This window comes from Kribbella sp. NPDC049227 (assembly GCF_043197265.1).
Lineage (GTDB): Bacteria > Actinomycetota > Actinomycetes > Propionibacteriales > Kribbellaceae > Kribbella.
The window spans coordinates 334,645-420,763 of sequence record NZ_JBICST010000005.1 but is presented as its reverse complement, the minus strand read 5'-3'; the positions used below and the strand labels follow the sequence as shown (position 1 = coordinate 420,763).

At 68.7% G+C, this 86,119-nt stretch carries 87 protein-coding genes and 1 tRNA gene (1 of these 88 cut by a window edge); 33 read left to right on the top strand and 55 right to left on the bottom strand.

Annotated elements, in window-relative coordinates; all coding sequences use genetic code 11:
- From ACGFH6_RS24255 to ACGFH6_RS24240, 4 genes are all read right to left on the bottom strand, one after another.
- On the bottom strand, nucleotides 1-3,879 hold a 3,879-nt coding region (locus ACGFH6_RS24255; RefSeq protein WP_393387782.1), incomplete at its 3' end, for an ADP-ribosyltransferase.
- 7 nt (nucleotides 3,880-3,886) lie between these two features.
- Entirely contained in the window at nucleotides 3,887-4,264 is a 378-nt protein-coding gene (locus ACGFH6_RS24250) for a DUF6507 family protein (RefSeq protein WP_393387779.1), read from the bottom strand.
- 76 nt (nucleotides 4,265-4,340) lie between these two features.
- Nucleotides 4,341-5,189: an ABC transporter permease gene (locus ACGFH6_RS24245; protein ID WP_393387776.1), complete on the bottom strand. Its 849-nt coding sequence runs from the start codon at nucleotides 5,187-5,189 to the stop codon at nucleotides 4,341-4,343.
- On the bottom strand, nucleotides 5,186-6,058 hold the full coding sequence (locus ACGFH6_RS24240) for an ABC transporter ATP-binding protein (protein ID WP_393387773.1): 873 nt from the start codon (nucleotides 6,056-6,058) through the stop codon (nucleotides 5,186-5,188). The genes ACGFH6_RS24245 and ACGFH6_RS24240 overlap by 4 nt, the downstream gene beginning before the upstream one ends.
- A gap of 186 nt (nucleotides 6,059-6,244) precedes the next feature.
- On the opposite strand from ACGFH6_RS24240, the gene ACGFH6_RS24235 reads away from it, so the two are divergent.
- On the top strand, nucleotides 6,245-7,186 hold the full coding sequence (locus tag ACGFH6_RS24235) for a MarR family transcriptional regulator (protein WP_393387770.1): 942 nt from the start codon (nucleotides 6,245-6,247) through the stop codon (nucleotides 7,184-7,186).
- Here the strand turns inward: ACGFH6_RS24235 and ACGFH6_RS24230 are convergent.
- From ACGFH6_RS24230 to ACGFH6_RS24215, 4 genes are all read right to left on the bottom strand, one after another.
- Nucleotides 7,131-8,264, bottom strand: coding sequence for an NAD(P)/FAD-dependent oxidoreductase (locus tag ACGFH6_RS24230; protein WP_393387767.1), 1,134 nt, complete (start codon nucleotides 8,262-8,264; stop codon nucleotides 7,131-7,133). The genes ACGFH6_RS24235 and ACGFH6_RS24230 overlap by 56 nt on opposite strands.
- Before the next feature lie 64 nt (nucleotides 8,265-8,328).
- Complete coding sequence (locus ACGFH6_RS24225; protein WP_393387764.1) at nucleotides 8,329-9,105, bottom strand: hypothetical protein; 777 nt, start codon at nucleotides 9,103-9,105, stop codon at nucleotides 8,329-8,331.
- A gap of 229 nt (nucleotides 9,106-9,334) precedes the next feature.
- The gene (locus tag ACGFH6_RS24220; RefSeq protein ID WP_393387762.1) at nucleotides 9,335-10,126 is read right to left on the bottom strand and encodes a SigB/SigF/SigG family RNA polymerase sigma factor; all 792 of its coding nucleotides are present in this window, start codon (nucleotides 10,124-10,126) and stop codon (nucleotides 9,335-9,337) included.
- Between the two features lie 155 nt (nucleotides 10,127-10,281).
- Nucleotides 10,282-11,109, bottom strand: coding sequence for an SAM-dependent methyltransferase (locus ACGFH6_RS24215; RefSeq protein ID WP_393387759.1), 828 nt, complete (start codon nucleotides 11,107-11,109; stop codon nucleotides 10,282-10,284).
- Between the two features lie 499 nt (nucleotides 11,110-11,608).
- Here ACGFH6_RS24215 and ACGFH6_RS24210 point away from each other — a divergent pair, with 499 nt between their 5' ends.
- Nucleotides 11,609-11,842, top strand: a complete 234-nt coding sequence (locus tag ACGFH6_RS24210; RefSeq protein ID WP_360456902.1) for a DUF397 domain-containing protein — start codon at nucleotides 11,609-11,611, stop codon at nucleotides 11,840-11,842.
- Between the two features lie 224 nt (nucleotides 11,843-12,066).
- On the opposite strand, the gene ACGFH6_RS24205 is transcribed toward ACGFH6_RS24210, so the two are convergent.
- A complete protein-coding gene (locus ACGFH6_RS24205) occupies nucleotides 12,067-12,288 on the bottom strand; it encodes a hypothetical protein (protein WP_238163377.1) in 222 nt (73 codons plus the stop codon).
- Complete coding sequence (locus tag ACGFH6_RS24200) at nucleotides 12,285-12,479, bottom strand: hypothetical protein (RefSeq protein WP_131517425.1); 195 nt, start codon at nucleotides 12,477-12,479, stop codon at nucleotides 12,285-12,287. Before ACGFH6_RS24200 ends, ACGFH6_RS24205 begins: the two co-directional genes overlap by 4 nt.
- A 447-nt stretch (nucleotides 12,480-12,926) precedes the next feature.
- Between ACGFH6_RS24200 and ACGFH6_RS24195 the strand changes: the two genes are divergently transcribed.
- Entirely contained in the window at nucleotides 12,927-13,799 is an 873-nt protein-coding gene (locus tag ACGFH6_RS24195) for a helix-turn-helix transcriptional regulator (RefSeq protein WP_202873278.1), read from the top strand.
- Nucleotides 13,800-13,820: 21 nt separating this feature from the next.
- Here the strand turns inward: ACGFH6_RS24195 and ACGFH6_RS24190 are convergent, their stop codons facing one another.
- From ACGFH6_RS24190 to ACGFH6_RS24175, 4 genes are all read right to left on the bottom strand, one after another.
- The gene (locus ACGFH6_RS24190; protein WP_393387754.1) at nucleotides 13,821-14,447 is read right to left on the bottom strand and encodes a DUF2461 domain-containing protein; all 627 of its coding nucleotides are present in this window, start codon (nucleotides 14,445-14,447) and stop codon (nucleotides 13,821-13,823) included.
- A gap of 19 nt (nucleotides 14,448-14,466) precedes the next feature.
- Nucleotides 14,467-15,624, bottom strand: a complete 1,158-nt coding sequence (locus tag ACGFH6_RS24185) for an epoxide hydrolase family protein (RefSeq protein WP_393387751.1) — start codon at nucleotides 15,622-15,624, stop codon at nucleotides 14,467-14,469.
- Between the two features lie 41 nt (nucleotides 15,625-15,665).
- Nucleotides 15,666-15,971, bottom strand: coding sequence for a hypothetical protein (locus tag ACGFH6_RS24180; protein ID WP_393387748.1), 306 nt, complete (start codon nucleotides 15,969-15,971; stop codon nucleotides 15,666-15,668).
- A gap of 214 nt (nucleotides 15,972-16,185) precedes the next feature.
- The gene (locus ACGFH6_RS24175; protein WP_393387746.1) at nucleotides 16,186-16,473 is read right to left on the bottom strand and encodes a DUF1905 domain-containing protein; all 288 of its coding nucleotides are present in this window, start codon (nucleotides 16,471-16,473) and stop codon (nucleotides 16,186-16,188) included.
- 78 nt (nucleotides 16,474-16,551) lie between these two features.
- Between ACGFH6_RS24175 and ACGFH6_RS24170 the strand changes: the two genes are divergently transcribed.
- Nucleotides 16,552-17,064, top strand: a complete 513-nt coding sequence (locus tag ACGFH6_RS24170; protein ID WP_393387743.1) for a GNAT family N-acetyltransferase — start codon at nucleotides 16,552-16,554, stop codon at nucleotides 17,062-17,064.
- Here ACGFH6_RS24170 and ACGFH6_RS24165 read toward each other — a convergent pair.
- From ACGFH6_RS24165 to ACGFH6_RS24095, 15 genes are all read right to left on the bottom strand, one after another.
- Nucleotides 17,018-18,001 (bottom strand): cation diffusion facilitator family transporter, encoded by a 984-nt coding sequence (locus tag ACGFH6_RS24165; RefSeq protein ID WP_393387740.1) that lies wholly within the window; start codon nucleotides 17,999-18,001, stop codon nucleotides 17,018-17,020. The genes ACGFH6_RS24170 and ACGFH6_RS24165 overlap by 47 nt on opposite strands.
- The gene (locus ACGFH6_RS24160; RefSeq protein ID WP_393387737.1) at nucleotides 17,998-18,411 is read right to left on the bottom strand and encodes an ArsR/SmtB family transcription factor; all 414 of its coding nucleotides are present in this window, start codon (nucleotides 18,409-18,411) and stop codon (nucleotides 17,998-18,000) included. The genes ACGFH6_RS24165 and ACGFH6_RS24160 overlap by 4 nt, the downstream gene beginning before the upstream one ends.
- A 36-nt stretch (nucleotides 18,412-18,447) precedes the next feature.
- On the bottom strand, nucleotides 18,448-19,398 hold the full coding sequence (locus ACGFH6_RS24155; protein WP_393387736.1) for an acetylxylan esterase: 951 nt from the start codon (nucleotides 19,396-19,398) through the stop codon (nucleotides 18,448-18,450).
- 13 nt (nucleotides 19,399-19,411) lie between these two features.
- Nucleotides 19,412-20,299 (bottom strand): NAD-dependent epimerase/dehydratase family protein, encoded by an 888-nt coding sequence (locus ACGFH6_RS24150; RefSeq protein ID WP_393387733.1) that lies wholly within the window; start codon nucleotides 20,297-20,299, stop codon nucleotides 19,412-19,414.
- Between the two features lie 23 nt (nucleotides 20,300-20,322).
- Nucleotides 20,323-21,213 carry a carbohydrate ABC transporter permease gene (locus ACGFH6_RS24145; RefSeq protein ID WP_393387730.1) on the bottom strand — a complete coding sequence of 297 codons (891 nt, stop codon included), beginning with the start codon at nucleotides 21,211-21,213 and terminating at the stop codon, nucleotides 20,323-20,325.
- Nucleotides 21,210-22,100, bottom strand: a complete 891-nt coding sequence (locus tag ACGFH6_RS24140; RefSeq protein WP_360456867.1) for a sugar ABC transporter permease — start codon at nucleotides 22,098-22,100, stop codon at nucleotides 21,210-21,212. The genes ACGFH6_RS24145 and ACGFH6_RS24140 overlap by 4 nt, the downstream gene beginning before the upstream one ends.
- Nucleotides 22,097-23,482: an extracellular solute-binding protein gene (locus tag ACGFH6_RS24135; protein WP_393387726.1), complete on the bottom strand. Its 1,386-nt coding sequence runs from the start codon at nucleotides 23,480-23,482 to the stop codon at nucleotides 22,097-22,099. The genes ACGFH6_RS24140 and ACGFH6_RS24135 overlap by 4 nt, the downstream gene beginning before the upstream one ends.
- A gap of 14 nt (nucleotides 23,483-23,496) precedes the next feature.
- Complete coding sequence (locus tag ACGFH6_RS24130) at nucleotides 23,497-26,649, bottom strand: sugar-binding protein (RefSeq protein WP_393387723.1); 3,153 nt, start codon at nucleotides 26,647-26,649, stop codon at nucleotides 23,497-23,499.
- Between the two features lie 144 nt (nucleotides 26,650-26,793).
- A complete protein-coding gene (locus tag ACGFH6_RS24125) occupies nucleotides 26,794-27,570 on the bottom strand; it encodes an IclR family transcriptional regulator (RefSeq protein ID WP_393387720.1) in 777 nt (258 codons plus the stop codon).
- A gap of 48 nt (nucleotides 27,571-27,618) precedes the next feature.
- Complete coding sequence (locus ACGFH6_RS24120) at nucleotides 27,619-28,257, bottom strand: response regulator transcription factor (RefSeq protein ID WP_360456855.1); 639 nt, start codon at nucleotides 28,255-28,257, stop codon at nucleotides 27,619-27,621.
- Nucleotides 28,254-29,408 carry a sensor histidine kinase gene (locus ACGFH6_RS24115; RefSeq protein ID WP_393387716.1) on the bottom strand — a complete coding sequence of 385 codons (1,155 nt, stop codon included), beginning with the start codon at nucleotides 29,406-29,408 and terminating at the stop codon, nucleotides 28,254-28,256. Before ACGFH6_RS24115 ends, ACGFH6_RS24120 begins: the two co-directional genes overlap by 4 nt.
- A gap of 7 nt (nucleotides 29,409-29,415) precedes the next feature.
- Nucleotides 29,416-29,904, bottom strand: a complete 489-nt coding sequence (locus ACGFH6_RS24110; protein ID WP_393387713.1) for a hypothetical protein — start codon at nucleotides 29,902-29,904, stop codon at nucleotides 29,416-29,418.
- 303 nt (nucleotides 29,905-30,207) lie between these two features.
- Entirely contained in the window at nucleotides 30,208-31,806 is a 1,599-nt protein-coding gene (locus ACGFH6_RS24105; RefSeq protein WP_393387710.1) for an ABC-F family ATP-binding cassette domain-containing protein, read from the bottom strand.
- A 132-nt stretch (nucleotides 31,807-31,938) separates the two neighbouring features.
- Complete coding sequence (locus ACGFH6_RS24100; protein ID WP_393387708.1) at nucleotides 31,939-33,384, bottom strand: ATP-binding protein; 1,446 nt, start codon at nucleotides 33,382-33,384, stop codon at nucleotides 31,939-31,941.
- 2 nt (nucleotides 33,385-33,386) lie between these two features.
- Nucleotides 33,387-34,070 carry a response regulator gene (locus ACGFH6_RS24095; RefSeq protein ID WP_393387706.1) on the bottom strand — a complete coding sequence of 228 codons (684 nt, stop codon included), beginning with the start codon at nucleotides 34,068-34,070 and terminating at the stop codon, nucleotides 33,387-33,389.
- Nucleotides 34,071-34,238: 168 nt separating this feature from the next.
- Here ACGFH6_RS24095 and ACGFH6_RS24090 point away from each other — a divergent pair, with 168 nt between their 5' ends.
- The 6 genes from ACGFH6_RS24090 (at nucleotide 34,239) to ACGFH6_RS24065 (ending at nucleotide 41,015) form a co-directional block, all read left to right on the top strand.
- The gene (locus tag ACGFH6_RS24090; RefSeq protein ID WP_393387704.1) at nucleotides 34,239-36,032 is read left to right on the top strand and encodes an ABC transporter substrate-binding protein; all 1,794 of its coding nucleotides are present in this window, start codon (nucleotides 34,239-34,241) and stop codon (nucleotides 36,030-36,032) included.
- Between the two features lie 5 nt (nucleotides 36,033-36,037).
- On the top strand, nucleotides 36,038-37,018 hold the full coding sequence (locus ACGFH6_RS24085; protein ID WP_393387701.1) for an ABC transporter ATP-binding protein: 981 nt from the start codon (nucleotides 36,038-36,040) through the stop codon (nucleotides 37,016-37,018).
- Complete coding sequence (locus ACGFH6_RS24080; protein ID WP_393387698.1) at nucleotides 37,015-38,025, top strand: ABC transporter ATP-binding protein; 1,011 nt, start codon at nucleotides 37,015-37,017, stop codon at nucleotides 38,023-38,025. The genes ACGFH6_RS24085 and ACGFH6_RS24080 overlap by 4 nt, the downstream gene beginning before the upstream one ends.
- Complete coding sequence (locus ACGFH6_RS24075; RefSeq protein ID WP_393387696.1) at nucleotides 38,022-38,948, top strand: ABC transporter permease; 927 nt, start codon at nucleotides 38,022-38,024, stop codon at nucleotides 38,946-38,948. The genes ACGFH6_RS24080 and ACGFH6_RS24075 overlap by 4 nt, the downstream gene beginning before the upstream one ends.
- A 2-nt stretch (nucleotides 38,949-38,950) precedes the next feature.
- A complete protein-coding gene (locus ACGFH6_RS24070) occupies nucleotides 38,951-39,910 on the top strand; it encodes an ABC transporter permease (protein ID WP_393387693.1) in 960 nt (319 codons plus the stop codon).
- Between the two features lie 112 nt (nucleotides 39,911-40,022).
- Nucleotides 40,023-41,015 carry a 2-dehydropantoate 2-reductase gene (locus tag ACGFH6_RS24065; RefSeq protein ID WP_393387691.1) on the top strand — a complete coding sequence of 331 codons (993 nt, stop codon included), beginning with the start codon at nucleotides 40,023-40,025 and terminating at the stop codon, nucleotides 41,013-41,015.
- Here ACGFH6_RS24065 and ACGFH6_RS24060 read toward each other — a convergent pair.
- A complete protein-coding gene (locus ACGFH6_RS24060) occupies nucleotides 40,992-41,894 on the bottom strand; it encodes a GNAT family N-acetyltransferase (RefSeq protein ID WP_393387688.1) in 903 nt (300 codons plus the stop codon). The two genes, ACGFH6_RS24065 and ACGFH6_RS24060, sit on opposite strands and share 24 nt — an antisense overlap.
- A 103-nt stretch (nucleotides 41,895-41,997) precedes the next feature.
- Here ACGFH6_RS24060 and ACGFH6_RS24055 point away from each other — a divergent pair, with 103 nt between their 5' ends.
- Entirely contained in the window at nucleotides 41,998-42,879 is an 882-nt protein-coding gene (locus tag ACGFH6_RS24055; RefSeq protein WP_393387685.1) for an NAD(P)/FAD-dependent oxidoreductase, read from the top strand.
- Here ACGFH6_RS24055 and idi read toward each other — a convergent pair.
- Nucleotides 42,874-43,431, bottom strand: coding sequence for an isopentenyl-diphosphate Delta-isomerase (idi, locus tag ACGFH6_RS24050; RefSeq protein ID WP_393387683.1), 558 nt, complete (start codon nucleotides 43,429-43,431; stop codon nucleotides 42,874-42,876). The genes ACGFH6_RS24055 and idi overlap by 6 nt on opposite strands.
- A gap of 236 nt (nucleotides 43,432-43,667) precedes the next feature.
- Here idi and tyrS point away from each other — a divergent pair, with 236 nt between their 5' ends.
- Nucleotides 43,668-44,870, top strand: a complete 1,203-nt coding sequence (gene tyrS, locus ACGFH6_RS24045; RefSeq protein ID WP_393387681.1) for a tyrosine--tRNA ligase — start codon at nucleotides 43,668-43,670, stop codon at nucleotides 44,868-44,870.
- A gap of 4 nt (nucleotides 44,871-44,874) precedes the next feature.
- Nucleotides 44,875-46,062: an aminoglycoside phosphotransferase family protein gene (locus ACGFH6_RS24040; RefSeq protein ID WP_393387678.1), complete on the top strand. Its 1,188-nt coding sequence runs from the start codon at nucleotides 44,875-44,877 to the stop codon at nucleotides 46,060-46,062.
- On the opposite strand, the gene ACGFH6_RS24035 is transcribed toward ACGFH6_RS24040, so the two are convergent.
- The gene (locus tag ACGFH6_RS24035) at nucleotides 46,040-46,684 is read right to left on the bottom strand and encodes a class I SAM-dependent methyltransferase (RefSeq protein ID WP_393387675.1); all 645 of its coding nucleotides are present in this window, start codon (nucleotides 46,682-46,684) and stop codon (nucleotides 46,040-46,042) included. The genes ACGFH6_RS24040 and ACGFH6_RS24035 overlap by 23 nt on opposite strands.
- Nucleotides 46,685-46,775: 91 nt before the next feature.
- Between ACGFH6_RS24035 and ACGFH6_RS24030 the strand changes: the two genes are divergently transcribed.
- Nucleotides 46,776-47,603: an NAD(P)H-binding protein gene (locus ACGFH6_RS24030; protein ID WP_393387672.1), complete on the top strand. Its 828-nt coding sequence runs from the start codon at nucleotides 46,776-46,778 to the stop codon at nucleotides 47,601-47,603.
- A gap of 41 nt (nucleotides 47,604-47,644) precedes the next feature.
- Nucleotides 47,645-47,998, top strand: coding sequence for a hypothetical protein (locus ACGFH6_RS24025; RefSeq protein WP_393387670.1), 354 nt, complete (start codon nucleotides 47,645-47,647; stop codon nucleotides 47,996-47,998).
- On the opposite strand, the gene ACGFH6_RS24020 is transcribed toward ACGFH6_RS24025, so the two are convergent.
- Genes ACGFH6_RS24020 through ACGFH6_RS24010 form a run of 3 tightly spaced genes read right to left on the bottom strand, consistent with a single transcriptional unit; the run spans nucleotide 47,995 to nucleotide 53,344 of the window.
- Nucleotides 47,995-48,528 (bottom strand): isochorismatase family protein, encoded by a 534-nt coding sequence (locus ACGFH6_RS24020; protein ID WP_393387667.1) that lies wholly within the window; start codon nucleotides 48,526-48,528, stop codon nucleotides 47,995-47,997. The genes ACGFH6_RS24025 and ACGFH6_RS24020 overlap by 4 nt on opposite strands.
- The gene (locus ACGFH6_RS24015; protein ID WP_393387664.1) at nucleotides 48,525-50,171 is read right to left on the bottom strand and encodes a glycoside hydrolase; all 1,647 of its coding nucleotides are present in this window, start codon (nucleotides 50,169-50,171) and stop codon (nucleotides 48,525-48,527) included. The genes ACGFH6_RS24020 and ACGFH6_RS24015 overlap by 4 nt, the downstream gene beginning before the upstream one ends.
- Nucleotides 50,168-53,344 carry a DUF2961 domain-containing protein gene (locus tag ACGFH6_RS24010; RefSeq protein ID WP_393387661.1) on the bottom strand — a complete coding sequence of 1,059 codons (3,177 nt, stop codon included), beginning with the start codon at nucleotides 53,342-53,344 and terminating at the stop codon, nucleotides 50,168-50,170. Before ACGFH6_RS24010 ends, ACGFH6_RS24015 begins: the two co-directional genes overlap by 4 nt.
- A gap of 178 nt (nucleotides 53,345-53,522) precedes the next feature.
- Here ACGFH6_RS24010 and gndA point away from each other — a divergent pair, with 178 nt between their 5' ends.
- The 6 genes from gndA to ACGFH6_RS23980 all read left to right on the top strand — a co-directional run bounded on the left by gndA (nucleotide 53,523) and on the right by ACGFH6_RS23980 (nucleotide 58,389).
- Nucleotides 53,523-54,962 (top strand): NADP-dependent phosphogluconate dehydrogenase, encoded by a 1,440-nt coding sequence (gndA, locus tag ACGFH6_RS24005; RefSeq protein WP_393387658.1) that lies wholly within the window; start codon nucleotides 53,523-53,525, stop codon nucleotides 54,960-54,962.
- Between the two features lie 320 nt (nucleotides 54,963-55,282).
- Nucleotides 55,283-55,717 carry a DUF6319 family protein gene (locus ACGFH6_RS24000; protein WP_393387655.1) on the top strand — a complete coding sequence of 145 codons (435 nt, stop codon included), beginning with the start codon at nucleotides 55,283-55,285 and terminating at the stop codon, nucleotides 55,715-55,717.
- Nucleotides 55,718-55,760: 43 nt separating this feature from the next.
- Nucleotides 55,761-55,991, top strand: coding sequence for a hypothetical protein (locus ACGFH6_RS23995; protein WP_393387652.1), 231 nt, complete (start codon nucleotides 55,761-55,763; stop codon nucleotides 55,989-55,991).
- A gap of 251 nt (nucleotides 55,992-56,242) precedes the next feature.
- Nucleotides 56,243-56,779: a DUF6817 domain-containing protein gene (locus ACGFH6_RS23990; protein ID WP_393387650.1), complete on the top strand. Its 537-nt coding sequence runs from the start codon at nucleotides 56,243-56,245 to the stop codon at nucleotides 56,777-56,779.
- Nucleotides 56,780-56,854: 75 nt separating this feature from the next.
- The gene (locus ACGFH6_RS23985; RefSeq protein WP_393387647.1) at nucleotides 56,855-57,265 is read left to right on the top strand and encodes a hypothetical protein; all 411 of its coding nucleotides are present in this window, start codon (nucleotides 56,855-56,857) and stop codon (nucleotides 57,263-57,265) included.
- A 482-nt stretch (nucleotides 57,266-57,747) separates the two neighbouring features.
- Nucleotides 57,748-58,389 carry an endonuclease domain-containing protein gene (locus ACGFH6_RS23980; RefSeq protein ID WP_393387645.1) on the top strand — a complete coding sequence of 214 codons (642 nt, stop codon included), beginning with the start codon at nucleotides 57,748-57,750 and terminating at the stop codon, nucleotides 58,387-58,389.
- Here ACGFH6_RS23980 and ACGFH6_RS23975 read toward each other — a convergent pair.
- From ACGFH6_RS23975 to ACGFH6_RS23935, 9 genes are all read right to left on the bottom strand, one after another.
- Nucleotides 58,345-59,067: a PIG-L deacetylase family protein gene (locus ACGFH6_RS23975; protein ID WP_393387642.1), complete on the bottom strand. Its 723-nt coding sequence runs from the start codon at nucleotides 59,065-59,067 to the stop codon at nucleotides 58,345-58,347. The genes ACGFH6_RS23980 and ACGFH6_RS23975 overlap by 45 nt on opposite strands.
- A 55-nt stretch (nucleotides 59,068-59,122) precedes the next feature.
- The gene (locus tag ACGFH6_RS23970; RefSeq protein WP_393387640.1) at nucleotides 59,123-60,421 is read right to left on the bottom strand and encodes a D-arabinono-1,4-lactone oxidase; all 1,299 of its coding nucleotides are present in this window, start codon (nucleotides 60,419-60,421) and stop codon (nucleotides 59,123-59,125) included.
- On the bottom strand, nucleotides 60,418-61,572 hold the full coding sequence (locus ACGFH6_RS23965; protein WP_393387638.1) for an amino acid deaminase/aldolase: 1,155 nt from the start codon (nucleotides 61,570-61,572) through the stop codon (nucleotides 60,418-60,420). Before ACGFH6_RS23965 ends, ACGFH6_RS23970 begins: the two co-directional genes overlap by 4 nt.
- 247 nt (nucleotides 61,573-61,819) lie before the next feature.
- The gene (locus ACGFH6_RS23960) at nucleotides 61,820-62,473 is read right to left on the bottom strand and encodes a hypothetical protein (protein ID WP_393387635.1); all 654 of its coding nucleotides are present in this window, start codon (nucleotides 62,471-62,473) and stop codon (nucleotides 61,820-61,822) included.
- A gap of 179 nt (nucleotides 62,474-62,652) precedes the next feature.
- A complete protein-coding gene (locus ACGFH6_RS23955; RefSeq protein ID WP_393387632.1) occupies nucleotides 62,653-63,999 on the bottom strand; it encodes a M15 family metallopeptidase in 1,347 nt (448 codons plus the stop codon).
- A 69-nt stretch (nucleotides 64,000-64,068) separates the two neighbouring features.
- A complete protein-coding gene (gene dapC, locus ACGFH6_RS23950; protein ID WP_393388754.1) occupies nucleotides 64,069-65,169 on the bottom strand; it encodes a succinyldiaminopimelate transaminase in 1,101 nt (366 codons plus the stop codon).
- Nucleotides 65,169-66,068, bottom strand: coding sequence for an alpha/beta fold hydrolase (locus ACGFH6_RS23945; protein WP_393387629.1), 900 nt, complete (start codon nucleotides 66,066-66,068; stop codon nucleotides 65,169-65,171). Before ACGFH6_RS23945 ends, dapC begins: the two co-directional genes overlap by 1 nt.
- A 6-nt stretch (nucleotides 66,069-66,074) precedes the next feature.
- Nucleotides 66,075-66,683 carry a TetR/AcrR family transcriptional regulator gene (locus ACGFH6_RS23940; RefSeq protein WP_393387626.1) on the bottom strand — a complete coding sequence of 203 codons (609 nt, stop codon included), beginning with the start codon at nucleotides 66,681-66,683 and terminating at the stop codon, nucleotides 66,075-66,077.
- Nucleotides 66,684-66,726: 43 nt separating this feature from the next.
- A complete protein-coding gene (locus ACGFH6_RS23935; protein WP_393387623.1) occupies nucleotides 66,727-67,197 on the bottom strand; it encodes a MarR family winged helix-turn-helix transcriptional regulator in 471 nt (156 codons plus the stop codon).
- Between the two features lie 86 nt (nucleotides 67,198-67,283).
- Between ACGFH6_RS23935 and ACGFH6_RS23930 the strand changes: the two genes are divergently transcribed.
- Genes ACGFH6_RS23930 through ACGFH6_RS23920 form a run of 3 tightly spaced genes read left to right on the top strand, consistent with a single transcriptional unit; the run spans nucleotide 67,284 to nucleotide 69,885 of the window.
- Nucleotides 67,284-67,661, top strand: a complete 378-nt coding sequence (locus ACGFH6_RS23930) for a DoxX family protein (RefSeq protein ID WP_393387620.1) — start codon at nucleotides 67,284-67,286, stop codon at nucleotides 67,659-67,661.
- Nucleotides 67,662-67,709: 48 nt separating this feature from the next.
- A complete protein-coding gene (locus tag ACGFH6_RS23925; RefSeq protein ID WP_393387617.1) occupies nucleotides 67,710-68,789 on the top strand; it encodes an FAD-dependent oxidoreductase in 1,080 nt (359 codons plus the stop codon).
- Nucleotides 68,776-69,885, top strand: a complete 1,110-nt coding sequence (locus tag ACGFH6_RS23920; protein ID WP_393387614.1) for an amidohydrolase family protein — start codon at nucleotides 68,776-68,778, stop codon at nucleotides 69,883-69,885. Before ACGFH6_RS23925 ends, ACGFH6_RS23920 begins: the two co-directional genes overlap by 14 nt.
- On the opposite strand, the gene ACGFH6_RS23915 is transcribed toward ACGFH6_RS23920, so the two are convergent.
- The 3 genes from ACGFH6_RS23915 to ACGFH6_RS23905 all read right to left on the bottom strand — a co-directional run bounded on the left by ACGFH6_RS23915 (nucleotide 69,882) and on the right by ACGFH6_RS23905 (nucleotide 71,607).
- Nucleotides 69,882-70,175, bottom strand: coding sequence for a co-chaperone GroES (locus ACGFH6_RS23915; RefSeq protein ID WP_131362142.1), 294 nt, complete (start codon nucleotides 70,173-70,175; stop codon nucleotides 69,882-69,884). The genes ACGFH6_RS23920 and ACGFH6_RS23915 overlap by 4 nt on opposite strands.
- A 41-nt stretch (nucleotides 70,176-70,216) precedes the next feature.
- Nucleotides 70,217-70,486 carry a DUF3618 domain-containing protein gene (locus ACGFH6_RS23910; protein ID WP_131361818.1) on the bottom strand — a complete coding sequence of 90 codons (270 nt, stop codon included), beginning with the start codon at nucleotides 70,484-70,486 and terminating at the stop codon, nucleotides 70,217-70,219.
- Nucleotides 70,487-70,563: 77 nt separating this feature from the next.
- Nucleotides 70,564-71,607 (bottom strand): glucose 1-dehydrogenase, encoded by a 1,044-nt coding sequence (locus ACGFH6_RS23905; protein ID WP_393387611.1) that lies wholly within the window; start codon nucleotides 71,605-71,607, stop codon nucleotides 70,564-70,566.
- A gap of 101 nt (nucleotides 71,608-71,708) precedes the next feature.
- Between ACGFH6_RS23905 and bcp the strand changes: the two genes are divergently transcribed.
- The 3 genes from bcp (at nucleotide 71,709) to ACGFH6_RS23890 (ending at nucleotide 74,274) form a co-directional block, all read left to right on the top strand.
- On the top strand, nucleotides 71,709-72,176 hold the full coding sequence (bcp, locus tag ACGFH6_RS23900) for a thioredoxin-dependent thiol peroxidase (RefSeq protein WP_131361816.1): 468 nt from the start codon (nucleotides 71,709-71,711) through the stop codon (nucleotides 72,174-72,176).
- Nucleotides 72,177-72,511: 335 nt separating this feature from the next.
- Nucleotides 72,512-74,140 (top strand): substrate-binding domain-containing protein, encoded by a 1,629-nt coding sequence (locus ACGFH6_RS23895; protein WP_393387607.1) that lies wholly within the window; start codon nucleotides 72,512-72,514, stop codon nucleotides 74,138-74,140.
- Between the two features lie 53 nt (nucleotides 74,141-74,193).
- Nucleotides 74,194-74,274 (top strand) — tRNA-Leu (locus ACGFH6_RS23890).
- Nucleotides 74,275-74,276: 2 nt separating this feature from the next.
- Here the strand turns inward: ACGFH6_RS23890 and ACGFH6_RS23885 are convergent.
- On the bottom strand, nucleotides 74,277-75,125 hold the full coding sequence (locus ACGFH6_RS23885) for an SAM hydroxide adenosyltransferase (protein ID WP_393387604.1): 849 nt from the start codon (nucleotides 75,123-75,125) through the stop codon (nucleotides 74,277-74,279).
- 161 nt (nucleotides 75,126-75,286) lie between these two features.
- Nucleotides 75,287-76,459 carry a Gfo/Idh/MocA family protein gene (locus tag ACGFH6_RS23880; protein WP_393387601.1) on the bottom strand — a complete coding sequence of 391 codons (1,173 nt, stop codon included), beginning with the start codon at nucleotides 76,457-76,459 and terminating at the stop codon, nucleotides 75,287-75,289.
- Nucleotides 76,460-76,606: 147 nt separating this feature from the next.
- Here ACGFH6_RS23880 and ACGFH6_RS23875 point away from each other — a divergent pair, with 147 nt between their 5' ends.
- The 5 genes from ACGFH6_RS23875 to ACGFH6_RS23855 all read left to right on the top strand — a co-directional run bounded on the left by ACGFH6_RS23875 (nucleotide 76,607) and on the right by ACGFH6_RS23855 (nucleotide 80,383).
- On the top strand, nucleotides 76,607-77,470 hold the full coding sequence (locus ACGFH6_RS23875) for an SGNH/GDSL hydrolase family protein (protein WP_393387598.1): 864 nt from the start codon (nucleotides 76,607-76,609) through the stop codon (nucleotides 77,468-77,470).
- Between the two features lie 10 nt (nucleotides 77,471-77,480).
- The gene (rph, locus tag ACGFH6_RS23870) at nucleotides 77,481-78,197 is read left to right on the top strand and encodes a ribonuclease PH (protein WP_131361811.1); all 717 of its coding nucleotides are present in this window, start codon (nucleotides 77,481-77,483) and stop codon (nucleotides 78,195-78,197) included.
- Nucleotides 78,194-78,799 (top strand): RdgB/HAM1 family non-canonical purine NTP pyrophosphatase, encoded by a 606-nt coding sequence (gene rdgB, locus ACGFH6_RS23865; protein ID WP_393387595.1) that lies wholly within the window; start codon nucleotides 78,194-78,196, stop codon nucleotides 78,797-78,799. Before rph ends, rdgB begins: the two co-directional genes overlap by 4 nt.
- Before the next feature lie 4 nt (nucleotides 78,800-78,803).
- Nucleotides 78,804-79,391, top strand: coding sequence for a hypothetical protein (locus ACGFH6_RS23860; RefSeq protein ID WP_393387592.1), 588 nt, complete (start codon nucleotides 78,804-78,806; stop codon nucleotides 79,389-79,391).
- A gap of 170 nt (nucleotides 79,392-79,561) precedes the next feature.
- Nucleotides 79,562-80,383, top strand: a complete 822-nt coding sequence (locus ACGFH6_RS23855) for a DNA glycosylase AlkZ-like family protein (RefSeq protein WP_393387589.1) — start codon at nucleotides 79,562-79,564, stop codon at nucleotides 80,381-80,383.
- Nucleotides 80,384-80,387: 4 nt separating this feature from the next.
- On the opposite strand, the gene ACGFH6_RS23850 is transcribed toward ACGFH6_RS23855, so the two are convergent.
- The 5 genes from ACGFH6_RS23850 to murI form a co-directional block, all read right to left on the bottom strand.
- On the bottom strand, nucleotides 80,388-80,987 hold the full coding sequence (locus ACGFH6_RS23850) for a TetR family transcriptional regulator (RefSeq protein WP_393387586.1): 600 nt from the start codon (nucleotides 80,985-80,987) through the stop codon (nucleotides 80,388-80,390).
- Nucleotides 80,984-82,513 (bottom strand): DHA2 family efflux MFS transporter permease subunit, encoded by a 1,530-nt coding sequence (locus ACGFH6_RS23845; RefSeq protein ID WP_393387583.1) that lies wholly within the window; start codon nucleotides 82,511-82,513, stop codon nucleotides 80,984-80,986. The genes ACGFH6_RS23850 and ACGFH6_RS23845 overlap by 4 nt, the downstream gene beginning before the upstream one ends.
- Nucleotides 82,514-82,567: 54 nt before the next feature.
- Nucleotides 82,568-83,407: an alpha/beta fold hydrolase gene (locus ACGFH6_RS23840; RefSeq protein ID WP_393387580.1), complete on the bottom strand. Its 840-nt coding sequence runs from the start codon at nucleotides 83,405-83,407 to the stop codon at nucleotides 82,568-82,570.
- Nucleotides 83,388-84,134 (bottom strand): MBL fold metallo-hydrolase, encoded by a 747-nt coding sequence (locus ACGFH6_RS23835; RefSeq protein WP_393387578.1) that lies wholly within the window; start codon nucleotides 84,132-84,134, stop codon nucleotides 83,388-83,390. The genes ACGFH6_RS23840 and ACGFH6_RS23835 overlap by 20 nt, the downstream gene beginning before the upstream one ends.
- Nucleotides 84,135-84,265: 131 nt before the next feature.
- The gene (gene murI / locus ACGFH6_RS23830) at nucleotides 84,266-85,069 is read right to left on the bottom strand and encodes a glutamate racemase (RefSeq protein ID WP_393387575.1); all 804 of its coding nucleotides are present in this window, start codon (nucleotides 85,067-85,069) and stop codon (nucleotides 84,266-84,268) included.
- A 167-nt stretch (nucleotides 85,070-85,236) separates the two neighbouring features.
- On the opposite strand from murI, the gene ACGFH6_RS23825 reads away from it, so the two are divergent.
- Complete coding sequence (locus tag ACGFH6_RS23825; RefSeq protein WP_393387572.1) at nucleotides 85,237-85,584, top strand: hypothetical protein; 348 nt, start codon at nucleotides 85,237-85,239, stop codon at nucleotides 85,582-85,584.
- Between the two features lie 95 nt (nucleotides 85,585-85,679).
- Here the strand turns inward: ACGFH6_RS23825 and ACGFH6_RS23820 are convergent, their stop codons facing one another.
- A protein-coding gene (locus ACGFH6_RS23820; protein WP_393388751.1) for a PLP-dependent cysteine synthase family protein crosses the window boundary here: on the bottom strand, nucleotides 85,680-86,119 show its end. It continues 511 nt past the right edge of the window; the window shows 440 of its 951 coding nt (coding positions 512-951); its start codon lies beyond the right edge, outside the window; it ends in the stop codon at nucleotides 85,680-85,682.

Here is an 86,119-nt window from a genome sequence, read left to right as displayed (position 1 = left end):
CACCCCCGGACCATCGAAGTGAGGACCGTCCGAAACGACCCCACCCAAGTCCTCCGGCGTACGACGCACCCCCGGACCATCGAAGTGAGGACCGTCCGAAACGACCCCACCCAAGTCCTCCGGCGTACGACGCACCCCCGGACCATCGAAGTGAGGACCGTCTGGGACGACCTCACCGAGGTCGTGCGGCGTACGACGGACGTCTGGGGTGTCGGCGTGACGGACGTCGGGGACGATCTCGGCGAAGAGGTGGATCTTGCCGTTGTGCGGGAAGACGCGGGTGAACTTGATGGTCAGGCCGCGGCCCAGGACGAGCTCGCGCTCGCCCTCGCCGTGGGCCGAGTGGTGGCCGGTGTACAAGGCCGGCGTGCCCTTCGGGACCTTCAGGTGGATGATCCCGGGCCGGCTGGACGGGATCGCCTCACCCAGCGACGTCGAGAGGAACGACGGGTCGCGGAACGTCTTGTTCACCAGTTGGTCGATCGGCCCGTCGAAGTGGTCGATGTCGGTGACGCGGCGAACCACCACGTCCTCCGGGACCCGACGCCCGTTCAGTACGTCGTCGAACTCGTCGATCAGCGGATCGAGCTCGAGACGGTGCTCGGTACCGCGCAGGTGGTCGCCGACCTGCTTGTACGACCCGTGTACGTTGTCGCCACCACGGGTGAATCGCTCGACCACGTCCGCCTTCCGCGGGTCGAGATCGCGAGCGTACTCACCCCAGTGCCGCCGCCCCCACTCCGTGGCCTCCGCCTCGGACGCGAACGTCCGCGCACCACGTGAGATCTCGGCAGTCGCCTGCGCCATCCGCCCACCCGAATCCAGCCGATCCCACTCAGGATCCACCGGCCGCCGATCATCTGGATGCCGCACCGGCCCGGCGTCGTCATCCGGCACATGCACCGGCCCATCCGGCCCATCCTCCCCCCGCAACCGCCGCGAAATCAGATCGTCCCCGTCGTCACCATCCCCATGCTTGCCCTCAGCAACTTTCTCGGGACGGTCCGACCCGTCGTGCGCATCCGGCTCTCCGTGCCGGTCCGGCCGGCCATGCGGGTTCGGCCCGGCGTCCCGGTCCGGTTCGCCGGTACGGTCGGGGCCGGTGGTGTCGTCGGGGTGGTGAGTGCCGGGCCGCTGACTGCCGGGGCGACGGGTGCTCGGGTGATCGAGGCCGTCACCTTCAACGCGATGACCTTCAACGCGATCTCCACCGACCCGATCACCACTCAAGCGCTCGGGATCAAGCTCATCCGCAATAGACCGCTCACCACCCGCGCGAGCAGAACGCTCACCCGGTCCTTGGCGATCACCGCGAGACGTACGTTCCCCCGGAGTCGGGCGCTCACCCGCAACGGGGCGGTCGCCCGGGGTCGGGCGCTCACCCGGAGTCAGGCGGTCGGCTGGGGTTGGCGTCGGCCGGTCGCCGGGCGTTGGGGTCGGGCGGTCGCCCAGAGTTGGACGGGTGGAGGTGGGGTCGGTGCGGCGGCCCGGGTCGCCTGGGGTGCCGGGGGTTGGTGTCGGGCGGTCGCCCGGAGTTGGCGTCGGGCGGTCACTCGGGGTCGGGCGATCGCCTGGGCGGGTGGCGGTGGGGTCGGGGCGGCGGCCCGGGTCGCCTGGGGTGCCAGGGGTGTGGGGTGGGATGAGCGGCTGGACTGGGGCGACGACGGGGTCGGCGTCGCGGTGGGTCGGAGTCGGAGTTGGTTCGTTGGGGTGGGTCGGAGTGGGTTCGTTGGAGTCCGGGCCCGTCCGGGTGGGGTGGGGCTCCGGGCCCGTGCGCGTCGGGTGGGGCTCCGGGCCTTCTCGGTGCTCGTTGGGGTCGGGGAGTTCGGTGTTGTCCGGCTTCTCCGGGCGGGTTGGCTGGTGCTGAGTGGAGTCGTCGTCGTCCCGCTTGGTACGGCGGTTCGTTGGCTCGGGGCGACCGGGTTCACCGGTACTGGCGTCACCCGGACGCGTTGTGTGACCTGGCTGGCCAGTGTTTCCCGGTGTTCCCGGAAGACCCGAGCTGCCAGGAGTGCCAGTGCTGCCGGGTGTTCCGGTGCTGCCGGGAGTACCCGGGGTACCCGATGTGCCAACGGTGCCGGGCGTTCCCGACGTGCCGACAGTGCCCGGAGTGCCAGGCGTACCGGGTGTTCCCGACGTGCCGACAGTGCCCGACGTGCCGACAGTGCCCGACGTGCCGGCAGTGCTAGGCGTGCCGGGCGTTCCGGGGGTCCCCGAAGTACCGATCGTGCCAGGCGTGCCGGGGGTTCCTGGGGTGGCGAGGTTGTTGGGGATGATCGGGGTGTTGGGGATGATCGGGGTGTTGGGGATGATCGGGGTGTTGGGGATGATCGGCGGGATGGTGGTTCCGGGGTCGATCGGGTCGCCGGGACCGGTGTAGGCGGGGTCCACCGTGTTGCCCGGACCCGTGGTGGTGCCGGGCGTCGTGCTGCCTGGCTGCGTCGTACTGCCTGGCGTCGTACTGCCGGGCGTCATGCCGGGCGTGGAGCCGGGGGTGGTGACCGTTTGAGCGGGCGCGTCGATGGTGTTGGTGGGGACGTCGATCGGGTCGCCGGGGGTGTGTACGGGGTCGCCGGGGACGTGGGCCCGATCTGCCGGACCGTGCCCCGCACCGACGGGGACGGACTCGCGCGGGAGGTCGACGCCGGACGGGACGTCGACCTTCGGACCGCGGGTGAGGGGTACGCCGCGTTCCAGGCGGACTGATTCGCCGAGGAGAGGGATGTGGGAGTAGCCCTTCAGGACGGCGCCGACGCCCGGAACCTTCAGGCCACCCTCGATCGCCGTGCTGCGGAGCTTGTTGTTCAGGTCGAGGAACTTGTCGGCGGCGTGGGCGGCGACCCGGACGGGCGGGACCTTGTCGGCCAGTTTGCCCATGCGGCCGAGTTTCGAGGCGACGCCGGCCAGCTTGGTCGGGCCGAGCGGGACCAGTCCGACGGCACCCATGATGGCCGCGGCCTGGTTGCCGTTCGACCAGTCGTCGCCGATGGTGTCGATCGTGTCGTCCCAGCGCTGGTCGAGTTCCTCGCTCATGCCCTCGGGCAGCAACTCCCCGACACCGGGGACCAGGTTGACCAGCATCACGATGTCGGTGGCGATGCCCTCCCAAGCGTCGAACATCTGGTACATGTCGGCCGGCGGGTGCCCGAACAGCTTCTCGAAGTTGTCCTTCCCCCAGTCCCAGCCGGATACCTGGAGGGCCCACTGAAGACCGAGGATCGTGGTCAGGCCGTCGACGACACCGAGCGCGAGATTGCCGACGTCCGCGATCCACGGTGCGTCGTACACCTCCGGCGTACCCCACGGCGGCGGCGCCGGATCCGAGTCGACCCCGAACACGCGGCCCTGGCCGGGAACTTTGCGATCCAGTGTTTCCGGCCACCAGCCGAGGCCGCCGATCAGTGCCTCGATCTCGTTCGCGGCGACGACCTGGATGTCCATCATCTGCTGCAGCAGCTTGGCTGTGCCCTCGTGGTAGGAGTTCTCCTCCTGGACCCAGTTCTCCCAGCCCTGCCAGTCGTCGCCGTTCGCCTCCGCCTGCTGGCACTTCACGATGAACCCGCGCGCCCGTTCGAGCAGGTCCTGCAACCGGTCGTACGGCTCCTGTATGTCGTAGCCGAACTGCTCGATGATCCCGCCCATCGCCTCGACATCGCTGCCGAAGTCGTAGGCGAGGATGTACGCCGGCCGCAGCGACGTGATCAGCGTCTCCGCCTCGGGGGCCTGATAGCAGGTGGACAGCCCTTCGAACGAGCTGTTCACGTCGTAGCCAGTCGACCTGATCTGGCCGCCGACCTTCTTCAGTTCGGCGCCGGTGAAGGCCAGGACGTCGGGACTCGTGCCGGGGAAGAAGTCCGGTACTCCGTCGGGATTGAACATGGCCGCCTCACTCCACGTTGTGGCGCTGGCGGGAGGCCTTCTCCGCGTTCGCCCGGGACTCGGCGGCGCGGCGCTTGCCCGGTGCGTCGGTCGCGTTCCGCTGCGCGTTGAGGGCCATCTCTTCCTGGCCGTTCACGTAGGCGATGGTGGCGTCCTTGGCCCCGGTGAGGGAGGCGTTGGTCTGATCGATGATGTCCTGCCAGGCGTCCTGGTAGAACGCCAGTACGTCGGCAACCGCCTGACCGACCAGTGTCGCCTGAGCCTGCCGGACCGACCGTTCGGCGTAGTCGGCGTAGCCCTTCGCCACCGCCTCGTACCCGGATGCCTTTTCGCCGGTGGTCTGCAGCACGCTCGCGACCGCGTCGACGTTGATGTCCCAGTCCATGCATGACCCCTCGTGTCAGCCCGCTGTTGGATCGACGCTAGGAGCGGGCCGGGGCCACCGACCTTTCAAATCGCTTTCAAGCCACCCGGCGCAGCGCCCGTTCCCGCCGCTCGGCGACCTTGGAACCGGACTCCCGCCGAGCCATCCGACGCAGTACGACGGGCGCGACCAGCAACCCGGCGACCGCCCACATCCCGAGTACGCCGACCGTCTCCAGGTGACGCCAGGAGTCGCCGATCTCGACCACGACTGTGCTGTCCGGGAGCAACGCGGACCGCATGCCGAGTCCCATCCAGTAGATCGGGAAGACCTGCCCGATCCACTCCAGCCAGCCGGGCAAGGCAGTGATCGGATAGAAGATGCCGGAGATCGCGATCAGACCGAGCACCGGCAACTGGAGTAAGCCCTGCGATCGCGCAGTGGTGAACACGGACCCGAGGACCGCGCCGATCGGCAGCGTCGCGACCATCCCGAGCACCAGCACCCAGAGCAGCGTGAACCAATCGCGGAAGGATCCGAGCGCGAGCCCGTCGACAATCAGCAACCCAGGGAGGAGCAGGATCGCCAGGTCGGCGAGCAGCCCACCCGCGACCGAGACGACCTTGCCGACGAGGTAGCCGAGCATCCCGTTCGGGGTCGCCTTGGCGCGCAGCAGCGTGCCGTCCTCACGATCCGCGGTGAGCTGCTGGCTCATGCTGACCATCCCCATCGCCGCGTTCATCCCGAGGATGCTCGGCAGCGCGAATGTGCCGAGCAGCAATCCGGTCGAGCCGAAGTCCCGCTGCCGCAGGAAGAACAGCGTCACCAGCATCAGAACCGGCCAGAGGAAGTGACTGAACAACTCGGGCCCGTTGGTGAACGACTGCCGCAACTCGATCCGTCCACGCCGCCACCCGGCCCGGACCGCGGCCGTCCGAGGGCTCACAACGCCACCTCCTGCCCGCGGACGAGCGCGAGATACGTGTCCTCGAGCGACGCCCGTCGTACGTCGAGATCGCGGACGGAGGCGCCGTACTGCGTGAAGAGGTCGCGGACGAAGCCGGTCGAGTCAGGCGTGGTCTTGCGGAAGTGTTGTCCGTCGATGCTCCAACGCACCTCGTCTTCGCCCGCGATCAGCGCGGTCAGCTCGCCGGTGGTGCCAGCCGCGACGATCGTTCCGCCGGTCAGGACGAGGATCCGGTGCGCCAGTTTGCTCGCCTCGTCGAGGTCGTGCGTGGTGAGCAGAATCGTGGTCTCGTGCTCGGCCGCGAGGCGACGGACCAGGTCATGGAACTCGTACCGCGCCTCCGGGTCGAAGCCCGCGGTCGGCTCGTCCAGAAACAGCACCTCCGGCCGTCCGACGATCCCGATCGCGACGTCGAGCCGGCGCCGCTGACCGCCGGACAAGGTCTTGATCTTCTGCTCCGCCTGCGTACCGAGGCCGACTGCGGCAAGCAGTTCATCGATGTCCCACGGACGGCCGATCGTGGTGGTGGCGTACGGCGCGTAGTACTCGCCGAGGTGATGCAACAGCTCACGGACGCGCCAGTTCCCGTGGTCGCGCCACGACTGCAGCACGATGCCGAGCCGCGACCGCCAACGCTCGTCGCCGGCGGCCGGGTCGACACCGAGCACCTCGACGGTCCCGGCCGAGCGCAGCCGGAAGCCCTCCAGGATCTCGATCGTGGTGCTCTTGCCCGCACCGTTCGGGCCGAGCAGGGCGACGACCTCGCCGTGCTCGGCCCGGAACGAGACGTCGTGCAGGACCTCGGTGTCGCCGTAGCGCATCCGCAGCCCGTCGATCGTCAGAACCATCGTCCACCTCCTTCAGGAATTCCTGAAAGCTACGTCGACCCCAGACCGGCGTACAACGCGATCCCGAGCCGACTGGCTGAAACCTCAAGAAAATATGGCAATCTGTGCAATGAGGCTGCCGCAGAACGCAATCCCGATCAGAGCCGCGTTGCAATGAGCTGACGCCGAACGCACCACGGAGGACCGATGCCTGGAGGCAGACTGACGCACGACGACCGGCGCGAGATCGCGGCCGGCCTGGCGACAGGACTCGGGTACGCCGAGATCGCGCGGCAACTGGACCGGCCGACGTCGACCGTCAGTCGCGAGGTCGCCCGCAACGGCGGCGCCCGCGGCTACCGGGCCGACCACGCCCACTACTCCACCGCGTCCCGAGCCCGCCGCAGCCAGGACAAGACAACCAATCACGCCGAGCTCGAGCCGGATGGCGACCAGCAGGTGCGAGACTTCGTCGAACGGTTCGCCGCGATGATGGTCGAAGGCGGCCTACCGAGGATGGCATCGCGCGTCCTCGCCCGGCTCTACACGGCCGACTCACACAGCCTGACCGCCGCCGACCTCGTCCGCGAACTACGCGTCAGCCCGGCGTCGGTCTCCACCGCGGTCGGCTACCTCGAACAGGTCGGCATGGTGCACCGCGAACCCGACCCCGAGCGCCGCCTGCAGCATTACGTCATCGCCGACGACGTCTGGCTGCAGGCGTGGAAGGTGAGTGCCCGCACCAACCTGAACTGGGCCGAGACCGCCACCGAAGGCGCCGCGCTGCTCGGCCCCGATACCCCGGCCGGCGAACGCCTGACGCACATGGCCGACTTCTTCCACCGGCTCGGCGAGGACATGTCCGGTGGCCCGACGTTCGACCTCATCGACGACGCGCTGACCGCACTCGCCGCCCTGCTGCATGCCGGTCGCCCACTCACCACCGAGCAACTCGCCGCGGCACTCGACTGGCCGCCGCAGCGTCTCACCGAGGCGCTGGGCAACGCGACCAAGTACGCCGAATACACCGACCCGGTCGTCCTGGACCAGCCCACGCCCGGCACCTACCAGGCGATCCCCACACCCGGCCGCCTCACCGCGAGCCAGCGTGCCGCGGTCGCACCAACGCCCGCAGCAGCGGACGCGTGATCAACCCGTCGGCCAGTCCCAGCTCAACGAGATCGTCGAAGATCCCCTGATCGGCCGCCGCCGCGCGGATGCCCGCGTCGAGCACGCGTCCCGACCGACTGAGCTGCGCCGTCAGCGCGGTGTGCCTGAGGTGACGCCCAAGGAGCCGACCGGCTGCCCGGCGGTACGTCGTACCCGCGTCGGTAGTACCGGACCTCAGAGCCTCGGCGACCGCACGACCCGCGAGCAGCCCGGTCGCGACCGCGTAGTAGATGCCCTCGCCCGTCATCGGATTGATCAGCCCGGCCGCGTCACCGGCGAGCATCACCGGACCCGGCTGCGGGCGCCACGACCAGCCTGCCAACGGCAGGTGATGACCCCACCACGACGTTCCCTCATCGGTTGCCCCTGGCAACAGCTTCTCCAGCTGGGCGGTCAGGTCCGCGCGGGTCGGCCGCGGTCGTGCGGGCGTGAGCTGCTCGCCGTACCCGACGTTCGACCAGCCGTCACCACGATCGAAAGACCAGGCGTACGACGGCTGCCGCCCCGGACCGTAGGCGATCACCTGACTGGCTGCCCGCCCGGCCGGTGTCGGCGCATACCCGCGGATCGCCAGCGCCACCGGCCCCGGCGCCACCCCGAGCTCCCGCCGTACGACGGAGTGGGCGCCGTCCGCGCCGACGACGAAGCGGCCATGCAACTCGCCGTCGACGGTGGTCGACGCGCCGTTGCGCTGCAACCCACGCACACGCCGGCGCACAAGCTGCGCACCGGCCGCCTGCGCCGCCTCCGCCAGACGCTGGTCGAACACGGTCCGCGGCACCACCCAGTTCGGCCGGGCCATGATCCGGTCGACCCCGACGTCTCCCTTGGTCAGGACAAACCGTCCGACCGGGGTCCAGTCGTCGAGGAACCCGGTCACCCCGACCTCGGCCAACAGATCGAGTACGTGCGGCGCGATACCGTCCCCGCACGCCTTGTCCCGTGGGAAGTCATGCCGGTCGAGCATCAACACCGACAGACTGGGATCAGCCGCGAGAGCCCCCAGCGCGGCCGACGCTCCCGCCGGTCCGGCTCCAACGATCACCAGATCCCACACAGACACCTCCCGTGAAGCCCTCCCAGTGTGTCAGCCCGCCCGATCTCCCCACCCGCCGCGTCGGTCAGGCGCCCGGGCGTCTACCCGGTTTGTTCGTACGGCGGGACACCGTCCGCCGTGGACGCGGGGTGAGCCGGTCGGCGTGACCGCTGGAGATCGGTGCGGAGGAGACCGGGCGGGCCTCGTCGAGATCGACCACCCGCGGCGGTGGTGGGACGAAGACCGCAATGGTCTCCTCGTCGTCCGGCGCCGGCGGTGGAGGAGGTGGCGGTGCCTGCACAGGCTTGGCGCGGGCGGCCGACTCCTTGCTGACCCGGGGCGCTGCCACCGCAACCGCGGCGATCGGGATCCGGACCGGGCGACGACGCCGCCGTTTGGTCCGCAGCTCGATGCCCAGTGCATCGATCAGCTTGTGGGTGGCAACGATCGACAAGGCCACCGCGAACACCGTGCAGCCGGCGAACAGCACCGACTGCCCACCGGCTCCCCAGTTCGACGGATCGGTCCGGCGCATCGCCGCGAGCATCGCCACCACGATCGAGTTGGTGATGCCGAGGGCAACAGCAAGGCTGACGGTCCGCAGCAGGACACGTCGTTCCAGCCCGACGTCGTCGGCCGCGGCCACCAGCCCGGCGATCAACCCGGCCAGCACCGGCACTGTATAGACCAGCGCGAGTGTCAGTCCGGGGCTCGCGACCAGATAGAAGACGTCGAAGACCAATGCCGTCCCGGTGAGTGCGGCCGCGAAGCAGATCACCATCGGCGGGTACGCACGCACGATGGCGACCGCATCCGCGGGCACCGTTCGAATCATCCGGAACGCCAAGACCAACGACTCCATCCCCTTGCTCTCCCCCATTGTGCAGTCACTCCGCACCCTGGGTAACAACCAACGGCAGGCGAGTCGAAACCAGGCCGGTGAAACGGACGACTGACAGGTGGCGAGTTGAGTCTGTCGCGGCCCCAACCGCAAGGGTCGGCGGAGCTCCATCCGGCACGCCGGACCGGCGGCACCTGGTGGCTGTACTGCCACCAGGGCACGCCGATCTGAGGTTGCCGCTGGCAAGGAGCTAGGCAGCGGCAGGGAGCGGGGTGAGTTTGCCGCGCAGGTCGTCGAGGATCTTGCGCAGGACCCGGGACACCTGCATCTGGCTGACGCCGATGTCGCGGCCGATCTCGGACTGGGTCCAGCCCTCGACGAACCGCAACTGCAGGATCCGCCGTTCGCGCTCGCCGAGATCCGAGAGAACCGGCTGCAGCATCTCGACCGCTTCCAGTTGGTCGATGCTGCCGTCCTCTTCGTCCGCGACGATGTCGGCCAGGGTCAGATCCGCGTCCGCCTCGGCAGGCCGATCCAGCGACAGCACATTGAAACAGCCCTTCGCGGCCAGTGCCTGCTCGACCTCGTCGACCTCGACCGCGAGGTGTTCGGCGATCTCGGCCGGCGTCGGCTCCCGGTTGAGTTTCTGCTCGAGCAACGGAAGCTTGGCAGCGATCGTGCCCTGCATCTCTTGCAGCCGGCGCGGGATCCGTACGGTCCAGGCGCAGTCGCGGAAGTACCGCTTCACCTCGCCGCGGATGGTCGGGACCGCGAACCCGATGAACGGTGTGTCCGCGTCGAGCCGGTAGTGGTGGGCGGCTTTCACCAACCCCAGATACGCCACCTGCTCCAGGTCGTCGGTCTCGGCTCCGCGGCCGCGAAACCGGCGCGCGATCCCCTTGGCTATTTCGAGGTTGAGTTCGACGACCTCTTCGAGCAGCCGCTGCCGCTCGAGTTCGTCGGTGCTGGCGTCCCGGCGTTCCATCAGGTTCCGGGTGGCCGCCTCGCGGGAGGCCCGGTCAACAGCAGTGGTGCTCGTCATGGGTATGACCTCGCGACTGTCGTCACGGCGTGGCACTTCGCTGAACCACGGTCATGCCTGCGAGAACCCGGTACCCCAACGACCGCGATCGCATGCATACATGCGAAAAGGCGCGCATCCCGCGGGATGCGCGCCTTTCGTCTCGCAGTGACCGGTCAGACCTTCTTGGCCAGGCCTGCCATCAGGATCCGCTGGTACGGCTCGAGGTCCTCCGCGGCCGGCACGTCTCCGTCGGGGTCCTCCGGGAACCACCGGGCCAGGAAGTCGAGGCCCGGCGGCACGAGCGGCATCCCGAGGAAGTGCTGCTCGATCCGCTCCGGGGTCCGGATCCACCCGTTGCCGAGGCTCTCCAGGCCGGCCCGCTCCATCCCCTTCTGCAGCGGCTCACCGGTGTCGACGAAGTCGGTGATGAACAGGTAGCTGCCGGGGGCGAGCGTGTCCATGATGGTGCGCACCCACTCGTCGGGCTTCTCGTCATCGTGGAAGTGCATGTGGATGCCGACGATCATCAGCGCCATCGGACGGCTGAAGTCCAGATGCGTCTTGATTTCCTCGTTGCTCAGGATGCTCTGCGGATCACGCAGGTCCGCGGTGACCACGATCGTGCTGTTGTTGGTCGCCAGCAACGCGCGGCCGTGCGCCAGCACGATGGGGTCGTTGTCGACGTACGCGACCCGCGCGTTCGGATTGACCTCCTGCGCCGCCTCGTGGGTGTTCTTCTGCGTCGGTAGGCCGCTGCCGATGTCGAGGAACTGGTCGATGCCCGCCTCGCGGACGAGGTAGTGAACGCCCTTGACCAGGGCCTCGCGGTTCTCGATCGCGCAACGACCGGCGTCCGGAACGTACTTCAGGTACAGAGCCGCGCCTTCACGGTCGGCAGCGAAGTTGTCCTTGCCACCGAGCAGAGCGTCGTAGACGCGAGCGATGGTCGGTTGGGAAGTGTCGAAGCCCGGATTCGAGTCCGGACCGTCGGGAGTCGCCATCGGCGCAGCCTTCGTGTCGGGGGAATTGTGCTTGCCATCGTAGGACAGGTGCGGACCTGCCGGAACGCCGGATCGGCGCTGCGCGCGTCTTGATCCGGAAATCGCCCCGACTTCTTGATTCGTCAATAAGAGAAGGCTTTTCGGATCATCCCTACGTCCGGACAAACCCGACCACCGGGCGCCACGTCCACCCCGGAGCCGGGCCACACCGAGGCGCACGCATCAGCCGGCGCACCACTAGTACTGCGCCTACTACTGAGCCACTGCCACTCAGTACTACTGCACTACTACTGCGCCACCACCACTCACTTCAGCTGTGCCACCGCCGCGTCGCCGAATTCGGTCACCGACCGCGACCGAAACAGGGTCCCAACGGGTGTTTGACGGCGACACGGTCACAGGACGTAAGGGTGCGGACACACGAGCCCGGACGGTGTACGATGCAAATGCAAGGCCAAATGCACGTGCATATGCCAAGGACGTACGGAAGGTGCAGCTGATGACTGCTGTCTACAACGGCATGCCCGGCGACGCGAACAGCGAGCTGATCTGGCGGAAGAGTCAGCGGAGTGGCCCGAACGGCAACTGCGTAGAGGTGGCGAAGCTCCAGGGTGGTGGGGTGGCGATGCGGAACTCGCGTCACACCGACGGCCCGGCGCTCGTGTTCACGAAGGCCGAGATCGAGGCATTCCTCGGCGGCGTTCACGACGGAGAGTTCGACGACCTCGTCTAACCGTCACACGGAAGCAGAGGCCCCTTCGCCAGGCGAGTGACGAAGGGGCCTCTTCCTGTCTGCGGAGAGTCCGCGTACGACGCTGTGCGGCGACCTGAGCCGGCCTCGGCGTCGACGAAATCCAAGAAGCCCCGACCCGCACGAGCGGCGTACGACGGCTGAGAACGACGAAGGCCGGCCCCTCGGTGAGGAGCCGGCCTTCGGTGCTGTTCGGGGCGGTGTGCCTACTGGACGGTGAGTGGCCAGAGTTGCTCGCTGCGCGGCAGCTCGGAGGCCGCGCCGCCGGCCGCATTGTCAACGGTGATTCGCAATCCCGTGAACTTCGGCGTCATCACGCGCTGGTACCGCGAGGCGCGGTCCGGCTCCGCGGTGTACTCGGCGATCAGGTGGTCGCCCAGCCAGATCCGCACCATCTTCCGTCCTCCTGCTGCTCGCTCGGTGTTCATGGGGCCAGGCTCACGATCGGGTCGCCGTCGAGATGGCGCACGCCGCGCAGCCAGCCCTCGAAGGCCCAGCGCTGTTGCTCAGGGCAACGCGCGACCAGTTCCTGGATCTCCCGCTCCGTCAGCTCGTCGGGCGCGCGGCCACCGGCGATGTCGGCGGTGTACTCGGCTGCCTCACTGTCGTCGTCGTTCATCGACTCGGGTTCCCCAACCAGTCATGCCAACGGGGGGCCGTTGGCGGCCTGTAGGACCGGCCTGCTGCATCACGCGATGTCACGATTCGCGAGATCCAGCTCACCTTCTGTGCATGAATCAATCATGGCGTCGGCACGCTGCGAATGCAAGCGCCCGATGCACGTGCATCCGCACGTTTTCCGATTTGATACCCAAATCGGCCCTTCGCCCGCCTGTCGGCACCCTCGATGAGCCCGTTTCGAACGGCGTTCGTCGGGGATTTCGCGCCAACTTTGTCCTGACAAAACGGCGGTTGCTGATCAGGCGAGCGCTACTCTGCGTGATGGGACCCACCGGATCGGCGGGACTTATGTAAGAACTCCGGCAGATTGCCTTGCGACCGTGCGATGATGTGCACCTGCGGGCGAGTTGTCGCTGGTGAGAGCTGCTGGGGCGTGGAGGTGGGTGTGACAAAGTCGGGCGCGCACAGCGGACCGACCGCGCTGCGAATCATCCTCGGAGCGCACCTGCGGCGGATGCGGGACGCGGCAGGGATCAGCCGGTCCGACGCGGGGTGGGAGATCCGCTCGTCGGAGTCGAAGGTCAGCCGGATGGAGCTGGGTCGCGTCGGCTTCAAGGAACGCGACGTCAGCGACCTGCTCAGTCTCTACGGGTTGGACGACAGCGAGGAGCGCGAGCGACTGCTGGCCCTGGCCCGCGATGCGAACAACCCGGGCTGGTGGCACCGGTTCGGCGATGTGCTGCCCAGCTGGTTCCACTCCTACCTCGATCTCGAAGCCGTCGCCCAGCTGATCCGTAGTTACGAGCTCCAGTTCGTGCCAGGTCTGCTGCAGACGCCGGAGTACGTGCGTGCCGTCGTGCAGCTCGGCCGCGGCCTGATCCCGGCCGAGGAGATCGAGCGCCGCGTCTCGCTGCGGGTGAACCGTCAGCAGGTCCTCACCCGGCCCGACCCGGTGCGTTTGTGGGCCGTCATCGACGAGTCCGTGCTGCGCCGGCCGATCGGCGGGAAGAAGGCGATGCAGGCGCAGCTGGAGTACCTGCTCGAGGCGAGCCACATGCCGAACGTCACGCTGCAGGTGGTGGAGTTCGGTTCAGGTGGCCACCCCGCGACCGGTGGCGCGTACAGCATCCTCCGGTTCCCGGAGCAGGACCTGCCGGACATCGTCTACATCGAGCACCTGACCAGTGCGCTGTACCTGGACAAGCCCGAGGATCTCGACACCTACACGGGCACCATGGAAGCCCTGTGCGTCGCGGCTCCGCCGCCGAACCAGACCCGCGACATCCTGGCCAAGGCGCTCAAGGAGTACGACGCCTGACGCTCCGGCGACCCGGTGCACTCAGGAGTTGTCCGACAGCCAGGTGAGCAGCGGTCTGGTCGCCTTCCAGTCCGCGCGGATCAGCGCGGCCAGCTCCGGGGTGTGGATGACCGGCTCGAACCCGTAGGACTTGCTGACCGTCAGGGACTTGTGCCGGAGCAGGTCGATCCGGGGGTGCTCCGGGTCGTAGCCGCGTGGGCTCGTCTTCAGCTTGTCGCCGCCGACCGTCCAACCGGTCGCGGACAGTTTGGCCAGCAGCTTCTCGAGCTGCTTGCCGCGCCGGTCGTCGTCGATCGCGGCCCGGACCCGGGCCAGTCGTTCCGAGCTGGCCTCGTAGAAGCCGGCCGCGACCCGCACACCCGGAGCCGCCACCTGGACGTACCAGCCGGTCGACGGAGCCACGTCGATGAACGCACCCTGGTGCGTCTTGTACGGCGACTTGTCCCGCGCGAACCGGACGTCGCGGTACGGCCGGAACAGCTTCGCCGGACCGAACTCCGGCTCGAGCTCCGCGAGCAAGGCGGTCATCGGTGCTTTCACCGACTCCTCGTAGACGTGCTTGTGCGCCGTCCAGTAGGTCTTGCTGTTGTCCATCTCGAGGTCGTCGTAGAAGTCCAGCGCCGCCGCCGGGAAACCGGTGAAACTCATGCGGTAAACATAGTTCGGCTCACTTCAGCGACCGGAAGAAGGCCCGGATGTCGGCGACCAGGACGTCCGGCTGTTCGAGGGCGGCGAAGTGGCCGCCGTGCGGGTGACTGGTCCAGCGGACCACGTTGTCTGTGCGGGCGACCTTGTGCCGGAGCGGGATGAAGTTGTCGTACGCCAGATCCAGCAGGGCGGTCGGGGTGGTGGACGGCTCGGCCGGCTGACCCCAGTACGGCGCGTGGGCCCGTTCGTAGTAGATCCGGCCGGACGATCCCGCCGTACGGGTGAGCCAGTAGAGCATCACGTTGGTCAGCAGGAGATCGCGGTCGATCGTGCTGGCGGGGTCGGACCACGCCTCGAACTTCTCCGCGATCCAGGCCAACTGCCCCACCGGTGAGTCGGTCAGCGCGTAGGCGACCGTCTGCGGTCGCGTCATCTGCAGGTCGGCGTACCCCTGCAGTTCCTTCGTCCAGTGCTGGAACCGTCGCCACGAGGCCCAGGTCCGTTCGCGCTCGGCGGCGTCGAGCGGCTCGAGTTCCGCCGGCGTCGGCTCGGAGATCGCGCCGCCACCAGGGATGAGATTGAGGTGTACGCCGATCACCTCGTCGGCGTGGATCCGCCCGAGCTCCCGCGAGATCCCGCCGCCCCAGTCGCCACCCTGTACGCCGTACCGGTCGTAGCCGAGCCGGGACATCAGGGCCGACCACGCGTTCGCGACCCGGAGCAGTTCCCAGCCGGTCTCCCGGGTCGGACCCGACAGCCCGAAGCCCGGGATGCTCGGGATGACCAGATGGAACGCGTCCGCAGGGTCACCGCCGTACGCGCGCGGGTCGGACAACGGCCCGGCGATCTCGGTGAACTCGACGATCGAACCGGGCCAGCCGTGGGTGATGATCAGCGGTGGCGCGTCCGGCTCCGGAGAGCGGAGGTGGGCGAAGTGCACGTTCGCGCCGTCGATCGTGGTGGTGAACTGCGGCCACTCGTTCAGCCGCGCCTCGGCCCGGCGCCAGTCGTACTCATGCCGCCAGTACTCGACCAGCTCCTGCAGATGAGCCAGCGGTACGCCGTACTCCCAGCCGGTGCCAGGCAACTGGTCCGGCCATCGGACCAGGTCCAGCCGCGCGCGCAGATCCGCCAGTTCGGTCTCCGGCACGTCCAACCGGAATGCTTCGACAGTCACAGCCGCAGTCTGTCGCGACCACCTGCTGCCTGCACCTGAATTCAGGCGTTCACCTTGGCGCGGACGACCCTGGCGAGGACGACCCGGACCGTGACCGCCGCGATCAGGCACAGCACGCCGGCGCTGAGCACGATCGTGACCAGGGTGCCCGCGCTGTTCAGGGCACCGTCGCACGCCATCGGAGTGACCCCACCGGCCGGCTGGAAGGCCGAACCGCAGTCCGTGCCACCGGCCGAGACCGACCGGAAGCCGAGCGCCAGCCCGCCGAGGACCAGCACGGTCCCGGCGATGGCGAGAATCTTGTTCAGTGTCGTCACGACGACCCCGGCACAGTTGGTTTCGGGCACGCCGACGGCGTACCCCGTGAGCCCCGTTGCACTTCGTTCACTCCTGACCTCGACTGACCACCCGGACCGAACTTACGGTCCGGCGCCGGATGATCCACACCCGTGCGGCCCGTCAGGACTGATTCTTCACACAGTCCTTACTCAGGACATGACCGCCCGTGACCACGCTCTCATCCGGACTGTGGCCCCGGTCACGCGCCCGGGCCTAACCGGTTCAGCCGAGGCGTTCCTGCAGGTGAACGGTGATCTCGTCGCCCGGTTCCTTGCCCAGCCGGTCCCGCAGGTCGCCCTTCACCGGCAGCTTGTGGGTGCCGTCGCCGAGCGCCATGAACGAGCTCTCGAACGGGTGGCCGTCCATCGTGCCGCGGACCTTGACCAGCCCACGGGTGCCGAAGTACTCCGCCGAGCCGGGCATCTGCAGGTAGGTCCAGCCGCCCTTGGCCGGGCTCTTCTGCAGCGGTGCGGTGAAGGTCTTGTCCAGCTTCTGGTTCGTGCCGCTCATGGTGAGCTCCTCTCTACACCCTGAGGTAGAGGCCGGTGGACCAGTTTCGACATGGTCTCCCGAACTATTCTGAGTTTCGTGCAGATCACCATCCGCCGCGCGGGGCGGGACGAAGTACCGGCGGTGCTGGCGCTGCTCGACGGGGCGACCGAGTGGCTGGTCGCCCGGGGACGGACGGACCAGTGGGGCACAGAGGCGCATTCGACCAATCCGCGCCGGGTCGCGCAGATCACCGGGTTCGCCGACGACGGACTGTGGGTGGCCGAGGCCGACGGCCGGGTGGTCGGGGCGCTCGCGGTCGGGCCGGCGATGTCGTACGTACCAACGGTGGACGAGCCGGAGCTGTACGTCCGGCTGTTGGTGACCGATCGGGCCTCCGCGGGCCATGGCATCGGTGCCGAACTGCTCGACCACGCGCGGATGCTGGCGCGGGAGGCCGGTGTCGGGTTGATCCGGGTGGACTGCTTCGCGGGCGGGGACGGCGCACTGGTCCGGTACTACGAGAAGCAGGGATTCGTCCGGGACGTGGAGTTCTCCGTACCGGTCAATGACTGGGAATGGCCGGGTCAGGTCCTCTCCCAGCGGCTGTGACCGAGCGGTGCACGGTGCCGTGGGCGTCGCTGCAGTGGGCGTCGCGGTCGTTGCCGGAGGCATGGTCCACCTGCAGGGTCGAGTGCGTCAGCTGATGACGCTCGGCCAGTAGCGCCTCGACCTTGACCCGGATCTGGTGGCAGTCGAGCCCCTGGGCGACCAGGATGTGCGCGGACGCGGCCGGCTCACCGGACGTGATCTCCCAGACGTGCAGGTCGTGCACCTCGACCACACCTTCGACCGCGCACAGCTCCGCGCCGAGGGCCTGCGGGTCGATCCGGGCCGGCGCGGCCTCGAGGAAGATCCGGCCCGAGTCGCGGACCAGCGAGATGCCCGCCTTCAGCATCAGCGCGGCGACCACCAGCGCGGCGATCGCGTCGGCGCGGGCGAAGCCGGTGAGCAGGACGACAAGACCCGCGATGGCCGTCGCGATGAAGGCGAAGAGGTCGTTGAGGATGTGCTGGAACGCACCCTCGACGTTCAGGCTGGAGCGGTTCGCCTTGCTGATCAGCCAGGTGGCCAGCAGGTTGACCACGATGCCTACGACGCCGGTGATCAGCACCAGCGCGCCCTTCACCTCGGGCGGGTCGATCATCCGGCGAATCGCTTCGTAGACGAAGTACGCCGCCAGCAGGAGCAGCGTGATCCCGTTCGCCTGGGCGGACAGGATCTCGACCCGCTTGAATCCGTACGTGAACCCACCGGCCGGAGGACGGGCGGCCAGCCGGATCGCGATCAGAGCGAGAACGATCGCGATCGCATCGGTGAGCATGTGCGCCGCGTCGGTGATCAGGGCCAGCGATCCGGCCGCGAGCCCGACCACGACCTCGGCCACCATGAAGCCGACGATCAGCGCGAGCGCGCCGCTGAGCAGCTTCCGGTCCGCTTCCGCACTCACCCCGTGGCCGTGCCCGTGATCGTGCGACTCGGCGGTCATGAACCGGACCTCTCCGGGTGGATCGCGTCGGTGTGCTCGGTGTGCGCGACGGCGAGGTCGACCAGCATCCGCACGTGTGCGTCGTCCAGGCGGTAGTACGCCATCCGGCCGTCCCGCCGTACGGCGACCACGCGGTGGGCGCGCAGCAGCCGGAGCGCGTGCGAGGTCGCGGACTCGCTCAGCCCGGTCACCGCGGCGAGGTCGCAGACGCACAGTTCGCCGTCGAGCAGCGCGACCAGCAGTTTCAGCCGGCGCGGATCGCCGAGCAGGCCGAAGACGTCGGCGGTGTCGACGATGTCGTCCTCCCCCGGCATCCTGGCATTGACGCTCGCCACCCGCTCCGGGTCGACGACCCGGACATTGCAGGCGTCGATCGCCGCGCTGCCCTGCACATCTGCAGAACTCTTCATACGTCGACAATAGGGCGACCCCAACCGCCCCGCAAGCTACAGCGTCTCCTCCAGCCAGCGCAGCTGGCGCATCCGCTGCACCTGAGCGCCGCCTTCATGACCGTTGAACGGCCAGACGTCGATCTCGGCCGGACCGCGGTAGTGGTTGTACGCCGCGAACACCGTCGACGGCGGGCAGACCGCGTCCATCAACGCGACCGAGTACCGGGCCGGAGCCGTCGCCCGGGCCGCGAGGTTCACCCCGTCGAAGTAGTCGAGTACGCCGAACACGTCCTCGGGCGGCACCCGACGACGGGCGAGATAGTCGGCGATCTCGCCGTACCCGGTCTTGTCCACCATCTCGGCCGCCCGCCGGAAGTGCGTCAGGAACGGTACGTCGATCAACGCCGCGGCGATGTCCGTCCGCAGCCCGGCCACCGCCTGCGCGATCCCGCCCCCTTGACTTCCGCCCGCGAGGACCACCCGGGCCGGGTCAGCGATCGGGTGACTCCGCGCCGCGTCGACCGCCCGGACCGCGTCGGTGAACACGCGCCGGTAGTAGTAGGAGTCCCGGTCGACGAGTCCGCGGGTGAGGAACCCGGGCACCTGCGGGTTCGCCCCTGGATCGGGATCGGCGGTGTCGGTCCCCTGACCGCGCGTGTCCATCACGAGTACGGCGTACCCGGCGGCCGGGTACACGAGCCAGTCGATCGGCCAGTTCCGCCCACCCTGGTACCCGAGGTACTGCACCACGGTCGGCAGCGGTCCGGCCACATCACGCGGCGCCAGGAACCACCCCGCGATCCGATGCCCACCGAACCCGGTGAACCGGATGTCCCACACATCCACGGTCGACAGCCCGGCGTCGTACCGGACGAACGCAGGCTCGAGCGGATCGGTCTCGGCCTTGGCCAAGGTGTCCCGCCAGAACAGGTCGAAGTCGGCCGGCTCGCTGCGCTCCGGGCGATACTCGCGCAACTCCGGCAGCGGCTTGTCGAACAAAGGCATAGCTGTCCTTTCGCTACCCGGCGGCCCGGGTGAAGTCGACGGGGAGGGGCCGGAGGTCGAGCTCGACCCGATGCTCCGCGGTGAACCCGAGCAGGTCGCGAGCCCGGGACAGATCCATCGGTACCGCGCGTCCCGGCAGTGCCCGCCGGACCGGGACCGTCGGGTGATACCTCGCCAGCAGTTCGTCGGTCGGGTACGGCGCCAACGTCTGCGGGGCAGCGACCAGAACGGGGTGGAACCCGGACACCGGCGCGGTGAGGGCCAATCGCAAGGCCCGGGCGGCGTCGCGGAGATCGAGGTACGCCCACAGCTCGGCCGATCCGTAGAGCGGGTCGGCCGTGGTCGCCGCGAGCCGATCGCGCCGACGCCTGTCGTCGGCGACGAACGGCAGGCGCAGCGCGACCACCGTCAGACCGTGCCGCCGCGTCATCATCAGCGCGGTCGCCTCGTCGACCTGCTTGGACAGCCCGTAGGGATCCTCGATCTGCACCGGCAGGTTCTCGTCCACCGGCAGGTACGCCGGGTGCCGGATCCCGGCCGCGAACGGCAACCCGGTGATCGAGTAGCTGCTGCTCAGCGCGACCCGCCGAATCCCTCGCCGGCCGGCGGCTTCCAGCACGACGAACGTCGCACGGGTGTTGCCGCCGAAGACCTCGAACGGCGTACCGTGGCCCGGCGACGCCAGCCCGGCCAGGTGGATCACCGCATCCACATCGGCCATCGCCTCGTCGACCGCGGCCGGGTCGCGGGCGTCCCCGATCACCATCCGGTCGGCCGGCAGTCCGTCCGGCTCGATCCGGTCCAGTGCGGTCACCAAGATGCCTTGGGCAACCAGATCGCCGACGACGGCATGACCGATCATGCCGCTCGCCCCCGTCACGAGCACCCGGGTCACCGTCACGCGTTCTCCTTCGAGGTTGATGGTCAGCCCTTGATCCCGCCGGCCAGACCGGCCCCGCGGAGGAAGTAGCGCTGGAAGAGCAGGAAGATGATGATCGGCAGCACCACCGAGATCAGCAGTCCGGCCATGAACAGGTTGATCTGCACGTTGTCGCGGATCGACGGCAGCATCACCGACAACGGCTGCTTGGTCCGGTCCGGCAGGACCAGCTTCGGCCAGAGGTACTCGCGCCAGGCCGCGATGATCGAGAGCAGCGACACCACGCCGATGATCGGCCCGGACAGCGGCAGCACCAGCGAGGTGAACATCCGGAAGTTGCCGACGCCGTCGATCCTGGCCGCCTCGAACAGTTCGGCCGGCAGTTGCGCGAAGAACCGTCCGGTGATGATCACGTTGAACGCACTCGCACCGGCCGGCAGCCAGATCGCCCAGTAGGTGTTGATCAACGTCCCGCCGACGATCGGCACGTCGATCACCGTCAGGTAGAGCGGCACCAGCGAGATGACGCCGGGGATGAACAGCGTTGCCAGCAAGGCGCCGTCGATGATCTTGGCGTACCTCGGCCGCAGGATCGCCAGCGCATAGCCGCCGGTCGTTGCCACCAGCACCGACACCGCCCAGTTGCCGAGGGCGATCCAGACCGTGTTGACCAGCGCGGGACCGACCCGGAGCCGGGACCAGGCCGTCTCGATGTTGTGCCACTGCGGTTGCCCGGACCACAGACCGAGTGGGTTCGACGCGAGGTCGTGAGGCTGCGAGATGGCCGCCTTGGCCAGCCACAGGATCGGCCCGAGGCCGGCCAGTGCGAGCAGGACCAGGATCAGAACCTGACCGCTGCCGAGCGACCAGCGGACGAGCGGACGGCGCCGGTCGGCCGCGGAGATCAGGCCGCGGTCCTCGCCCCGGGCGGTCATGTCGTGCTCCAGCGCCGTGTCAGCCGGAAGTACAGCAGCGACAGCAGGCCGAGGAAGATCGCCAGCAGGACCGACAACGCCGTCGCCTCGCCGTAGTCGCCGTTGATGAAGGCGTAGTTGTACAGCAGCAGCAGGATCGTCGTCGTCGCGTTCGCCGGCCCGCCGCCGGTGAACAGGAACGGCTCGGTGAACACCTGGAAGGTCCCGATGATCTGCAGCAGCAACGTGATCAGCAGGATCGTCCGCAGCTGTGGCAGAGTCACGTGCACCACCCGTCGCCAGATCGAGGCCCCGTCGATCTCGGCTGCCTCGTAGAGATCCGCGCGTACGCCGGACAACGCCGCCAGGTAGATGATCATCGTCGCCCCGGCGTTGGCCCAGGTGGCCTCCAGCACGATGCTCGGCATCGCCCAGTGGGCGTCCTGCAACCACTGGAACGGACCGAGACCGATGCCCCGGGCCAGCGTGTTGAACAGGCCCTCGTCGCTCGCGTCGTAGAACACCCGCCAGAGCAGGATCGCCACCACCGGTGGCAGCACCACCGGCAGGTAGGCGAGCACCGAGAACAACGCCCTGCCGCGGCGCAACTCACGAACGAAGACCGCGAGTGCGAGCGGCGCGGGATACCCGAACACCAACGCCAGCAGGGCGAACCAGGCAGTGTTGCGGACAGCGGTGAACAGCAGCGGGTCGGCGAGCACCTTGCGGAAGTTGTCGAAGCCGACCCACTCCGCCGGAGTGATCAGGTTCGTCTGCTGGAACGCCAGGACCAGGCCCCGGGCGATCGGCCACCAGGAGAACAACCCGAAGACCAGCAACGTCGGGATCAGGAACACCAAGGTACTGATCCCGCCGTGCCGGACCCACTTCGTCGTACGTCCTCTCACGGGTTGGTCAGCAGCCCGTCGACTGTCTTCGACGCGTCGCCGAGCAGCTTGCCGATGTCGGTGTCCTTCTTGGTGAGCACGGTCTGCACGACGGAGTCGAGGCTCGCGTACACCTTCTGCCCGGCCACCGGCGGCTCGATCATCAGCTTCAGCGACGCCGCCTTGCTCGTGTACGGCGCGAAGTTCGCTTGGACCGTGTTCACGTACGGCTTGATCCAGGCGTTGTACTGCTGTTGCGACGCGTCGTCGAACAGCCACAGCATCGGCAGCCCGACGGAGTACTGCTTGTCCGCGTTCGCGGTCTTCGCGTCCGTGACGGCGTGGTCCTGGTCGGTGAACTTCTCCAGCCAGAAGAACTCCGCCCACTTCACCGCGGCCTCGACCTGCGCCTTGGACGCCTTCGGGTTGAACATCTGTACGGCGCCACCGGTCAGCGTGCCGCCGTCCGGCGAGTCCAGCGGCAGCGGCGCGACGCCGATGTCCTCACCCTTCCCGCCCATCGTGGTGACCTCGTCGCGGTAGTCGCCCGGCGCACCGATGTACATTCCGACCTTGCCACCGGCGAACTCCTGCAGCAGCTGCTTCTGGTTGAACAGGAAGTTGCTGCCCATCGAGTTGTCGGTCCAGCGCATCTCCTGCAGCGCGGTCAGCGCGTTCTTCATCGGTGCGTCGTCGAACGCGGCCGAGGCCTTGCCGCCGTCCACCTTCTCGATCGTCCCGCCGTACGTGTAGGTCATCGCGGTGAGGACCCAGCCGCCGGTGTTGCCGGTGGTCATCATCGAGTAGCCGGCCTTGCCGGTCTTGTCCGCGATCGCCTTCGCGTCCGTCCGCACCTCGGCCCAGGTGGCCGGTGGCTTGTCCGGGTCGAGCCCGGCCTGCTTGAACAGCGCGCGGTTGTAGTTGAGGCTCATCGTGTACGCCTGCACCGGCAACCCGAAGATCTTGCCGCTGGAGTCCTGGACGGTCTTCAGCACCTCGGGGTTGATCTTGCTGCCGATGGGTGACGCCTTCACCACGTCGGTGATGTCGGCGAGTTGCTTGCGTTCGATCAGACCCTGCACGTCGGTGTACGGGATCGCGACCACGGTCGGCAGCGTCCCGGCGGCCAGGTCGGCCTGGAAGGTCTGAACGTCGTACCCGTACTCCGAGCCCTCGATCTTGATGTTCGGGTTCGCCTTCTCGAACTCGGCGACCCGGTCGGTCCACGTCTTCAGCGCGGCCGCCTGGTCGGGCGTCGGCTTCTGCCCGACCGTGATCGTGACCGTGCCGTCGTCGCCGTCCGCTGCGCTCCCGGATCCCGATGACGAGCAGGCGGTGGCCGCGAGGCAGGTGGTGATCACCAGAGCGGCGACCGTTCCCGTCCTCCGTCGTGTGGTCTGCACAGTTACTCCTTCTGCTAGCTGGTGAACGTTCCCGGGAGGAACAAGGTGGTGGTCTTGCCGGTGACGATGCCGCTGGCCCACTGCAGCGCCCCGGCCCGCCCGGTGCCGTCGTTCTCGTTCAGGGCAAGGGACATCGCGATCGGCCCGGCCGGCGCGGTCGGGAACCCGAGCGCCGCCCACGGCACCTTCACCCGGTACGACGTGACGCCGTCGGCGCGCGTGATCGCGGCGGTGGCGCCCGGTGTGGTCCCGGCCGGACTGCCGTCCGAGGTGCCGAAGCTGTAGACGGCCGGTCCGGTCGGCAGGAGAGCGGCGCCGATCTCGGTGGCGGTTGCGTTCTCGCCGGGCAGCCCGTTGCTGATCGCGAACTGCAGGCCATCACCCCGCCACAGGTTCGGCGCGGTCTCGGTTTGCGCGAACACGTCGTCGGTGACGGCGGCGTTGACGGTCAGCCCGGTGGCGTCGTACTGGAAGTTCGCCGAACCGGAGAGGTCGGCGGCGCCACCCCAGGGGCGGGTGAAGGCGAGCCAACTGGCGTCGGTCGCCAGGTTGATCGAGCTGACCGGAGTCGTTGCCGAGGGCACGATCGGATCGAACGCGGTGGTGCCCTTGGCCGAGACCTTGTTGCCGTCGGACGTGGTGAGGTCGACGGTGTAGGCGTAGGCCTTCCAGGGCACGAGTCCGGTGACCGGGATGCTGATCGTTGCCTTCTGCCCCGGTTCTATCGACTGGCCGGCGCCGGCTGTTCCATGCTGACCGGCGATGGTCCAGCTCAGGTCCTGGATCGTGGCGGACGAGCTCGCTCTGGTGTTGGTCAGTTCGACGCCGAGGCCGGCTGGGGCAGCTTGGGTGAGCTGCGGGACGACGCGGATCTTGGTCGCCGGCTCGACAGTGGTCCAGGCAACCAAGCGGGCAGTGGTTCTCCCGAGCCGGGAGACTGTCGCGACGACGTGCCGCGGTCCGAGCGTGTCGCTGGCCGGGACCGCGATGGTGACCTGGGAGTTCCGGCCTGGGAGCACCAGGACCCGCTTGGTCTGGCCTGCCACCGTCACGGCGGCCTGGCCGGCGTTGTACGGCGTGCCCTTGATCGTCACCGTGACCGCGGTCGGCTCCTGCGAGTTGGACGGATCCGCGGCCGCGACCTTCGCCTGGGGTGCCGCCGTGACGGCAACCCCGGTAGCCGAACCCTTCACGAAGACCGGGTCCTGGTCGACCGTCATCGTCACCACGCCCTGCGTCGGGGTCAGCGTGGTCTTGTGGCCGTACATGTCGGTGACCTGGAGCGGGCTGGTGGTGTTGAGCTGCACCGACGACGAGCCGGTGCCGGTCGACCACAGCACGCGGGTGGTCGACGTACCCGAACCGAAGCGGTACGAGTACAGCGGGGCGGCCAGGGTGTCACGGCCGCTGTAGGCGAGGCCGGTGAGTGCGCGGATCGTGGTCGCCTTCGCGACCAGGCCCGGCTTCGGCGCCATCCCGGCGATCGGTCCGGCCGGTGCCTGCAGGAGGCCGAAGGTGCTCTCCTTGTCGTCCAGGTTGGTGCCGTCGTTCAGGGCGTCGTACCAGTAGAACTGGCTGACGCCGTTCGCGATCATGATCGTGTCGTTCCGGATCGACTTGCGGGCCTGGTCGAGCATCGAGCCACCGGAGCTGGCGGCGGTCGGGTAGCCCTCCTCGCTGATCCAGAGCGGCTTGCCGGTGCCGCCGTGCGCGTTCGCCGCGGTGCGCAGGTTCTGGATCTGGGTGTCCAGGTCGCCCTCCGGGCCGGGGAACGTGTAGATGTGCGCGTTGATCGAGTCCATGTACGCCAGGCCGCCGAGCGACAGCAACTGGTCGCGGAACGAGGTGTCACCCTTGTTCGGGCCGACGTCGACGATCACGTTCGCGTTCGGGTTGTCCGCGTGGGTCTGCTGGTACGCCGCCTTGATCAGCTGCAGGAAGCACGCGCCGGTGATGCCACAGGCGCTGTCGTTGAAGCCGGGCTGGTAGTACTCGTTGTAGGTCTCGATGTCGTTGGTGGTGCCCGCGAAGTGCTTCAGCCAGAAGCTCTGGTAGCGGCCGAACCCGGCCAGACCAGCCGTGGTGCTCGGGGTGTGCCCGCCGTCGTACAGCGCGTTGCGGTAGCCGGTCACCAGCAGCGGGATGATGCCGTTCGCCTTCGCGTCCGCGACCATCGCGTCGTACTGCGGCTCGACGGTGTAGTTGCCGGGTGAGCCGGACTCGACGTGGGTCCACTCGAGGCTGTCGCGGATGTGTGAGAAGCCGGCCAGGGCGAGGGTGCGGATGAGCGCGCCACTGAGGTTGTAGTAGTGGTTCATGTGGGTGTTCACGCCCCACTTGCCCTGTGGGGACTGGGTTCCGGCCGGCAGCGGCGGGATGACGGCGAGCGTCGTACCGACCACCGTCTGGCCGGCCGTGAGGCGGAGGTTGTAGAAGCCGGGGCCGAGGGCCGTCGTACTGATCGAGCCGGCGCCACCGGAGACCGGGGCGTTGCCGGAGGCAACGGGGAGGTACTGGTCGTCGGTGATGCTCCAGGCCACCGACGACGCGGTCGAGGTGAGCGTCACGCTGCCCGATCCCTGGGTGAACACCAGACTCTGGTTGGTGACGGTGATACCAGTCGTGTCCGCGAACGAGATGCTGACCGACGAGACGCAGACCGAGCTGATGACACCACCAGGTGCACTCGCCATCAGCCGGATGTCGGCGCCGTTCGCGCGGTTCTGGAAGTTGACGTCGGACATCCGGAACTGGGTGGTCGCCCACGCGCCGGTGCCGGGGAACGTGAACCAGGGCAGCGGCGTGAAGGCCGAGCTGACGCTGTCGTACTGCGCGCTCAGTTGCTGGCCCGGAGTGTCGAAGTAGTTGACCGTGAGCACCGCGTCGGTGGCGCCGGCGGGGATCCGGGCCGCGTCGATGTTCAGGTAGAGGTACTGGTCCTTCAGATCGTTGCTGGTCTGCCAGCACGGCACCCCGAGCCGGCTCGACGCCGCGTGCTCCGGGGTCTTGTCCGGGTCACCGGGCCAGGCGGTGATCCCGTCCGCGGCGACGGGGTTGGTGAAGACGATCCCGGGATCACTCGCCGCCTGCGCGGGTGATCCCAGCTGAACGGCGGCCAGCACTCCGGCGGCGACCACCGCGAGCACCTTCCGAACCGAACCGTGCATGGGCGGTCCCTTCGCGAGTTCACATACATGAACAAAGTCTGTAATGTTGAACGACGACGAAAAGTTAGGCGGCCAACCGGGATGTGTCAACGGTTCGTGCGGCGCGGGACTCCCCGGGCGACGTGAAGGGCGTACGTCCAGCGCTCAGGCGCTGGGCAGGCGACGCAAGGTGGCGCCGATCTCCTCGGCATGCTGGTGGAGCGCCTCGACCACGTCCCGCTGGTGGGCATCGGTGAACCGCGACAGCGGGATCGAGCAGCTGAGTCCGTACGCCGCCGGGTTGCCGAACGGGATCGCCACCGCGATGCTCCCCAGGCCCAGGGCATCCTGCTCCCGCTCGGCGGCCCAGCGCCGTACGCGGACGTCCTGGAGCTCGCGAGCGAGCGCCTGCCGGTCGGCGATCGTGTGCTGAGTCTCCGCCTTGAGTTCGGCCGGGACGCGCGCCTCGACCTCCTCAGGCGAGAGTTGTGCGAGCAGTACCTGTCCCATCGCGCTCGAGTGTGCGGGCACCCGGCGACCGACCCAGGACCCGCTGCGGAGGATGTGCATCGACTCGCGACTGGCCAGATAGACCACGTCGGCGCCGTCGAGCCGGGCCAGATGAACGGTCTCGTTGAGGTACGCACGCAGCGCGGCGAGGTGCGCCGTCGCGACCTGGTTGACGACATCGCGGTCGAGGAACGCGGTCCCGACGAGGAGCGCGCGAACGCCGATGCCGTACGCCGTACCGCGCTCGTCGGACTCGACCCAGCCGGCACCGACCAGCGTCCGGAGCAGCATGTGGATGCTGGACTTCGGGTAACCGAGCCGGCTGGCCAGCTCGGTCAGCGTCAGCCGGCCGGGGGCCTGGGCCAGCGCCTCCAGCAGCTCCACGGTCCGAGCCGCCGACTTCACGGCCGGCGGTCTGTCAGCGTCGCTCACGTGTTCGGTATATCAGACGGAGTTCGCATCCGTGAACCTCGAAGGCTCTTAAGCCAGACCCAGGCGGTAGGCGTAGGCGACGGCTTGGGCTCGGTCGCGGAGGTTGGCCTTGGCGAAGAGGTGATTGATGTGCGTCTTGACCGTGGCCTCGCTGACGACCAGGTGCCGGGCGATCTCCGTGTTCGACAGTCCGTCGGCGATCAGGCGCAGTACCTCGATCTCGCGGGGAGTGAGGCCCGAACCGGCGAGGTCGGCGGGCTTCGGGGTGGCGGCGCCTTCGATCAGGCGGCGCTGGACCTCGGCGTCGAGGATGGACTGCCCGGCCGCGGCCGCCTGCAAGGCCCGCCCGATCGACTCGGCGTCCGCGTCCTTGGTGAGGAACCCGCGCGCACCGGCCCGCAACGCGGACAGCACCGAGTCGTCGTCGCTGTAGGTCGTGAGTACGACGACCTCCGTGCCAGGGTGGTCCGCGCGGACCCGCCGGGTCGCCTCCACGCCGTCGCACTTCGGCATGCGCAGGTCGACGAGCAGCACGTCGGGATTGTGCTCGGCAACCAATCGCACGGCTTCCTCGCCGTCGGACGCGGCCGCGACCACGTCGATCCCGGGCAGCAGTTTGAGCAACGTGACCAGGCCGTCGCGGACCACAGTCTGATCGTCGGCGACCACCACGCGCACTGCACTCATACCGGAATCCTCAGTTCTACCCGCCAGCCCTCGGACGTCGGACCGGCCTCGACCGATCCACCGACGAGGTCGGCCCGTTCCTTCATCCCGAGCAGACCATAGCCGCCGGGCGTCGGCTGCGCCGGACGCTTCCCCGGCTTGTCCTCGACGGTCAGCCGGACGTCATCGGCGTACCGGAGCCGTACGTCGACCGGCGCGCCCGGCGCGTGCTTGCGGGTATTCGCCAGCGCCTCCTGCAGCGTCCGGTACAGGGTGCCCATCACCTCGGCGGACAACTCCCGCACCTCCCCCTCCACGTCGAAGTCCGCCGCTGCCCCACTCTCCAGCCGGTACGACGTGACCAGATCGCCGAACGCCCGTACGTCGGGAACCGAGTCCTCACGCAACGCAGCCACCGCACGCCTCGCCTCGGCGAGACCTTCCACCGCCAGGCCCTGTGCCCGCGTCACCTGCTCGATCGCCTCGGGCGACGCGCCGTCCCGGATCAGCATCAACCGTGCCCCTTGCAGACTCAACGACAGGCCGGCCAGCGAATGCGCCAGTACGTCGTGCACATCGCGGGCGATCCGGGCTCGTTCGGCCAGAGCGGCGGCGCGGCCGTGTTCCTCGATGACGGCCTGTTTCCGGGCCAGCGAGACTTCGAGGTCCTCGAGCTGGGACTCCCGGTTCCGGCGGTTGATCGAGGCCAGCACCAGCGCCACCAACCCGAACGCCGGCCCGACGGCCCCGGCCACCGAGCCGGTCGTGACGTACAGCGGCACCGAGGCGCCGACCACACCGATGACGACCACCGCGATCTCGCGCGGCCCGGCCCGGTGATAGCGAACTGCCGCTCTGGACACCCAGAACGGCAGCACGATCAGCGGACTCTGCGGCAGCGCGAACCACAGCAGCGATCCGGCGACCGCGAACACCAGCAGCCCGTAGGTGGCTCTGCCCAGCGGCTCGCCGTACCGCAGACCGAAGAGCGAGAAGTTGCTGACGACAACAAGTAGGGCGAGGACGAGGATCACCGGGTACGGCAGCCGGTGGGGGTCCGGCACACCGCCCGCGAAGACCAGCGTGCCGATCGTCAGTACGCCCGGGATCGCACGGATCAGGAGACCCGGCGCGGTGGCGGCCCGCACCCGGCTCCTGAGCGTCGACGTCATACCGTCATCATGCCCGTTCGGCCGCGAGCGGGATGTGCATGCTCAGCGCCCGGCGGTAGATCATCGCGTTCTGTGCGGCGATGGTGAGACCGATGGTCAGCGCGAGCGTCGCGTGGTTCAGCAGGCCGTGCGGCCAGATCGCCGGCGCGGCGAACGCGGCACCGACCCGGATCCCGAGCGTCACGATCCAGAGCGCGAGCGTGGCCCCCGTCCCCTTCTGGTACAGCCCGTCCTCGCGCCGGGTGAGGTGCAGACTCGCACCGCGGCACAGCCCGAGCCCGACCAGTACGACGCAGTCCAGCACCAGGAAGGCGATCTCGCCGGTCGACGCCGTACCGAGCGCCGCCGGCAGCGGCAGCAGGCCGATGATCAGCAGGATCGCCGGCATCAGCATCAGCGACCGCTGCGTCACCAGCGACCCGGTGATCTGCCGGCCGACAACCCGGAACAGCACCCACAGCCCTACCAGGATCCCCACCACTACTCCGGCCGACATCTCTCAGTTCCTTTCCGAGGAGGTTGTTCGTTGCTGGTGACAACACTCCTCGGATCCGGCGCCCGGAACGTCAGCCCACAGTTCGCACCCAGGTGGACCCGGACCTCAACCCGTGGGTTGACCCACCCCGCCCAGCCTTCGTCTGATGGGTCGACCCACGAGATGGTGGGTTGGCCAACGGCTCACGATTGGCCAACCCACCGTCTGATGGGTCGACTCACGAGATGGTGGGTTGGCCAACGGCTCACGATTGGCCAACCCACCAGCGGCTGGGTCAGCCCACCAGATGGGGCAGGGTCCGGCTCAGGCCAGCGAGACCAGGTCCAGGTACTCGTCGGACCAGAGGTCCTCGCTGGCGTCCGGGAGGATCAGTACCCGGTCCGGCTGGAGGGCCTCGATCGCGCCCTCGTCGTGGGTGACCATGACGATCGCGCCCGGGTAGCTGCCGACCGCGCCCAGCACCTCGTCCCGGGAGGCCGGGTCCAGGTTGTTCGTCGGCTCGTCCAGCAGCAGTACGTTGGCGCCGGAGTGGACCAGCCCGGCGAGCGCCAGGCGGGTCTTCTCCCCGCCCGACAGCACGTGAGCCGGCTTGTCCGCGTCGTCACCGCTGAACAGGAACGAACCGAGCACGTTCCGGACCTCGCCGTCGGTCAGCCCCGGCGCGACCGACGCCAGGTTCTGCCGGACCGTGCCGGCCAGGTCCAGAGTGTCGTGCTCCTGGGCGAAGTACCCGAGCCGCAGCCCGTGACCGGGCACGACGCGGCCCTCGTCCGGCTCCTCCCGGCCCGCGAGCAGCCGGAGCAGGGTGGTCTTGCCCGCGCCGTTCAGCCCGAGAACGACGACCCGGCTGCCCCGGTCGATGGCGAGGTCGACGCCGTTCAGCACCTGGAGTCCGCCGTACGCCTTCTCGAGGCCGACGGCGGTCAGCGGTGTCTTCCCCGACGGCGCCGGAGCAGGCAGCCGGATGCGGGCCACCCGCGCGGCCCGGCGTACCGGCTCGAGGTCCGAGAGCAGCTTGTCCGCCCGCCGTGCCATGTTGCGCGCGGCAACGGCTTTCGTCGCGCTCGCCTGCATCTTCTGCGCCTGGGTGTGCAGGACCGCGGCCTTGCGTTCGGCCGTGTTGCGCTCCCGGGTACGGCGACGCTCGTCGGTCTCCAGCTGTTCCAGGTACTTCGTCCAGCCGGTGTTGTGGATGTCGATCGTCACCCGCAGCGGATCCAGGTGGAAGACCCGGTTGACCGTTGCCTTGAGCAACTCGCGGTCGTGGCTGATCACGATCAGTCCGCCGGGGTAGGACAGCAGGAACGAACGCAGCCACAGCACCGAGTCCGCGTCGAGGTGGTTGGTCGGCTCGTCGAGCAGCAGCGTGTCGTGCTGCGCGAACAGGATCCGGGCCAGCTCGACGCGCCGGCGCTGACCGCCGGACAGCTCGCCGACGGGCTGCTCGAGGGCGCGGTTCGGCAGGCCGACGCCTGCCGCCAGCCGGGCAGCCTCCGCCTCGGCCGCGTACCCGCCGCCGGCCTGGAACTGCGCCTCGGCCCGCGCGTACGCCGCCATCGCGCGCTCCTGCGCGTCGCCGGTGGCAGTGCTCATCGCGGCTTCGGCCCCGCGCAGCTTGCGGACGGCGACGTCGAGGCCGCGGGCGGACAGGATCCGGTCCGTGACCGTGACGGCGGGGTCGGCGGCGCGCGGGTCCTGCGGCAGGTAGCCGAGGGAGCCGGACACGCTGACGGTCCCGGTGGCCGGGCGGTCTTCGCCGGCCAGCGTCTTCAGCAAGGTGGTCTTGCCGGCGCCGTTGCGGCCGACGAGCCCGACGCGGTCGCCGGGGCTGACGTGGAACGACAGGTCGGACAGCAGCAGATGGGCGCCGACGCGAATATCTACACCGTTGACGGTGATCATGATGGTTACTCTCCGTGATAGCCAAGGGACGCACTTCAGGTACGGAAGCGGGTCCCGCAGCTAGACACAGAGGCAAGTAGCCATGAATCCAAGCTACCTACTACCTCGAGTTCACGTCACCCGAATTACTGCTCAGGTGGGTTTGGCGGGGAGTTCTACGACGAAGCGGGCGCCGCCGGAGGGGTGGGTGGTGACCTGGATCGTGCCCTGGTGCCATTGGACGTGGCGGGCGACGATCGCGAGGCCTAGGCCTACTCCGCGGCCCCGGCCGCTGGTCTCGCCGCGTCCGAAGCGCTGGAAGATGCGTTCGCGGTCCTCGGGCGCGATCCCGGGACCGGCGTCGTCGACGGTGATGATCACGCCGAGTCCACCGGCCTCGACGCCGACACCCTTGCAGCCGCCGGCGTGATCCTCGGCGTTCTCGACCAGGTTCGCGATCACCCGCTCGAGCCGGCGCTTGTCCGCCTGCAGCGTCAGCCCCTCGGCCTCCGGAGCCACCGTGGTCACCTCACGCCCGGCGGTGCCGTCCGCCGCAGCCCGGACAAGGTCGGCGATTCGCACGATCTCCCGACTGCCCTGATCACCACCGTCGTCCCGCGAGATCTCCAGCAGATCGATCACCAGCCGCCGGAACCGGTCCAGGTCGTCACCGAGCAACTCGACCGGCTCACGCACCGCCGCGGGCAGTTCGGCCCGATGGTTCTGGATCAACTGCATCGAGTTGAGCATCGTCATCAACGGCGTACGCAACTCATGGCTCACGTCGCCCGCGAACCGCGCGTCCGCCGCCACCCGCCGTTCCAGATCCGCCGCGGTCTGGTTGAACGATCGCGCCAGCCCGCCCAGGTCGCGGTCGTTCTCCGCCTCCAGCCGCGCATCCAGCCGCCCGCGCGCCACCGCGTCGGCCACCTTGGTCAGCGCCGCCAGCGGCCGCAGCGCCAGCGTGCTCGCCAGCCGCCCGACCGCCAGGCCGATCATCGCGGTCACGATTGCCGCCGCGACGAGCGTGATCTTCAACGTCCGCAGCGTCCCGTCGAGACTCGCCAGCGGGTGCCACTCGAAGAACGCCGTACCCGGCTGCTTCATCGGTACGCCGACCGCGAGCACGTGCTGCCCGCCCACGGTGAGCCGGCGATTCGCCGCCGTACCGTTCCGGACCGTGGTGACCAGGTCGATCGGCAGATCCGACGGCTTCCCGGTCAGGGAGTACCAGGTGTCGTCGTAGTAGACCATCGACGCTGCGGCATCCGTGGACGGGAGGCTGGTCAGCAGATCCGTCACACTGACCTCCGGGTTCGGCGTCAGACTGCCGCACTCGGCCTGCTCACGCACCGGCCGGCACGGCTGTGGCGCGCCGAACAACCCGTAGTGGAACGCCGCCGCGTTGTCGGCCGTCTCGACCATCGCCGAGGACACGCGCTGCTCGGTGAGGTAGTCGGAGACGACGCCCCAGGTGACCAGTGCCAACACAGACGACAGTCCGAGCGCGAGCAGGCCGTAGGCCACCATCACGCGCCCGCGCAGGCCGGGCTTGAGACCCGTCCGGCCCCATCGCCGCCCCAGTCGCCGTCGTCGCAACGTCAGCTCACCAGTCGATAGCCCAGGCCGCGGGCGGTGACGAGATGCGTCGGACTGGCCGGATCGTGCTCGATCTTCAGCCGCAGCCGGCGGATGTGTACGTCGACGATCCGGCTGTCACCGAAGTACCCGTAGCCCCACACCTTGGACAGCAGCTGTTCGCGGCTCAGCACCTTGCCCTCTGCCCCGGCCAGCTCGGCGAGCAGCTTGAACTCGGTCCGGGTCAGCGGCAGCACCGAGTCGCCGCGGGTCACCTCGGCCCCGGGGACGTCGATCGTGAGGTCGCCGACCACGAGTACGTCGGGCTGCCGGGCGTTGGCCGGCTCCACCCGGCGCAGCAGCGCCCGGATCCGGGCCGACAACTCCTTGGCAACGAGCGGTTTCGTCACGTAGTCGTCGGCACCGGCTTCCAGCCCGGCGACCACGTCGTGGCTGTCGGTGCGCGCGGTCACCATGATGACCGGCACGTCGCTGGCGCGGCGGATCTCGCGGCAGACGGTGAATCCGTCCCGGTCCGGCAGCATCAGATCCAGCAGCACCACGTCCGGTGGTTCCCGGCGCAGCGCGGCCAGAGCGTCGTACCCATTGGCCGCCTCGGCGACCTGGTACCCCTCGTCCTCCAGGGCGAGCCGCAGCACCCGGCGGATGCGCGGCTCGTCGTCGACCAGCAACAGGCTGTGTGGCACGGACCCAGTGTCCCGCACCACCGGAGCGAGCACCGGTTACGGCTGTCATGAATCCGTCATCTTCTCGCCGGGCCGAACGTGACAACCTCTTGACGCTTCGTTGACTCCGGGCGGACGGCGCGCGGAACGGTCCTAATTTCGGCGCTATCGAGTCCCGGAGGAGGACCAATGGCCAGAAGACGGCTGGCGGCAGTATCCCTTGCCGCCGTGGCGGCGCTCACGCTCGCCGCATGCAGCAACGGTGGCGGATCACCGTCCGGATCCGGAGGTGACGCGGCCACACCGGTCAGCGGTGGCACCCTGAACATGCTCGGGGCAGGCGACGTCGACTACATGGATCCGAACATCAGCTACTACTCGGTCGGCTACCTGAACCTGCGGATGTGGAGCCGGCAGCTGTTCACGTACCCCGCGGAGCCAGGTGGCAAGAACACCGCACCGGTCGCGGACCTCGCCACCGACATCCCGACCACCGCGAACGGCGGGCTGAGCGCGGACGGCAAGACGTACACGATCAAGATCCGGCCCGGCGCGAAATGGGGCACCTCCCCGGCCCGCCAGGTGACGGCCGCCGATGTGGTCCGTGGCGTCAAGCGGACCGCGAACCCGGTGCAGCCGTTCGGCGGCATCCCGGACTTCGCCAACCTGATCGACGGCTACAAGGCGTTCGCCGCCGGCTTCGCCAAGGCGCCGAGGACGGTCGCCGGGATCCAGGAGTACATCGACAAGACGGCACTGCCCGGTGTGGTCGCCAAGGACGACACCACCGTCGTCTTCCACCTGACCCAGCCGGCGACGTACTTCGTCGACATGCTGACGCTGCCGGCCTTCTCGCCGGCCCCGGTGGAGTCGCTGAAGTACCTTCCGGCCAGCACCGAGCTCGGCAACAACTTCCCGTCCGACGGTCCGTACAAGGTCGACTCGTGGGTTCCGACCAAGTCGATCAACTACTCGCGCAACCCCGCCTGGGACGCTGCCACCGACCCGGTCCGCAAGGCCTACGTCGACAAGATCGTGGTGAACGAGACCGTCACCCAGGACTCGATCCAGCAGCAGTTGCAGACCGGTACGCCGACCGCCGACATGGAGTTCGACGTCGCACCGCCGCCGTCGCAACTGCCCGCGCTGCAGGCCAAGAAGGACCCGAACCTGACCATCGGCGACACCGCGAGCTCGAACCCGTACGTCGTCTACAACACCGCGTCGCCGAACAACAACAAGGCGCTGGAGAACCCGAAGGTGCGGCAGGCGATCAGCTACGCGATCAACCGGGACCACGTCCTGCAGGTGCTCGGCGGCAAGACGCTGAACCCGCCGCTCACGCACGTACTGCCGGACGTCATCACCGGCTCGAAGCAGATCGACCCGTACCCGTACGACCCGGAGAAGGCCAAGCAACTGCTCGCCGAGGCCGGGTATCCGCACCTGACGCTGAAGTTCCTCTACCGCAACGCGACCGAGGGCAGCAGCAAGGGCTTCCAGACGATCCAGCAGGACCTGTCCAAGGCCGGCATCACGGTCACCGGCGTACCGTCGCCGAACGCGGACTTCTACGTGAAGTACCTGCAGGTGCCGGATGTCGCCCGGCGCGGTGTCTGGGACCTGTCGCTGGCCGGCTGGGGCGCCGACTGGTACGGCAACGCGGCGCTGTCGTTCTTCAACCCGTTGTTCTCCGGTGAGCCGTCGTTCCCGCCGGTGGGCAGCAACTTCGGCCTCTACAACGACCCGGAGACCAACGACCTGATCCAGCAGGCGATCGCGGCACCGACGACGGACGCGGCCGCCGAGCTGTGGGCCAAGGCCGACGCCCGGGTGATGGACCAGGCCGCGTTCTACCCGCTCACCAACAACAAGCAGGCGAACTACCACGCCGCGCAGGTCCACAACGCCGTCTACGTCCCGTCCATGCAGAACTACGACCCGACGAACGTGTGGCTGTCCAAGGACAAGCAGGGCGGCTGAACCTCATGGCCCTGCTTGAAGTAAGGGATCTTCGGGTCTCCTTCGACACCCCGGACGGCACCGTCCGCGCCGTCCGGGGCCTGTCGTTCGACGTCGAGGCCGGACAGACGCTGGCGGTGGTCGGCGAGTCCGGGTCGGGCAAGAGCGTCGCCACCCAGACCATCACCGGTCTGACCCGCGGCGCCCAGGTGTCCGGTACGGCGTTCTTCGACGGGACGGATCTCATCAGCGCGGACCAGTCGACCCTGCGCAGGTTGCGCGGGGCGCAGATCGGGATGATCTTCCAGGACCCGCTGTCCAGCCTGCACCCGCACTACCGGATCGGCTGGCAGATCGTCGAGATGATCCGGGCGCACGACACCGTGATCAGCAAGCAGGCGGCCCGGCAACGGGCCGCCGACCTGCTGACCCTGGTCGGCATCCCGCGGGCGTCGGAGCGGATCGACGACTACCCGCACCAGTTCTCCGGCGGGATGCGGCAGCGGGTGATGATCGCGATGGCGATGGCGCTCGACCCGGCGCTGCTGATCGCGGACGAGCCGACGACCGCGCTCGACGTGACCGTGCAGGCCCAGGTGCTGAACGTGATGCGCCGCCTGCAGGAGCAGTTCGGTACCGCGATCATCCTGATCACCCACGACCTCGGCGTGGTGGCGGAGATGGCCGACGAGGTGGTCGTCATGTACGCCGGCGCGGTGATGGAACGGGCGCCGCGCCGCGACATCTTCTACCGCAACCACCACCCGTACACCCAAGGCCTGCTGGCATCGCTGCCGGCCCGCAGCGGCGACCGGTTGACCCCGATCGCCGGCAGTCCGCCGAGCCTCATCAGTCTGCCCGCGGGCTGCCCGTTCGCCGCCCGCTGCCCGCACGTGTTCGACAAGTGCCGCACCGAGGCGCCGCCGCTGGCCGACGTCGGCGGCGACCCGCGACACCAGTCGGCCTGCTGGCTGCCCCACACCGTGAGCGAGGCGATCGCGTCATGAACGTACTGCTGAAAGTCGACGACGTCCGTAAGGAGTTCCCGACCCACTCGAAGGAGGTGGTCCATGCGGTCGACGGGGTCTCTCTCGAGGTGCGCAAGGGCGAGACGCTCGGGCTGGTCGGCGAGACCGGTTGCGGCAAGTCGACGCTGGCCCGCTGCATGGCCCATCTGTACGACGTGACCTCGGGCTCGGTCTGGTTCGACGGGAAGGAGATCAGCACGCTGTCGCGGCGGGCGATGCGACCGGTGCGCCGCGAGGTGCAGGTGATCTTCCAGGACCCGTACGGCTCGCTGAACCCGCGCCGCCGGGTCGGGTCGATCATCGGTGACCCGTTCGCCATTCACGGCATCGCGTCCGGGCCGGAACGGAAGAAGAAGGTCCAGGAACTGATGGAGCTGGTCGGGCTGAACCCCGAGCACTACAACCGGTTCCCGGCCGAGTTCTCCGGTGGCCAACGGCAACGGATCGGGGTCGCCCGAGCGCTCGCGCTGCGGCCGAAGCTGGTGATCTGCGACGAGCCGGTGTCGGCGCTGGACGTGTCGATCCAGGCGCAGATCATCAACCTGCTGGCCGATCTGCAGAAGGAGTTCGACCTGACCTATGTGTTCATCTCGCACGACCTGTCCGTGGTCCGGCATGTGAGTGACCGGATCGCGGTGATGTACCTGGGCAAGATCGTCGAACTGGCGCCGACACAGGAGTTGTTCGGGCACACGCGTCACCCGTACACGCGGGCGCTGTTGTCCGCGTTGCCGGTGGCGGATCCGGACACGGCCGACAGCCGTGAGCAGATCATCCTCGGTGGCGACATCCCCGCCGCGACGAACCCGCCGGAGGGGTGCAGGTTCCACACGCGGTGCCCGAAGGCGCGAGCCGACTGCGCCGCGGGCGAGCCGCCGCTGATCCCCGTACTCGACGACCACCACGACCACCGGACCGCCTGCTTCCATCCACTGACGATCGGCGAAGACATGTCGACCGCCGTACCGGACCTGAAGGCATCATGACCGCAGCCATCGAGATGGTCGATGTCATCGACGAGCCGAAGGCGATCGAAGGGCGCAGTCCGTTCGTGCTGGCGTTGCGACGGCTGCGCAAGGACAAGGTCGCGATGATCTCGCTGGTCGTGATCGTGCTGATCGTGCTGATGGCGATCTTCGCGCCGGTCTTCGCCGCGATCACCGGTCATCCGCCGAACGAGCAGTACCGCGACATCGGGCTGACCCCGGACGGGTTGCCGCGCGGGCCGAACGGGACATTCTGGCTCGGCACCGACGACCTCGGCCGGGACGTCCTGGTCCGGATCGCGTACGGCGCGCGCGTCTCGCTGCTGGTCGGCGTGATCGCGACCGCGATCACCGTCGTGATCGGCGTGGTACTCGGGCTCGCGGCCGGGTTCCTCGGCGGCTTCGTCGACACGGTGCTCGCGCGGCTGATCGACGTCGTACTGTCGGTGCCGTTCCTGCTGGTGGCGATCGCGCTGGTCTCGGTCACCGGGCCGAGCCTGACGGTGACCGTGCTGGTGATCGGGTTCTTCAGCTGGGCGTCGGTGGCCAGGATCGTGCGTGGGCAGGTGCTGTCGCTGCGCGAACGCGAGTTCGTCGAGGCGGCCCGGTCGCTGGGGGCGGGTGACGGGCGGATCATGTTCGTCGACGTACTGCCGAACGTGCTGGCCCCGGTGATCGTCTACACCACGTTGCTGATCCCGGTGGTGATCGTGACCCAGGCGACGTTGTCGTTCCTCGGGCTCGGGCTGCCGCCGCCAACAGCGGACTGGGGCGGAATGATCAGCGCCTCGCAGAACTACTACACGACCGCATGGTGGTTCATCCTCTTCCCCGGCCTGGCGCTGCTGATCACGACGCTCGCGTTCAACCTGTTCGGTGACGGGGTCCGGGACGCCTTCGACCCCCGCGCAGATCGGACCTAGTGATGGCCGCATTCCTGATCCGCCGGCTGGGCCACGGACTCCTGGTCCTCTGGCTCATCACGGTGGCCGTGTTCGCCCTGTTCTTCGTTGCCCCGAGCAACGTAGCGCAGACGCTGGCCGGCCGGCAGGCGACGCCGGAGACCGTTGACCTGATCAAGCACCGGCTCGGGCTGGACCTGCCAGTGTGGAAGCAATACCTGCACTTCGTCGAGAACGCGCTGCACGGCAACCTCGGGTACGACTACTACCACCAGGTGCCGGTGACCACGATCATCGGGACCGCGTTGCCGATCACGGTCTCGCTGGCGCTCGGAGCCGCCGTACTGTGGCTGCTGCTGGGCATCTTCAACGGGGTCATCTCCGCGGTGCATCCACGGTCGCTGGCCGACCGCGGCCTGACGCTGTTCTCGTTGTTCTTCTACTCGTTCCCGTCGTTCCTGCTCGGGTTGCTGCTGCTGTACTTCCTGTACTTCCGGCTCACGCTCGCCGGGTTCCACTGGTTCCCGGCGGGTGGGTACTCGCCACTGAGCGCCGGGGCCGGCGCCTGGTTCCAGCACCTGTTGCTGCCGTGGGTAGCTCTGGCCTTGTTGCTGGCGGCCACCTACACCCGGTTGACCCGCGGCTCGATGCTCGACGTCCTCGGCGAGGACTACATCCGGACCGCTCGCTCGAAGGGCATCCGGGAGAGCCGGGTGATCGTCCGGCACGGTCTGCGCAGCGCGCTGACTCCGGTGGTCACGCAGTTCGGCATCGATCTGGGCCAGCTGATCGGCGGTGTCGTCGTCATCGAGACCGTGTTCAGCCTGCCCGGCCTCGGGCAGACCGCGGTGACGGCGATCAACCAGCAGGATCTGCCGGTGATCATCGGGATCGTCCTGTTCGCCTCCGCCGCCGTGGTGGTCGCGAACATCCTGGTCGACATCGCGTACGCCTTCCTGGATCCCCGGGTTCGACTCCACTAGATGTACCGAAGGACAGGAGGTAGTGGCCGGTTGGTTGGCCTTTCAGGGGTGGGCCAAGCGGAGCCGCGCCGGTCAGCACTGACTACCTCCTGTCCTTCGGTACGGTGGTGCCGTGTCGATCGTGGTGTACGGCGCCGGCGGGATCGGCTGCTACGTGGGCGGACGGCTGCTCGCGGGTGGGGCCGACGTGGTCTTCGTCGGGCGGCCGCGGATGGCGGCCGAGGTCGCGGCCCATGGGCTACGCCTGACCGACTACCTCGGTGCTGATCTCCGGGTTGCCGATGTTCGCTACGAGACCTCGCCCGCGGCGGCGGGAGCCGCGGATCTGGTCCTGCTGACGGTCAAGTCGGCGGCGACCGAGACCGCCGCCGCCGAGCTGGCCGGTGTGCTCAAGCCGGGCGCGATCGTGGTCAGCTTCCAGAACGGCCTCCGCAACGGTGACGTCCTGCGGGAGCGGCTGACGGACCAGGTCGTGGTGCCCGGGATGGTCCCGTTCAACGTGCTGAACCGTGGCCAGGGTGTCTTCCACCAGGGCACCGCGGGTGCGCTCGACGTCCAGCGTCATCCGGGCCTCCAGCAGTACGTCGAGGACTTCGCCCGAGCGGGGCTGCCGCTGAAGCAGCATGACGACATCCTGCCGGTGCAGTGGTCGAAGCTCCTGCTCAACCTCAACAACCCGATCAACGCGCTCTCGAACCTCCCGCTGCGCGACGAGCTGTCCCAGCGCGCGTACCGCCGCTGCCTCGCCGCGGCTCAGGCCGAGTCACTCGCCCTCCTCGCTGCGCACGGCATCCACCCGGCCCGGATCCTGGCGGTGCCGATGCGCCTCTTCCCGGCCGTCCTCCGCCTGCCCGACTTCCTGTTCCGTCGCTTGGCCGGCTCGGTCCTCGCGATCGACCCGCTCGCCCGGACCTCCATGTGGGAGGACCTCAAAGCCGGCCGCCCGACCGAGATCGACTACCTGAACGGCGAGGTCGTCCGCCTGGCGGAGGCCCTCGGCCGCAGAGCACCGGTCAACGCGAAGCTGATCGAGCTGATCCACAAGGCCGAGACCAACCACCACCCCTGGCCGGGCCCGGAGCTACTCCGCGAACTGCAGCGGTAGCTTCGCCTGGACATCGACGCTCACGATGCCGTAGGTGAACCCGAGGTGCTCGTTCAGCCGGCGCATGTTCTCGTTGCCGCGCTGGGTCCAGGTGTAGATCTCGGTGATCCCGTGCTCGGCCGCCCAGGCCATACTCGTTCGCTTCAAGGTCGCGGCGACGCTCTTGCCGCGCCAGTCCGGGTGGACCGCGGTGTAGGCGACCTCAGCCCGCTCCGGTTGGTCCGTGTCGAGCATCAACCCGGCGACACCGATCACGTCGTCACCGACGACGGCCATGAACATCGCCCCCGGATCGTTGATCCACTCCGTCTCCCACTCCTCGGCCGATACGTCCATCGGCGCCGGCACATCCAGGTCAGGAAGGGTCGGCACCGCCACCTGCTCGTAAGCCTTCGCCCAGAGCTCGGGCCGCTCGGCCACGGTCACGATCCGGTACGCCGTCGGCTGCTCCGGCCACGGCTCGGTGCCGATCCGGCGGAGCTGCTCGACCTGGCGGTTCGCCTCGGTGAAACCGAAGTGGTCGGCGAACGCGAGCGACTCCTCGTCGTCGACCGCGCAGCCCGCGACCTGGTAGCCCTGGGCAACGGCATGCTCGGTCAGCGCTCGAAGCAACTCGGTGCCGGCACCTCGCCGTCGTGCCTCGGCGCGGACCCGCGGCTTGACGGCCGCACGACCCGCCTCGCTGGAGCGATCCGACATCCCACTCCCGACGACCGCACCGTCCATCACGGCCAGCACCAGGAGCCGTCCGGGCTTCGCCAGCTTCTGCAGCTCGGCCACACTCGGGCACCGCTCGTACGGCTGCACCGCGAGTCGCACCGCACGCCAGTCCTCATAGTCCCGCTCCGACTCGACCGGCCGGATCACGATCTCACCCATGCCCCCACCCTGCCCTACCGGGACCAGGTGCGCACTCGATTTCATCGTCTCATTATCTGAGTTGATTCTTCTCGAATTGTGGAAGCAGCGGCAAGATGGCGCTGTGATCGACGTAGCGGTGATCGGTGGAAGTGTGGCGGGCCTGCAGGCGGCCCTGACCTTGGGACGGGCGCGGCGGCGAGTGGTCCTGTTCGACGACGGGAAGGCGCGGAACCGGACGGCCGAGCACGTCCACAACTTCCTCGGAGTCGAGGACACCGCACCGGGCGAGTTGCTCGCGCTCGGGCGTCGGCAACTGCGGGAGTACGACGTCGAGGTGCGGGACACGCGGGTCGAGGACGTGACTGCTGACGGCGACGGTTTCGTCGTCGAGGGTGAGCGGGTGCGATCCGTGGTGCTGGCGACCGGGCTCCGGGACGAGTTGCCGGATGTGCCGGGTGTCTGGGAGTCGTGGGGTCGGTCGGTTGTTGCCTGTCCGCACTGTCATGGCTGGGAGGTGCGTGACGAGCCGCTCGTGCAGCTCGGGATGCGGGGCATGCCGGATCGCTCGGTTGCCAGGGCGCTGTTGCTCAGCAGGTGGAGCAACGACGTCGTCCTGTGCACCGACGGCGACGAACTCGGCGCCGATCACCTGACCAAGCTCGACAAGGCCGGCGTGACGATTCGCACCGAGCGTGTCGAGGCGGTTCAGCCAGCGGAGGACAACGTACGGGTGCTGCTGAAGGGCGGTGACACGTTGCTTCCGCGGGCTGTGTTCGTGGTCGTCCGGCAGCATCAGCAGAGTGATCTCGCGACGAACCTCGGCTGCGACGTAGTGGATGGCGCGGTCGCCGTCGACAGCTCCGGACGGACCAGCGTCCCTGGTGTCTACGCGGTCGGTACGACGGCCGTCCCCGCCCTCTTCGCGATCGGCGCCGCCGGGCACGCGAGCACTACCGCAGTCGCGCTGCACGCGGACTTGCTCGACCGCGACCTCAGCTCATGACCGCGCAGCAGGCGGGAGGAGCGCTGGATCCCCGAGCGCCCACTCCCCTGGCGTCCCGTTGAGCGCATCCAGCTGCAGCAGGCACCACGGCGACAGGCCCGGTACGTCGCGCACCTCGGACCAGTCGACCCAGCGGTACGACGCCACCTCCGCGGCATCGGGCGTGGGATCGCCGGACCACCGGACCCGGTACACCGGGCACATCTCGTTCTCCACCACGCCGGTCGGCATCTCGGCCCGGTAGCGGAACTCGGGCAGCACCAGCTCGACGCCGTCCGCCACGATCCCCAGTTCGTCGGCAAGCCGGCGCCGTACCGCGTCCGGGACCGGCTCACCGGGAAGTGGATGCCCACAGCAACTGTTAGTCCAGACTCCCGGCCAGGTCGGCTTGGTCAGGGCACGCTGGGTCAGTAACACCCGACCGGCGTCGTCGACCACATAGCTCGAGAACGCCAGGTGCAGCGGGGTCGCGGAGTGGTGGACCGTTGCCTTGGCCTCGGTCCCGATCGCCCGTCCGGCGTCGTCCAGCAGCACCACTCGCTCCTCCGTCACCCCCCGAGGGTAGGCGGATACCCGGCTGCGAGCCCAATGCGCCGGTGCTAGTCTGACGCCGTGATCAAGCGACGCGTGGCATATCGACCGGCTCTGGGAGGGGCCGGCATTCGGTAGTCCCCACAACTCGCTCCACCCAGAGCCTCCGAGGCAGGAACCGACCGGGTTCCTGCCTCTTTCCGTTGCCGGAGGCGCTGTCGTGGCGAGGGTGCCTCCAGACCTGCTGAGAGGACCCCATGAACGACCCGACCACGGTGATCGACCGATTACGGCGTACCACCGACTCCATCGTCGGCGAGGCCGACCTGCGTGAACGACTGGCGGCCGGGCGGCCGTTGCGGATCAAGTACGGCGTCGACTGCACCGCACCGGATCTGCATCTCGGCCACGCGGTCAACCTGTGGATGATGCGGCAACTGCAGGACCTCGGTCACCAGGTCGTGTTCCTGCTCGGCGACCTGACCACTCGCGTCGGTGACCCGACCGGGCGGTCCGAGACCAGGCCGGTGTTGACGCCGGAGGAGATCGAGGCGAACGCGACGTCGTTCCTCGAGCAGGTGTCGCTGGTGCTGCGGACGGATCCAGCGGTGTTCGAAGTACGGCGGAACTCCGAGTGGTACGACGGGATGCGGGTGGCGGAGCTGCTCGGTCTGTTCGCGCAGGTCACGCATGCACAACTGATGGCGCGGGACATGTTCCGCGAGCGGGTCGCGACCGGGCGGGAGATCGCGGTTCACGAGCTGGTGTACCCGGTGCTGCAGGGCTACGACAGTTTCGCGATGCAGAGCGATCTGACCATCGTCGGCACGGACCAACTGTTCAACGAGCAGCTCGGCCGGCACTTCCAGCAGCGCTTGGGCGGGCCGCCGCAGGTGGTGATCACGACCACGATCACGCCGGGCCTCGACGGACGGGCGAAGCAGTCGAAGTCGCTGAACAACTACGTCGGGCTGACGGACCCGCCGCGGGAGAAGTTCGGCAAGCTGATGAGCATCCCGGACGACCTGGTCGAGCCTTACGCCCGCGTCTACACCGAACTCCCGCTGGACTCGGTCGCCGCACTCGGCGCCGCGGCCGCACATGGCGGTCCGCAGGCCCGCGACGCCAAGCTTCGCCTGGCCGCTGCAGTGGTGACGCGCTACCACGGTGCCGGAACGGCGAAGGCCGAACTGGAGGCGTTCCGGCGGACGTTCTCCGACCGCAATCAGCCCCAGGACATTCCGGAGATCGTCGTCGACAGCACCGTGACGACTGCGCTCGATCTCCTGCGCGCGATCCGGCCCGGCGACAGCAACTCCGAGCTCCGGCGGCTGATCCGGCAGGGCGCTGTCACCATAGACGGCACCCGCGCGGATGACCCGACGGAAGCCGTCAACCTGGGCACCGGCGTGGTGATCAAATCCGGCGCGCGCACCTGGCACCGAGTCAGACGACACTGATCACGTGGAGACGAAGACGGTCGAGGCATTGGTCAGCGTCGGGCAGCGCTACGCGGGCCGGGTGCCGGCGTTCGAGGTGGAGCCGGCGTGGTGGTCCGAAGTCGAGGGCGTGACCCGGCGGCTCGACCAGTTTCTCGGCGTCCGGACCATGGTGCTGCGGCTCGTGCACGCGGACGAGGCGGTGGTCGGTCGCGGTGGCCGGGTCGTCTATCACGTGCAGGCGCTCGGCGAACCGCGCGCCGGCGTACTGGACCAGACGCCGTACGACGGATGGGACGCGATCGTCGCACCCGATCCGCTCCGGGCGACGTGGGCCGAGGTGGACGGACCGGGCCGGCTGATCGAGTGGGCGCGCGGCATCCTCGGCCCGCTCGATCCAGTTCAGGTCAAGACATGGAACCTGTCCTGCCTGATCCGCTTCCCAGGTGCCTGGGCGAAGGCGACGAGCCGGTTCTGCAGCATCGACGCCGAGATCATTGATCACATCCACCGGTACGACGCTCAGCTGGCACCGACCGTGCTCGGTACGTCGGCCGGCAACCGCTGGTCCCTGCTGGCCCACGCGCCCGGGGTCGACTGCTGGGAGCCGGATCCGCCGACGATCGAGGACGTGGTCAGCCGGTGGGTCGCCGTACAAGCCGAGCTTGCGGCGGAGGTCGACGAGCTCGATGCGCCGGTACTCCGACCGGAGCACCTGGCGGATGAAGTGTCCCGGCTGCTGACCATCGTCGCGCTGCCCGGTGACGACGCTCTCGCCGTCGAGGAGCTGCTGACGAAGCTGCCCGGCATCCTGTCCGAACTCGACGCGTCGGGCCTGCCGATCACGCTCGTACACGGCGACTTCCATCCGGGCAACTGGCGTTCGGACGGCACCAACCGGGCGATCGTCGACTGGGCGGACAGCTTCGTCGGCCATCCGGCCACCGACATCCAACGGCTCCGCGGATGGATGCCGCAGGCACAGGGCGATCACGCGGTCGAGGTCTGGTCGGCGGCCTGGAAGCGCCGGATCCCGGACAGCGACCCGTTCCGGGCATTGCAGCCGATGACGGTGCTCGGACGTCTGGTCGGGGCGGTCACGTACCAGCGGTTCCTCGACGACATCGAGCCGGACGAACGCGTCTACCACGCGGACGACCCACGCACCGAACTCCAGGCCGCGGTCGGGGCTATGCGGGCCTGCGGGTGGTGACGAGCCAGGCAGCCGACGGGTAGTCGAGACCCGGACCGACCTGGATGAGCTCCTGCAGGGGTTCGCATTCGGGCGTGCGGAAGCCTGCGGTGGTGAGGATGTGCACGACCCGTGCAGGGTCGGCGAACGCGAACGGACCGGGTACGTCGAGCCGCGGTGTGGTGCCAGTGGTGAGCTCGGCGTACCACGGGTTCCGGCTGGGTGCTTGCCAGACCAGGAGTGCGACGCGCCCACCCGGACGCAGCGCTCGCGCGAGATTGGTGAAGGCCGCGATCGGGTCGGCGAAGTCCGTGCAGCCGGTGCGGCTGAGGATGACGTCGAAGGTCTCGGTCTCAAAGGCATGCACCTGTGCGTCGGCCGGCACGAACGTCGCGGTGACCGCACCGGTCTCCTCCGCACGACGGGTCGCCTCCGCCAGCGCCTGCTCCGAGACGTCCACGCCGACGGCCGCGCCGGAGCCCGCGAGCCAGGCGGCGGCGCGCGTCGTACCGCCGGTTCCGCAGCCGATGTCGAGGACGCGATCACCGTCCCGGATGGCGGCTGCCCGGAGCAGCCAGTCGTCGTACCGATACAGGCTGTTCTCGGTCAGCCCGGTGCTGCATGCGAGGTCGGTGCCGCTCATCGTGGTCCCCTTTCGTTGCCCTGCAGTACGGATCAGCGAGCAATCCGGTTCATGTGGCAGGCTGTCGCCTCGAGCCGAAGGGGTGGTGTGCATGACAATCCTGGTGACCGGCGCGAGCGGCAACGCGGGTGGTGCGGTGGTGCAGTCGCTGGCGAGCGAGCGGATCGCGGGCCGGGCGCTGGTCCACAAACCGACAGGTCTGCCGCAAGGGATCGTTCCTGTGTACGGCGATCTGAACAAGCCGGACTCGTTCGCCGACGCACTGGACGGGGTGTCAGGGATTTTCCTGCTCAGCGGTTACGACCGGGTCGAGGAATTGCTCGCGAACGCGGCCCGGGCGGGAGTGCGGAAGGTCGTGCTGCTGTCGAGCAGTTCGCTGGCCGGCAGCGATACGTCGAACGCGATCGCCGGGTATCACCAGGCGGCCGAGGAGGCGGTGAGGGCATCGGGGCTGGAGTGGACGTTCCTGCGGCCGAACTCGTTCATGTCCAACACGCTCCGCTGGCTCGATCAGATCGGCGCGGGTGATGTGGTGCGGGTTCAGTTCCCCGACGTACCGATCGCGACGATCCATCCGCGGGACATCGCGGATGTGGCCGTCCGTGCGTTCACTGCCGATGACCAGGCCGGCGCGATCCTGCGCCTCACCGGTCCGGTCGCACTCACTCCGCCGCAGCAGGTGGAGATCCTGGCCGAGGCGATCGGCCGGGAGTTGACGGCGTACCCGATGAGCCGGGCGGAGACGCATGACGAGCTACAGGCCTCGATGCCTGCGCCGTACGCCGAGGCGATCGAGGGCTTCTTCGGGGACGGGATCATCGACGAGACGACGGTCAACGACACGGTCCGGCAGGTGACCGGGAAGGCTCCGCGCACCTTGCAGGACTGGGTCCGCGAGAACGCAGGGCTGTTCGCGTAGGCACACTGGAGCGGGTAGCGTCGCGGTGAGGAGGTCTCGCGGTGAACCAGTTGCTGGACCGGGTGCGACAGTTCTGGCTGTCCCGCCATCCGCGCACGCGGGCGCTGGCCGTGCTCGCGCCGTTCATCGCGCAGTACCACGCCATGACCGGCCACGATCTGACCAACCGGGTCCTCGGCGACAGCGTGATCCTTGGCCTCGCGGCGATGTACGGCGCCCTGCCGCGAGCCGCCGAGCAGAGCGCCGAACGCTGGCTGGCCGAATGCGCCGTGGCCGTCGACCGCGCCTCGAACACGCACTGGCAGCTCAACCAGCACGCGAACGACCTGCTCCCCGAGGTCTCCGAGGCGATCTGGCGTCGCCTGCACTATCTCGATCCAGGCGGTAGGTCCTAAGCCGGGCTGAGTGCGGCGACGTACTCGGTCCCGGTGCAGACAGTGCCCAAGCGCGGGAACACATAGGACACCGCGAAGTCGTGGGCCGGCTGGTCGAGGCCGGTCATCGCGTCGGTGAGGTAGACGGTGTTGTAGCCGAGATCGTCCGCGGCCCGGCCGGTCGACTCGACGCCGAAGTTCGTCGCGATCCCGGCCAGCGCCACGGTCTCGATCCCGCGCGATCGCAGTTCGTCGTCCAGACTCGTCCGGCCGAAGGCTCCGATCGTCCGCTTCACGATCTCGAGGTCACCCGGCTGCGGGTCGAGTTCTGGTGCGAGCCCACTCCCTTCCGGCTGTGCGTCCAGCCCCGGCCGCTCGACCCGGACGTTGACCACCAGCCCGCCGACCGACCGCGTCGCCTTCGCCAGCGCCACGCATCGCTCGAGCACCACCGGTCCGGCCAGCGGTGCCGTGTCGAGCGCGATGATCCGCGGCATGAGATCGATCAGGACGAGGGCAGTACTGCGGGGATCCAGGCTGAGCGTGGTCACGTACCGACACTAGCGGCCAGGGAATCCGCGAAGGCCACATCCCGCTCGGTACCGGAGAAGCCGAGTCGCCAGCGGCCGCCGTCGTACTTCCCTGGTGGGAGCGCGCGTCCGCCCGGTTGCCAGAGTGGTTGCCAGGCGACCGCGCCGTTCGACGGGTCGTACCAGTGGTTGTCCTCGGACCAGGCCGAGCCCGGCCGGTACGCCGTCACGACGCTGAGGCCGGGGCCTGTCGCCATTGACCATCGCGGCAGTCCCGCGACGTCGCCGTCGCGGCCGAAGCCGCCGGGATCACCTTGGTCGGGCAGCGCGGAGTCGACGTTCAGCGCAACCTCCCAGACGGGTGCGTTCGTTGGTGCCTGCACCGTCCAGGCGAGACTCGTGTCGAACGTGGTCGCGCCGAAGTCGAATGTCCAGTCCGCGGCGACCGGCTCATCGCCGAAGGGGATGCCGCGTAGCGTCAACGACGTACGGCGCGCGTCCACGTGGGCAGCCGGGCCGCTGAGGTCGGTGGCGCCGAAGTTCCCGACCGCCAGATAGGGAGCGGTCGAGCGTCCGGTCGAGTCCAGCGCTGGGCGGTAGTTCCGGCGCCCGGTTGGATCGACGTCCAGACCAGTGAGTGCTGCTCGGGGGCTGGTCTCGATGGTCGCCCGGTAGTGGTTGGTGGTCACCACGCGGCCCTTCGTCACCTGCAGCTTGGCGAAGTCGAGCGGCGCGACGAACAGGCCGCCCTTCCCCCAGCCTGCTCCGGTGACGTACCAGTCCTGGCCGTCCTGCACGACTTCGGCCGCGTGCGCCGGGATCGTGCCGGCGAGCTGGTCGATGGTGAAGTGCAGCGGATCCTTGCTCTTGTAGACCTTTGTCGACTCGTAGCCACCGTCACAGCAGACGAACAGGTACCAGTCCGTTCCGCGCTGGACGACGAACGGCGACTCGGTCGGGCCACCGAACGTCCCGGCCGACGGGTGCTGGAACGCTGTCTGGCGGTCGCTCCAGTGCTTGAGGTCGGTACTGGTGCGGTAGGCAACGATGTGGTTCCCGCCCGCCGGCGTCGAGTTGGCGGTGTAGTACATCACCCACTGGTCGCCGACCTTGCGCACCATCGGGTCACGTCCGTCGAAGCCATCGGTGAACAGCGGGTTGGCCGCATCGCGGGTCCAGTGCACGAGGTCGGTCGACGTCGCCAGATGCATCCGGTACGCCGTGTGGTCCGGCGTACCGGCGGCGTAGAACATGTAGTAGGTGCCCTCGTCGTACATGACGTACGGCGCCCAGATGTGGCTCTCTCCCGCGGCCGGGTCGGCGATCAGAGCCGGCGCCTGCTTCGTCCACGGACCGTTCGGGGTCGGCGCTGTTGCGTGGCCGAAGCTCTTCTCGTCGAGCGGGTTGGCCGGCTCTGCGTGCGTGATCGCATACACGTGCCAGGTCCCGGTCGTGCGGTCCTGCACCAGGGTGTGGTCGTTGTAGTACCACGGCTCGGCCTCGCCGACGCTCGGGTCGTAGACCTTGGCGAATTCGCCGGCCGCTACGACCTTGTCGACCTTCACGTACGGCGTGATCCGCACGTGCTCGGGCGCTGCGGCGGACTGCAACGGCACAGTGAGGACAGACAGGCCGACCAGCGCGGCAAGAAGTTTGCGAATCATGAGTTCAGCTCCAGGTCGAGCAGGTCGACTCCGACGAGGAACCCGGTGGCGGCCGGGTTCTTGCCGGTCAACGTGATGACGAATTGGTGGTTACCGGCAGTAAGTTGCGCCGTTCCGAGGCCGACCTGCTGCGTGCTGACTCCGGAGGCGGAGTAGCCGTCGAAGCTCACAGCAGTGCCGCCGTCGACCTGTACGTCGGCGATGCCGTAGTCGCCCGCCTTGGTCAGGACCGTCGAGAGGTTGTACGAGCCGGTCGTCGGGACGCTGAAGCCCAGCACGATCTTGTCGCCCGCCTTGGTGGCGTGGATCCAGGCCTGCGATCCGCCCGACCAGCTCACGCCGCAGCAGTTGCCCTGCGGGTCGACCGGCACCGTCGACGACACCGGCGGCAACATCGCCTCGGCCTCGAGTCGCATCGTGTTGCCCGTGGATCCTTGCGCGGCGGCGGACTTGCCGCTCTGATGACCGGCGAGGTCCACAGCGGCGACCCGGTAGGACCAGGTCTCGTTCAGCCCGAGACCGCGGTGCACGAATCCTGGCAGCGGGCTGGTGCCGATCAGCCTCTCGGCAGCTCCCGCCTTCGCACCGTAGATGTTGTAGTGCGCGATTCCGCTGTCGTCACTGGTGTCCGACCAGGTCAGGCTGATCGCGTTGTCGGCCTGGCCGGTGGCGGTGAGTCCCGTCGGTTGCGCCGGACCGCGCTTGTCGTCGTACGGGAGGACCAGCGATTGGACGACGTACGACGATGCGGTCCAGCTCGGGCCGGCGGGCTTCAGCTCGATGTCGAGCTTGGTCCGGCCGAAGGTGAGTGCCGCAGGCAACTGGAAGTTGTCGTCCAGCCAGCGCTGGTGATCGTTGCCGAGCGGCTGCAGCCAGGTGCCGGCGTCCTTGCCGTTCACGAACACCTGGGCTGACTGGCCGGCGACGTTCTGGTCGCTCGTCCGGCGCAGCGTCACGCCGCGGTTGACCGGGTCGGTCTTGACGCTGAACCGGATGGGCTGGGTGGTGGCCCGGATCTGGTCGGTCAGGGTCGTGTCGTCGTGATCGCCTTCGTACACCGAGCTGACGTCGTACGTCTGCGCCCCGCTGTCGGCGTACCCGTGCTGCTGGAGGCTGGTCGCGGAGCCGGTGTCGATGCGGTCGGTCTCGCGGGCGCCGAACTTCGCCGCGGTGTAGAGGAACGCGGTCGAGCCGTAGATCGCCGGGTGGTCGTCCTGTTGCCCGTGCTCGATGCCGAAGTCGAGCTGGTTCTGGAAGGCGACGGAGTCGGTGATGTGCAGCCGCCAGGCGCCGTCGCACTCGTTGGCGCAGAAGCCGGCCCGCACCTCGTGGGCGGAGTTGCCGTGGAACGGCGTCGAGTACGTGCCGGCATTGAAGTACCAGCCTGACTCGTAGTAGTCCTCGGTTCCGGTGCCATGGATCGCCGGGGTCCGCTCGCCGTCGACGTACACCCGCTCGTCGCCCTCGAGGTAGCCGCGAGTGTTGCCGTCGGCAAGTAATCCCTCCATGGTCTGGGAGACGCCGACGAACTTGCCGCGACCGGTGACGTCGGCGAAGTTCCAGTCACTGCCCTGCGTGGTCTCGCCGCGCTGTGAGATCGCGCTGAAGTAGCCGGTCTTGCCGGTCGCCAGGTCGACCGCCTTGCGCGCGTTTCGGGCCGTCGAGACTTCGGCCTGACCGTTCAGCGGGTACGCCGAGGTGTTGACCAGGCTGACCGTGGCGCGGGCGGCGTACGGCATCGGCCACCAGGACGAGTACCAGCCGTCGGGGTCCATCCCGAAGAACAGCGAGCGGACCGGGTTCTCGCCGAGACCCGAGCCGAAGAACTCACCGATCGGGGCGTCGACCCGCTTCTCGCCGTCGATCGTCACCTGGACGCGGACGCCGGCCAGGAGCGAGTCCGACGGCTTCACCCGGGCCGCGTCCTCCTCGGTGGCGGCGTACGCCATCGCGTGCGAACCGCTCCAGTTCTGCTGCGTGATCTCGTAGCCGTGCGCCTGCTCGTCCGCGACGTGGTCCGGACCGACGTCGAGGGTGTCCGTGCGCTTCGCCGTACCGCCGACGATCGAGTCGGCCCAGTAGGTGAACTCGTTGAAGTCGAGGTCGGACGAGACGAACTGGTTGGTGATGGTGATCTCGGACTTACCGGCGGTAAGTTCGGCCGGGAGGTCGACGGTCTGATCCGCCCACTGCGCGCCCTGAGCCTTCAGTGGCGCCCACTCGCCCGCCTCGGTGCCGTCGACGAGCACCTTCGCGCGCTGGTTGCCGATCCGCAGATCCATCCGGCGGATCAGCTTCACGCCGGTGTTCGCCGGGTCGATCTGCATAGTGAACTTGCTGCCGCCGACGAACGCGCGGCCGTCGTCCGCGAAGGACTGCAGGTCCAGCCCTTCGATCTCGGGCAGCTTGAGCCGGAGCGCGCTGACCTCGCCCGGACCGTGGTCGTCGGCCAGGGTGATTCGTTTGCCGGGGGCAAGCTTCACCGGGGTCGCGGTGGTCTTGCTGTTCGGCTGGGCCGGCTTCGGGTCCTTCGTGCCGGCCGCCTTCAGCAGGGCGACGACGTCCTCGGCCTTGTCGCTCGGGTCGAACGTGCTGACGCCGTTCGCGTCGGGGAACTGGCGGTAGTCGACGTGGTAGAAGAACGGGTTGGTCTGGGTGGTGATCCGCATCGAGGAGCGGTACGGCATCGGCACCCGGATGTACACGCCACCGCTAGTCTCGACCCCGTTCGCGACCAGCGGGAACGTGAACGGCGCGCCGAGCTTGCCGTCGACCACGTCCTGCAGGGACGCGTGCAGCACCTGTTTGCCGTCGAGTTCGACGGTGATCGTGCCGGTCTTGCTGACATTGCCCTCATCACGGGTGAACCAGATCGACGCGACCTCACCGGGACCGCTGTCCTCGGCGATCACGCAGCCGTCGGCGGTCGTGCGCAGACAGGAGTATTTGCCGTCGAACCCGTCGTTGTTCGTACCGTCCCGGCCGAAGCTGGAGAACTGTTTGGTCCGGACACCGGTCTGCAGTTCGGGGAGCCGGTCCAGGTCGCGATACACCTGCCATCCGACCGGTCCGTTGTCGTTCCCGGCGTACGTCGTACCTGATGCCGTCGAGGCGTTCACGGCGGAGAGAGCGAGCAAGGCGCTGACAGCGAGCGCGGCAACACGACGGAACATGGGCGGCCTTCCGGCGGTGTCGGAAATCGATTTCTCAGATGTCTACCATCGATGCACAGCCGTTGAGAAGGGCTCGGCCACGTCGAATTGCCCCGTCCACCGATCGGGCCCGCCGACGAACAGGCTTGGCGGGCGCGCCAGACTGGGTCCGCACACACCTTGACCTGCGGGAGATTCGATGAGTTCTGCTCCAGCCCAGATCGCCGTCACCGGCCTCGCCGTGATGGGCCGCAACCTGGCCCGGAACCTCGCGCGCAACGGGTTCCGCGTCGCCGTCCACAACCGGTCGAAAGGCCGCACCGACGCCCTGATCCAGGAGTTCGGTCACGAGGGCGAGTTCGTGCCCGCGGACGACCTGCCCGCGCTGGTCGCGTCGCTGGAGCGGCCGCGCAAGATCATCATCATGGTCCAGGCCGGTCCGGCCACCGACGCGGTCATCGACGAACTCGTCCCGCTGCTGGAGGAGGGCGACATCGTCGTCGACGCCGGCAACGCGCACTTCCTCGACACGCGTCGCCGGCAGGACGCTCTGCAGGCCCAGGGGCTGCACTTCGTCGGCAGCGGCGTGTCCGGCGGCGAAGAGGGCGCACTGAATGGCCCGAGCATCATGCCGGGCGGCTCGGTCGAGTCGTACGCCGCCCTCGAGCCGATGCTCACCAAGATCGCGGCCCAGGTCGGCGACCAGCCCTGCTGCGTCCACGTCGGCCCGGACGGCGCCGGCCACTTCGTGAAGATGCTGCACAACGGCATCGAGTACGCCGACATGCAGCTGATCGCGGAGGCGTACGACCTGCTCCGGCACGTCCTCGGACTGTCACCGGCGGAACTGGCCGACGTGTTCCGGGAGTGGAACACCGGCGACCTCGAGTCGTTCCTGATCGAGATCACCGCCGACGTACTCAGCCAGACCGACCCGACCACCGGCGGTGCCTTCGTGGACGTCGTCCTGGACCAGGCCGAGCAGAAGGGCACCGGCCGGTGGACCGTGCAGTCCGCGCTCGACCTGGGCATCCCGGTGAGCGGCATGGCCGAGGCCGTGTTCGCGCGGTCCCTGTCCGGTGACGTCGTACGGCGGTCCGCGGCGGCCGGCGTACTCCCGGGGCCGGCTTCGGAGAAGGCCGATGTCGATCGGGAGGCGTTCATCGACGACGTACGGCATGCGCTGTACTCGTCGAAGCTCGTGGCCTACGCCCAGGGGTTCGACGCGATCCGGGCTGCCAGCGAGCAGTACAACTGGGACATCGACCTCGGGGCGATGGCGACGATCTGGCGCGGCGGCTGCATCATCCGGGCGCGCTTCCTGGACCGCATCAAGGAGGCGTACGACCGGAACCCCGCGCTGCCCTCGCTGTTGGTGGACGACTACTTCAAGGAAGCCGTCGCCAACGGACAGGAGTCCTGGCGCCGGGTCGTCGCGACGGCGGCCCAGGTCGGAGTACCCGCACCCGGCTTCTCAGCGGCCCTGTCCTACTACGACGGCCTCCGCGCCGAACGGTTGCCAGCAGCCCTGATCCAGGGCCTCCGCGACCTCTTCGGAGCCCACACCTACAAACGAGTAGACCGAGAAGGCACCTACCACCTCGAATGGTCCGGCAACCGCACAGAAACCCAGTCCTGACCTGTCACACGGACCGCGAAAGCACCACCCACGTGACGCGGTCCAGCGACCGCTCGGAGACGCAGTCCTGAGCTGTCGCATGGACCGCGAAAGCACGATCCGCGTGGAGCGGTCCGGCGACCCGTCGGGGACGCGGTCCTGAGCTCGGCGGTCAGCGCCTGTGCGGCGACTGGCCGCCACGCTTCTCCCCGCCCCCGAGCGAAGCGAGGGGGCGGGGAGTTTCTTCGCGGATTGGCTTGCGTCTCGAACGTATGTTCTAATAGACGCTCAGCGCCAGCCCGCTCACGGCGGGCGATGTTCACAAGGAGATCGCCGCAACGATGACTGTAGACACTCTGGCAGTAGAAGCGCCGTCGGACGTCGCCGACACTCCCGACACCCTCACCCCGACGGACGCCGCCCCGAACGCCGCCGCCCCGACGCCCGACGCGCCTGAAGCGGACAAGCCGAAGAAGGCTCCGGCGAAGAAGGCCGCGAGCAAGAAGACCAAGACGCTCGAGCTGACGCTGACCGTCACCGGCACCGCCGACGGCGAGTGGCACGCCGAGCTCAAGCAGGGCAGCACCTACCTGGCCCGCAACCTCGCCGTCGCGGCCGCCGCGGTCTCCCGCGCCGCCAAGGAACTGCACGAGGACCTCTCGACCCCGATCGACGAGGTCATCGAGGCCGCGCGCGAACAGCAGGCCGCCAAGGTCGCCGCCCTCGAAGCCGAACTGGAAGCCGCCCGCAAAGCCCTCGCCGACCTCGCTGACTGACCCCGGCGGCGACCACCCCCGGATCCCAGCCAAGAACAACCGCTTGAACGACAACCGCTTGAGCCGACAACTGCTCGACGACCGCGGCTCGAACGACAACCGGCTGCAACGACGGCTGCCTGAGGGCAACCGGCTTGCAGACCAATCGGCTGCAACGACAACGGCTCGAACGGCAACCGGCTTGTACGACAACCGGGTGCAACAACAGCGGCTCGACGCAACCGGCTCGAACGGCAGCGGCTTGAATGGCAATTGCTTTAGCGGTAACTGCTGACGTTTGGTGCTTCCCGCTCGTCCGGCAACGGACATGTAGGCACCTCCCCGCACAAGGGTGGGAAGTACCGAACGGCAGCTACCCGCAGGCACCGCGGCGGCCGCGGCAGCGGCGCCAGCTCGCGGACCTCGCAACAAAATGTGACGAACCCGGCGCGCCGCACCTCTGGGCGCGGTCGTGATCGAGGCCTTACCGTAATTCCCTGGGCCGATCCTCCTGGGCCCTGGCCGCTCCCGAAGTGAAGGGGTCAGATGAGCGCTTTTCAGGACATGGGATCGCTGCTGCTGGTCCGCGGCGCGGACGAGCTCGAGCACGCGGGCGGGAGCCTGTACGTCCACCTCCACCGCGTCGCCAAGCGCCTCACCACCCTCGGTGCCTCCGACACGCTCGTCCTGGCCGGCCTCGCCCACGCCGCCTACGGGACCGACGGTTTCCCCACGCACCTGTTCGACTGGCAGACCGAACGCCCGGTCCTGGAGGCCGTCATCGGTCCCGAAGCCGAGCAGCTCGTGTACCGCTACGGCGCGTGCGACCGCGAGACCACCTGGCGGGACCTGGCCGAGCACCGCACCGTCACCGACCGCTTCACCGGTACGTCGGAGGAGCTCTCCACCGCGGATCTCCGGGACTTCGTCGATCTGACCATCGTCAACGAACTGGACGTCCTCGACCACGCTCCAGACCTGGCACCGAAGCTCCACCAGTTCCTCCAGGAACAACTCCCGCGATGGCAGTCCCTGGCGTCCCCCGCTGTCCTCACCGAGGCCAACCGGGTCGTCCAGGTCTGACCAACCGGGCCACCTTGCCGTTGCCGGCGGTCGGAGTACCTGGAAAACGCCTGTACGCCGACGCATGATCGGTACATGGCCAGGTATGAAGTGGTTGCTCGCGCAAAGACCAATCGACTGTCCAACGCCGACTACATCGACCTTGCGCTCCAGTCGTACGCACTGGACGCCGGCATGCGCTTGTGCCGGGTCGAGGACCTGCCCGACGGCACGATCGCGATCGTCCTCCAGCACAAGCTCTCGCCGCGCAGGCACGACTCTGCCTGCGCGATGGCCAACCGCAGCCTGGCTCAGCTGGGCATCCCGGCACACCAGGTCAAGCAGATCGACCTCCACCGTCTCTCCCGCAAAGGCCGCACCCTCGTGCGCTCCTGGTCCGGCCCCGGCAACCCACCCGGCCCAGACCCCTCCGGCGACCGCGAACCCCGCCACCCCAAACCCAACCCCCCACACCTCTCCATCCACCTCGACCTCCCCAACACCTGAGGCTGACCGCCACCCGAGCGCTCGAGTCGTGGATCCAGGTCCCTGATCGGGGATTCCGCGCACACGATTCCACGACTCGGCGTGCCGAAGAACGCCACCGCGCGACCGCCTGTGGATAAGCGGCGCGGGCGGGCGGCGGGGTCGGGGAGAGTGGAGGGATGCTCGGAGAGATTTTCACGGCGGCGCAGGCGCGGAGGGCGGGAATGTCACCCGGGATCCTGCGCAGCGCCCGCTTTCGCAGGGTCGTGGGATCGGTCTATGCGCCGGCCGCGGTTCTCCTGACGCCGCGTGTGCGTGCCGCGGCGGCTCTGCTACTCGCGCCCGGCGGGGTGATCAGTCACCACACAGCGCTGGGGCTGTGGTGCGGGACGGGACCGACGTCGGGCGAACTACATCTGAGCGTCCGGCGCGACCCCCATCGGGTGGTGCCACGAGTTCGCGGCCTTCGGGTTCATGAGGTCCGCAACCTGGAGGGAGTGCCCGTGCTCGGTGTGCCAGTGACACCACCGGAGCGCACGTTCCTCGACCTCGCGCCGTACTGCGACCTGACCGAGCTCGTCACGGCCGGCGATGCACTGGTACGACGTACGGATCTCGACCCCGCACGGCTGATCGAGTCGACGACCGCGGCGGGCGGCGTTCGCGGCATCCGATTGGCGCGGCGGGCTGCGACTCTGGTTCGACCGGGCGTCGACTCACCGATGGAGTCTCGGCTCCGGCTGTTGCTCGTGCTCGACGGGCTGCCTGAGCCCGAGGTCGGGCGGGTCCTCCTCGACTCCGACGGAGGCTGGTTGGCCCAGCCCGACCTCTGTTACCCGGAGCTCAAGATCGCGATCGAGTACGACGGCCGCCACCATGCGCAGGACCTCGGGCAATGGCGGCGTGACATCCGCCGCCGGGAGAATCTCGAACGCGAAGGCTGGCTGGTGCGCGTCATCACAGCCCACGACCTCCTCCACGCCCCCGCCACCGTCGTGGCCCGCGTCTCCCAAGACCTCCGTGCACGTGGACACCGAGTCGTGGATATCGGTGGCCGTCATGGACCGATGCGCGGCCGAATCCACGACTCGGTGGCGACGTCAGGGTGTGATGACTTCGAAGCGGGTGGCGTAGCGGGTGCCTAGGCCGGTGCCGGCGGGGCGGGAGATGCCTTCGAGGAATTCGGTCGGGTCGAAGTGCGGCCAGTTCAGGCCGTCGATGTAGACCCTGTGCGCGTTCAGCGACTCGACGCCGATGTCGAACGTGTCGGTGGTGTCGACGGCGTGCTTGGCGTTGGGTGAGCCGGCGGCCCAGACCTGCCGTACGCCGGCCCAGCGCTCACCCACGTCGGGAAAGATCCAGCGGTTGGCGGCGTCGCGGACCGCGTCGATCGTGGCGCGACCGGTGTTGATGTGATCGGCCTGATTGAGGTTGCCGTCGCCGCCCCACGTGTCGTGGAAGTTGTTCGTGATCACGATCTCCGGCTGATGCCGCCGGATCACCTCGGCGATCACGCGGCGGAGCGGGACGCCGTACTCGATCGTCCCGTCCGGCTGGCCGAGGAACTCGACATGCGAGACCCCGACGATCCGCGACGACTCGAGTTGTTCGGCCTCGCGCAACGGCCCCGACTTCTCCGGCGGGACTCCGTCGATTCCTGCCTCCCCGGACGTCAGGAGGCAGTACACGACCTCCTTCCCCTGGGCCGTCCATCGCGCCACAGCAGCCGCCGACCCGAACTCCATGTCGTCCGGGTGAGCGATCACTGCCAACGCCTTGTGCCAGTCCTCGTCGACCGGCTGCAGCGACTCCACGTCAGTCATGTCCGCAGGCTACCCGCGCCGCGTCGCCTCGAACACCACTCCGCGCGCGAGCCGGTCAGCCGAAGATCTGGCGGGTGTACGGATTGGTGAAGGTGTGGGTCGGGTCCAGGCGAGCGCGGACGGCGAGGTAGTCCTCGAAGTGCGGATAGCGCGTGCGGAGATCCGCGGCGGTGAGGGTGTGGAGCTTGCCCCAGTGCGGGCGGGCGTTGTAGTCGGAGACGATCCGCTCGAAGGCGTCGAAGTAGGCGGTGTGCGCGAGGCGGTGGTATTGGTGAATGGCGACGTACGCCGTGTCGCGGCCCTGGGCGGTGGACAGCCAGATGTCGTCCGCTGCGGCGACGCGGACCTCGATCGGGAACGGGATGCGCGCACCCGAGGCATCGATCCACTCGCGAAGCCGGCGGATCACCTCGACCACGTTCTCCCGGGGTACGGCGTACTCCGACTCGCGGAAGATCACGTTGCGCTCGGAACAGAACACCTTGTACGACGCGTCGACGTACTCGCGGGCCGACAACGCGCGGGACGCGATCCGGTTGATCCGGGGAACCAGGCCGGGTTGCCTGACCGCGACGCGGTTGGTGAGTTCGAAGACCTTGTTGGACAGGAGTTCGTCGTCGATCCAGCCGCGGACCCGGCCGACCGGGGACGCACCGACGCCGGCTGCGACCCGGTTGTTCCGCTTGGTCAACGCGAGGTCGGTGTGCGGGAACCAGTAGAACTCGAAGTGATCGTTGCCATCGGCAAGCTCATCGAACCCGTCGAGAACCTCCGTGAGCGGCAGCGGCATCTCCTGGGCCCGCAGCAGGAACGCCGGAACGGTCTGCAGCGTGAGCGAGCTGATCACGCCGAGCGCGCCGACGGAGACGCGGGCCGCGGCGAAGACGTCCGGGTTCTCATCGGCCGAACAGTGCAGCACCGACCCGTCCGCGGTGACCAGGTCGAGCGCGACAACCTGGGTGGCGAGGCCGCCGAGGCGCGCGCCGGTGCCGTGGGTGCCGGTGGAGATGGCTCCGGAGATGGTCTGCTTGTCGATGTCACCGAGGTTCGCCATCGCGAGGTCGAAGGCGGCGAGGCCGGCGTTCAGCTTGCGCAGACCGGCGCCGGCGCCGACGGTCACACGCCCGGATTCCTTGTCGGCGTTGACGATCGAGGACAGCCTGTCCATCCGGATCATCACCTGCTCGGGCACGGAGCAGCCGGTGAACGAGTGGCCGGCGCCGACGGCCTTGAGCTTCTTGCCCTGCTCGGCGGCAGCCTTCACCATCGCGGCGAGCTCGTCGGTGGAGGACGGCCGGAGGATCTCCACACCGGTGGCCGACTCGGTGCCGGCCCAGTTCCGCCAGGTGCTCATCCGAAGTTCCTCCCCTCGCCCCGGTACGTGACGAGCTCACTCACCTCGTCGCCGTCGATCGCGTGAACGACCTCGAACCGCTCCAGCATTTCGCCCGCCTTCGCATAGCGCATCCAGACCCGGTCTCCAAGATGCAGCCCTTCGGCGGACCTGCCAAGGACCGGAGTCTGCACTTCTCCGGCACCTTCTGTGCCCAGCAGCTTCAGCCCGGCCGGCCAGGTCGGCGATGGCAGCCTCGACTTCTTGGCAGGCCCGGACGCGACGTACCCGCCGCCGAAGAGCGTGGCGAATCGCGGGGCAGGACGACGTACGACGTCCAGGGCGTAGGCGACCGCGTGCTCGGGCTTGAAGACGTCGTACTTGTCGAAGAGCGTCGGGCCGTAGAGGCCTGAGCCGGCGGTGACCTCGGTGACGACGGGGTCGGCGCTGCTGATCTCGACGCTGCCGGTGCCGCCGCTGTTGACCAGGCGCAGCGGAGCGATCTGCTTGATGGCGTCGACGACGGCGCCGCGGCGGTCGGCGAGCTCGGCGGCCGAGCGGCGCTTGACCCAGCGGACCGCCGGGGAGGTGTCGGGGAGGCCGGCGATCTGCGCCTCGTAGAACATGACGCCGGTCAGTTCAAAGGTGTCGTCGGCGGCGACCGTGCGGGCGAGGGTGGCGACGTCGGCGGGGGTGCGGAGGGGCGAACGGCGTACGCCGAGGTGCTGGCCGAAGATCCGCAGCGAGGCGTCGACGTCGAGGCAGACCTGGATGCGGGCGTCGCCGGTCGCGATGGACTTGATGAACGCGAGGTGCTCGGGTGAGTCGATCATCAGCGTGATCCGGGCGGCGGCCTCGGGGTCTTCGGACAGGGCGCGCAGAGCCGTGCGGTGCACGGTCGGGTAGCCGATCAGGATGTCGTCGATGCCGTTGTGTGCCAGCCAGAGCGCTTCCGGGAGGGCGTAGCTCATCACGCCGTGGAAGCCGGGTCGCTCGAGCGCGGCGGAGATCAGCGCGCGACAGCGGATCGACTTGGACGCGATCCGGATCGGCGTCCCCGCGGCACGGCGGACCAGGTCGTCCGCGTTCCGGCGGAACGCGGCGAGGTCGACCACCGCGAACGGCGCGTCGAGACCCGCGGTCAGGCGGGCATACCGGTCGAAGTCACCCATACCGCGAGTGTAAAACAACAAATACTGAAAGGTAATACAACTTCCGTTGCAGTTGGATGGCGTGAACGCCGCCTCCGGCGGCGGCAGTCGAGGGGGCCTCCGTTGCAGTTGGATGGCGTGAACGCCGCCTCCGGCGCCGGAAGTTGAGGAGGCCTCCGTTGCAGTTGGATGGCGTGAACGCCGCCTCCGGCGGCGGATGTTGAGGGCTTCCATTGCGGATGGTCGACGAAGACGGGTTGAGGCTGGGTTAGGGAGTGTCGATGGTGGATTGGAGGGTGGGGGTGGCTGTGTGGGACCAGGTGGATTGGGTTTGGGGTGGGGTTGTGGCGGTGGCGGCCAGGAGGGCGACCGTGCGGCCTTGGACTACTGAGATGTCGGTGTAGGACTCGGCTCCGGCGTACTGGCGGGTGGCTGCTGTGGCGGTGTCCTCGGTCCAAAGCTGGGTGACGGAGAGGTCGCCACCGGTGCCGCACGCGGTCATGCGGGAGTGGTAGCCGCGGTAGTAGGCGGCCGCCTCCTCAGCGCCGGTGAAGCGAAGGAGCAGCGCCGTTGCAGGCAGCCCAGCGGCGGTACGGTACGTCGCTTGGAGCGCGTACTGCGGCACTGGAAGCGACCCGGACGGCAGCTGACCAGCACAACCAACCGGGAGCGCCTCGAACGCCGCCTGATGTGGCTCACGCTGCCGGGTCCAGGTCTTGTTGCCCAGGAACCCCGCCTCAGCACCACCCGGGTCGACGTACGTCTTCCACCCAGCCCCGAGCTTGGCAGGCGCCGGGAGGTTGCGAGCACTGAGTGGACCGGCCGACGCAGGCGGCGGTGCGGTCGCTTCCTCCGGCAGTTCCGGCGGTACGGCGGCGTCCGTCGGCTTGACCGTGCTCAGCGTGTTCGTAGGCACCGGCACGGTGCCACCTAGCGTCGGTGTGGGCGTGCTGGTGGGCTGCGGCGTCCCAGCAGCCTGAGGCTGCGGCGGCTCAGCACTGCAGCCCACCAGCACCACAGCGAGCACCGCAGCACCAGCCAGCACCGCTGCACGCGCGAGCACCGCAGCACCAGCGAGCCCCGCGGCACCAGTGAGTGCTCTCACTTCGGCTCGAAGTGCTGGTAGTCAGGCTTGCTCCAGCGCGCACCCCAGAAGTACCCCTGCCCGATCAGCGCCTTCGTAGGAGTATTGGTAGCGAAGAGCATGCCCGGCCGCGACACCGACCGGTTCCGGTACGCGCTCCCGTTCGACGGGTACCAGACGTTGTTCGCCGCGAGATAGGGGTTCTCGACGGTGTTGATGTCGATCGCCCAGCCGTAGGAGTGCGGCGACAACGCATACGGGTTGCCGGTGACGCGGCGGCAGTTGAACGCCGAGGTGTTGTCGGCCGCCATCGACCTGATGTCGCTGCCGCCGAACCGGTCCACCCGCCGCATCTGCCGGATCGGGAACTTGGACGCGAACGTCGCCGTCCAGGCCGTGATCATCTTCTGTACGGCGGCATCCCGGACGATCAGCTCACCGCGGTGCACCGTGTGGTCGAAACCCCAGTAGTTCAGCTGCAGCAGCCGCAGCGACGACGGCCGGACCGGACAACCGGCCCGATAGGTGTTCGGCAACGAGGCAGCCGTCACCGTGTAGACCTTCGGGTTCATGTGCGCCTTGACCACGATCTTGACCGAGGCGGAGTACTCCATCGCCGGCTGGCTGACCCACCGGCTCAGCACCCGGACGGTCCGGGTCGCCGGCACGTTGTCCGGGACGCGGAAGAGGTACTTGCCCCACTTGTCCATCTTGGTGATGCCCAGTGCGAGCCACTTGCCACCGACGTACTGCTGCAGCGCGAGCTCCTTGCCCGGCTCGGGCGGCCAGGTCCGCCCGCTGACGGACGCACCGGTCAGCGTCGCGTACCACGGGGCCGGCGTGTTGACCACGATCTTGCGGTCCTGGATCGGCACGGTCCGGGCCGCCGAGATCGCCAGCGACGTGGTGTCCTTCGCTCCGATGATGGTGCGGAACGCCCAGGTCCCGGGGTACGCCGAGACGAAGCTGAACTTGTAGACCCCGCCAGTCGTGGTCCGGGTCGCGCCACGGAGGACCCACGTGGTCGAGACGCGCTGCCACAGGGTGATGTAGGAACCGGTGATCGGCTTGCTGATCGCGCCGGTGAACACGACGGGCCGGTCCTCCCACGAGGCGGCCGGCTGGTTCAGCGTGATCGACCACTCCGGCGTCGCCGCGGGAGTCGGAGTCGGCGTCGGCTCCTCCACCGCGGGCGTAGGAGTCGGCGTCGGTTCCTCCACCGCAGCAGTCAGCGGTGGAGACGGCGTGACCGCAGGAGTCACCTCAGGCGTCGGCTCGTCGGCCGCCTGCGCTCCGGCCGGGAGCAACCCCAGCACCAGCACGACAGCAGTCCCCGCCACCCCGACAACTCGCCACATCTTCATGTGCACGTCCCCTCCCCAGGGAATCATCTACCCATTGAAGAGGACGCCGCACAAGACGTGGAAGTTCTGTTACTCCTGCAGTCTCTTCACCGCGGCGTCGATTCGCTCGTCCGTGCCGGTCAGCGCGACCCGCACGTGCCGCTCCCCCGCAGTACCGTAGAAGGCTCCTGGAGCGACCAGAATGCCGCGGTCCGCGAGCGCTCCGACGGAGCCGTAGGCGTCGTACGACGGGTGCTCGGCCCACAGGTACAGCCCACCGTTGGACAGGGTGATGGCCCAGCCTGCATCGGTCAGCGCGTCCCGCAGCACGGACCGGCGGCGCAGGTACCGTGCCCGCTGCTCCTCAACGTGCGCGTCGTCGGCGAAGGCAGCCGCCATCGCAGCCTGGATCGGTGACGGCACCATCAGCCCGGCGTGCTTGCGTACGGCAAGCAACTCGGTCACCACCGTCTCGTCGCCGGCCACGAAGCCACCGCGGTACCCGGCCAGGTTGGACCGCTTGGACAGCGAGTGCACCGCGAGCAGGTTGTCGAAGCTGCCACCACACACGTCCGGGTGCAGCACGGACAGCGGCCGTGCGTCCCAGCCGAACTCGAGGTAGCACTCGTCGCTGACCAGCAGTACGTCGTTCGCCCGCGCCCACTCGACCGCACGGCGCAGGTCGTCAGCGGAGGTGATCTCACCGGTCGGGTTCCGCGGCGAGTTCAAGTACGCGACCCGCACCGGCCCGTCGTACCTGGTCGGATCGCTGACCGGCACGCTGGTCGCGCGAGCGAGCGCAGCGCCGGCCTCGTACGTCGGGTACGCGAGATCCGGGATGAGGACGGTGTCACCCGCGCCGATGCCGAGCAGCGTCGGCAGCAGCATGATCAGCTCCTTGGTGCCGATCACGGGCAGTACGCCGGTCTGCGGGTCCACTCCGGTGACATCGAGACGCCGTGCCATCCAGTCCACGGCGGCCTGACGCGCGGTCGCCGTACCGATGGTGGTCGGGTACGACGGTGCGTCGGCCGCGTCCGCGAGCGCCTTCTTCACCAGGTCCGGCACCGGGTCCACCGGGCTGCCGATGGACAGGTCGACGATGCCGTCGGGATGCTCGGCCGCCTTCTGCTTGTACGGGGCGAGCTTGTCCCACGGGAAGTCTGGCAGCCGGCTGGAGGTCTCGAAGATCACTCCCACATCATCTCTCGCCCAGCGCCCGCCCCGCCGCCCGGCGCCCGCTCCGCGAGAAAGCCGACCGCCTGCTTCACCAGGTCCGGGTCCCGCAGCACCCGCCGGTGCCCGAGTCCCTCGCTGGTCTCCAGCCGCGCGCCTGGCCAGTCGCCGACCAGATCGACGCTGCCCTGGTACGGCGTCTCCGCGTCGGAGCGATCGTGGATCAGCAGCAACGGCGGCAGCTGCCGTCCGGCGGCGATCTCCGCGACGATCGCGCCCATCCGGAACGAGCTCATCGGACCGAAACGCGCCTGGAACCTGCGCTCGAACCCACGCCGGATCCGCGGCCCGAAGCCAAGGACCGCCTGCATTTGATCAAGTGTCACGGCGAAGTCGGTCGCTGCCGCCACGAAGACGAGCCGCTCCACCTCGAGCCCGTCCCGCAGCGCGAGAGCAGTGGCCGTCGCGCCGGCCGAGTGCGCGATCACGCCGTACGCCGGCCCGTGCGCGGCGACCACCGCGGTGAGCGCGTCGGCGATCTCGAGGAGGGTCGACGAGGAGCTGCCTTCCGGCCCGGGAGCCGACTGGCCATGGCTCGGAGCGTCGTACGTGACGACTCGAAAGCCCTGGTCGACCAACGGCTGGATGTACGCCGCCAACTGCAGACCCCACCCACCCCAGCCGTGGACGAGATAGACCGCCGGCCCTTCGCCGTACGACAGGCCGCGCAGCGTCCCGACCTCGAACGGCGTCGGCGTGGGCAGCTCACCCCGCGGCCGCCGCGCCTTCTCCGGTACGGCGGGGATGCGGAACCACAGCCGGTTGAGCAAGGCCGTGCCGACCGGTGGTGCGAAGCGCTCGGACAGCTCGAAGACGCGATTCAGCAACCGAACGTTCGTGCTTTTCTGGGCCACGGCAAGTCACTCCACACGGTCGGATCGGGCGGCCCGGAGGAGCGCCTCGAAGGCGGTGCGCGCTCGGTCCTCGGCCTTGGGGTCGGCCAGGAGCCGGCTGGCGTGGTGGTACGACAGCAGCACACCTCTGATGTCGTACGCGTACTGCTCGGGGTCCGCATCCTCGCGGAAATGTCCCTCGGTGATGCCGGTCCGGAAGACGTTCGCGAGCAGCTCGGCATGGTCGCGCTCGGCGCTGACCACCAGATCGCGGACCGGGCCGGCCGGTGCGTCGTCCAGCTCGGCGGAGACGCTGGCGAAGAAGCAGCCGCCCGGCAGGGCGAGATCACCGTCGTCCCAGCGGAGCTTGCGGTCGAACAACGCCCGCAGCCGCGGCTCACCGCGCGGAGCCTTGAGCGCCGGCCGGATGACGCGCTCGGCGTACAGCTCCACTGCTCGTTCGACGACCGCGACCTGCAACTGCTCCTTGGACCGGAAGTGGGCGAACAGGCCGCTCTTGGACAGCTGCATCCGATCGGCCAGCAGGCCGATCGTCAGACCGCTCAAGCCGCTCGCACTGACCACACGCGCAGCCTCGTCCAGCACCGCCGCGCGGGTCTCCTCGCCTTTACCCACGCAACGATAAAAGCACGACCGTTCGCTTCCCGGCAAGGGATTTTCAGCAGGCCTTGTCCGGGTCCACCTTCGCGAGGATCTGGTCGGCGATCGCCTTGAGCTCGGCGAGCTGGGCCGGCGTGAGCGTGTCGACGACGTACTCCCGGACCGTCGCGACATGACCGGGAGCCGCCGTGACGAGGACGTCGTAGCCGGCGTCGGTGATCGTCGCCACCGTGATCCGGCCGTCGTCCTCGGCCGGGCGACGGGTCACGAAGCCCCGCTGCTCCAGGCGCTTCACCACATGCGACAGCCGGGACAGCGATCCGTTGGCGAACCCGGCCAGATCACTCATCCGCAGCGAGCGCTCCGGCGACTCCGACAGCCCAGCGAGCACGAGGTACTCGAAATGGCTCAGTGCCGAGTCCCGCTGGAGCTGGTAGTCGAGCACGCCCGGCAATTTGAACAGCAGCGTGGACAGCGACTTCCACGCCGCCAGCTCGTCGGCCTCCAGCCACCGCGTCTCACTCCCCATGACACCAGTCTACGGCCTTAGTTGACGCTTCAAGTCACCCGCGCTAGCTTTGGGTTGAAACGTCAACTCATCACTGAGAGTGGGACATGAACGTCTTTCTGTGGATCGTCGCGGGGGTCCTGGCCGCCTTCTTCCTGGCTGCCGGCGCGAACAAACTGAGCCAGTCGCGCCGCAAGCTGCTCGCGAACCCGAACATGCAGTGGGTCGAGGACTTCTCGGCCGGCACGCTGAAGCTCATCGGCACCGCCGAGGTGCTCGGGGCCCTCGGCCTGATCCTGCCCGGTGCCCTCGACATCGCACCGATCCTGGTCCCGCTGGCCGCGGTCGGGCTGGCCGTGATCATGGCCGGCGCGATCGTCACCCACGCCCGCCGCAAGGAGTGGAAGGTGCTCCCGCTCAACGCGGTCGTCCTGATCCTGGCCGTCCTGCTCGCCGTCTTCCGCTTCGGTCCCAACAGCTTCTAGGAAGATGGGACCCAACCGGACGAAGGACGCCGGTTGGAGGGGTGAGGGATGACGTACGACGTGGCGGTGGTGGGGGCCGGAGCGATGGGGTCGGCGGCGGCTCGCGCGGTGGCGGCTGACGGGCGGGAGGTCGTCGTACTGGAGCAGTTCACGCTCGGGCATGACCGCGGTGGATCGCACGGCGCGACGCGGCTGTTCCGGCCGGCTGCCGACGACGCCGACCTTGCCCGGCTGACCGAGCAGGCGCGGCCGCTCTGGCGTGAGTTGGAGGCGGAGTCCGGCGAGACGCTGTTCGAGGTCACCGGTGGAATCGACTTCGGCGTGGACGACGCGACCGTGGAGGCGTTCCGGTCGTTGCATGCGGCAACCGGCGAGGTGCTGACAGCCGAGGCGGCGACCGAACGGTGGCCGGGGTTCCGCTTCGAGACACCGGTCCTCCACCAGCCGGGCTCCGGACGCCTGTACGCCGACCGCACCGTCAAGGCACTGCAGACGGTCGCCAGCCGGCACGGGGCAGAGTTCCGCGTGCAGTCGCCGGTGCACGCTCTGCGCGTCCACGACGGCTTCGTGGAGCTCGACGTACCAGGTGGGGCCGTGCGGGCGCAGCACGTCGTGGTGACGGCCGGTCCGTGGGCTCCGAGGTTGCTGGCAGGACTCGCGCCGCTGCCACCGATCACCTGCACGCAGGAGCAGCCGCGGTTCTTCGCACCGAAGTCGGATGGCCTGGACTGGCCGAGCTTCTTGAACCACAACGGCAACAGCTACGGGTTGTTCGAGCCCGGATCCGGAGTGAAGGTCGGACTGCACGGCTCTGGTCCAGTGGTCGACCCCGACACGCGTGACTTCGCGCCGGAACCGGGGCGGGACGCCGAGCTGATCCGCCACGTCGAGCAGTGGTACCCGGGACTCGACACAACGCGGTCCACGACGATCAGCTGCCTCTACGACAACACCCCGTCGGACACCTTCGTCATCGACCGGGCCGGACCGATCACGGTCGCCGTCGGGTTCAGCGGGCAGGGCTTCAAGTTCGTACCGCTGGTCGGTGAGTTCGTACGTGGCCTGGTCACCGGCGCGGCCGCCGTACCGTCGCGCTTCCGGATGGCGAGCCACAATGTCCCTCGCTGACCACATCACCGAGCTGTCGTTGGTGGACCACCATGTCCACGGCGCGGTCAAAGGCCCGCTCGACCGGACCGCCTTCGAGCAACTGATCACCGAGTCGGACCGGCCGGTCCCGCCGTGGCTGTCGACCTTCGATTCCCAACTGGGATTGGCGATTCGTCGGTACTGCGCTCCGCTGCTCGGACTGGAGCCCCACGCGTCGCCCGACGAATACCTCGCGGCCCGGGCGCAGCAGGACCCGAACACCCTGCTCCTCAACGCCGCAGGTGTCAGCGACTACCTCGTCGACACGGGCTACCAAGCCGACGCAGTGACCGGTGTGGACGAGCTGGCGGCGTTGAGCGGCTCGCGTGCACATGAGGTGGTCCGGCTGGAGTCCGAACTCGAGTACGTCGCCGCACACGAGTCCACCGTTGCCGCCGTACCGGATGCGCTGTTACAGCGGCTGGAGAAACGGACTGCCGGTGCTGTCGGACTGAAGAGCATCGTCGCGTATCGGCATGGGTTCGACTTCGACCCGGCCGAGCCAAGCACCAAAGAGGTGTTGGCCGCACTCGACCGCTGGTACTCCACCGGCACGGACCGCGTCACCGACCCGGTGCTCCTGCGTTGGCTGCTCTGGATCGGTGCACGCCGCGGCCTACCGCTGCAGCTCCACGTCGGCTTCGGCGACACCGACCTGAACCTGCGGACCGCCGACCCACTACTGCTGACCGAGTGGCTGCGCCAGGTGGAGCCACTCGGCACGCAGGTCGCGCTGCTGCACTGCTACCCGTTCCACCGCGAGGCCGGATACCTCGCACACGTCTTCCCCCACGTCTACTTCGACCTGGGCCTGACCACCATGTACGTCGGCGCACGGGCGGCGGCCGTGGTCGCGGAAGGCCTGGAGCTGGCGCCGTTCGGCAAGCTGCTCTACTCCTCGGACGCGTTCGGCCCGGCAGAGCTGCACTACCTCGGCGCTGTCCTGTGGCGGCGGGCCGTCACGTCAGTGCTCAGCGGCTTCGTCGAGCAGGACGACTGGTCCGCCGAGGACGCCGTACGCGTAGCCGCTCTGTGGGGCCGTGACAACGCCCGGCGGCTCTACCGGCTGCCTTAGAGGTAGAGGCCGGTCTGGCCGTCCTCCAGACGGCCGGCCGCGACCGCGTGCAGATCGCGCTCGCGGAGCAGGATGTAGTCGTCGCCGCGGACCTCGACCTCGGCTCGGTCCTCCGGGTCGAACAGGACCCGGTCGTCGACCTCGACGGTGCGGACGTTGGCCCCGATGGCGACCACCTTCGCCCAGGCGAGCCGGCGACCCATCTGCGCGGTGGCCGGGATCAGGATGCCGGCCGACGACTTGCGCTCGCCCTCCTGCTCGAGGGAGACCAGGACGCGGTCGTGCAACATCCGGATGGGCAGCTTGTCGTCGGAGAGCTTCTTGCGAGGAGTCACCGGCGACCCACCAGCCGCCGGATCAGCAGCAGGACGGCGAGTACGCCGACCGCGGCGCCACCGACCGCGACGATCTTCTGGGTCCGCAACTGGCCACGCTCGTCGAAGACCTGCGCCTTCGCCTGCTCGACCTGGCGCTTGGCCAGGTTCTTCGGGTGCGCCCGGTCGACCAGCTCGTCCACCGTGGAAGCCAACCGCGCCCGCGTGGCGGCGATGTCCGCCTCGATCTGCTCGGCGGTCCGAGCCTTCGCCTTCGTGTCCGACACCTGTCGGCGCTCCCTTCATTCGACGGGCCAGCCCCGGGATGGCCGGGCCTGCCCTGCGTACATCCCATCCTCGCAGGTCACGCCTGCAAGTCCACGACCACCTTGATGTCATCCGGTTCGCGGACCAGAGCGCTCGGCCAGTCGGACAGCGGTACGGTCCGGGTGATCAGCCGCTCCAGCCAGGTCCGGTCCGCGGTGAGCAGCACGTCGACGGCATCGGCGTAGTGCCGCTTGCCCGCGTTCACCGAACCGACCAGCGCGGCATTGCGGACCACCAACTGCCGGATCAGGGCGTCCAGCTGGACGTCGATCGACGCGGGACCGGGCGAGATCCCGATCAGGCACATCACCCCGGCCGGCGCGAGCAGCTTCGCGCAGTCGAAGACCACCTGCCCGGCCCCGGTCGCCTCGATCACCACATCGGGTACGACGCTCAGGTCGGCGAGGTCGGTCAGATAGGTGCCACCGAGTGCTCGCACCAGCTCCGGCTTCGGCCCGTCCGGCACCCGGTCCAGGACGTGGACGTCGTACCCGCGCTGGCTCGCGATCAGGGCGGACAGCAGTCCGATCGGACCAGCCCCGGTGACGAGCACGTGCTGCGGCCCGAACCAGGACCGCCGGCCGGCCAGGTCCACCTGCTCCCAGGCTTTGGTGATCACACTGGCCGGCTCCACGAGTACGCCGAGGGGCCCGAGCTCGGCCGGGATCGGTACGGCGAAGAACGGGTCGACCCGCCACCGTTCGGCGCCGTACCCGTCCATCTCCTTGATGCCGCGCTCGGTGTACTCGCCGTTGCGGCAGAAGTCCCACTCACCGCGTGCGCACGCCGGACAGGGCTCCGGGTCCGGGCGGCGGACCACACCGGCCACCAGATCGCCTGTGGCGAAGCCAGAACCCGCCGGAGCCTCCAGCACCCGCCCCAGCGACTCATGTCCGATGACCAGGTGGTCCGAGCCCGGCCGCCCGCTACCGAACGCTCCGGAGACCAACTCGATGTCCGTCCCGCAGATGCCGGTCAGCAACCCCTCGACCAGCACCGAACCGTCGGAGGTGGGCGGGTCCGCGACCTCTCCGAGCTTCGCAGAGTCGGCTTTCCCCGGTATGACTGTCATGGCCCGCATGCGCCAACTCCACCCTGCGGCCCCTGCCCGCGCAAGTCGCCACTCAGGCGCCCCGCCCACGTACGATTGCGAGCAGTTCACCCGTTCCCCTGGAGGGCCTGATGTCCGAACGTCTGTCCGTCGGCGATGTCGCACCTGACTTCACCCTGCCCGATGCCGATGGCAACGAGGTCGCACTGAAGGACCTGCGCGGGAAGAACGTGATCGTCTACTTCTACCCGGCCGCGATGACGCCCGGCTGCACCAAGCAGGCCTGCGACTTCCGCGACTCGCTGGACTCGCTGCAGGCCGCCGGGTACGCCGTACTCGGCATCTCACCGGACAAGCCCGCGAAGCTGGCCAAGTTCCGCGAGCGTGACGGCGTGACGTTCCCGCTGCTGAGCGACCCGGACAAGCAGGTGCTGACCGCGTACGGCGCCTTCGGCGAGAAGACCATGTACGGCAAGAAGGTCACCGGCGTGATCCGCTCCACCTTCGTGGTGGACCCGGAAGGCAAGGTCTCGGTGGCGCAGTACAACGTCAAGGCCACCGGTCACGTCGCCAAGCTCCGCCGCGATCTCGGCCTCTGATCCGGGCCGGTCCAGACCACTCCGCGGAGGGAAACCTTCGACCGTTTCATGGCGATGGTCCATGGAACGGTCGTTTGAGCAAAGTCTCCAGTGTGATTTGGATCACACCCGGATCTCACCGGATCGGAGCGACAGGACTACCCTCGGTGAGTTTTTCAGTGTTCTTGTGAAAGAGCGGTACTCCCAGGACCACCGGCGTTCGGTTGCGGTCCACCCCCGGGTGTGTCAAGAAGTACTCCGACCTTGGCCCTGACCAGCCGAAAGCGGGTAATCTGCGCGCGCAGTCAGCCTCTGGGAGGGAGGGACCTGCCGCGATGGGAAAACATTCCTCTGCGGTGACGCGAAGTAACAACAACCGTCGTTCGGTGTACATCACCGCGGTCGGGCTATTGGTGGTGTCGTTGGGCGCTGTCTTTGTGGTCCGCTCCTTCGGATCGCAGTCCGGCGCCGACGGGTTCCTCGGCGGGAAGTCGTGTGACGACCCGACGCAGGTCTCGTTGAGCACCACACCCGAGATGCAGCCCTCGCTGGAGGCCGCGGCCAAGTCGCTGGCCGGCAAGGGCGGCGACGACGGAACTCCGTGTCTGCAGTTCACCATCAGCGGGGCTCCCTCGGCCAAGGTGGCCCGGGACATCGCCAGCGGCAGCGACAACCGGCCCGACCTGTGGGTGCCGGACTCGTCGCTGTGGGTGGCCCAGGCCGACGACGGCCAGAGCGTCCCGAGCATCGCCGTACCGTCCGTCGCGACCTCGCCACTGGTGCTGGTCGGGCGGAGCGCCAACTTCGCCGACACGTCGTCCTGGCTGCGCGCCCTCGGCGCCGCGGATCCGGCTCTGCTGGACCCTCTGAACACCTCGCCCGGTGCGCTCGCGCTGCTCGCGGTGCAGTCCGAGCGGCAGAAGACCTCTGCCTCCGACACCCAGGTGTCGCAGGTGATCGTGCCGCTCGCGCAGCGACTCGGTTCGATGGCCAAGCCGTACAGCGACGTCAACGCACTGTTCGGCCGGGCCGACCAGGACGGCAGCAGGGTCGTCGTACCGGCGTCGGAGCAGAGCTTCGTGAAGTACCAGGAAGAGCACCCGGACGCCCAGCTCAAGGCGATCATGCCGGCCACCGGCACGCTGACGCTGGACTACCCGATGGTGGTCACCGCCAAGGACGACGCCGAGACGATCAGCGACGCCGGCAAGGCGCTCGCGGCGGAGCTGCTGTCCGACGCGTCCAGCCAGGCCCGCGACCAGGCCGGTTTCCGGGACGCACTGTTCAGCCCGCTCAGCGGCGGCCGCGGGGTCGGCGACCTGACCCAGCTGACCAAGCCGACCGGCGAGGCGATCGAGAAGGCGCTGCAGAACTGGACCCGGCTGTCGTTGTCCACGCACTCGCTGGCGGTCATCGACGTCTCCGGCTCGATGGCGGAGATCGTCGGCAACAAGACCCGGATGCAGCTGACCATCGAGGCGGCCAGCGGCGGCCTGTCGCTGTTCCCGAACAGCGCCTCGCTGGGGCTGTGGACGTTCTCGACCCGGATCGGCTCGGACGGCGGCGACTACAAGGAACTCGTCCCGATCGCGCCGCTGTCGTCCGGCCAGCGGACCAAGATCCTGGCCAACCTGAAGATCCAGCACGCGGTCCCCAACGGCGGCACGGGTCTGTACGACACCGCGATCGCGGCGGTCCGCGCGGTCCGGAACCAGTACGACTCGAGCGCGGTCAACTCGATCCTGCTGTTCACCGACGGCAAGAACGACGACCCGGGCAGCCCGACCCTGGAGAAGACCATCCAGACCCTGGAAGGCCTCCGCGATCCGGCCCGCCCGGTCCGCATCATCGCACTCGGCATGGGCCCGGACGCGGACGCCGAAGAGCTCCGCAAACTCGCCCAGGCCACCGGCGGCCAGTCGTACGTCGCCCGCAACCCCGGCGACCTGCGCACGGTGTTCATCGACGCCCTGCAAAGCCGCTGAGCCTCCGCTGCTCCCCTAGGATGTCTGTCCTAGGGGAGCAGCGTGCTCGCCCAGCCAGAGTGGTGGAACGGCAGACACGCCGGCTTTAGGTGCCGGTGCCCCCGGGCGTGCGGGTTCGAGTCCCGCCTCTGGCACTTCAGGCGGCGTACTCGGCCGGCGTGCTGCGCAGTGGTGAGTCGCCCGGGCGGAGGTTGAAGGCGGAGGCTGCCGAGCCGCCGCGGATGACGAGTTCGACGAAGTCCGTGCCGGAGCTGCCGAGGATCAGGCCCGCGGCTCCGAGAGGTACGTCGGTCAGGTGGCGGTAGCAGCCGACCTCGGTCAGGGTGATCGAGCCGTCCTGAGTCCGGCCGGCGACCGGGACGGACGCCCCGATCGAGAACCCGATCGCGGCGGCGCCGCAGTCGAGCTTGCAGTTGCCGAAGTTGTCGACGACGCTCACGGTCGGCTCGGCGTCGTCCAGCACGGGTACGGCGGTCGGTGTCGACGGGACGGCGTGGCCGTCGGTGAGCCACTTGGCGAGCAGCGGCAGGTACCACAGGCTGCGGAACTGGGTGTCGGCGATCTTCTCGAGCTCCTCGGCCCTGAACTCGGCCCAGTCGCGCGCCGCGGCGACGACCTCGCGGATGTCCGTCACGTGGACCCGATCGATCCCCAGCTCACGGCGTACCAAGGACAGGGTGCGCGCGTCGAACGTGCTCGCGACCAGGTGCCGGCCGTAGGTGAAGAAGCAGAACGGGGCACCGTTGGGCCACTCGCCGTCGCGGGGCGCGATGTTGACCAGCGTTATGGTCGGATGGCCGTCCTCCCCCAGGGACTCGGTCGATCTCAGGCAGTCGAGCAGGGTGAGCGCGGCGAACGACTCCGGATCGGGCCCGTCGGCGGCCACGATCGTCGGCGACTGGCCGAACAGGGCGCCGATCCGGGTGCTGAGTCTGGCGCGGGCGTTGCCGCCGAAACAGTCGGTGACGTAGGTGATCGGGTACATCGAATCTCTCCAAGGATGTGCGGGCAGCTGGAAAAAAGAGAGAGGCCCCCGACACAGGGGGCCTCTCGCTGCAAGCACATGCGCCTACGCCGCTAGAGTCCTCCGCATCGAGGGCTCAGCATTCGCATGGCGGCGTACCAGGTCACGACCACGATCTTAGCTCACCGCGTTTGGCCGTTGTCGAAGTACCGGACCAGGGTCGGATCCAGCGGCGGGACGTCGACCGGAGTGCCGTCCGAGCGCAGCGACGTGGTGGCGGCGTACCCGGCCGCGACCGCGGCCCGCGCGGCCACCGGGGACGTGAGCGTCTCGCCGCCGTCGCGGACGAAGCGGATGAACTCGCCCACCAGCAAGGGATCGGCGCCACCGTGGTGGTCCGAGCTGCCCGGGATCTCGACGACCTGGTCGGCGTCCTCGCGGTACCCGGACCGGCGGCTGTTCCAGACCTTCACCACGCCGCCGTACGTGTCGCCGAAGTTCTCCAGCCGGCCGTGCGTACCGATCACGGTGTAGTTGCGCCAGTAGTCCGGCGTGAAGTGGCACTGCTCGTAGGTCATCAGGACCCCGTTGTCGAGCGCCAGGTTGACCATCGAGAGGTCCTCGACGTCCATCACCGGTGCCAGGCCCTTCTGCTCCAGCGGCGGCCAGTTGTCGTCGCTGACGAAGTCGCCGAACCGCTGCTCCGACCGGTCCTGCCGGTCCTTGATCCCGCCGTACAGGGTCAGCGCGCCCATCGCGTTCACGCGCGTGGTGTAGCCGCCGGCCAGCCAGTGCATCACGTCGATGTCGTGGGCACCCTTCTGCAGCAGCAGACCGGTGGACCGGCGACGGTCCGCGTGCCAGTCCTTGAAGTAGAAGTCGCCGCCGTGGCCGACGAAGTGCCGGCACCAGATCGCCTTCACGTCACCGATTGCGCCGGACTGGATCAGCTCGCGCATGGTCAGCACGACCGGCATGTGCCGCATGTTGTGGCCGACGTACAGCCGGGCACCGCTCTCGTACGCCGCCTGCAGGACCCGGTCGCAGCCCTCGGTCGTGATGGCCAGCGGCTTCTCCACGAACACCGAGACACCGGCGCGGAGGAAGTCGATCGCCGGGCCCTCGTGCAGGTCGTCGGGCGTGGTCAGGAAGACGCCGTCGAGCTTCTGGTCGAGCAGTTCGAGATGGTCCGCGTACGCCGTCGCGCCGCTGAACCGCTCCAGTGCGATGTCTCGCTGCGCGGCGGCCGGATCGGCCACTGCCACGATCGCCGAACCCTCGCCCGGGGTGTGCGCGTACTGCGCGAGCCGGCTACGGGCCCCGAGTCCCACCAAGCCAAACCGAAGATCAGTCATCTGCAAGCAGCTCCTGCACATAGTTGTTTGAAGTAGCCTAACTCCGAGCAGTTGCGTCCTTCAATCACCCGTCCTCCAGCTGGAGTTGCCTCAGCCGTCATCCAGGCAACACTCCGATCTCGCAGTGTGCCTTCACCATGGCGGAATGTGAGCCTCCACTACGTGGCACTGGGGGACTCGACCACCGTAGGTGTCGGGGACCCGATGAACGGCAGCAGTACGACCGACCTGTCCGGTGCCGGCGCGCGCCCGGGTGAAGGGTGGCGAGGCTGGGCCTCGCTGCTTGCCGACTCCCTGGCCAGTTCCCACCGTGTGACGTTCTCCAACTTCGCGACCAGCGGCGCCACCGTGCACCTGGTCGCGACCGAGCAACTGCCCGAAGCCGTATCGACCGGTCCGATCGACATCGCCTCGCTCATCGTCGGGGTCAACGACACCCTGCGATCCAACTTCGACTCCGGCGGGATCCGCGCCTGCCTGGATCACTGTGCCGAGCAACTCACCGCCCGTGGCGCGCTGCTGCTCACGGTCCGGTTCCACGACCACGGCCAGGTGTTCGGTCTGCCGGCCTGGCTGCGCCGCCCACTGTGGGAGCGGATCGAGCAGGTCAACCAGGTGTACGACGATCTGCACGCGAAGTTCGGCGGGATCCGGCTGGACATGGCCGACTACCCGGAGGTGTACCGCCGGGACTTCTGGAGCATCGACCGGCTGCACCCGGGTGAGCGTGGTCATCGGCGGCTGGCCCGGGCATTCGCCGACGAACTGGCCCGGCGCGGGCTGCCGATCGACGTACCTCCGGATCTGGACTGTGCCGGGGTCGCACCGAGCCGGTGGGCGGACACGCTCTGGCTGGTCAAGGAAGGCGTTCCGTGGCTCGGCCGCCGGGCCAACGACCTGCTGCCGTGGGCTGCCCGGATGGCCGTCACCCAGGTTCGCCCGTCCAGTGGCCTGCGTTCGTCCGGTGCCCTGCGCCCGTCCAATGCGGAGGTCCAGCGCCTGGAGGCATAGGGTCGGACGCATGGCGCGTATCGATGGACGTACCCCGGATCAGCTGCGGCCCGTCACCCTGACCCGGAAGTGGCTCGACCACGCCGAAGGCTCGGTGCTGGTCGAGTTCGGCCGGACCCGGGTGCTGTGTGCGGCGAGTGTGACCGAGGGTGTGCCGCGCTGGCGCAAGGGTTCCGGTCTCGGCTGGGTCAGCGCGGAGTACGCGATGCTGCCGCGGGCGACCAACACCCGCTCGGACCGCGAGTCGGTGAAGGGCAAGATCGGCGGCCGGACCCACGAGATCTCCCGGCTGATCGGGCGTTCACTGCGGGCCGTGATCGACTACAAGGCGCTCGGCGAGAACACGATCCTGCTCGACTGCGACGTACTGCAGGCCGACGGCGGCACCCGGACCGCGGCGATCACCGGCGCGTACGTCGCCCTCGCGGATGCGGTGTCGTACCTGCGCGAGCGCAAGCTGCTGAAGAGCGAGCCGCTGACCGGTTCGGTGTCCGCGGTCTCCGTCGGCATCATCGACGGCGCCCCGATGCTCGACCTCTGCTACGAGGAGGACGTCCGGGCCGAGACGGACATGAACCTGGTGCTGACCGGCGACGGCAAGTTCATCGAGGTGCAGGGCACGGCCGAGGGCGCGCCGTTCGACCGCGCCGAGCTGGACAGCCTGCTGGAGCTCGGTACGGCGGGATGCGCGGAGCTGACCAAGCTGCAGCTGGAGGCACTCGCGTGACCAAGGTGCTACTGGCCTCGAACAACAAGAAGAAGCTCGAGGAACTGCGTCGCATCCTGACCCCGATCGTGCCCGGGATCGAGGTGCTCGGGCTGGGCGACGTAGCGGCGTACGACGAGCCGGCCGAGACCGAGCCGACGTTCGAGGGCAACGCGCTGCTGAAGGCGCACGCCGCGCTGGCCGCGACCGGGCTGCCGTCGATCGCGGACGACAGCGGCATCTGCGTCGACGCGCTGAACGGCATGCCCGGCGTCCTGTCGGCGCGCTGGTCGGGACCGGCCAAGGACAACCACGCGAACAACCTGCTGCTGCTCGGACAGCTCGAGGACGTCCCGGACGAGCGGCGTGGAGCGTCGTTCGTCGCCGCGGTCGCGTTCGTCCAGCCGGGCGAGGCGGACGAGCTGGTGCTCGGTGAGATGCGCGGGTCTGTCATCCGCGAGCTGCGCGGCACCGGCGGCTTCGGGTACGACGTTCTGTTCCAGGCCGAGGGGTACGACCGGACGACGGCGGAACTGTCGATCGAGGAGAAGGACGCGATCAGCCATCGGGGCAAGGCGTTGCGTGCCTTGGCCCCGATCGTCGCGAAGGCGTTGGGAGGGTAGGACCATGTTGTTCGCCGGATCGGATCGGGACGGGGTCGCGGACGGGAAGATCACCGCGGCGTACCGGCGGTGGGCCGAGCCCCGGGTGGTGGAGGGGCGGATCTACCGCACCAACGCCGGCCGGATCGAGATCGACAGCGTCCGCCAGGTGAACCCGGAGCTGATCGCCGACAGCGACGCCGACGTGGCGGACGCGGACCGGCGCAACGCGAAGGACGTCCGCCGGCGGCTGCGCGGCAACGAGGACTGGCCGACGTTCCTGATCAAGTTCCACCTGGTCGAGGGGCCGGACCCGCGCGAGGAGCTCGCGGCCCAGTCCGAGCTGACCGCCGACGACCTCGCCGATCTCACGAACCGGCTGGCCCGCTTCGACGAGCTCAGCCACCACGGCGCCTGGACCACCCAGACCCTCCGGCTGATCCAGTCGAAGCCCGCCACCCGGGCCGCCGACCTGGCCGCCGCCCTCAACCGCGAGACGGCCCCCTTCAAACTCGACGTCCGCAAACTCAAGAACCTGGGCCTCACCCACAGCCTCGAAGTCGGCTACGAACTGAGCCCCCGAGGCACCGCATACCTCAACGCCCTGGACTGACCCGAGGGATGAGTCACGCAGTGCCGATCAGCTATGCGGAAGCTGTGCGGTTTCGATTGATGGTCAACCGGCTGGGTGGGCGGTTGCCTGGTGGGGACTATGTGGCGGCGGCTCGGTTTGGGTTGCAGGATACGGCTCCTCGGGATGCGTTGATCGGGTTGCATGCGCGGGTGGAGGGGTGTGAGCCGTGGGCGTGGGAGGCGCCGGGGTTGGTGCAGACGTACAGTCCGCGGGCGGCGGTGTATGTGTTGCCGGAGCGGGACTTCGGGGTGTTCACGGTCGGGCGGATGCCGCTTGATGAGGAGAAGCAGCGGGAGATCGCACGTCAGGCCGACCGGATCTGCCGGGAACTGGGCGGCGCCGAGCACCGCGGCGGGCGGGGCAGCGAACTGCGGAGTGCCTGTTGGAGCGGGCGACTCGCGTTGCGGTGGACGACTAGCGCGCTCTACGTGCGTGAGGTTCCGGCGCCGGAGATCGACTTCCAGGACGCGCATCTGGAGCTGTGCCGACGACACGTGCAGGCGTTCGGGCCGACCACCGTGGAGGCCTTCAGTTGGTGGTCCGGGCTGTCGAGACCTGATGCGAGAGAAGTCTGGAAGCTGCTGGACGGTGAGCTCCTCCCGGTTGAGTTGGAAGGTCGCGAAGGCTGGATCCTCGCGGCGGACGAGCAGGCCGTCCGGCAGGCGCCGACGCCGACCGGTGCACGGTTCCTCGTGGCCTCGGACCTGAGGCTGTTCGGGCAGGACCGGCACGGACTGTTCGCCGGACCGGGGCAGAAGCCGCGGATCCACCTGCACGACTGGTACCACCCACACGGACTCATGCTGAACGGCGAGATCCGCGGCGCCTGGGGACGCAAGGGCGGCAAGGTCGACCTCCGCACCGCCGGCCCGCTGCCCGATCAGGACCGGCCCGCGATCGAGGCCGAGGCACTGTCGATGCCGATCCCGGGCGCGACGATGGCCCTCACCATCACCGAAATGGGGCCGTAGGCAACTACTTGCCGAGCGGAAGACCGGCCTGGAGATGGGCGAACGCGCGGTCGATGATCTCGAAGTAGTCCTTCATGTTGACGTGGCCGGTGCTCTGGTACGTCGCCATCACCACGCCGACGACCGCGCCGGCCCAGGCCCGGACGGCGAAGTCGTCGGCGGAGCGGCCGACCCGCTCGGCCGCCAGGGCGGCCAGCAGGTCGATGCCGGCGTACAACTGGTCGAGCATCCGCGCGCGCAGCTCGGGGGCGTTCAGGACGAGCTGCTGACGCTGGGACTCCAGCTCCCATTCCTCGTCGGTCAGCGTCCGCATGCTGTCCTTGAGGGTCGCACGCAGCGCGTCGGTCGGATTCAGCTCGGCCGGCTGCGCGCGGAACACGTCGATCATCACCGGGTCGAGCCGGTCGAAGACGACGGTGTCCTCCTTGGTCGGGAAGTACCGGAAGAAGGTGGCCGGCGACACCTCCGCCGCGGCCGCGATCTCCTGCACGGTCGTCTCGGCGTACCCCTGGTCGCGGAACAGCCGCAGCGCGTGCTCCTGGATCGCCGCCCGGGTCTTCGCCTTCTTGCGCTCGCGCAGCCCGATCGGCTTCTCCGTCGTCATACCTCGATTGTGACAACTTCCGCGGGCTCCGGCTCGACTGACCCACGCGTGCCGGGCAGGAAGGCCAGCGCGAGCACGAAGCCCAGAGCCGCGATCCCGCTGCACGTCCACAGGGTCGCGCTCATGCCGTGCACGAACGCCTCACGGGCCGATTCCGCCAAGGCCGGCGCGTTGGTGTGGGCCGCGATCGCGACCGCCCCGGACGCGCTGTCGCGGGCCGCGTCGGCGACCGCGGGCGGCAGGCCGCCGACGTTCAGGTGGTCGCGGTACGCCGAGTTGAGCACCGTACCGAGGATCGCGACACCGATCGTGCCGCCGACCTGGCGGAGCGCCTGGATCAGGCCGGATCCGGATCCGCTCCGCTCGACGGTCAACGCACCGATCGCCAGGTCCATCACCGGCGGCAGCGTGAATCCGATGCTCACACCGACGAGGCTGACCCAGATCGCCGTGAACCCGTAGCCGGCGTCGACGCTGGTGAAGGCGCCCATCACCAGGCCGGCCAGCATCAGCACGAAACCGAACGCGACGGTCAGCCGCGGCCCGGCGGTGGCGGAGAGGCGCTCGGCGACCTTGGCCCCGATCAGGAGTCCACCGATGATCGGCAGCAGCCGCAGACCGGTGTTCAACGCGTCCGCGCCCTGCACAGCCTGGAAGAGCTGCGGCAGCACGAACAGCAGACCCATCAACGCGAACGACGCCAGCGTCGCGAGCACCGTGCCCCAGGTGAACCGCGCCGACCGGAACAACGCCAGGTCGACCAGCGCATCCGCCGTACGCCGCTGCCACGACCAGAACACCGCCAGCAGTACGACGCCAACGGCCAGACTGGTCAGTGTCACCGCGTCGCCCCACCCGCGCTCACCGGCCGCGACGAACCCGTACGTCACCGCCACCAGCCCCGCTCCCGACAGCAGAATCCCGGGTACGTCGATCCGTCCGGAACGGTGTCCGCGCGTCGCCGGGATCAGCAGAGCGACCGCGACCAGGCCGACGGCGACCAGCGGCAGGTTGATCAGGAAGACCGATCCCCAGCGGTAGTGGTCCAGCAGCCAGCCGCCGAGCACCGGCCCGAGCGGGATGCCGAGCGAGTTGGCCATCACCCAGATCGTCATCGCCCGGACCCGCTCCCCCGGCTCGAACAGCACGTTCAGCAAGGACATCGACAGCGGGATGAGGAACGCCGCCCCGACCCCGAGCACCGCGCGAGCCGCGATCAGCTGCCCCGCCGACGAGGCGAAGGCACAGGCCGCCGACGCCCCGCCGAACACCACGAGGGCCCCGATCAGCAGATGCTTCTGGCCGAATCTGTCACCCAGCAGCCCGGCGGGCAGCAGCAGCGCCGCGAGCACCAACGTGTACGCGTTCGCGAACCACTGCAGCTGACTGGTCGACGCCCCCAACTCGGTGGCCAGCGTCGGCAGCGCGACGTTCAGCACGGTCAGGTCCAGCCCGACCACGATCAGGCTGACCGACATGGCGCCCAGCGCCCACCACCGCCGCGGGTCGCGGCTCACAGCACCCATGACGCACTCCTCCTGAGATCGACTCTAATTTGAGAGTAGATCTCAGAATTCGTTTCAGCAACCCCGCACTGCCTCCCGCAGAAGCTCCCGGAAGAGCTCGGGCTGCTCCAGCCACGGGGAGTGACCGGCGTCGGAGACCAGGTGGAAGGTTTGGCGAGGAGTGTGCGCCGCCAGGTCACGGACATTGACCGCCGACCGCGGATCACCGGCGCCGTGGACGAACGTGACCGGCACGCGGATCCCGGCAGCGAGCCCGGCCAGGTAGCCCTCGGGCCAACGGTTGACGTCCTGACCGAGCTCGCGGTTGGCGGCGAAGTTGATCGGCAGGTCCACCTCCGCACTCTTCCGCGCCCAGGTCATCGCCATCGACCGGTCGGCGTAGTCGGGGAACCACGCCAGCACGCGGAACTCGATCTCCTCATCGACCGTCCGGCCACGCTTCGCCCCCAGTTCGTCCAGCCGTTCGACCTGTGCCGGGGTCATCCGCCGCGCGCGCTCTGCACGTTCCGGCGTACGCCAGTCGCCGATCCCGACGCCGCCGACGTACACGACTCCGGCGACGCGGTCGCCGTACCACCCGGCGTAGGCCAGCGCGAGCGTCGCCCCGAACGAATGCCCGAGTACGACGATCCGCTCATGCCCCCAGTACTCGCGAAGCTCGTCGATGTCCTGCGCTGTCCGCCGGACCGACTGCAGCTCCGACGGTCCCGACCGCCCGCAGCCGCGCTGGTCGAACCGGTGCACGACGGTCAGATCGTCCAGCATCTCCGCGAGTACGGCGTAGTCGTCCCACAGGCCGGGGCCGCCGTGGACGATGACGACGGGCGGCAACGAACTGGCGGTGCCCGTGGTCGTCGTCCACAACGAGACGCCGTCAGATGTCGAAAACGGCATGGGGGGTGGCGATCTCGACGGGACCCGGATACGTGCGGCGGGCATGCTCTGCCTGGGTTTCGCGCTGGTACCAGGGCGGGACGTGAGTGATGATCAGACGTTTGACCCCGGCCTTCTTGGCGTGTTCGCCGGCGTCGGCGGGCGTCAGGTGAAGGTCGGTCGGGTTGTGCGGATCGTTGTCCTGCAAGGCGGCCTCGGACAGCAGCACGTCGGCACCACGGGCGAGCTCGATCAGCGCGTCGTTGGGCCCGGTGTCGCCGGTGTAGACGAGTGACGCGTTGCCGTGCTCGACCCGGATCGCGTACGCCGGCACCGGGTGCACCATCCGCGCGGTGCGCACCGTGAACGGGCCGATCCGCTGAACCGCCTGCCAGGTGTGGAATTCGATCTCCCCCTCCATCCCGGGATCGATCGGCAGGTCGTACGCCGACGCCATCCGGCCCGACGTCCCGGGCGGTCCGTAGACCGGGATCCGCGGGATCGGCGTACCCGGTCCGTACTTCGCCGCGACGTACAACCCGCACAGGTCCATGCAGTGGTCGGGATGCAGGTGGGACAGACCGATCGCGCCGATCTCCGGGACCGCGACATGCCGCTGGAGCGAGCCGAGCGCGCCACTGCCGAGGTCGAGGATCAGGTGGAAACCCTCGGCGGTGACCAGATAGCTCGAGGCGGCCGAGTCGGGGCCGGGTACGGACCCGGAGCAGCCGATCACGGTGAGCTTCATAGCTGGAACATTACCGGCGGGTTGCCGGCTTCGCAGGATCGCGGGTCGCGTCGCGGATCATCGGATCCAGTTGCCTGGCAGTGATTTCGCGCACATCACGACGGGATCCGGTGCCCTGGACAACAGACCCGCTAGCGGATCCAGGCGAACTGGTCGACCGCGGACAGCACCGGCCCGAGGAAGCGAGAGCCGATGGCAGCGAACTCGTCCGGGCTGCCGGTGGTGACGAAGCGGTGCCGCGGCTCCGGCAGGTTGTCCGCACGGAGCAATCCGGTCTTGGTGAGTACGCCGTATACGTCCTTGGCGCACTCCTCGGCGCTGCTCACCAGCGTGACGTTGTCGCCCATCACGTACGAGATGACGCCCGTGAGCAACGGATAGTGCGTGCAGCCGAGGATCAGCGTGTCGACGCCGGCCTCGACCAACGGATCGAGGTACTCGTGCGCTGCCTCGAGAAGCTCGGGCCCGGACGTCACGCCGGACTCGACGAAGTCGACGAAATCCGGGCAGGCACGGGTGAACAGCTCCACCTGTGGCGCGGCCGCGAACCCGTCCTCGTAGGCGAGCGACGCCGCTGTCGCCCGGGTGCAGATCACGCCGACGCGCTGGTTCCGGGTCGCGGCCACGGCCCGGCGCGCGGCCGGCAGGATCACTTCGACGACCGGTACGTCGTACCGTTCGCGGGCGTCGCGGAGCATCGCCGCACTGGCCGAGTTGCAGGCGATGACGAGCATCTTCACGCCGGCCTCGACGAGGTGGTCGAGGCACTCCAGCGCGTACTCGCGCACCTCGGCGATCGGCTTCGGGCCGTACGGCTGCCGGGCGGTGTCGCCGAGGTACAGGATCGGCTCATGCGGCAACTGGTCGAGCACCGCGCGGGCGACGGTGAGACCGCCGAAGCCTGAATCGAAGATCCCCACCGGTGCGTCAGCCACAGCCAGAGCTTATACAGGTCTGATCGCGGGCAGTCCGGAAGCCAGCCTTACCTAACCGAGCGATCCGACACGCCGGAGTTATCCACATCTTTACTCTGCGGAATTGCCTTTTCACGTGATGGGCGCCACTCTGGAGCGATGTTTGCTCGACCGCCCTTCGTGATGCCATGACACTGGCGCACCAGATCGCGGTGGTGCTGGGCACCACCGCCGCACCGAATCCGCAACCCAACGACGCCACGGCGGCGGGCCAGGCTGCGGACACGCACAGCACGACCGCGGACATCGTGGCGGCCCTCGGGCCGACCGGGATGCTGGTCGTGCTGGCCATGGCGGCGTTCGCCTTGTACGTCGTCTCGCTGTCGCTGCACCCGAACGCCAAATGCAACCGTTGCAAAGGCGCCGGACGGCACCGCGGCGCACTCTTCAGCTACGCCCAACGCCCCTGCAACAGTTGCAAGGGCCGCGGCGTTCATCCCCGACTGGGACGCAAGGTCCTCTTCAAGCAACCGTAGGCGGACATGACCTAGTCACGATCAGGTGCCGGCAGCAACGACAACCGGCACAGTCCTGAGTCCCGGCCCTCCGCCCGCCGGCGCTCAGCTCCACCTCAGGCCCAGAGCTGACCCTCGAGGCGATCCTCCGCCTCGTCGATCGTGCCCTCGTAGGCACCGGTGGACAGGTACTTCCAGCCACCGTCCGCGACCACGAACGCGATATCCGCGGTCTCGCCCTCGCGGACGCATTTCGCTGCCTGGCCGAGCGCCGCGTGCAGGATCGCGCCGGTGGAGATCCCCGCGAAGATCCCCTCGTTGTCCAGCAGTTCACGGACCCGGCGGACGGCGTCGCGCGGGCCGACCGAGAACCGGGCGTCGATCAGGGTTTCGTCGTACAACTCGGGCACGAACCCCTCGTCCAGATTGCGCAGTCCGTAGACGAGTTCGCCGTACCGCGGCTCGGCCGCGACGATGCGCACCTCGGGCTTGTGCTCGCGGAAGAACCGGCCGGCGCCCATCAGCGTGCCGGTGGTGCCGAGGCCGGCCACGAAGT

What these genes read in the sequence shown, in the direction of transcription:
- ACGFH6_RS23965 (WP_393387638.1), bottom strand. Translation starts at nt 61,572, where the DNA reads ATGGGTGACTTCGACCGGTATGCCCGCCTGACCGCGGGTCTCGACGCG.
- ACGFH6_RS24145 (WP_393387730.1), bottom strand. Translation starts at nt 21,213, where the DNA reads ATGACCGCCCGGGGCGAGGACCGCGGCCTGATCTCCGCGGCCGACCGG.
- ACGFH6_RS24165 (WP_393387740.1), bottom strand. Translation starts at nt 18,001, where the DNA reads ATGACCGCCGAGTCGCACGATCACGGGCACGGCCACGGGGTGAGTGCG.
- ACGFH6_RS23920 (WP_393387614.1), top strand. Translation starts at nt 68,776, where the DNA reads ATGTCCCTCGCTGACCACATCACCGAGCTGTCGTTGGTGGACCACCAT.
- ACGFH6_RS23840 (WP_393387580.1), bottom strand. Translation starts at nt 83,407, where the DNA reads ATGCCGTTTTCGACATCTGACGGCGTCTCGTTGTGGACGACGACCACG.
- ACGFH6_RS24235 (WP_393387770.1), top strand. Translation starts at nt 6,245, where the DNA reads ATGCCTGGAGGCAGACTGACGCACGACGACCGGCGCGAGATCGCGGCC.
- ACGFH6_RS24105 (WP_393387710.1), bottom strand. Translation starts at nt 31,806, where the DNA reads ATGATCACCGTCAACGGTGTAGATATTCGCGTCGGCGCCCATCTGCTG.
- ACGFH6_RS23970 (WP_393387640.1), bottom strand. Translation starts at nt 60,421, where the DNA reads ATGAGCACCTGGCGGAACTGGGCCGGCACCGAGTCGGCCACCGGTGTG.
- ACGFH6_RS23935 (WP_393387623.1), bottom strand. Translation starts at nt 67,197, where the DNA reads ATGGGGAGTGAGACGCGGTGGCTGGAGGCCGACGAGCTGGCGGCGTGG.
- ACGFH6_RS23915 (WP_131362142.1), bottom strand. Translation starts at nt 70,175, where the DNA reads ATGTTGCACGACCGCGTCCTGGTCTCCCTCGAGCAGGAGGGCGAGCGC.
- ACGFH6_RS23885 (WP_393387604.1), bottom strand. Translation starts at nt 75,125, where the DNA reads ATGTACCCGATCACCTACGTCACCGACTGTTTCGGCGGCAACGCCCGC.
- ACGFH6_RS24010 (WP_393387661.1), bottom strand. Translation starts at nt 53,344, where the DNA reads ATGTTCCGTCGTGTTGCCGCGCTCGCTGTCAGCGCCTTGCTCGCTCTC.
- ACGFH6_RS23845 (WP_393387583.1), bottom strand. Translation starts at nt 82,513, where the DNA reads ATGGGTGCTGTGAGCCGCGACCCGCGGCGGTGGTGGGCGCTGGGCGCC.
- ACGFH6_RS24220 (WP_393387762.1), bottom strand. Translation starts at nt 10,126, where the DNA reads ATGACGAGCACCACTGCTGTTGACCGGGCCTCCCGCGAGGCGGCCACC.
- ACGFH6_RS24190 (WP_393387754.1), bottom strand. Translation starts at nt 14,447, where the DNA reads ATGAGTTTCACCGGTTTCCCGGCGGCGGCGCTGGACTTCTACGACGAC.
- ACGFH6_RS24115 (WP_393387716.1), bottom strand. Translation starts at nt 29,408, where the DNA reads ATGACGTCGACGCTCAGGAGCCGGGTGCGGGCCGCCACCGCGCCGGGT.
- ACGFH6_RS23860 (WP_393387592.1), top strand. Translation starts at nt 78,804, where the DNA reads ATGTTGTTCGCCGGATCGGATCGGGACGGGGTCGCGGACGGGAAGATC.
- ACGFH6_RS24210 (WP_360456902.1), top strand. Translation starts at nt 11,609, where the DNA reads ATGACTGCTGTCTACAACGGCATGCCCGGCGACGCGAACAGCGAGCTG.
- ACGFH6_RS23955 (WP_393387632.1), bottom strand. Translation starts at nt 63,999, where the DNA reads ATGAAGATGTGGCGAGTTGTCGGGGTGGCGGGGACTGCTGTCGTGCTG.
- ACGFH6_RS24035 (WP_393387675.1), bottom strand. Translation starts at nt 46,684, where the DNA reads ATGAGCGGCACCGACCTCGCATGCAGCACCGGGCTGACCGAGAACAGC.
- ACGFH6_RS23880 (WP_393387601.1), bottom strand. Translation starts at nt 76,459, where the DNA reads ATGACTGATCTTCGGTTTGGCTTGGTGGGACTCGGGGCCCGTAGCCGG.
- ACGFH6_RS24250 (WP_393387779.1), bottom strand. Translation starts at nt 4,264, where the DNA reads ATGGACTGGGACATCAACGTCGACGCGGTCGCGAGCGTGCTGCAGACC.
- ACGFH6_RS24060 (WP_393387688.1), bottom strand. Translation starts at nt 41,894, where the DNA reads ATGGGTGAGATCGTGATCCGGCCGGTCGAGTCGGAGCGGGACTATGAG.
- ACGFH6_RS24155 (WP_393387736.1), bottom strand. Translation starts at nt 19,398, where the DNA reads ATGCCTTTGTTCGACAAGCCGCTGCCGGAGTTGCGCGAGTATCGCCCG.
- ACGFH6_RS24225 (WP_393387764.1), bottom strand. Translation starts at nt 9,105, where the DNA reads ATGGAGTCGTTGGTCTTGGCGTTCCGGATGATTCGAACGGTGCCCGCG.
- ACGFH6_RS24110 (WP_393387713.1), bottom strand. Translation starts at nt 29,904, where the DNA reads ATGTCGGCCGGAGTAGTGGTGGGGATCCTGGTAGGGCTGTGGGTGCTG.
- gndA (WP_393387658.1), top strand. Translation starts at nt 53,523, where the DNA reads ATGAGTTCTGCTCCAGCCCAGATCGCCGTCACCGGCCTCGCCGTGATG.
- rph (WP_131361811.1), top strand. Translation starts at nt 77,481, where the DNA reads ATGGCGCGTATCGATGGACGTACCCCGGATCAGCTGCGGCCCGTCACC.
- ACGFH6_RS24075 (WP_393387696.1), top strand. Translation starts at nt 38,022, where the DNA reads ATGACCGCAGCCATCGAGATGGTCGATGTCATCGACGAGCCGAAGGCG.
- ACGFH6_RS24085 (WP_393387701.1), top strand. Translation starts at nt 36,038, where the DNA reads ATGGCCCTGCTTGAAGTAAGGGATCTTCGGGTCTCCTTCGACACCCCG.
- ACGFH6_RS24130 (WP_393387723.1), bottom strand. Translation starts at nt 26,649, where the DNA reads ATGCACGGTTCGGTTCGGAAGGTGCTCGCGGTGGTCGCCGCCGGAGTG.
- ACGFH6_RS24175 (WP_393387746.1), bottom strand. Translation starts at nt 16,473, where the DNA reads ATGAGCGGCACGAACCAGAAGCTGGACAAGACCTTCACCGCACCGCTG.
- ACGFH6_RS24015 (WP_393387664.1), bottom strand. Translation starts at nt 50,171, where the DNA reads ATGATTCGCAAACTTCTTGCCGCGCTGGTCGGCCTGTCTGTCCTCACT.
- ACGFH6_RS24205 (WP_238163377.1), bottom strand. Translation starts at nt 12,288, where the DNA reads ATGAACACCGAGCGAGCAGCAGGAGGACGGAAGATGGTGCGGATCTGG.
- ACGFH6_RS24160 (WP_393387737.1), bottom strand. Translation starts at nt 18,411, where the DNA reads ATGAAGAGTTCTGCAGATGTGCAGGGCAGCGCGGCGATCGACGCCTGC.
- ACGFH6_RS24200 (WP_131517425.1), bottom strand. Translation starts at nt 12,479, where the DNA reads ATGAACGACGACGACAGTGAGGCAGCCGAGTACACCGCCGACATCGCC.
- ACGFH6_RS23925 (WP_393387617.1), top strand. Translation starts at nt 67,710, where the DNA reads ATGACGTACGACGTGGCGGTGGTGGGGGCCGGAGCGATGGGGTCGGCG.
- ACGFH6_RS24070 (WP_393387693.1), top strand. Translation starts at nt 38,951, where the DNA reads ATGGCCGCATTCCTGATCCGCCGGCTGGGCCACGGACTCCTGGTCCTC.
- ACGFH6_RS24000 (WP_393387655.1), top strand. Translation starts at nt 55,283, where the DNA reads ATGACTGTAGACACTCTGGCAGTAGAAGCGCCGTCGGACGTCGCCGAC.
- ACGFH6_RS24030 (WP_393387672.1), top strand. Translation starts at nt 46,776, where the DNA reads ATGACAATCCTGGTGACCGGCGCGAGCGGCAACGCGGGTGGTGCGGTG.
- ACGFH6_RS23825 (WP_393387572.1), top strand. Translation starts at nt 85,237, where the DNA reads ATGACACTGGCGCACCAGATCGCGGTGGTGCTGGGCACCACCGCCGCA.
- ACGFH6_RS23835 (WP_393387578.1), bottom strand. Translation starts at nt 84,134, where the DNA reads ATGAAGCTCACCGTGATCGGCTGCTCCGGGTCCGTACCCGGCCCCGAC.
- ACGFH6_RS23985 (WP_393387647.1), top strand. Translation starts at nt 56,855, where the DNA reads ATGGCCAGGTATGAAGTGGTTGCTCGCGCAAAGACCAATCGACTGTCC.
- ACGFH6_RS23905 (WP_393387611.1), bottom strand. Translation starts at nt 71,607, where the DNA reads ATGCGGGCCATGACAGTCATACCGGGGAAAGCCGACTCTGCGAAGCTC.
- ACGFH6_RS23975 (WP_393387642.1), bottom strand. Translation starts at nt 59,067, where the DNA reads ATGACTGACGTGGAGTCGCTGCAGCCGGTCGACGAGGACTGGCACAAG.
- ACGFH6_RS24240 (WP_393387773.1), bottom strand. Translation starts at nt 6,058, where the DNA reads ATGGTTCTGACGATCGACGGGCTGCGGATGCGCTACGGCGACACCGAG.
- ACGFH6_RS23990 (WP_393387650.1), top strand. Translation starts at nt 56,243, where the DNA reads ATGAGCGCTTTTCAGGACATGGGATCGCTGCTGCTGGTCCGCGGCGCG.
- bcp (WP_131361816.1), top strand. Translation starts at nt 71,709, where the DNA reads ATGTCCGAACGTCTGTCCGTCGGCGATGTCGCACCTGACTTCACCCTG.
- ACGFH6_RS24080 (WP_393387698.1), top strand. Translation starts at nt 37,015, where the DNA reads ATGAACGTACTGCTGAAAGTCGACGACGTCCGTAAGGAGTTCCCGACC.
- ACGFH6_RS23930 (WP_393387620.1), top strand. Translation starts at nt 67,284, where the DNA reads ATGAACGTCTTTCTGTGGATCGTCGCGGGGGTCCTGGCCGCCTTCTTC.
- ACGFH6_RS23850 (WP_393387586.1), bottom strand. Translation starts at nt 80,987, where the DNA reads ATGACGACGGAGAAGCCGATCGGGCTGCGCGAGCGCAAGAAGGCGAAG.
- ACGFH6_RS24090 (WP_393387704.1), top strand. Translation starts at nt 34,239, where the DNA reads ATGGCCAGAAGACGGCTGGCGGCAGTATCCCTTGCCGCCGTGGCGGCG.
- ACGFH6_RS24120 (WP_360456855.1), bottom strand. Translation starts at nt 28,257, where the DNA reads ATGAGTGCAGTGCGCGTGGTGGTCGCCGACGATCAGACTGTGGTCCGC.
- ACGFH6_RS24215 (WP_393387759.1), bottom strand. Translation starts at nt 11,109, where the DNA reads ATGGCGACTCCCGACGGTCCGGACTCGAATCCGGGCTTCGACACTTCC.
- tyrS (WP_393387681.1), top strand. Translation starts at nt 43,668, where the DNA reads ATGAACGACCCGACCACGGTGATCGACCGATTACGGCGTACCACCGAC.